The sequence below is a fragment of the Saccharibacillus sacchari DSM 19268 genome (assembly GCF_000585395.1).
GTDB lineage: Bacteria > Bacillota > Bacilli > Paenibacillales > Paenibacillaceae > Saccharibacillus > Saccharibacillus sacchari.
Map to the genome: position 1 here is coordinate 1,470,441 of NZ_KK073875.1, position 103,233 is coordinate 1,573,673.

Sequence of the window (103,233 nt, forward strand, 5' to 3'; positions counted from 1 at the left end):
TCACTTCATCATAGGTTTGGTTACCGACATCGGCTAGCGTGTGAACGTCACCCATACACTGCGTGATAATACCATGTACTTCCTCTTTCTTCTGCTCGAGCAATATGCCGTAGGCGTTTCTTACGCCCTGCATCAGATCGGAGAGATCTTTAATCTTCCCATAGGGCTTTGGCATCGCAAGAATTGACGAAATCAAGCTTATCTTTTCAATCGCATCTGTATTCGTAGCAAAATAGTCCCGCTCATTTTGCAGGTCATTCTGCAACTGCCGTGCTGCATCAAAGATAGCCTTTTGAGATTTGAAGAAAGTTTCAACGTCCGCCATATCGTCGGAACAGTCGAGCAGATCATCTTGTTTAGCAATCAGGCGGGTGAGCAGTGCAACATCGTCGCGTTTTTGCGATAGGATGTCACTCATCAGATCGCGAGCGGCTGTTACCACTTCTTTTTGCGGATAGCGGTCACGGTTATATTCGTCAAGGAGTTTCTCATAATGCGCAAGTCTCGATTCGAATGTCTCTTTCACAAAGGTGATAAGCCCATCCTCGTCTTCAGGAATTCCCATTTGATCGAGCCAGTTGCGCAGGAATGTAATACTTTTACGCATCAGTTCTTCGCTCGGTGCAATTCGGCGGCTTACGCTAGCCTTGTCTATCTCGGATTTTTTGCGAAGGTAGCCGACAAGATTTCTGTCGTCCTTGCCAACGATTGCACCGCCGTAGCGGATTTCAATCTTTTGCGAAACAACGAGCCTTGCGATGAGTGCGGCAATATCTACCTCACGCCAACCATAAGGGATCGCCTGATAACGTCTTTGCACATCGCCCATCGAGACTGGGACTCGGCTCATATAACGTTCTTCCAACCACTGACTCACTTCGTTTAGAGCAAATTCATTATTCGATCCACTGCCGGCAAAGCTCATTTGTTCCGGCTCGCCGTTGAGGATAGCCAGAATATCCGCATCGCTGTCTCTAAATTTGTTTACGAGGTTTAACTTAGAGTAGACGCTTTCGATCAGTTGTTTCAAGGCTTCATCAAGCTTCCCTCTTGCCTCGCCATATTTCACCTCGACTTTTTCACCGTAGATATAAACCACACTATCAACGATAGACTTTTCAATCTGCTTTTTAGCATTCTCTTCAAGTATCCGCGCTTGCACCTGGCGCTTGCGAATAATGTCTTGAATGCTCTCAGAAAGTTGCGATACATTTTTTTGTTTAATATATTTCTTGATCTTCGCAGCGGTTTCCAATTCTTCGAAGTATTGTACTGCGCTTGAAAGCAGCACAATTGCCTCATTGTTAACTTGCGAGTCCATAATCAGCTTTGTTTCAGGAGCACTGTAGTAATCACTTGCCACAGTGACAAAACGCAAGCGCACTCCACCAGTTGCAGCTCCAACGAGAGTTTCATCGATATACTGGTCGTAAGCGAAGTCATATTTATTGTACTTATATTTCTTAGACGGATAGATTTCGCTGAATAGGGTTTGTCCAATACTTTGGACGATAGTTGTACTATCCACAGTTGTGTTTCGAATATCGATCGCAACGTCTTGTTCTTCATCCGTGAGGAACGAGTAATGATCTCCGCTACGAGCGACATAGTTTTGTGTTTCCAAGCGCTCTAACGAAGCCGCGATTTCAAGACGAAGATTTATCTTGTCTGCCCGGATATCATCGATCATCAAAATAGCAATATTGTCGATATTCGCTTTGATGTCATCGATATAACGGACGAGGTAAAGGAGTTTCAAGACACTTGCATCAAGCTGCTCCAAACCATCGCCTTTGTCGGCCGCGGTCTGGCAGCGATCAATCACTCGGCGTATTGGACTTTCCAGGAAAGTATGCACCGTATCGTAGAATTGCGAGAAAGGCACGAGGGCATTTTCGTCTTTCTCTTGTACTTTTTGTGCAGCCTCTTGGAAACCGGAAAGCATAGAACGTTCGCCGCCCGAGAGGTGCTTCCCAGAGTTACCATGTTTGCGTATCTCGGCAAGTACTTTTTGAATAATAATGAACTGATAAGGCACAAACGGGTATGTAGCAGAAAACTCGGCTCCATCGGCGTAACCCTTGATGTCCAATACCGCATTATTAAATGTGAATAGATTTTTCAGTACCGCACGCTCTTTATCGTAAACAAGCTGCAGAAGTCGGTCGGCGTCTTCCTTCTTTTTGAGAATACGCTTTTTGATAACTTCATCTACCGATGCTGATGACAGAGACAAACGGGTATTAAACCGACCTTGGATCTTAGAAAAGTCGTTTCCGCTGATTTTCACAACAGAGTCAATCGCCTCTTGGCTCGTGACCATCACCCAAACTTTACCCTGACATTTGCTTCCAACTTCTTCGACAATAGATTGAAGGTTTATCATCAGGTCGCTATCATCGCCGATGTACTGGCCGACTTCGTCTACGCAGAACAGCAAACGGAAGTCTTTGCCTTTTTCATCGACGTACGACTTGATTTCTTCAACTAACTGCTTGATGCTCATATCGGCGTTTTCCTCGCCATTGAACCAATTGCGGGCAGCGATTTCACTCATGCCAAGAACACTTTGCAGCACAGATACAATATTATCCTCAAAGAAGGCATAAGTGGCACGAGCTTCTAACCATGACGCACCATTAACCTCCTCGAAAGCCTGTCTGAACATTTCGGTCTTGCCTTGCCTATCTACAAAGTGTTCGAGTTTTGCGATCTTCAAGTCCTCTCCATAGAAGCCTAGATGATTATAGAATACCTTGGCGAATACACGAAGGACTGCCGTTTTGTCTTTATTAATAGGCCCTTCGATGTCTATGTTGAAGAGGATCGACTCTGTGGGAATATTGGTGCTACGGACAACCGTCGCATACATCATTGGATCATCAAATTTATTTTCGAAGAAGTCCACAGCCTTTTTGTCGCCGATCTTGCGATTCGCTAGAAGATAGGACAACATTTTAAGAAAGTGTGATTTACCACTTCCAAAGAAACCTGAAATCCATACACCGATTTTATCGGTAGGATAGTCGATAGCTTTCGAGTAATTATCAAAAAACGTGCCGAAATGCCGACGGAGTTCTTTGGTAATAATGTACTCGTCAAGTTCTTGAACGAGACTTCTCTCGTCATCCTGTGCCACTTTGATAACACCATTGATATCGCGATTGATATCCTTTTGTAACATACTTTGAATTTTCATTTACTTCCCTCCGGTTATAGTAGATTAAATGCCCGGTAATAGTTTCCGTCAAGGAACTTCTCGAAAAGGATTAAGCTTTGTCCGTTAAATTCTCCCGGATAGAACATGACAATGGGTATATCCGAGAACACCTGCTGCATACTATCAAGCATCTTATGCGACCGCATAAAGGGATATACTTTTCCGAGGCCCGTTAAAAACAGCACATCACCGCGTTCATGCGGTTCATATTCCATCTTCGCTAGGAATGCCTCCTGCGTAGCGATCTTCTGTAATTGTTTAAGGAGAAAGTCCTTGCCTTTTTTCTCTTCTAGTCCTGCAACCGTGCCAAGCACACGCTTCTCCTCCAAAATTTCAAGTAAAATCTTATACATATCCTTTTCAATAACGCGAAAATCATCGGATGGCGTGCTGACAAGTCGTTCAACGTAATCTCGGACGATTAACTCGTACTGTGGTGAATATGTAAATACGTGTATCCCAACCTCATTCGATAACCCCTTGTTAGCGAGAAAATTACTATCTGAGATTCGCGATTTGATTCTATCCAGTTCTTGTTTAATGTCCGCCATAGTCACTCTCCTATCTGAAACAATTGAAAGCGGCAAGCGCAGTCAAATCGTTATTTTCGCGGATGCCCGTTTCTAATTCTTCACTGATGAAGATTGGATTTAACGTAGTGTCCTTTATACTATCGAGCATCTCCGTTTCAATCAGACACTTAGTCAATACCTGCTTCAGCTTCATTACCGTTTGTTCACTCCAAGCCGCTAAGTCGTCGTTCTGTTCTTGCAAGCGGGAGAAAAACACATTGAGGTCCTTTCGAGTGTAAGCAAAGTCTTGCTGACGGTACTTCTCACCGATAAGGTCGGTCATAAATTCACGGACAAGGCGACTGTATCTCATCATCGCATAGAGGTTTATTTGCTTCGCTACCTCGACGGATGCGTTTGCCAATTCATGAATCAGACTCTCGTTACCGAGAGCGACAATCCTTTTTTGACAAGCTCGAGCAATCTTGGATATTTTCCGCTCAGTTGGGTACTGAAATAGATTATCACTTTTTATATTTCCAACTATTTCGTCAGTCGACTTTCCTTCAAGGTATTGCTTAGAAACAATTCTCATTTCGTAAAAAAGAAACTGCTCGGTAGTCAAGCTGCTGTTGTACGACATATTTACAACCACCATATTAATCAACATCCCTCCTGCATGCTCCTTGAGTTGTTGTCATTGGGAGATTATTTAATCTCAGCACTCTGACCGCTTTCTACCCAAGTATCTACTTCCGAGATTCTGAATTTGAACAACTTACCTATTCGATGATGCGGGATGACGTCTTTTTTAATCCAGTTCCGAATCGTGTCCTTGCTCACGCCCAGGTGCTCGGCTATATCTTCAAGACTTGACCATTTTTCAGGTTCATTATACATATGCTTTACCTCCGTCTCTTACTCTAAGAATAAGACTCCATCATTATAACTTGATGAAATTTGAATTGAAATGAATATTTTCGATTTGGTATGAATTAGCGTGAATGTGTTGGAAACGATTTTCGTTTAACATCTTAAATTTCTTATATTAACGGTTCGAAAGAAAGGCTAGTGTCTCTCTTTTTGCGTACTCACAACTAATTCGTTTTACCTCAGATTTCAATTACATATTATTTATTCGGATACCTATACAGTATGTATAGGTATCCCTTTAAAGAAAGGAGAAAATCTATACCAGCTTTGTAGATATAAGCAAGAAATTCTTCACTATCGCACGTTGAATCCCCTACCCATACTGCTTATCGTTTGATTGAAAGAAGAAGTGCTCAATGTCTTTCTATAAAAAGAAAAGGAGACTACCAAATTGAACAGCTCAGAAGAAACATTCGTTTTAAGCAACCAGCCAATTCAAATGCAGCATCCAATGAGAAAGTACAGAAAACAGCACTTATTCCTCATCGGCTTAGGAGCTGTCGGTTTTTCCGGATTCTTCGGCTTCGCACCTATACTTCTCTTATTCGGAGGAGCTATAGGTTGGGCTATAGGCTACCTCATCTTCAACTGGAATGCCGCTTTCAAGATCATGAAGCTTAACCGTACAAAACATCTTCTCCCGGCCTCCATTTCCCAAGAAGAACTTTATCAAAAATTAAGTACCCTCTTGCAGCATTCTGACTTGAAAGTGAAAAATAAAAAACACTGTATCAATGTGTCTTTTCGTAACAAGTCCAATCACGGTATTTGGCTAGATAATGAACAGAAAACGTACTTTATAGTCTCAAGATCTCAAGCAAATCGCATTTTCAAAGACCGCCACAATCCAGGCATTAAAGAATATTCTTACGGCTACACCATGTATCCCATAATCAAATCTGCTATGGACAAAGCTTTACAAACCAGAATGCATCAAGGAGAAGATGAATCGAAAATTGTATGATCAAAAAGTGAGGGAAAAACAAACTTGAAGAGAACATTTCTTTTCGTTTTTAAAGTGGCTCTGGTGTTGATTATCGCTATTGGAGGAAGTTACGGCGGTTCACCCGAGCGAGCTGAAGCCAGAACCAAAGCCTATACCCAGAAGGAACAGCGCGCCAGCCGTTACATCAATTTTGTAAGGTATAGCAACTATCTGGATCGAAAGCCTAATCTGTACGCTACGTTCAATCAATACTTCTCAAAAGGAAAATGGACTTACTTCCAAGTTGCTAGTCCCTATGATCATATGCAAGCTTTGAACAGTGTTCAGTATACCGGTCTTATGACATATGAAGATGATCCAGATGTTCAGCACAAATTGAAGCTTCAGTTCCATGTCGAGCTGGATACTGATTACGAAGATTATGTTCCATATGCTATGACTATTGATGGTATCAAACAGAGCGAGTATGAGATGAAGTCGCTTTTGATCCAAGTCACAAATTAAATACAATCTACTATACCCTGAACACCGAGCACACTACGTGCTTGGTGTTTTTATTTACCCTATTCTATCTCATGGAGGAAACCAGAATGAAATATCACTTAAACGATGACCTTAGACACTTAATTGCTCAGTCTCTCAGAGAGCAAGAAGACAGTTATACGATTCAACAGCTCTTCGATCAGTTCCCCACAAAGACGGAGCTTCTGAGCGCTACAGAACAACAGCTGGTTACGATCAAAGGCATTGGTGCAGGAAAAGCCCGTCAAATTACTGCAATGTTGAAACTAGCTATAGTTCTGGCAGCTCCGACTCATAATCCAACTGCGATTCGAAGTCCTCAGGATGTATTCGACCTTCTCTCCTCTGAATACAAACATGCCACAAAAGAAAACTTTATCTGCCTTTTCTTGAACACAAAAAATCGACTGATCTTCAAGGAAGTAGTCTCTATAGGCAACTTAAACTCAGCAATCGTACACCCTCGCGAAGTATTCCAAGCGGCAATCAAACGCTGCAGCGCTTCGTTGATCTGTGCGCACAATCACCCTAGCGGAGATCCGAAGCCTTCCTTTGAAGATGTGAAGATGACCAAGCGCCTTGTCGATGCCGGGAAAATCATCGGTATAGAGGTACTTGATCATGTCATCATTGGCGACCATCAATTTTATAGCTTAAAAGAACACGGACATATTTAAATTACCAAAATGGAAATCCAATTCTCAAAATTCAATTAGTCGATTATGTATTCTATACTTTTATTCGTGTCCTTACTGCCAACTGTATCACTTCGCGACTATATCCATGCATTACTTCACTATAGTCTGTTGAGGCTTTCTGGAAAAAAATCTATCGTTTGGAGTGGGAGGAGGCATAATGGATAGCATTCAGACGATTGGAGAAAGTATTCGATTTCTAAGGCAACAAAACGGTCTAAGCCAAGAGCAGCTTGCTTTGATCTCTGGGATCAACACCTCTTATGTAGGACAGATCGAGCGTGGAGAAAAGAATCCTACCATCAAGACACTGGAAAAGGTTGCTACCGCTCTTCAAACAACGGTCGTTGGTCTGCTTACTATGTATGATCCGATTTTAAAGCATGGCTCTGTCAGAACATCACTTTTTTCGGAACTGATCAAGCAATGCTTGCTTGAGGTACTGATCGAGAACACCGATCTAATTTCGAAAAAAGGAAACTTCAAGAATGTAAACAAAGGGGACACGCATAATGAGAGCAAGCAATGAGACAAAAACAGAAAAAGTTCAGAAGAACTTGAAGACAATTTTGCAATATGCCTTACTGCCTTTGCTAGTGGTACTGGTGTTGTCTGGCTGTTCGGAGAATGGTTCAGCTGAAAACATTTTGGCTCAAGTTACCGGCAATGATCCTGTACAGGATGATCTTCTGAACTATATCAATGAAGAGCTTATTCCGCTCCAAACTGAAGAGTCTGCATTGATCCAAAAATACAACGAAAAGTTGGATGATCCAAATAGCGGAGATGCTGAGCTCTACGATACCTTGCAAAGTATTATTCCGGATTATAAAGAACTTATTGAACGGATCGAATCTATTCAGCCGGAAACCCCTGAAGTCAGAGAGTTGCATGAAATGTATATAGCAACAGCCAATAAGCAATACAATGCTATGGTGCAAATGCAAGCTGCTACTGAAAAGCACGACATGAATATTGTAAGCGAAGCAAATGAGAAATTGGATGAAGCACGTCGGGGGGAACGAGAATTTAGCAATGCGTTGGAGAAATTGTCGAAAGCACATAATGTAGTTGATGATCAAGGAAATTCAAATGAATAAAAGCAAAGAGGGCGATTTGATTCGCCCTCTTTGCTTTTATGATATATCTAATCATAAAATCTCAAGACTTATATCCTTCACTGTCACGGATTTGTATATAAGCCTTTCTATAAATACTATACTTTTGTTGCCCTACCTTTTTAATTTTAGTTTTTCTCCTGAACATCTTGGTAGTAAGTGAATTATAAGGTTCTTCAGAAGAAAGTGCCTTATAAAGTTGATAATCCCAAAAAATTTCTGTAGGTATATCAATTGTATCAAACACTTCATTATTCTTGAAATCTTCTATAAAAACCTCTCTACATTTAAAGTCCTCTATAAAAATTTCTTTAGCTCTAATTAAAAAATCATCAAAATACTCTTTTACCTCGGCATAACCATCAAAAATCATTCTATTAAAGTATTTATGTGTTAGTGCCTCATTAACTCCAAGATAGCCAAGATTTAAAATATTAGCTATATCGCTGTCTGATTTAATAGATTTAATGTATGGAGTGCGTTCTAAATATTCAACAAAAGCACGCGACCTTGACAATGCATCTACATCGTAAAGACCCGTTACTTTATTAAACCAGGCTAAGCTTAAAGACTTATTGATTAGATGGCCATTCTTCTCATATTCTAACCTCAATATTTCAGAAAACAACCTAAAGTCTTCTTGTCCATTTATATATATATTCGTTGAATTGTTCTCACCGGATTTCAATCCCAAAATTCGTCTTTTGAATAAACGTTCTCTTCCGAATTTATTTTCAGAAGATATCAGTTTTATATCTTTGCAAAATAGATAGATCATCCAAGGGTAGACTACACGCGGCATTACCCAGGCATTCAATTCAACGCTCTCTATCTGTGTTTGTAATTCCTCAATATGTTCCTTCTCTAAAAGAAATTCAGAAAGATAGCGATTTATTGACTTCCCAAAAAATTCAACCTCGTCTTCATCATTGGTAATAAATATTTCTCTTCTTATGTAATCCAGTTCTTTCCCGCGCTTTTTTTTAAAGAAGTTACTCAATCTTTCTAAAGCGTTGCTTAATATACTTACCTTGATATCGTTTAAAAAAGCTTTCTCAAGTTGATTAGATTCATCCTTATCTAATCTACCATCACCTTTCAAGACACTAAAAAAAGTCGTAGCGCCTCCCTTAAATATTATTTCTGTGCATACTCCTCTTTTATCCCAATAATATTTGCACAAATCATTTTGATTTTCAGTATTATCATAAGCGATTATTGCTTCGTGCAGCTCATCTAAAGCTTCGTCTAACTTTGCTTGATTTTCATTCAGAATTTCCAGTATATGAAAATTTTCATAAAAATTAATCTTAGTTTCTGAATTATGATTTTGCATAAGCTCTCTACCTTTCATTTGTTTATCTAACATGATTTCGCTGTTCATCAAGTTCATAAGTCTTATCTTATTGTTTTCTAGAAACTACGTATATTGTAACAGTTGCGTTTTGATCTGTAATTCAAATCTTCTTAAGTTAGAAAAGATTATTGAACATAGTGAACTTCCTCAATTCAAAAATGTCAATCCAGTTAAAATAGGCTGGATAGAATGACTTGCCTACTAGAATCGAGGCAGTACTATCTTCAAGTTTAACTTACAATACAGTCATCACCACGGGCCCTGGTAGATTAACAGAAAAGAGTGATACTTGTGGAAGACCAAAACAAGAGCGTTGGCAAATTCAATGAAACTGTTCGGAAAAGTCGAGAAAGCATCGGTCAAGCTGTAACCCTGACAATTGGAGATGGCGAAGTACAGGTAGAAGGATTGACTCCTAAACCTTTTCTTCCACCTCAAGCATTAGTTTTGATTAGACAAGACAGCAAGTTTTACATCAAGGGTGCTTTCGATGGTAAAGAGTATGGCACCTCACAAATCGACGCTTTTGACCACAATAAAATTACGGTTAGCATTGATCTCAAAGATAAAGAAAATATTCAAATTTATTATAGAACGGGTGAAACTACAGCTAAACTTCAATCAAAAAAGATTAAAGATCCTAATGATTTCTTCCTTGCTTTTTGGGAAAACGAGTCAAGGATTTATCTGGTTTCTTCTACTTTTGATCCGGAAACAAAAAAACTAAGAAAAGATAATACCTCTGCTGTTGATCAAAAAACGAAGCAATTTATCAAAAGTTTCGTAAGGATCTCACTTTCTAATTCTCAAAGCCATGATTTTGAAGAGAACCATTCAGTTACCGTGAACTACCTTGGTATTAACGAGAAGTCAGAAGAAGAAAGTTATGATGAACTTTATGAACGATAACTTTCAAAATAGTTTCCCTTCATTATCCGATGAAGGAATTTCCATAATAAAACCCGTTGAAGACAAAAAAAAATCAAAAAAAAGTGATAGCACTGCAGAAGCACCTCTTTTTCTTGAAGACAATTTAAAGTTAGAATGGCCGGAATATTCACAAAAAGTTGAGAAGAAAAATAAGAAGGAAGTTAATCATGTAAAAAGAAACGAAAAATCCAAGGAAAAGATACTACGTCCAGTATCTAGGTCTCCTGAAAAAGAAAAAGCATTGTCTATCAGAACTTCAAATCATCAACTAGCTGAAGTTCTAATGCAACTACATCAGTTTGTTGTAATTGAAGATGCCTTGTACTATTGGGACTCTTCTCTTCAGTACTTTATCGATTTAATGGGTGACAAAATCGATGCTTTTATAAGGCAAAATATCCCTGAGGAATTTAAAAGGAATATAAATTCAAATACAAATAAAGAAATATTTCGCTGGATAAAAACAAAAAAACACCTTCAGATCAAAGGAGATGAATTACTTAAAAGAAAAGAATATGTCGCTTTTGCAAACTGTATTATCAGGATTGAGGACATGAAAGTATTAAGGCATAGTCCAGATTATTATTTCACTTCAGTTATTAATGCGAACTATCCAATAAATGAATTCGAAGACGGAGAGACATTTGAAGAATTCGTTTATCAGATAACAGGCGGAAATCAAGCTTTATATCTCAGATTACAAGAATTGTTTGGATATGTTCTATCTGAAATTAGAGATGTGAAAGTCATTCCCTTTCTTTTAGGTCCTAAAGACAGTGGAAAATCAATCATACTCAAACTCTTGGAAAATCTAATCGGCGAAGACTTTTTTACCAGTCTTAGTTTTGAAAATTTTAGTGATGCTAGTTATCTAGGCCATTTGTTTGGAAAAAAGCTGAATGCTTGCGGAGAAGTTTCCGAGATTGCTTTAAATCGTTTAGATGTTCTTAAAAAAATATCTGGCGGCGATTATGTTATGGCACGCTTTCTTTATGATCAATCCTTTAAGTTTATCAATAAAGCAGCATTGCTTTTTGCAGGTAATCACCTGCCAACAATTAAAGGAATAGATAAATCTAATGCGTTTAGCGAAAGGCTAGCCATATTCCCTTTCAATTATCCAGTTCCCAAAGAACAACAAGACATTTACCTGTTGGATAAATTATTGAAAGAAAAATCTTATATAGTGGAATGGGCTTTACAGGGCTTAAGACGTTGGTCTAACAATAATCACCAGTTTACAACATGTGAGGAGATTGAAGAATTGGAAGAACAATATTCTCAACAGAATAACCCTATTCTTACATTTATCCATAAGCGTTGTATTCTACATTCTGATTCACGAATTTATTCAAGTGAGCTTTATGCCGCTTATAAGAACTACTGTAACGAAAATGGTATGGCTTATGAAACTATAACTTCCTTTAACAAGGAAGTTAAATCTCTCAGCACTCTAAAATACTCAAGGTTTCGTCAAGGAGAAAGGAATGATAACGGGTATACAGGGATAAGTTTAAGGTCGGAGTATGAATTAGAGGAGGAGATGGATTATGAAGATTCCGATTTCTAAACCAAAAAAAATGAATACTTTAACTGTAACCGAAGCCTGGGAACATATTTTCGAACGAAAAATTTCTAAAGATACGCTTTACAATGAGGTTCGAGCAGGCCGAATCCCCCATACTCGTATTGGAAGCAAAATTTTATTTCGTCGGGATACCCTAAACGCCTGGTTTGAAGAACAGGAACAGAAAAATTTAAGTTAACACTCAAAAGTTTATAGGGGCTCACAATTCTGTGAGTCCCTATTTAGTCATGCCTATTTTAAGGAATGGAGGCTGTATAAATTATGGCTAGCATTGAGAAGCGCGGTAACAACTCTTGGAGACTCGTAGTAGAAATCGGTTACGATGCAACCGGTAAGCGTATAAAACGCTATAAAACCGTTAAAGTTGATGATCCTTCCCTTTTGAGAACGACGAAGCGACTTAAGGAGTTTCTGAACGATGAGCTTTTAAAATTCAAAATCGAAGTAGAAGCTGGTGAATACATTGTCCCTGAAAAAATGACTTTTGCAGCTTTTGTACAAGAATGGAGGACCAAATATGCAGAGCGACACTTAGCCGAAAAAACCTTAATTCTCTACGAGTCACATCTCAAAAATCGAATCCTCCCTCAGTTTGGTCATATGCGTCTGGATCAGATCAAGCCTCTTCACATTTTAGAATTCTTAGAAACTCTATCACGTAACGGAGATCGAATGGGCTTTCGCAAAGGCAAGGTATCTTCCGGAACGATTGAAGTCGTCCATAGAGTATTAAAAAATATATTTACACGCGCAGTAGAGTGGAAACTCTTAAAGGAAAATCCTGTAGCCAAGATAAAGAAACCACGAGTCAAACATAAAGAGGTACGCCCATATGATGAACAAGAAATAAAGCTCCTTTTAATAGCGCTTCAGCAGGCCCCTATTCACTGGAGAGTCATGATAACCCTGGCACTGATAACCGGCTTGCGTAGAGGTGAATTGTTGGGTCTAGAGTGGCACCATATCGACTGGGAAACAGGAGTCATTTCAGTAGAGCAAAGTGTAACGCTCTCTCCAGGCGGCGAAGCTCATGTAAAAGAACCCAAAACCAAAAGCTCAAGGCGTAAGGTTGCTATACCTCCTGCTATGCTTAAAGAACTCCAAGAGTACCGTTCATACAAGATGGACGAGTTTGAAAAGATCGGAGACCGCTGGCAAGGTAATGGACGCTACTTTGTTTTCAGTCATCCAGATGGCAAAGCTTTTCATCAGGAAAGACCTTATCTTTGGTTTCGCGATTTCCTAAAGAAAAAAGGGCTTCGCTATATTCGGTTTCACGATCTCAGGCATACTTCAGCTACGCTACTGATCAATCAAGGCATACATGCTAAGGTTATCTCTGAAAGGCTAGGACATGGGAATATAGGGACTACTATGAACGTGTATGGTCATGTATTAAGAGCAGCAGATCAATCAGCTGCAGATAAGTTTGAGTCAATTCTAGAGCTTCAATCAGTTGCGAATGTATTAGATATGAAGGAACAAGGCAGTGATAAAGCTAAGCATTAGTAATTCCAATTAAAAGCGTATAGCGGCTCTTAGAAGGCGCCTTTTCTCCAACTTAGAACTGGTACAGCTAGCCTTCTTGAACTTAATCAAATGTCTCAAGATAGACTTCTTTGAATTGTATTTTAAGCAGATGAACCCCCTCTACTCTCACTTCACATATTCAAAAAACTTTAAAGTAGCTGCAGATGAATGATTTTAGGGATAATACATTGAATTTCCTATACAATTTACTGCAAATAAAAAATCTTCAACGTGCAGCAAACATAACTAAAAAGCTTCCATTGATATCAATGGAAGCTTTTTAGTGTCTCTTTACGGATTAATAGGTACTCGAATACGATCTTTAGCCACCACCACTTGATCATGAACAATGTAGCATTCGACAATGTGGTCACCTTTAAATGAAGTGATCTCCGTTTTCGTTTCACCTCCAGAACGAATTTGTCCTCTTATACAGTCTCTCCTAATCGCTTCCGTTCCTTGATTCAGTACTTTCCAATATACTCGATAACTACTATAACGTTGCTGGTCATCGGGTCGTATGCTTCGATATTTTTCTTCGAACTCGTTATAAGTAATCTTAAAAGTTAAATTCTTTTGTGCAGGTAATTTTAAAACGAGAGCAAGCATTTCTCGAAGTGATCTTCTTCGATATCCTGCAATATCAACTTCGCAATCAATCTCTAATTCGTATCGAATATCAACTTGAAACATATCATCAATAAATTCTTCAGTATTTCGGACTGCTCCTACAAAAGGTTGGGTAAAACTTGAAGCTTCAATTACATTCGTAGGCACAGGGAATGCAGTACCAAAAAGATCTTGTAAAGATTCATAAACATTATCGCTTTCTTCCGTGCAGTTCTTGATTTTATTATAGGCTTTTTTGGCACGGCTAATAAACTTACCGTTCTTGTTATAGACCCGTTGACGACTGCCCAAAGCAAACCAATACTTCTGCTGTGGATCTTGTTCTTTGAGATACCCGAATAGGTCAGTAAATAGTTGCAGGTAGTCATCAAAAGCACACTGTTGGTAGTGCTTATACTTCTCATCACTAAAGAAGTTATACGTTAGGGTATCAATTAGCAATCCACCAAATTTAAACCCTTTGTTGTTTTTCCAAGCTCGAATCATTCGACAAACATTTTGGTAATGAGCATTCGTCATATCAATCATGACTTCAGCTTCTATCATCTCCGGAATTGGATTTGTTTTTTTCCAACTTCCTCCGTTATTGCTGTCCGGATAATCAAAAGCTCCGTCTGATCGTTCAAAAACAGGACACACTTCAATCTCGCATTTAGCACTTTTCATACTGACAACTACAACTTGTCCGTCGCCACGTACAATTGTATTAGGATAAATTTCTTTGATTCTTCCTTTAACCTCTTGTAGCAACTGCGATTGAACATTTTCTGATCGAGAATCGAAATCCTTTTTCACTTCAGCTGGCAAGATAAAAAGCATGTCCATATCACTAATACCTTTGATCGCTGTCTTTCTCCCTAATGAGCCAACGATATGACCATGATCTTCATCGCTCTCTTCCTGCCAATATGAGCTGTTTAATTTATTGACGATACGATAATATGGATCGTCATCACTCGATTCATCCTCTTGATCTTCTACTTCAGATTCCGTACCATCAACATTTAACTTTTCTACGTTAATAGCCAGACTTTCTACAAACGTTTTAAATGAATCTTTTAACATGCTCTCTTCTCCTTCACACTATATAGTCAATTAATAATTGGAACAAATAAACGATAATAATGAGGACAATTAAGGTCACCAGAAGAAGAAGCATGATTTTATATATACCTGGAACTTTATCTTTCCAGAATTTAAACTTAAGCTCATCATTCATCCATTCAATTTGTGATTCCCCAAAAAATTTGATGTGTGCGAGTGTGTGCGAAAAAAAGATTTGTTTAGATATAGATAATCGACTGTAATCATTCATGATACGAGTTAGTTCAGGCTTATGACGTTCATAATCGAAATGTGTTTCACTTTTAGCTGCAAGATATAACGCTTTCAGATCATCATGTAAGCGTGTTAAAGCTTTACCAGAGTCGTTATATGCGTTTTTTTCACCATCATATTGAGTAATAGTGTACGAAATAATACTGATTATTACTAAAGCCAATGAGATCAGATCACTATAAGGAATGTCTGATTTCCATAATTGAACTACTCCGATAGATACGCCTATCAAAGCAATGAACCTTGGAAATTTTTCGATAATATCATACGTAGATAGATGCTTCTTTGCCCCAAAGTAAATGTTGTATCCGCGGGATGCTAAAAGTTTCAAAAATTCTTCCCTACTCAAACAATCCACCTCTTTCAAACTAGTCATATATAAAAAAAGCTTCGAGGGTCGATTGCTTAAGTCGAATCTCAAAGCTTTGTCTCGATTTCTAGAAAGAAACTGATTTCGAGAGAATTACAATAAAGAATAGAATTTGTCCCCTGCTCTCTCCGTCTAATGTGAGAAGCAGTTGATTAGCATGTATGTCATATTAAAACTTTAATTTTGAGAGCAACCAGTCACTACAATCTTCAAGATCCTCAACCATTATCTAGGCTCACTCACTTATACGCTAAGAGAACCAATGGATAATAGTACGAATAAGCATTTCAATATCTTGAATAAGTTCAGATGCTCCTTCTTTGGTATCTGGGTAATCTCTTAATTCCGGTAAAACAATCTGATGAATAAATAGAAGGATAGCTATAACGGGGTTTACTTTTACTTGGGTTTGATCGGCAGGGGCATCTGTGATTTCCTCAACGGATGCTTCTATAACTTCATGGTTATTCGCTCCATAATCAAAATCTATTTCTTCGATTTTGATTGCTTCAGGAAAAACTTCTTGGAAATCGGTAACGAGTTTAGAAAATGAGCTGAAAATAGGATCAGGAATAATCGACTCATAATTTCTAGCCAATTCTGCGGCTCGCAAAGTAGCGCTTAGCATACTTGTCGCATTCGAAGCAAAAACACTTTGATACTGTTCAAATATTTGATGTCCAGGCTGTTCTATACCTTCAGTCATTTTAAGCATTTCTTCAATACCATTATTTTTGAAGGTCTGAGCCAAGTTATCTAAAGTACGAGCATGCTGTGATACCACATCCAGATGAATAAAAGAGGCTTGAATACCCAAAGGATCGGTTGGGATCGATCCCCCTCCCATATCAAACTGCGAAAGCCCTAATCCTTTGATAGAGTCTTGATGATCGCTAATCATTTTTATAGCGCCTGTATCAAAATTTACAGGCTGGATCTGCTTGAGAACATCCATAGCCCCTAATATGCTTGGGTCAATTTCAAAATTCTTCATGAACTCTCCCCACCTTTTCCGAATGTGTGTTCCTACCCTCTTCCTTATACGATTGCTTAATTAAATGCGTTTCACGATTTTCTACATTTCTAAAAGAAGTTCTACTACTCAATTTTCCGCACAATTTTCTGTCTGAAGAATACAACCCGCCCTCTCCGCTATAAGATCAAAACATCGTCGCTCGTATTTAATTCATTTCAGCATTTTGCACGCATAGTTAAAATATCTGCCGTCTCATACAATAAGATTATACCAACCAAGGAGGAGTTACATGAGAAAAGAAGAGATCATTGCTCAAGCAAAAGCGGATGGCATTGTATTAAGCCGGTCGCAACTCGAAAGATATATTCAAAATGGACTATTAATCGGACATCGACAAAGTGAAGGATATAAAAAGGGCGTCGTTTCTTTTTTCCCAAACGCTATGGATACAATCCGCTTTATCGCAGAGTATACCAAAACATATAAACTCAAAAAGAACACAGACCTGCTCTTTCTGCTTTTTTGGAATGGATTCCCTGTTGACGAAGACAAATTAAAACGTGAGCTGGTTGAATATCAATACACGCTAAATTGGGTATTTCACAAAATCAGCAAAGAACGTGAAGATTCTTCCAAATTGGAAACCATGCTTGATCGTTTATGGGACGATGATAAGAAGCTGATTCAAAAAAAACCTGGAAGACCCAGTAAACAGGTACAAGCCGAACAAAAGAAACTAGAGGCCCATTACCGTATGGAATACAAACTGTTTATGACGTTTATTAGAGATGGATTTTTGAAGAAGTCGATCGCTTGGGAGGCCGTTGAAGCGTTTTTCAAAGTCCATGTTCCCTTTGTTTATCTAGACCTTAAAGGTTTATATGTACAACTGCTGGATGTGTCTAAGAGTTTTAAATGGATCTCTCATTCTGATCCCATCGATTTTCTTCTATTAAAAAAAACCGTAGGACTGCTTCAACATTATCAAACAGAATTATATGTGCTTGGCCAAATTTCCTTCTTAGATCCTACAGGAGAGATGAATCGGCAACATCGAGCAGGGTGGCTGGGACAAGATCCGGAATTCACACGATTTGCTTTAATTTTGATACTTGCAAGTAGACAACTTCCGCAGTTGCATCATATGCTACAGTCTAAAGAACTAGAAACTTTCGCTGCGCAGGTCAAGCTTATGTTAAATAACGCAACAAACTTGGAAGGAGGAGTAGAACATGAGCCACGTGCAGCTGTTGATCGGTGATACTCATACAGTCGATCTCCCGAACTTCGTCATTTATATGATGATTGCACTTATTCTGCATGGAATCTGGAGTATCAAACGCTAGTATGCTTAAAATATGAAAAAAACTGAATACCTCTTCTTTTAAACGCTTCACCTTTATACGCCACATAGTGACTCTTCGCCTTTCGATTCGTAAACACAAGAACTACGAGCCAACCTGGCTCACTGATTCCCTACTTATACTGATTAAAAGAACAAAAAAGAAGCTATTATCACTTTATAAAGTGATAATAGCTTCTTTTGATAGATTTCAAAAAATAAATTCTTTGCGTCCCCAATCCGTCCCCAACTCATCTATTATTTCACTTCAAACCCTGCCGTACCAGCAGCGCCACAGCCTCCACATGCACCGTCTGCGGGAACATATCCACCGGCTGAACCTTCACCGTTTTAAACCCGCCGTCCTCCAGCACCCGCAAATCGCGCGCCAGCGTCGCCGGGTTGCACGACACGTAAACAACCCGCTCCGGCCTCATCTCCAGAATCGTCTCCAACAGTCGCGGATCGCAGCCTTTGCGCGGCGGATCGACCACGATCACTTCCGGCGTAATCCCCTGCTCTTTCCAACGCGGAATCACGTCCTCGGACGCGCCAACCTCGAACTCCGCATTCTCGATCCCGTTCAGCTTCGCGTTCTTCCGCGCATCTTCGATCGCTTCTTTCACGATCTCGACGCCGTACACCCGCTTTGCTTTCTGCGCGAGGAACAGCGAAATCGTCCCAATGCCACAGTACGCGTCGATAACCGTCTCGTTCCCCGTCAGCCCCGCATACTCCAACGTTTTGCCGTACAACACTTCCGTCTGCGCCGGATTAACCTGGTAAAAGGAACGGGCCGAGATCGCAAATTTCACGTCGCCGATGTAATCGTGAATGACCTCTTCGCCCCATAGCACGGTTGTCACGTCGCCGAAGATCACGTTCGTCTGACGCGTATTCACGTTCTGGCAGATGCTTTTCACGCCCGGAACCCGGCTGCGAATCTCTTCGACCCAATCTTCGACGCACGGCAAACGATCGCCGTTCGTGACTAGCACGACCATCTTCTCTCCTGTCGCAAAAGCCACCTTCACCACGACGTGCCGCAGCAAGCCGCGTCCGCTCTCTTCATCGTAAGCGCTGATTCCCAGCTCGCGCCCGATGCTTTTGACCGTTTCCACCATCTCGTCGTTCGCTTCATGCTGGATGATGCACGTCTCCATATCGACGATCCGGTGACTGCCGCGCGCGTAGAAACCGCCGATCAGGCGGCCGTTTTCCTGTCCCATCGGCACCTGCGCCTTGTTGCGGTAGCGCCACGGTTCGCTCATGCCGAGCGTCTGGGGAACCAGCACGCCGCCTTCTTCCGCATCAAAAGGCCGCACGTCCAGCTTCCCGATCCGCTGCAAGCTGTCCGCGACCTGCTGGCGTTTCCAATCCAGCTGCGCCGCGTAATCCATATGCTGGATCTGGCATCCGCCGCAGCGGTCGTAGATCTCGCACGGCGCTTCGACGCGGGACGGACTGGCTTCGACCAGCGTCTGCATTTTCGCGTATCCGTACTGCTTTTTCGTTTTCAGCACTTTCGCCGAGATTTTCTCGCCTGGCAAAGCGCCGGGAACGAACAGCGTATATCCGTCCGCGCGACCGACTCCTTCGCCGTCATGATTCATGCCGATGATGTCGAGCGTGACTTCGTCGTTTTTGGCTACCGGAAGGCCCGTGATCTCCGCAGCTGCCGGCCGGGAACCTCCGCGTCCTCGCGAACCGCTGCCTCCCCTTGCATGTCCGGCAGAGCCTGGAGCCGAATTCCGCTTACCGCCCTGACTCCCGTTTCTCGCCGCGCCTCCACGGTTATGATTGTTCTTCATTATATATATTCACTTCTTTCGCTCATATTGATCGTTTGCCTTGTCCGACTTCATTACACTTTTACATCAGACAAAATACTATTCTTAAGACGTGTTGTAAAAAATACAAGATTATTGCCGCATCTTCTATATGTCGTACCGCCAAGCTGTATCTATGACAACATTTTCGCTTAATCCTACTTCCATTGAGCCAAAAATGCCGATAATCTTGCATTTTTTACAACACGGCACGCTATCTGGCTTTTAATAGGCAAAAAATCCTGTAAAAACTGCAACTTCACTCACTGCCGCGACTGCCGCGTTTTCAGCCTGCTATTTCGGACAAATTCGCGGGAGAAGTTCCGAACATACGCCTCACACCCAACTTCTTTTTCCAGGCACGCAAAAAAGGAGGATTTCCGTCGCCCGGCTGCTTGTCGCCGTCCGTGCGCGGTCCTTCCTCCCGTATTGTAACACGTTCCTTCCGGCAGACGCACGCATTTCCTCCATGCTTCTACCGAGAAACGACGATTCCTTTTCAAGCCTGTTCCCGCCGCAACGGCAAGAGTTTACGTGAACACTCTCAGATGATGCGGCAGCACTTCGAACACGCCCGGCAGTTTGCCGCCGAGTTCGCCGTCCAGATTGAGCAGCACGTTGTTCGGCGACGTCACTTCCAGGCGCTTCGTGCGGAAGTACAGCACGTTCGGATCGTTGAAATGATCGCCGCGCTGCGCCATCGAGACGACGCGGATAAACTCGGCCAGATTGCATTTTTTGAGCGCGATGACGTCGAGCAATCCGTCGTCGATCCGCGCGTCGGGCATCAGCTTCTCGAAGCCGCCGACGGAATTCGTGTTGCCGATCAGGAAAATCATGAATTCGCCTTCGATCGGATCTTGGCCTTCGGCGTCGATCTTAAGCTGCATCGGCGACAGGTTGACCATCTTCTCGACGCCTTTGAAGTAGTAGGCAAGCTGCCCGATCATCGTTTTGAGGCGGCTCGGAACCTCGTAGGTCAGTTCCGTCAACGAGCCGCCGCCCGCGATGTTGATGAAATAGCGGTCATTGGCGCGCCCGACGTCGATCGGACGCGACTCGCCGCGCAGGACGAGGTCGCAATAGTCCTCCCATTGACGGGAAATGCCAAGCGCCCGCGACAGATCGTTCGTCGTGCCCAGCGGGAATATGCCCAGCTCCGGACGGTGCTCCTGGTCCGCCAGGCCGTTGACGACTTCATAGATCGTGCCGTCGCCGCCTGCGGCGATGACGATATCGTAGCCGCGCTGCGCCGCATCGACGGCTGCGCGCGTCGCGTCGCCCTCGCCGGTCGTCGCGTGCACCGTCGTCTCGATTCCGCCTTCGTCGAGGCGCTGCAAAATATCCGGCAATCGCCGCCGCATTTCCTCGCGCCCGGACGTCGGATTATAGATCAACCTCGCTCTTCTCATCTGTCAAACTCCACCTGTTCCTTATAAGTTCTTGCCGCTTCCATCTCGAACCGCCAAAAAAGCGCGAGAAGTGACGGCCGCCGATACACCTTGAAGCGAAGGTCGCCCGGAAGGGACCTTCGCTTCATCGTTGCCTATCCTTAATTGTCCGTTTGCCGCTTTGCTTCGACCGAAGCCGACAGCTCTTCGACCTGCCGCTCGATCCAGACCGGAAGCAGCGGGTGAGGCAGCAGCGCCTCGCCCGTATATCCGTACGTTAACCCCTCAAGTTTTCGAGGAATCACCGTTTGCAGGAAATAGCCCGTACTCAAGAACAACGGAGCGATCAGCACGCGGCGTCCTTTTTCCGTCCACTCCTGCGCTTTGACCCGCACGTTATCGGGATTGAGCAGCGCATAATCGCAAACCAAGCCGCTGGTTTCGCCGACGCGCTTGGCAAGCGCCGCCGCTCCCGACTCCCAGCGCTGCCGGAAGCCGTCGTGGATGCTGCCGTGCCCGACGAGCAGAATCGCTTCGCGCTCCGGATCGACCGAGGCCGGAGACACTTTGTCCCAGACCATGCGCGCCACGTCCGGATCATCGCCCATCGGTCGCCCGACGTGCATGCGCGCGGCGATTCGGAACGGCTCAAGATCCGTTTCCTTATCCGGCGCATCCTTGATGCCCAGCGCGTATTCGATCTCGTCGATATGCGTGCTTCCCTCCGACACGAACAGCATCACGGCCAAAATATCCGTTACGCCCTCCGCTTCGAGCGCGTCGATGCCGTGCTGAATCGACGCGTCCTCCACATTGCCCAGAAACGATACCGCGACCGGCATATGTTCCTTAACCCGTACTTCGCCGGCCGCTTCCTCGACCGCCTGCACCCATTCCGGCTGCGGCGAACCATGGCTGATAATCAGCGCGCCCGCTTTTGTCATAGGCGCTTAACGTCCCAGACGTTCGAGCGACATTTTGTAGCCGTCGTTGCCGTAGTTCAGGCAGCGTTTCACGCGCGAGATCGTCGCCGTGCTGGCACCGGTCTCGGCTTCGATCTGGTTGTACGTGCTGCCTTTGCCGAGCATACGCGCGACTTCCAGACGCTGCGAGAGCGACTGAATTTCATTGACCGTGCACAGATCGTCGAAGAATACGTAGCATTCCTCCAGATCCTTGAGCGTCAGAATGGCCTCGAACAATTGATCGACCGTTTTATCGTTTAACTTTTTCAGTTGCACTGAAAGATCATCCCCTAATGTGTACTGGTTATGCTGCCGTGTATAAAAGCAAAGCGGTCAAGCGCCGGATTTTCCCATGCGACAAAACGCTTTCGGTACTGCGATTCGCGTCCGAAGACCCGATATTTTCACTACTTTACCATTGTAGCGGTACAAGTTACGTTTTTCAAGCGTTAACGGTTTCACGCGACGCAGGCCGAACGGACAGAAGCAAGCACGACTCCTTGATCTGCTCGCATCGTACTTACACAGTGTCCGTCACATGCATACTTTCAGCTTCCGTTTTATGGACAGGCTTCCTGTTACTTAAACCATCCCCTGCGCCAAAACCACCCGATCATGCCTCCCGCCAGGAACACCATCGCGCCTAATATAATGAAGTAACCGTATTTGAAATGAAGCTCCGGCATATTGTCGAAGTTCATTCCGTAAATGCCCGCAATCAGCGTCAAAGGCATGAATACCGTCGTAATCACCGTCAGCGTCTTCATAATGCCGTTCATCCGGTTCGAGTTGAGCGAGATGTAACTGTCGCGCAGATCGGCCGTCATTTCGCGATTGGACTCCAGCATCTCCGACAGTTTCAGCAAATGATCGTAGACGTCGGTAAAATATACCCGGTATTCGTTCGAATCGTCCACATGCTGCGAGTTGATGATCCGGTACAGCAAGTCGCGCATCGGCACGACCGTATGATGCAGCTTGAGCAGTCGCGATCTCAGATCGAACACTTGCGCGAGCAGCTTGTCGACCGACTCCCTGCGTCCCTTTTCCTCCAGATCCGCAAGCTCGTCTTCGATGCCGAACACGCACGGAAAATATTCGTCAACCAGCGCATCCAGCACCAGATAGGCGGCGGCTACGGGATTGGTCTTTTTCGTCGGATCTTCCGCACGCGTACAGATCCGATCCCAGGCTTCATCCACTTCCTTCATCCGGTCAAAATGGAACGTCACGAAAAACGTGCGGCCGATGAACATGTCGACTTCGCCCGCTTCCTTGCCGCCTTGCTCGAGCGCATGGGTGATCAGGAACACGTATTTTTCGTGCGGGTCCATTTTGGGACGCTGCACGTCGTTCAAGCAATCTTCGATCTCAAGCGGGTGAAAATGAAAATAATCGCTGAGCAGCTCGGTTTCTTTGGCGGTCGGCGCCATGAAGTCTGCCCAAAACCAGCGAAACTTGGTCGGGTCCAGCTCCGTCAGCGGAATATCCAGTTGTACTTTATGGTCATGCGTGACTGCCAACGTCCGGATCACGGCAGACGCCTCCTTTTTCAATATCAAACTGCGCGGCTTGTCTATGGAACATTTCCTGTACGGTTACGCTCGAAATCTCGCCGCGCAAAGCTTCTCTATCTTAATCCTTCGCCAAGCCGCTTGCAATCTGCCGATGGTCGGACTTCCCCTAACAAAACCTGCTATAGACGGCAAAAAAGCGATTTTGTTATACTTTTGTTATTCATGCAACTCAATCGAGCGGAGGACCCCTTCATGGCGAAAAAAGTAACGATGCAGCACATTGCCGACCAGCTCGGTGTATCCAAATTCGTCGTCTCCAAAGCCCTTTCGGGCAAGGACGGCGTAAGCGAAGCCACCCGCGAACGGGTCATTCAGGCTGCTTCGCAGCTTGGTTATTTTACGCAACCTCGCGGCTACGGACAAAATCGCAAGCAGCCGGCGGCTCCCGAAGCTTCCAATCGGCAGTCCGTCCTGGTACTCATGCCGAATGTGCGCTTCCAAACGGCAGGCTCGCTCTACTGGGGCCGCATTTTGAACGGAGTAACCGAAGCATTGGAAAGCCACGGACTCGGCGTCGTCATTATTTCCGAACAACGCGCAGACGCCGTGACAAGCATTTTGAATCCGGACGGTTTTCTCGGCTTGATCGGCATCGGACAAATCTCGACGCCTCTATTATTGGAAGTTCATCGCATCGGCCTGCCCATGGTGCTCGTCGATCACGAAGACCCGCTGATCCCGGCCGATACCGTCTTTGCCGGAAACGTCGACGCCAGCGCCCGCCTGACCGGCCACCTCATCGGAAGCGGCCACCGCAAGCTCCATTTTCTCGGCAACACCGGCTTCTCCTGCAGCTTCCGCGACCGTTGGATCGGCTACCGGACCGCGATGGAAGAACACGGCTTGCCCGTACAAGACGTCAACGATCCGTTGAATCATCTGGAAGGAATCGACGGCGCCGTCTACGAACCTGAATTGCGTCAATGGCTCGCCAAACGCAAAAAACAAGGCACGCTCCCGACCGCGCTCGTCTGCGCCAACGACGACGTCGCCTTAGTCGCGCTGCGCAACCTGGAACCGCTCGGCGTCCGCGTCCCCGAAGACGTATCCTTGGTCGGCTTCGACAACATTCACGAATCCGGCGGCGGCACCTCCCCGGAACTCACAACCGTCCACGTCCCCAAAGAAGCCATGGGCCGCCGCGCAACGCTCCGCCTGCTGGAACGAACCCGGGACCCCAAAGCTCCTTCGGAAAAAATCCTGATCGCTTCCGAACTGGTCATGCGAGCGTCGGTAGCGGAATTGCGGACGGAAACCGAAACGATCATGGAAGAATAAAATCGTAACGCAGTACCCCAATCGCTTAAGCTGTTAGGTTAGCCCCTTGCAAACCCGCTTGAACCGTGCGCGCCTTCAAACCTGGCCGGAAACGAGACTCTAACGGAACGCATATCCTTTAGCCGCGCTTTTCGAAGGTGTTTTGATTTTTAACGGAACAGAGAGGCGCTTAGACGAAAAAAAGCGGCCCAAAGACTTAAAATTCCCGCTTTTTCGTCTCTAAACGTCACCTCGCTCCGTTAAAAATCTCAAACGCGCAATTTGGCCTTCTAATCGTCCGCTGGTTCCGTTAGAGGTTTTAACGATCTATTGTGCCATTTCATAAGCACCCCTATCCATTCAAAAAAAGCTGTCCCAAAAATCACTTTGGGACAGCCTTTTTCTATCCTTGCCCTTTCTCTTCCTACCTTTCCCAAAGAAAATCCGTTCGCGCAAAGCGTCGAGCGTAGGGCGGAGGGGAAAATTTAGCGAAATACAGGATTTCGAAGAAAACCTGCGGTAACATAAGTGAAAATGTTGGCCTTTGAACTCGGAAAATTCCTTAGTTAAATCCCATCCATTTTCCGAGTGAGACAGCGTCTTGAGCAAATTTTCCCCGCAGCCCGGAGCGCCCCCGCTTCCTACCGAACAGGGTTTTCCCCTTTCTCCAACCTCACCAACATCTCCAAACAAGCCCGACTATTATGATACGGACATTTCCAAGCCCCGAGCTTCGGATTCTCCACGTTCGGTACCCGATCGTTCGACACGCTCCAATACCATTCCCCGTTTTCCCGATCCACGATATGGTTGCGGATAAAGTCCCACGAACGTCCTGCCGCTTCGCGGTATTTCTCTTCCCCGCTCAACTGGTACGCGTTATAGAACCCGACCATCGCTTCCGCCTGCGGCCACCAGTCCTTCGCGTCGTCGACCAGCGCCCCGCCTTCCGCTTCGTTCCACAGCCCGCCGTCCTGATCGACGCCGCGCTCCAACACCGCACGCGCCATTTGCAAAGCCACGCCGTGCACCCGCTTCGTCAACGCTTCGTCGCCCAGCACCTCCGCCGCCTCATACAACAGCCAGCTGCCTTCGATGTCATGCCCGTACGAGACATGATCCGATTTGCTGTCCCAGGCATCGTCGAAGAACAGCAGGAAATGCCCGGTTTGCGAATCGACGATATGCTTCAACGTGACTTCGAGCAGATCGTTCAGCGCGGCTTTCAGCTCGTCCGACGGCCAGACGCGATACAGATTCGTATACCCTTCCAGCACATGCAGATGCGTATTCATCGACTTTTTCTCGTTCAGATCTTTGCCGCTCAAGCTCAAATCGCCCGTTTCCGACCAATCCCGCGCATGCGCTTCGATATACCCGTCATACTGCGGATCACGGCTGTATTTTTCCAACAATCCGAAGATGCGACGACATTCCTCCAGAAGCTCCGCGCGCAGTCCGTCTTCCGGTTCGCCCGCCGCTTCCAAAGCCATCGCATATTCGCTCAGCGCGTAGATGACGAAAGACTGCCCGTATACCTGCTTTTTCTCTTCCGACGGTTTCCCGTCCGCCGACAGCATCCAATAATAACCGCCGTGCTCAAGATCCTCGAAGTTCGACCGCAAATACCGATAAGCACGCGCCGCCATATCCAGATACGCAGCCGTTTTGTATCTGCGATACGCTGCGGCAAATGTCCACAAAATACGCGCGTTCAGCACCAAGCTGCGATCCGCTTCGGCATGCACGCTCAAGTCCGCCCCAATCTCGCCGACAAATCCGTTATCTCCCGGCGAAGGCGCGTTTTTCAGCCAAAAGGCCAGGATATTGTCTCGCAGTTCCTCTTCCAGCTGTGCCTTCCACTCCCGATCCAAACGAGCAAGCGTCATTCAAATCCTCCGTTCAATTTTTGTTATGTTTTAGTTAGCAAAAATATAATAAATAATATGATATTGTTATAACCCTTTTTGCAAACGGATTCAAGGATAAATGCTACTTTCCTATCCCTATACAAGATTTTGATAACGGATACATAGAAAATTCGTTAGTCTATGATCAAAAAAACCGATCTCCATCGTTTAGATGGAAATCGGCATCCTTTATTTATTGTCCCAAGATCGTAGCCAACGAAGCTGTCGCTTCCATATAGAACGATGACCCTTCTTCATTTTCGGGAATCACCAAGTGGAAGGTATAAGCACTGCCGTCTTGCGCTTCCCACACGATATAATCCTGAACTTCCTCCGCGCTGCTGCCTTGCAGGAACAACGAAGCGTTCATCATCGGGCTTTCGACCAGCGTATCGCTGCCGTATTCTTCCACGGTTCCGCCGGCCTGTTCAAGCTTGGCCGTGCCTTCGGTGCGGAGTTCATCCAGGTTGAAGTCGGCAGGAAGTTTCTCGATCTCCGCATAATAATCCGGATTTTCGGTTAACGTCATACGCCCGGTCGCGGCATCCAACGTGTAGCCATCCAGCACATACAACGAATAGCCGTCTCCGGTCTGCAACTCTCCGGTGAGTGTCTGCGGCTCCCCGTCTCCGACCGTAAAGGTTTCCGTAGCCGGGCGGTCCGAGGAAGCTGTGTCCCCATCGCCGGATGCGCCTCCGTCTGCTCCCGATGTCGCTGCCTTTTCCAAGGACTGAATCTCAAGCTGCGGCACATCGCTGCCTTCGATCGCACGTTCCACATAGTCAAACGAGATCGTATCCCCTTCGTTCAGACCTTCAAGTTGGGAGGACACGCCTTCCGCCAATTGGAAAGAAGTCGGGGTTCCGTCCATGTTGACTTCAATCGTGTGCGTATCGCCTTGTCCGTTATATTCGCCGGTTGCCGAAATGATTTCTTCATCCGGTGTGTCCGGCTCGGCAGGCTCTGTCGTCTCATCCGGCGTCGTTTCGGCAGGCGGTTCTTGGGTCGCGGCCGTCTCGCCCGGTTCGGGAGCCGGCGCATTCGCTTGTCCGCAGGCTGTCAGCGCGATCGTCAACAGCAGCGCGGAGGCCAAGCTCATCATTTTAACGGGTTTGTTCATGGTTGACACCTCCAACTTTTTATATACCCCATATTCGAAGCGCAGCACTTCATCAACGTTTGTCCGCCTCAGTTTTCCGACATGACGGTATCTGCTTGAATGGACGACAACGAGGTAAGCGCCGGTGTCAAAAAGGTCTCGGAAGCTTCGCCGCTCGGGGCATGCACGCGGAAAATATAACCGTTTTCTCCTTCCGGTTCCCAGACGACGTAATCGTGCAGTCCGTCCTCGCCCGATACCTGAAGCAGCAGACGGGCGCCGTACATCGGGCCTTCAGCCAATTGATCGTCCGCGTACTCCTGAACTTCGCCGTATTCCTGAAGTTCATTCGTCCCTTCGACTCTCAGCTCGTCCAGATTAAAATCCGACGGCAGCTTTTCGATCTCCGCGTAATACTGTGGATAAGCGGTCAGATATAGTTTATTTTCGCCAGCATCGAACGTATACGCATCGAATGCGTAGAGCGAATATCCGTCGCCTTGCTGAAGTTCGGCCGTGCGTTTATCGGGCATCCCTTCGCTCATCATCTCAAACGTTTCGGTTGCCGGGCGAGCAGAAGCCTCGGCTTGCTCGTGATCTTCGCCAGTTTCCGGAACCACTTCTTCATCCGGCGTGTCCGATTCGGCAGGCTCGATCGTGTTATCCGGCGTCGTCTCAACGTTGGGTTGCTGAGTCGTATTTGTCGGTTCCCCCGTTTGTCCGGAAGTCGGGGCGTTCGCTTGTCCGCAGGCTGTCAACGCGATCGTGAACAGCAGCGCGGAGGCCAGACTCGTCATTTGGGCAGGTTTGTTCATGTTCAACACCTCCACTCTTTTAGACGAGCCTTGGCAAACAGATGTTACAGTTTTACGGCGAAAAGAAAAAAAGCCCGCCGGAGCATCCGGCAGGCTTTAACTTTATGAGACAAGCTACTAGAACAACAATTTGAAGATCAATCCCGACATCACCGCAACGATCGGAATCGTAATAAACCAAGCTACGACGATTCGGCCGGCCATTCCCCATTTCACGGCACGGAAGCGCTTAGCCGCGCCTACTCCGAGGATCGAGGAAGTTGCCGCGTGCGTCGTACTGATCGGCAAATGCAGCAATGTTGCCGTGAAGATAACGGAAGCGGAAGACACGTCGGCCGCAAAACCGTTCATCGGCTCGATTTTGAAAATTTTCGTACCGAGCGTCTTGATGATTTTCCATCCGCCTACCGAAGTCCCGAGCGCCATCGCCGTAGCGGCAGCGAGTTTGACCCACAGCGGAGGCTCAAGCGAACTCCACTGGTCGGCCGAAATCAGCGCAAAAGTCATGATGCCCATCGCTTTTTGCGCATCGTTCGTGCCGTGCGCGAACGATTGAAGCGCCGCCGTCAAAATCTGCATCGAGCGGAAGCCCTTGTTCACCGTATGCGGGCTGCGTCGGCCGAGCGTCCATTTGAGCACCATCATAATGATGTAGCCGACGACGAACGCGATCAACGGCGAGAATATCAAGGCTTCGACGATTTCGAGGAACCCTTCCCAATTCACACTGTCCGCGCCTGCCCCGACGAAGACGGCACCGGCAAGCGCACCGATCATGGCATGTGAAGACGAAGACGGAATGCCGAACCACCAGGTCGCCAGGTTCCAGATAATGGCCGCGATCAGCGTAGCGATCACGATCTCGATCCCGTTATCCAGCTTGGTGGGGTCCGCGATGCTTCCCCCGATCGTTTTGGCGACGCCGGTGAAGGTGATCGCCCCGAGGAAGTTCATGATGGCCGCCATCAAAATGGCGGTACGGGGTTTCAGTGCGCGAGTGGATACGGACATCGCGATCGCATTGGCCGTATCGTGAAATCCGTTAATGAAGTCGAATGCGAGTGCAAGAAAAACGACCACCGCAAGGACGATAAAAGTTGTTTCCATAGTATTTTGACCGCACGAAGAAAGACGGCTTCGCTGCATCCGCAGTCTTTGCAAATGCCGTGCCGCTGTCCTTTTACGAAATTGCTGCCGATCGATGGACAATGCCCCCGCGCGAAAGCCGAATTCCGGAAAAAGCGGTCTTGACCTCCTTTAGCCCTAAAATGGCAGGCTCCGCTTAGGAGTTGCTCATAATGATGGTTTCCAGAATATCGGCAACATCTTCGCAGTTGTCGGTCGTCGTCTCGAGACGCTCGTAAATTTCTTTGCGTTTGATCAATTCGATCGGGTCGCTTACCGTCGCAAAAAGTTCCGTGATACAGGTACGCAGCAGCTGATCGCCTTGGTTCTCCAGATCGTTCAGGCGGATCGTGTACTCGCGAATCGCCAGCAATTTCTTCTGCGACAACAGATGAATCGCCTTCTGAATTTCGTAAGCCGACTCGCGCAGAATCTCGCCGAACTGAATCATATATTGGTCCGGCTGGCCCAGGTTGTACATGTAGAAACGCGAAGCTGTCGCTTCCAGTCCGTCCAATACATCGTCAAGCGTGGTTGCCAGCTTCAGGATGTCGTCTCGCTCAAGCGGGGTGATGAACGTCTTATTAAGCTCGGTAATGATGGTATGCGTAAATCCGTCACATTTGGATTCATAATCTTTCATATCTTTGACAAAGACATTAACGTCCTTCAGATCCGCTACATGCTTGGAAAAGTAGTCCGCGGCTTGTACGATCGTGTCCGCCATGTCTTCGAGTGTTTGAAAGAAAATATCCTTCTTTTTTGCACGCATTTTAAAACCCCTTTTCAAATTTTCAAAACCAAAAACGGGCAAGGCTTTGAAGTCGCTTCTACGACCTCCATCATTTTATCACAACGATGTAAGGGATTAAAGAAAACTTATGCCGATTTTCACACTGTTTTTACATGAATATCGACTATTTTTAACAAAAATCGCGTTCATGCTGCTGTTCGGTCTTATTTTTGAGTTCCGGAACTCTTCAAGTCCTGATTTCACTTTACAGTCCGTTCATGAAATGAACCTTAAAAAGACAACGCACTTGAAAAGAAAAACAACAAAAAAACCGGAAGCTCCAAAGCTACCGGTCAATTGTAAGCGGTGAAAATCAAGCAGCAAGAGCATCTACTAGACCCTTGCCTTGCAAATTGATTGCATCACGGATCACGTTTTCAAAAACGAAACCGTCCGTATTAGATCGTCCAGTGCTGCCAATAGCCTTGGCAATTCTGCACGATACGTTAAATCGTCCAGTGCTGCCAATCGATCTCGCTCTTATGCCGATCCTGAAGCCAGCGCTTCGTAATATCGAGCAGTTGGCGACGGTGCGGGCCGGATGAATACGTATGGTCGGCCTGGAAAATGATCTCCTTGTCGCAACGGGAATCTTCGCGCGTCCAGAACAGCTTTTGATAGAGGAAAGCGTAATCGACCGGAATGACGTCATCCGACGTTCCGTGCACGACCAACACATCGCCGTAGAATTTCCCGGCTTCCTGGAACGGCTGGAACGCACCGAGCGATTCGAAGAATACCGGCGTGAACGAGTAACCCAGGAAATCGGCGCTGCCGGTGCGAACCGATTCGTCGTAACGCTCACGTCCCGTAATTTTCACGATATCATTGAAGGGATAGCCCACCGCCGACCACAATGCCAGACTTTTCACCCGGCGATCCCGCACAGCAGTCAACAGCGCGACCGCTCCGCCAAGACTGTGTCCGATCAGCGTCACGCGGCTGGGATCAATGTCGGCGCAGGTCATCGCGTAATCGAGCACCGTGCGCGTCTGAAGAATCATCGACTCTATACCTTCTTCGCCGTAAACGCCATCACTTTCTCCGCACCCGATATAGTCGAAACGGACAACCAGTTGCCCTTCGGCAGCCAGCTCGCGAGCCGTCGTGACGAACAGCCGATCTACACCGATCCGACTCCCCACAAATCCGTGGCAAATGACCGTTAACGGAAGACGTCCCTCCGGGCTTTCGGATGTCGGGTAGTGAATCGTAGCGGTCAAATCGTGTTTGTCGTGGCGGATCAGAATCTGGCGTTCCATAGCAGCAGCCTCCCTAGTTTTTAATCCCTAGTTAATTAGTATGAATTATTCTTATCTTACGCGTGCAAGGTTCTTTTGTCAATTCCGAGTTTATCACATGGTTTTATTAAAAGATTCAGATGTTCCGTCGCCCGTAGACCGTCTTTCAGGATTACGCTATGCTAGAGTGAGTACGCATACACCTTGAAAAGCATGCTTGCTTGGGAGGAACCGCTATTGAGCCATTACCGTTACGGCGTGCTGAAGGCCCGGGCGATTCGTTCGATTCACGGGTTCGGCAACCAGCCGCATTTTCATATCTGCTTGCAAGACGATCGCGGAACCCGCTACCGGGCGTCGATCAATATCAAGTCCAAATCCTATCCGTCCGAGCTGCTCTACTGGATCGGCCCTTGTGCGCCTGAAGAGAACGAAGCTTTGAAGGCATTGCCCGGCGGATTTACCCCGATCGAACATCCTCTTCCGGTGAGCGGGCTGGATTTCATCCGCCGTCCGCTGTTCCGCCAAGAAGATCTGGTTCCGCTACCCGCGAGCCTGCCCGGACCGGATAATGATTTGAACGAAAAAATCGTGGCTCTCGTCGATACTGCGGTTCTTGCCAATGGAGATCTGTATGTATTCGGAGATGCTTGGGGCCCCGAGGCCGGAACGCCTGACTACTACTTCGGCTTCCGGCCGGGTCGCGGTCTGCACAATATTCATATGAACCAGGGCAATGCCCGTCCTTTTCACGGCGACAACGGCATATTTCGGGACGGAGCGATTCTGGTGCATTTTGCCGAGGAAGATCATTGGATCGGGCTGTTTCTCGCCTTTCAGTCCCAATCATGGGAGACGGACGAACAAGGACACGATCTAAATTGAGGATTGTTACTTTTGCAGAAATAAGGGGATGTTAAATTTGAGCGTCAGAAAAAAAATCCGCGAGATCAACTCGATCCGCGATCAATTGAGCAAGAAAAACGCGAACTACTTCGATGAAGTGATTGTTCATATCCGGTCAAGCCGGGTTCAGGAGGACAGCGGCGAGGAGTGGCTGCTTGCGCGCGGACAAGAACTGCTAACGGCGCAGCAGCGGGGGCAAACGGCGGTTAAATTGTTCGGGGAGAATCCGATCGCTTTTGCGGAAGCCGCGATCGAAGGACTGCCGCAGCGCAAAGCCGCGCAAACCGTCCGCCTCTATGTGCTGGCCCCCTGGGTCGCGTTAAGCTGGACGTTTTTGATCCTCGGCCTGTTCGCTTTGTTCATGGAGGATGCCGAGACCGTAAGCCTGGGCATGCTGCTGATCGTCGTACTGGGAGCGATCGCCTTGGTCGAAGTGTTGATGCGGCTCACCCGGCGCGATCCGGAAGAAGGCGTTCCGGCGCCGCCGAAATTCAATCTGCGCGGCATCGGAGCTTCGCTTGCGGTGCTGATTGCAATTGGCGTTGTCGGGCTGCTGCTACAGCGCGTGCTGCCGGTCGTTACGGTTCCGTACTGGCTGAGCCTTGCGATTGCGCTGGTTGGATTTGCCGGACAGTTCGTGTTGTTGCGGAGAAGATGATCGATATGGAAAAAGCGCGTTCGGAATATTCCGGCGCGCTTTTTTTGTTATTCGTTTTCCAAAACTTCGTTCCCGCACACTAACGTCACCCCCCGCCTGCGCAAAAATTCCACCCATTCCTCCGCAGGCTGTCGATCCGTCACCACAAAATCAATCTCGCCGAAGTCGAACAACCGGATAAAAGCCAACCGATCGAACTTCGAATGGTCCGCAAGCAAAATGGTCTTATTCGCCTGACGGCGCATCAACAGCTTCAATTCGCTCTCCGCTTCGTTCGAATCGCAGATGCCTCCGTTCATGGACAACGCTTTGCACCCGAGCAGAGCCACGTCGGCGTTATACCGTTCAATCGTACGCGAAGCGTCCGGACCTACAAAAGAGCTGGTCGACGCCCCCAAGGTCCCTCCCGTACCGATCAATCGATGGCCGGATTGCTGGAACGCGGACAAGGCGACGAGCGAGTTCGTAATCAGCGTCAGGTTCTCCCGCCGTTCGGCCAACATCCGCAGCGTCTCGAAAGCTGTCGAACTCGTATCCGCCATGATGCTGTCTCCGTCATGGATCAAGTCGAGCGCATATCCGGCGATGATCCGTTTGGCTTCCAGATTGAGGTCATGCCGACTCGCATAGGAAGGATCGCGGTTGGTCGGAGCACTCAGCACCGCGCCGCCGTAATTTTTCTGCGCCACGCCTTCTTTTTCTAACTTATCCAGATCGCGCCGCACCGTCTCCTCGGATACGCCGAACTCCAGCGCCAGCGCCGATACCTGCACCTTTTTATTCCGATACAATTCATTGATGATCCATTCCCGCCGCTGCTCCGCTTTCATTTTGCATCCGCTCCCCAAGAAATAAGTGGTTTTACCGTATCACGAAAACCAAGAAACCACAATTATTTCACCATTAAAAAGAATAAAAATCAACAAAACCACAAAATAAACAAGATTATATGTGGTTTATTTGTTGACTTTGATATTGCGTGCTTTTAAGATGAAGAGGAAAATAAAAACAGTAACGGCCTGCGCATACCACTCCACTGTCACGCGGCCTTCTGCTTCAGTCATTTGTTGTTGCCGTGCTCGATTTTTTGTAAGCGTATACTTCTATCGAAAATATGAAGTTCAGCAGTTTTTCATCCAAATCCCGAGGAGGAACATCATGTCATCCACCGTGATCAAGCAATATCCCAAGATCGGAATTCGCCCGACCATTGACGGAAGACGCAGAGGCGTACGCGAATCATTGGAAGAGCAAACGATGGGCATGGCGCAGCGAACCGCTGCATTTTTACAGGAAAATCTGCGTTATCCCGATGGTTCGCCCGTAGAATGCGTCATCGCGGACAGCACGATCGGCGGCGTGGCGGAAGCTTCGGCGGCAGCGGCCAAGTTCAAACGCGAAAACGTAGGCGTGTCCATCACCGTGACGCCGTGCTGGTGTTACGGATCGGAGACGATGGACATGGACGCTTCGATCCCGCACGCGGTCTGGGGCTTCAACGGCACGGAGCGCCCGGGCGCGGTGTACCTGGCGGCGGTACTGTCGGCTTACGCGCAAAAAGGCATCCCGGCATTCGGCATCTACGGCGAAGACGTGCAGGATTCGGGCAGCGAAGAGATTCCGGCGGACGTGCAGACCAAGCTGCTGCGTTTCGCCAAGTCCGCTCTCGCCGCCGCGCTGATCCGGGGCAAGGCTTATCTGTCCATGGGCTCCGTCTCGATGGGCATCGCGGGTTCGATCGTGGACGAGACGCTGTTCCAACATTACCTCGGCATGCGCAACGAATACGTCGATATGTCGGAGTTTATCCGCCGGATCGAGGAAGGCATTTACGATCAAGACGAATATGAAAAAGCGTTGGCGTGGACCCAAGCAAACTGCAAGCTCGGCCCGAACAACAACCCGGAACATCTGGTCATTAGCGAAGAAGAACAGGCTAAACAGTGGGAATTCGTCGTCAAAATGACGCTGATCGCCCGCGACCTCATGGTCGGCAATCCCCGGCTCAAAGAACTGGGCTTCGAAGAAGAGTCCAACGGTCACTTCGCGATTGCGGGCGGCTTCCAGGGGCAACGGCAGTGGACGGACCATTTCCCGAACGGCGACTTTATGGAAACGATCCTCAATTCCTCGTTCGACTGGAACGGACGCCGCGCGCCATATATCGTAGCGACCGAAAACGACAGCCTCAACGGCGTCGTGATGCTATTCAACCATCTGCTGACCGGCACGGCGCAGATTTTCGCCGACGTGCGCACGTTCTGGAGTCCGTCGGCGGTCGAACGCGTCACGGGACACAAGCTGGACGGCGCGGCGGAAGGCGGCCTGCTGCATCTGATCAACTCCGGTTCGGCGGCGCTGGACGGAACGGGCGAGCAGCAGATCGACGGCCAGCCCGCGATCAAGCCGTTCTGGGATGTGACGGACGAAGAAGTGGCGCGCACGCTGGAAAAAACGTTGTTCCGCCCGGCTTCGCAGGAGTATTTCCGCGGCGGAGGCTTTTCGACGGACTACCTGACGCGCGGCGGCATGCCCGTCACGATGGCTCGCCTGAATCTGGTCAAAGGTCTCGGCCCGGTGCTTCAGCTAGCGGAAGGCTACACGGTCGACCTGCCGGAAGAGGTGCATCGCACGCTCGACGAACGGACCGATCCGACGTGGCCGACTACCTGGTTTGCGCCGAAGCTGACCGGAAAAGGCGCTTTCGCCAGCGTTTACGACGTGATGAACAATTGGGGAGCCAACCACGGCGCGATCAGCTACGGACATATCGGCGCCGATCTGATCACGCTCGCGTCCATCTTGCGGATTCCGGTCAGCATGCACAACGTGGAGGAAAAAGACGTCTTCCGGCCGCGCGTCTGGTCGCTGTTCGGCACGGATAATCTGGAAGCGGCGGATTACGCGGCGTGCCGGAACTTCGGCCCGCTGTATTGAATCCTCTTTAGCGGGTAGCGTCCTATGGATAAACGCAATCACACACATGCGGAATCGGAAAACTCTTCTATTAAAAGAGTACTGGCCGTCGATCTGGGCGCAAGCTCGGGTCGGGTCATGCTCGCAAGCTTCGACGGCGTCCGGTTGGAGCTGCGCGAGGCGCACCGCTTCGACAATGTGCCGATCGAGGAACAGGGTGGCTTGTATTGGGATGTCGAAGGGTTGTTAAAAGAGATCAAAACAGGAATTCGACTCGCAGCCGCCGAGAATCATCCACTCCTCGGCATCAGCGTCGATACGTGGGGCGTCGATTACGGATGGATCGGGCACGACGGCAAGCTGCTGCGCAAAGCGCATCATTACCGGGATACCCGAATGAACAAGCATGCCGCAGCGCTAGAACGCCGACTTCCGCCGAGCGAGCAATTCCAACGGACGGGTAACCAACCGGATACGATCAATACGGTTTATCAATGGTTTGCCGATCTGCAAGAAACGCCGGAGTTGCGCGAGCGTGCGTCAGGCATTCTAATGATGCCGGACTTGTTCCATTATGAACTGTCCGGGGTGAAAGTCTCGGAACGAACGATTTGGAGTACCAGCGGGCTATTGGCGGCGGGTGGGAATGAAGCGGACGCTGTCGTATTGGAGAAGCTGAATATTCCGTCGGAGCTGATCGCCCCGATCGTCCCCGCCGGAACCGTACTCGGCGAGCTGCGCCCGGATCTGCAAGCCGAGCTGCGCTGCGGACCGATGCAAGTCATCGCCGGGGCTTCACACGATACCGCTTCGGCGGTGGCGGCAGTTCCTTACCGAGACAGTGCTTTTACGGGGATGGAAAAGGATCAGCCGTCCAAACAGGGGGAGTCGAAAAAGGCGGATATAGCCGCGTCGGCAGACAGCCCTCGCGAGTACGACGAACCCGCTGTTTATTTAAACGATTCTGCTGAAAGCGCCGCTTTTATTAGCTGCGGCACCTGGTCGATCGCGGGTATCGAAACGCCGCGTCCGGTGTTGACGCAAGCCGCGTTCGAGCGCGGCTTTACGAACGAAGCTTGTTACGGCGGCGGCAACCGCCTGCTCAAAAACATCACCGGCCTGTGGCTGCTTCAGGAATGCCGCAGGCATTGGAACGCCGCAGGCGGGAACTTCAGCCACGCGGACCTCGTGTCGCTGGCGGAATCCGCAGGGCCTACGGATTCGCGGATCGATCCGAACGATCCGCGCTTTGCCGCTCCGGGCGACATGCCGGAGCGGGTCCGGCAGTACTGCCGGGATACCGGGCAGCCGGTTCCCGGCAGTCCCGGCGAGATCGCGCGCCTCGTGCTGGAAAGCCTGGCCGACGCTTACGGCCAAGCGATCGACGAACTGGAAGTCGTCTCCGGCCGCGCGATCGCCGCGGTCCATCTCGTCGGAGGCGGCAGCCGCAACGCGCTGCTCTGCCGCCTGACGGCGGAGCGTATCGGCCGCGTCGTCATCGCCGGCCCTGTAGAAGCCAGCGCGGCAGGCAGCGCGCTGATCCAACTCGCCGCATTGGGCGAGCTGGATTTCAATAAGCGGGCAGAAATTATCGAGCGTTCGTTCACGCTACAACGCTTCGAACCGCACGCGCGCACGAACTGAAAACGAGTGCCCGAGTGAAAAACCAGGCCTTTAACGGTGCTACAGGTGCTGCGACCCCGAACCTGTCAATCATTCATTGTCCATCGTCAATCGTCCAATTCTGGTCGTATCCTGACGCGCAAAGCAAAATTCTGCAACAAATGTTGACCATACGCACACATTTTTGCTCAAATCATGGCTTTCACAACAAATTTCTGACGTAACGTCAACAATTTCGTTCATTTCGGACGTTTATTCGAATTCCCCGCTGAAATTGTTGACCAAACGCTCACATTTTGCGATTTTCAGTCTTTTTTCGCGCAAAATGTTGACGAAATGAGCAGATTTTCAACTTCTGCTATGATCTACTCTGCTCGATCCGACCTGATTCAATCGAAAAGGAGAATCCACCCATGACCGATCCTTATACCGTCGTCGACCCCGCCGAACGCGAGCGCCTGCTGCGCCTGCAAATTTGCGATATCGGCCGCAATCTGTTTAACAAAGACTTTATCGCCGCCAATGACGGCAATATTTCCGCCCGCCTGTCCGATAGCGAAATTTTGGCTTCCCCGACCGGCGTCAGCAAAGGCTATCTGGAGCCGCATATGCTGGTGAAGGTCAATCTGGACGGCGAGACTGTTGAATCCGCTGAAGGCTACCGCCCGTCCACCGAAGTCAAAATGCATCTGCGCGTCTACCGCGAACTGCCGGAAATGAAAGGCGTCGTGCATGCTCATCCGCCTTACGCCACCGCTTTCGCGATCAAAGGCGAAGCGCTCGACAAAATGATGATGCCGGAATCCGTTATCGCGATGGGCGATATTCCGCTCGCCGTATACGGAACCCCGTCGACGGAAGAAATTCCCGATTCGATCATGCCTTTTCTCGGCAAAAAAACAGCCGTTCTGCTCGAAAGCCACGGCGCTCTGACCTGGGGCAAAAGCGTGATGGACGCCTACATGAACATGGAGCGCCTCGAATACACCGCCAAGCTAACCTTCCTGACGCGCATGATCGACGGCGAACGCGAGCTGCCCAAGCACCGAATCGACGAGCTGGTCGCGCTGCGCTCGTTTTACGGATTTTAGGACTGAAGGAGAAGATGCCGATATGCTAAAAAAGATTCCCAAAATCCTCTCTCCCGACCTGGTACATGCTTTGATGAAAATGGGTCACGGCGATGAGATCGTTCTGGCAGACGCCAATTTCCCCGGCCACTCGCTGCATTCTAACGTGATCCGCTGCGACGGGCTCGGCATCCCGCCGCTGCTGGACGCGATCCTGGAACTGCTGCCGCTCGACCCGTACGCGGAACATCAGGCCGCGCTGATGAGCGTCGTGCCCGGCGATCCGGTCGTGCCTACGGTCTGGGACACGTACCGCGAGATCGTCGCCCGCCATGACGCCTCGGCTACGCTGGCGTTCGAAGAACGCTTCGCTTTTTACGAACGCGCCAAAAGCGCCTACGCCGTCGTGATGACCGGCGAAGAGGCGCTGTACGGAAATATTATTTTGAAAAAAGGCGTGCTCTGATTAAAAGCGGTCAAAAGATTCGTACTCTGTCCACGCTAGCGGTAGGGTTACGTTCAACTGAAGCGTACTAGAACCCTATTCGTTCCAGCTGAACGTAACCCCCTGCTTGTTCGACTGCACGTTGATCCGTTCTTCGATCCGGCTCCGATACGTTTGTCATTGCCGAACCCCGATTCGTCCCTGAGACGAGACAGGGTTCGGCTTTATTTCGCTACCTTCTACCGCTTTTCACGCTTCCTGCTTCGCTCCGAACGTATCCATATCCAGCTTCAGCGCTAGCTCCTCTCCGGCCGCTCGCAGCGTGACCAACGTATACACGCCGTTTCGGTTCGCGCCTTCGGATTGTCCGACCGGAATCGCGTTCGCGCTCACGCGGTAGACGTTCTTACCGAGACGGACGTCGGCAAGCCGCGCCAGAGTATAATCTTTCTCCCGTTTTTTCTCCCATGCTCTCTCCCGCGCCTTTTGCCGTTCCGGCTCCTCTTCACCCGTCTTCGGCGCAGCGACCTCGAAAACCGTATACTCCCCTCCGTTCTCGACCAATAACGGAACCCGATAATACGCTTCCGGCTTTGCCCCGCCGCCGATCGGCACGATCCGGCACGCAATCTCCAACCCCCGCTTGGAGAGCGTGTACTTCTCTTTGATCCCGAAGATCCCTTTTTGCGTCAACGCCGGTCCCGAATACCCGATCCGCAGCACAACCTCCGATGTCTCTGCCCGGTCGACCTCGACTTCGCTTTTCAGCCCGTCGCCCCGCAGTTCAGCCAAAAAAACAATTTTGCCGTCGGGCGTCCTCCATCCCGGCCCGATGCAGGCATCCGACGAATCCGCTTGTCCCGGCAGCCGATAAGCGGCATTTGCAGCAAAAGGCGCCGACAACGCAAGCTCGGTCGGCAATCCCGCTCGATGATAACGCCCAAGCCCGGTCGAATCGTATCCGGCGCTGCCGCAAAGGTCGATCTGGATCGAACGGCCGGCCGCATTGGCGAAGACGGCATGAAAAGAATCCGACGTTCGCAAAACGTATCCGCCGGCTTCCGCCGGGCAAATCGCTTCTTCGATCCCGTCATCCGCAGCCAGCCAAGCCATGTAGGCGAAACTGCCAAGGCTGACGATATATTTGGCGTAATGCCCGTAAGGCTCCGCGCCGTATTCCGACAGCGGATCGTAGTTGTTTTTCAGATGCCGGGGAAGTTTGCCCGCTTCGGGACGTACCCAGCGTAAAACGGATCGAACTGCCAGCTTGGCGCTGCGTTTGAATGCTCCGGCTGCTTTGAAATTGCCCAGCTTGGCATAACGCGCCGCTTCATATTCGCAAACTGCCGCGTGCAGCGCTTCGTTGAAATTGAACTGACTGCTTCGCCCGCCGTACGGAACCTGACCTGCCGCCGACTGCATAAAGAGCGACATCAACCCTCCCTGCCGGATATTCCGGTCCAATGCTTCGCGGAACTCTCCGTCGTAGCCCGATCCAAGCAGCAATCCGACATGGGCCCGAACCGTCAGATCGTACAGCATCGGGCTGCCGGGGTCCCGGTACATGCCGTTCTCGTCAAAACGCTCCAGCTGCGCCGGCCAATGCCGGGCAAAATAATCGGCGCTATCGGTCAACCCTTCCGCTTCGCGCAAATATTCACCCGTCATATTATAAATGTTGATATTATGCAGCGCTTCTTTGCCGGATACGCGACCAATCGCGTACGCGTAATGGCGTTCCGGCTCGATTTGTCCAAGCTTCTTTTTCCAGCATTCGTATTTTTTACACGGCACGAAGGATTTCACGGCACGCAGCGCCAGCATCAGCTCCTTCACGGCAAAGTCGGTTTCCGGTCCGGCATGTCCGTTATCCCCGCGTTTCGGCAGATCTTCGCAAGTCCGGTCCATCAGGTCTTCCCACGCACCCAGCTCTCCCTGTTTTCGTCCCGCAGCGATCAGCCCGCCCAAGCACGACAATACCCGGGAGCGAACCTGAAGACCGTCCTTTTCCGTGTCCGCGCCTGCCGTTTGCCCGTACCGCCAGCCGTCCAACGCATGCTCCATCAAGTCGAGATAGATACTTCGATCCGTTCCGGTTGGTTCAAAGTCCGCAGGCGTCTCCAGATCGTTCAGCTTACGCAGCAGGTTCTCCGGACATGTCTTTTGCCTTCGTTTGTCCATCCGATTCATCCTTTCAACGATCCGATCATGACGCCTTTGACGAAATACTTTTGAATGAACGGATACACGCACAGAATCGGCAGCGTCGCCACGACGATCAACGCGTACTTGAGCACGGCCGCCGCCTGCACGTTCGCCTGCTGAAGCTCGGGGTCCATGATCATGCTGACGTCTACCTGATTCATGATCAGAATTTCCCGCAAAATGACTTGTAGCGGATAAAGCGAACGGTCATTCAGATACATCAGGGCATTGAAATACGCGTTCCAGTGTCCGACGGCCGAGAACAGCGTGATAACCGCGATGACCGCTTTGGACAACGGCAGCACGAAGAAGAAAAAGAAGCGGATATCGCTGCACCCGTCCATGCTTGTCGCCTCGACCAACTCGCCGGGAATCGAGGATTGGATAAACGTCCGGGCGATGATCATGTTGTACACGGACAAAGCGCCCGGAAGCACCATCGCCCACATCGTATCGATCAGGTGCAAATTGCGCATCAGCATATAAAAAGGAATCAACCCGCCGCTGAAAAACATCGTGAACGTGAACAAAATCATAAAAAAGTTACGGCCTCTAAGCCCGGGTCTCGACAGCGCGTACGCGCATGTCATCACGACGGTAACATTGATAAACGTTCCGAGTATCGTATACAAAAACGTATTGCCGTACGAACGCAGAATGTCTTTGTTTTTGAACACGGCCTGGTAGCCTTCTAAACTGAGATCGACCGGCCATAGCAGCACCTGTCCCGAAGAGACGGCCGTGCCTGACGAAAACGAGGCCGATAGCACATAAATTAACGGATACGCGACAGCGATCAGAATACTCGTTAAAATGATGCCGGAAAACACGTAATAGATTTTGTCCGAAGCCGGGTGGGTAGAAAACTTGACCTTTTTGGTTCCGAGTTCGGCTTTTGACGTTCGTTTTGCCCGAGCTGTGCCCATATCGTTCCTCCTTGCTTTCTTTGTTGGGAAAAAGCTTTACCACAAGCTTGCGTTCCCCATCCGTCTGGCGGCGAAATTGACGATAATCAACAGCACGAAATTGATTACGGAATTGAACAAGCCGATCGCCGTCGCGAAGGAAAAGTCGCCTGCGCCGATGGTCAACCCGACCTTGTACACGTACGTCGAAATCACTTCGCTGCTGGAAAGATTCAGATCGTTTTGCATCAGAAAGACTTTTTCGAAGCCGATATCCATCAGATTTCCGACCGCCAAAATCAACATGATCGTGGCTGTAGGCAAAATGGACGGGAAATCGATATGCCGTACCCGCTGAAGCCTGGAAGCCCCGTCGATCTGAGCCGCTTCATGCAAATGCTCGTCGACCGACGACAACGCGGCGATATAGATGATGCTGCTCCAGCCGATGCCTTGCCAGATCCCCGACCATACATACAGATGCGGAAACAGATCGGGATTGGCGAACGCGTCGGGCATCACGTTTCCGGTAAAAAAGGTATACAGCGAACCGAAAGCGCCCGTTCTCGGATTGAAGATTTGCACCAGCATGCCGACGATCACGACGGTGGAAATGAAATGCGGCATATAGGAGACCGACTGCACGATCTTTTTGAATTTTTGCCCGATAAACGAATTCAGCACCAGCGCGAACAAGATCGGCAGCGGGAACGAAATGACCAGGCTGTACAGCGAAAGCAGCAGCGTATTGCGAATGATCGTCCAGAATTGATAAGATTCGAAAAACCGACGGAAATTGTCTAGTCCGACCCATTCGCTGCCCCAGATGCCTTTGGTGAAGTCGTATTCTTTGAACGCGATTTGTACGCCGGCCATCGGAACGTACGCGAATATGACGATATAGACGACGGCGGGCAGCAGGAACAAATACATCTGCCAACCGGATCTGATGCTTTTTTTCGAACCGTTTTTCGCCCGGCTCGACGGCAAAGGTTGGGATGTCATCGGCATCCTCCTGTTCCGGTCCTTACGGACCTGTTAAGTCACGCTCATTGAGCCTGCGATCGGTCGTAAGCCGCTTGAGCCACTTCCAGATAAGCATCCAGCCCCATCTTATTCAGTTCTTCCAGATAAGAATCCCATTGCGACATCGGACGGTTGCCCGTGATAAACGCGACGGCGCTTTCGTTAACGTAGTTATCGATCGCCGTTTTGCTATCCGCGATTTGCTTCAGTTCGTCCGGCGTATAGCTCAGTTTGGAGATCGATTCTTCGGGAAACGCCGTTACGTATCCGTCCGCGTAAGCAGGCTGCCAGTTGGGCGCTGCCGCGGCATCGTCTTTTTTCATATTGGAAGCCGAATTGTTGGTCTCGAGCGAACGGTAAGCCGGATTCGCGTCGTTCCAATTTTTGTTTTGCGGATTGTTCCAGATGCCCGGATTCAGATCCGCCAACTGGGTCGGGATGCCTTCCGTTTCTTCGAACGGGCCGAGATACTGCGCCGTGATCGACGGATCGTCGCTCCAGTCCACGTCTTTTTCGCCGTAACGGCTGACTTTGGACATTTCCGGATCAAGCAAATAATCGCCGACTTTGAAAGCCAGTTCGGGGTCGGCCGCGTCTTTCGTAATAAACCAGAGCGGCGTAGGCATCGAAGGGCTGTACGGCGTTGCGGAGAATCCGGCAGGGCCTTTGACCGGCGCAAGCAGCGTCATATGATTCTCCAACTCCGTTCCGAACGCGCTGTAGCTTCCGGCCGGAACGACGCCCGCCATGCCGCCTTGTACGTTGATGAGCGCCTTCATCTGCGTCTCGTCCTGGGTGAACGACAACGGGGAAAGCAGACCTTCGGCGACCAGTCGGTTCATGTACTCCAATCCTTCTTTCCATTCCGGCTGCGTGAACGAAGGGAATATTTTGCCGTCCCGCACGTCCAGATACCCTTTCGCCGGATCGGCGTACAAGAACGCGTTCATCAAAAACACGCGTACGTTCTGCGACCAGCCGTTCGTGGAGCCGACCATGCCGATTTCGTCTTTTTTGCCGTTGCCGTTAGGGTCCTGTTCCGCGAATGCTTTTAATACGCTATACAGTTCGTCCGTCGTTCGCGGCGTTTCCAGGTTCAGCTTGTCCAGCCAATCGGCATTGATCCACGCCCGATTGGAGCCTTCGTTCCATTCGTATACGTTGTGGCGCGGCAGCGAATAGACGCTTCCGTCCGCCAGCTTCATCGCGTTGTACACGAAGTCTTTGTCCGGGATCGCGTTGAAGTTGGGCGCAAGCTCGGCGTTGTTCAGATAATCGTCCTGTTTGATGAACACGCCTTTGGCCGCATAATCATAGATCGTCGACTCGTTCAAATACACATTGATCACGTCGGGAAGCTTCGAGCCGGACGATACCATCAAAGACAGCTTGGTGATCGCTTCCTCCGCCTGGCTCGGCAGTTCCATGAATTGCAGGTCCACGTTCATCGCTTCTTCGATCCGCTTGGTGTAATGGTTGGTCTCGTAATCTTCGACGTTGGGATTAGCCTGCACCGCCACCGTAATAATCGGACGCCCGTCTTCGCCTACGGCCGGCGCGGCTTCCTGCTCGTTGCCCGAAGCGCAGGCCGACAGCAGCGTTCCCGCCAAGATCACAGCCAGAGCCGATGCCGTTCCTTTTCGCCATGCCCCATATCTCGTTCGTATGCTCAACTTGTGTTCCTCCCTCTTGTTTGGAATCGCTTACAAATTCAATGTAGACAACGTTTCCGTTTCGCGGAACCGGCACTTTTGCGATCGCTGTCGCAGCGTCCGATCCGGGCACTGGCGCTTTCTTTTCGTTCCGTCACGGCGTAAGCTTGCGGTGCGTTTCTTTCCAGCTCGATGGCGTGACGCCGTGTTTTTTGGAGAAAGCACGATAAAAGGTATTTTCGCTGCCGAAGCCGCATTTTTTCAAAATGGCGCTGTTCGGCTCGTCGGTCTGGATCAGCAGACGCTCGGCTTTGTCCAAACGAATTTCCTCGATATATTTGCCCAGGCTTTTGCCGGTCTGCTCTTTCACGAATGAAAACACGTATTTCTCCGACAGCATCAATTCCCCGGCAATCTTTCCCGCCGACAGCGACGAGTCTCCGTAGTTCTCTGCGATGTAGTTCAAGATATCCGCTTTCAATCGGTCATTGTTGCTTTTTTTCCGACCGATCACCGACCTGCATAGCTCCAGAGCGGTTTGCTCCAGTTCGCCGAAAAGCTTGAATACGTCTTTCGTTTGATCATATTCGGGGAGAGCCTCTACCTTCGTTTCTTCTTTATATCCGTTGCCGAGGCGCATCACTTTGTGGGCATTGGACACGGTTTGCCTGACGGTAAAGAAAATTTGCAGCCGTTCCTGTTCGGTTCGCGCATGGTCGGCCATCTGAGTCGACGCATCGGCAAAAATCTGTTCCGCGCCGCGCTCTTCTCCCGCAATCAACGCGTCATGCAGCTTGAGCGGGATCGTATGGTCGAATTCCGGCCCGCCTTCCCCGCTGCCCGATCGCTCAAAGATATGCACGCCGCTGGAGATTCCGTTCTCATGAAGCGACAAGGCGTATTGCGCCTGTTCGTACGCCGGTCTGGCTTGCTTCAATCCGCTTTCGATTCCGCTCAACCCGATATTGATGATCGCGGCCGACGGAACATCGCGGCTCAACCTCCGCAGCATGCCGGATAATCGGTCTCCGAGCTCCTGAACAGAACCTTTTTCCTCCGATTTGCCGAACAGTACGAATACCGCTTCGTTTGCGTGAAAATGAAGCGCCAGCACGCCGTAATCCGGCAGCGTCCGCAGCACTTTTTCCAACTCGATGCCCGGATTGGGCCGCAACGCAGCGGGGTTCGCCTCATCTCGCTCCTCTCTGTTCTCCTCCGTGCTCCACCTTGCCTTGGCTATGCAAAACCGTTCGAACGTATCGCCGAAACAATCGATCGCTTCTTCCAACTCGCGCTGCGTATGCACGCCTAGCACCAGCAGATTTTTGAGTACGGAATAACGAATCGAAATGTTCAAGGCTTCGATTCGTCCCAGCTGTTCTTCATTGATCGAACGAATACGCGTGAATGCGCGATCCATGTATTTGTATTCGTTCAGCGTCGTAAAATTCACCTGGCTCAGCGTTCCCGCCGTTTCCACCAACTTCCGGAGCGTCAACGTTTCGCGCATGGAAAACAGGACGGCCAGCAGCACGACGACGACCGCGCCCGCAGCCGCATACGTCACCACCAGTTCCATCAGCGCATCGATATTGGTCTCGAATGTGCTGGAAGGAATCGCGACGACGACGCGAATACCCAACTGAGCGCTTGTGTCGCTCAGCGTCACGTATTGCTGCGAGTTCAGCTCGATTGCGCCTTCCTTCGGACCGCCTACAGATGCTTGTTTCGTCAGAACTTCTTGCAGAGTATCGGCTTGCGACGCGCTCGCTTCGCTCCCTTTTGCCAATAACAGATTGCCGTCCAGGTCGGTCAGGTATACCTGATGATCGCCAAGCTGTTCCTCGTACAGCAGCAGCTTCGCGATATCTTCCGTATTGATGTCGATCGCCAGCACGCTTTTGACATCCAGCGCATTATAATAGGAATTATTGATCAGCACCGTCATGGCCTGAAAGTCGTGTCGGCTGTAATAAGAGGAATGAACCGCCTTGGACGGCAGGATACGGAAAACGTCCGTTTTGCCGAACAACATCGTTTTCCATTCCTGCGCGGTCATGCCAGGGTAGCGGTAATAACGCCGGTAAACATCGTCCGCGTTATCCGAAGACAGCGAATTGGATACGAAAACCGGATTGTCGCGAAAAGCGATATAAGCGTTCGAGAACAGATCCTGCGTCAGCGACAAGCTTTTCAGCTTGGTTTGCAGCCGTTCGAAGTCGTAATAATAAGCACTGGAAGGCTTCCCTTGCAAAAAGAACAACCGTTTGAAACTTTCTTCCTGTCTGAGCAGATTTCCGATCTCTTGCGCTCGCAGCACCTGCCGCTCCAACACCCCGACCCCGTCTTCCAACCGAGCCGAACTTTTTTCAATCGTCAGCCGCTTGGCCAAATCATACGATTTGACATACAACGGAGCCATCATCAGAATGAGTATAGCCAAGATCAGAAAGTACTTAATCAACCGTTTGAAAAAGAGGATACTCGTCTTGTTGCGCTGCATCTGTCTGGCCCCCTCTTGCCCGTTCTTTTTTGTAATCGTTTGCAAAAAAGTGTAAAGCAAACGACGCCGAAGTTAAACCTTCAATTTCTCCGGCACTGTCAGAGAGTCCGAAAACGCTTGGAACGCCAACAAAAAAAGGCAGCCGCGGCTGCCCTTTTCCCATTACTGATTAAAACAAACCATGCCGTACTCCTGATCCACATGCTGCAAGATCGTGATGCTCGCGTTGCGGATCTCGACCGACGCGTCCACTTCCTCGCACAGTTGGCTGACGATATTGCGGATGGTGTTGCCGTGCGAAACGATCAGGATATTGGCATCGTCCTCGTAATCGAGACCGACGACTTCTTCCAGTCCGCCCTGAATGCGCGTCCACAGTTCATCGAAACTTTCCGCATGGCCGTAAGGGTCCGCCTTTTTGATCAGATCCGCGACTTCCTTGACCGTGAATTGTTGGCGCAGTTCGTCAAAGCTTCCAATGCCGCCCACTTCCGCAATCTGCTTCAACGCCACTTGGGAATATTCGCCCTCGAAGCCGCCGAAGAACGTTTCGCGAAAAGCTTTGGTCCGCTTGATCACGGGAACCGGATGCTTGTTTTCCTTCAATATAATCTCCGCCGTCTCTAGCGTTCTTCCTGAATCACTCGTGTACACGTGAGCAAAGACGGTATCCGCCAGCTTTTCTCCCGTAGCGACCGCCACAACCTTGCCTTCTTCCGTCAGCGGGCTGTCCGACCATCCTTGCATTCTTTTATAACGGTTGAGATAAGTCTCGCCGTGCCGAATCAGATACAAATTAACCTTTTTCCCCATGATCTAGCCCCCTGTATGATGAGTTCTCGGTCTAAACGTCTGCCGCAGTGAATTTCTCGGCCTTCAGCGGCAGGGCAAAGAAGTCGGTCGAAACTTTAAAGAAGCCGGTAAAATGCGACGAGGCATTATGGCGATCCACCGCATCTTGGTCCGCCCAGACTTCGATCATCGTGAACCGGTTGAGATTCGCCACGTCTTGGGTCAGCGTATAGCGCAGACAACCGTCTTCGGCTTGCGATCCGGCTACGAGCGGTTGAACCGTTTGAAGAAAAGCTTCCCTTTTCTCCGGCTTGATCTGCATATCGGCATGAATAATAATCATCGAACTTCCTCCTTCGCAAATGCAGCGCTGCCGGGCCGAGTTTTCCGAACCGGTCTATGTGATTAGCTTAACACAGAATAGGCTGCGGAATCACGGGCGGCTCTTGAGGGGTGTTGGGGGGAAGCTTGGGAGCTGCGGTAGAAATTCGTTCAATTCGCTGTCTCACTCGGAAAACTGGATTAGGGCGTGTACGCCCTAGATTTGAATAAGGATGTTTTCCGAGTTCAAAGGCGTCTTGAACTGAATTTCTACCTTCGCTTATTGCTTCCTTTTTTTAAATATAGAATCAAAAACACGCATCGATTGAATACCGATGCGCGTTGGCTGCTTTGCTTTCATTTAAATAGGGGACAGTTTAGGAATCAATTACTTCTCAATAAATCTAAGTTGATTTATAACTGAATCACGACACTCGCAAATAAAAAGATGGACAATGAATCAAGAGAGTATGGGAACATTGTTATAATTTAAGCAATAAAACGTTCTTCTCATAGTTATCTAGTACTCTGTATCAGGTAGTGGGCAATGGAACTTAAAGAAGCTGCCGCCTGAACGATACAGGCAACAGCTTCTTCACGTGTCCTAGCCTTCTTTTATCCGCTGCCGATCTTGGGACAGCTCTCGCAGTAGCCGTGCGAATGCCCTCCGGGTGACGTGCGATAAGCTTGGCAGCAGTATCGGCGCATCAGCAGCGGGCGATTCGGCGGATTTTCTTCGGCCTGACGGAAATTCGCATGGAAGGCTGCATTTTCCGGGCGACTTAAGGCTTCGCGATCCGCTGCAATGAGGGTTGCGCGGCCGAGCGGTTGAAAGTCCGGATCGGCCGCCTCGGCTTGCAGTCTGGCGTACAGCATATGCACCTGATGCAGAACAAGCGAGCGAAGCACTTTTTTATTGGCGTGCGTGATGGAGCTTACAGCATCGAGTATCGGGCTGAAATGTTCGTTGATGCGTCGGGCATAAGCAGAGAAACCGGATCGCGCTTCGGACGCAGGCAACCTTTTACGCCCAGCATCCATAGGTTCGGCGGGATTTGCAAATTGCGAATCGCTTCGGACCAGATAGGCCATGGTTCCGCCCTGTTCAAGCCGGATACGCGTATCGCTTAAGTCTGCCGATATCGGGACATCATATAAGGTGTACGCCGCGAACATACCTGCGATCAGCACCGAATAGCGTTTTGCAAACAAGGTTCCGGTTACGTCCGAAGATACGTCGCCAAGCTGCCGCGATTGCAGAGCCAGGACCTCGTAAAGAATGACCGGGTCAAGCAGATCGCCGGCAGCATAAGGAAAGAGCGTACGGGGATCGGCTGAGGTCGCGGTTGTCGTCTGAAGCTCCCCGCTTTGGATCACTTTATCCCAATCATCCTCCGACTCGATCCACACCACCGCAAAGTGCCGGCGCAGCAGCCCTTTAAGCTCTTGCAGGAAGTCTCCGTCCTCTTGCCCCGTTCGTCTCCCGTTCATCTATTCGACCAGCTTACGTATGTCTTCAAGAATCTCCGTTCGTCCCAGTACGCCCCATCCTTTGAACAGCCAGAAGGAGTCCGTTTCGTAGACCTGCTCCTGCTGCACGGCCGGAACGTCTTTCCAGATCGAACTCTTCTGAGCTTGCTCCAGGAAGTCGCCGCCGTTCGGATCGACCTCAAGAATGAGACGGTTCGCATCCAGGTCGGCTAAGCCTTCAAGCGACAAGTCCTCGCGATGCTCGACGGGGGTAATCGCAGACGGTTCGAAACCAAGGTCGCGGTACAATAAGGCATTCGTCGGATGACCGTTTTGCCCATAGATTTGGAACAGCTTCTCGCGTACGCGGACATAGGCCAGCTTACGGTGTTCCGACTTCTCGACCAATGTTTTGACTTCGGCCGTTTTCTGTTTCAGTTCGTCGATTTTGCTTTGAGCAACTTCTGTCTTGTCGTACATCTCCGCAATCTTCAGCAGATCCTCGGTCCAGAAATCCGGGTCCTCGTCGTAGTCTTTCCACTCGTTACCCAGCACAACGGTTGGCGCGATCTTGTTCAACTGCTCATAGCTGGTTTCGGCCGTACGGCTTTCGACCAGGATGACATCCGGATTCAATTGCAGGATCGCTTCCAGATTCGGGGTGTCCGCCGATCCGACGACTGCAACGCCTTCCAGCTCGTCGGCCAAATAAGGGAGATAGTCGCCGCCGTAGCGTTCCTCGTTGTTGACGCCGACCGGCTTCTCGCCGAGGGTCAGCATGTGGTCGATGTAAGCTGCGGACAACGCTACAACCCGTTCCGGCTTCATCGGAATCTCGGACGTGCCTTTTAGATGGGTAATCGAACGCAATCCTGTATCCGTACTTTCTGTCGAAGCGGCAGGCGTCGCAGTCTCGGCAGCCGCTGTAGTCGCAGGTGCCTCGGTCGTTGCCGCGGATTGGGATTGTGCGCCGCAAGCCGCCAGAAACAGCATCACGGCTAATAAACCGATCAAGGTCAATGCAGCGCGCATGCGTCGCATTTTGCGAGTTGCCGATGGTGTATTCCCTTTATTATTCTTCCTTTTTTCTTCCCAAGCTTTCTCTCTCATGTATAAGCTCCCCCTAAGTCATTGATAATCATTATCACTATCTTAGAGAAGAACTGCCGCTTACTCCATGGACGTTATCGCCGAGTTCACGTGGACAAATTCACCCGACTCTCTTAAAGTCAACGTTTCCCGGCGTCAGCAGAACCCATGAGCTTTTCAAAAACATCGTGCATGACTTCCAATCTGCCTGAAGGTCCGAGCGTTTTGAGCAGAAAATCGTCAGCGTCATAGATCCGGCCTTCCCGTACGGCTTTCAAAGCTTTCCATTCCTCCGAAGCCGCGATCACTCGCATTCTTCCGGCGGCTTCCGGCGTAGGCTCAATCGCGATAAAAAGACAGTCCGCGTCGAATTGGGACAACTGTTCCTGACTGACGGTCAGCGCCCATTCCCCCTCGGGGAAGCTTGTCGGAAGCTCCATGCCCAGATCGTCGTACAGCAAGTCTCCGGTCTGGCTCAGCCGCCCGTATACCCGACACAAAGTCGCGCCGACTCGGATATAGTATGCCGTCAGAGGCCGTCCGTGTTTGGCAATCAACTGCTGCCGCAGCGCCATCCCCGCTTCCGTATAACGTTGAATCCAGTTCTCGGCTTCTTCCTCCTTGCCTACAATCTCCGCCATGCGCCGAAGCTGCCGCGGGAGATCGTGGGTGTAGGGGATCGTAACGGTCGGCGCGATCCGGTCCAGTCTACTGTCCGATTCCAAGCGACTGCTGGTGAGAATCAGATCAGGCTTAGCCCGGCGAAGAGACGCATAGCTGAAATCCGAACCGTCCAGCCATACCGTGCCGAAACTTTTTTGCCTGGTTCGTTCCGAAACTGCTGTTGAATGGTCTTGGCGACGCGTCTTCTCAAGTGCCGCCACCGGCTGCAAACCGAGCGTGCGCAAATAATCGTCCAACCCGTAATAAGCCGCCGCGATACGACGATCGGGATGCTTCATATAGAAAGCCGGAGCGATTCCTTCTGCTTTTTTAAAAGCCCGACTGAAATAATGCTCGTCCCGGTAGCCTACGCTGCGCGCGACCGTCTTGATCTTATCGGTTGAAAAAAGCAGCTGGCGCGCCTTCCACATTCGCAGATGCAGCAGATATTGCGTAGGCGTTCGGCCTGTTTTGGACTTGAACGTGCGGATAAAATGGTTCACGCTCATTCCCGCGAGAGCCGCCAGTTCGGAAACGCCAAGTTCGCGTGCATAATGCTCCGACATATAATCCAGTACCGGGCCGATTCCGGACAGAGTGCCGGACGCTCCGGAATTACGCTCGTGGGTTCGCTCTGCATTCGCTTCGTTTTGACGCCGGGTTAGAGTTAAATAACCGGACAGCCAGCGATGCAACGCATGCTTCAACTCCAAGCGATCGCGCGGCGGCGGTTCGCTTGCCAGACCCGGAATTCTGTCCTGCTGCTGGAGATCTTGCTTCAAGCGCCCGGTCGGAGGAAGTTCCGCCTCTACCGCCAACCACTGTCCGCCGAAACGCTCCATGCGCCGACAAGAAAAAAGCAGCAGCGAGCAGCGGAATCCATCTTCCCAATGTCCACCCACTTCAGTACCCGGCGCAATCCAGAAACGGTCACCGGCCTCGGCTGCATGCAAATTCCCATTGAGCGATAATATGACCTGACCGCCTTCGATAACCAGCAGTCCGGCACGATCCCAAACTTTCGGTTGCAATGAACCTTCCCCATACCACTCCGGCTGGCATAAGCGGATGGAGGGGAAGATCAGGCGGTCGGGTCGGTTTTTGTTATTGTTCACCTGCTCACCGCCTCATGCCCAAAACCGATACGTACGCGTCCACGCCTTACTCTCTCCCGCTTCCAATTCCAAATCGACAAACACCTCCGGCGACACCACATGCCCGGATCCCCACACTCCCAGCTTGGCAGCGCCGAAGTCTCCGCTTTCGCTCATGCCGGCTCCGCTCGGCACGTGCAGCAGCTCCCAGTAAGGCTTCTCGCCATTCGCGAATCCTTCGTACAACGCGTAATATTCGCCGCCCGCCTCTGCATTCCAGGTGAGTTGCCCGGGCGTCAGCTCCAGCTTTTCCTCCACGCCGCCGTCGCCCAGCAGCTTAAGCTCTGGCGCGTAATGAAGCTTCAACGCATAATCCGGCCCAATCGCATGACCGCCTACGCTGACAAAGTTATGTACGTATTCGTTGGTCGAGATCTTCTTCGATCCGAGGTTTTCCAGCTTGTAGCGGACATGCAGGCTGCGGCCGTCGACGGTGATCGTTTTGACCAACTTCGCGGCGTAACCGTTATGTTCGGGAACGTCCACCGTAAAACGAATCTCGCTGCGCCCGAATTCGGTCCGGATCTCGTAAGCTTCGACCGGATACGTCCGGGCGAAGTTGTAGCTTTCTTCATCGACCTTCGTCAGTGCGCCGATGCCCAGTTTGACGAAGGTGTCGCCGGGAATCGCCTCGTCGTAGCCGATCGCTTTATCGATACCGAACTCATTCGACAGCCCTTCGCCGCCCGTGCCTTGTCCGGCGATGAGGCTCTCCGATACGCAAAAATCGATGCCCGCGCTATCCAGACGAACCTGAGTGATCCAGCCTGTGCGGTCGAATCGAGTTCCGGTGCAGGTTTCCGGCACGCGGATCGTAACCGTCAATTCGTCGCCGCTTAAGATATACTCATTCGTTTCCATTATTGAAAACCTCCCTTTTCCTATTCGGCTCTTATCTGCTTCGAAGCCGATTTCGTTCCATCATCATAACGCGATGCGCGAAAAAAAGGTAGACGTTGCAAGCCTGCTAAGCGCCTGCTGCTCTGTACCGGATAGTCGTATTCACTCGGCAAAAAGCCCCTATCGGACGGAGTTGTTCAACGGTTCCGTCCGGTAGGGGCTTTTCGATCAATGAGCTAGGGCGTGTCTTCAAACCTCGGCAAAATCTGCACGTTAGCAGGTTTGAAGACACGCTCTAGGATGTTATTTAAAGAATCCCAGCACGTCGTCGATCGCATTGGAATCGGCCAGAGGCGACATGCCGACGTTGAACCATTCCCGGTCATTGACGGTGTGGATGTGGTCGTTTTTGACGGCGGTCATGCCTTGCCAGAGAGAGCTGCTCAGAATTTCGTCGAAGCGTTCTTTCACTTCCGGACCGTCGTTGTCGAGTTGGACAATGATGTGGTCGGCGTCATAGTCCGGGAGTTTTTCCAACGAGATCGACATGGTAGCTTCGGTCTGCGGGAAATCCGGGACCGGATTCAGGCCGAGTTGTTTGTGAATCAGGTTGCCTCTGTCGATGTTTTCGCCGCTGATGACGATTTCTTTGGCCATCACGCGCATATACATTACCGTTTGATCGCCTGCGAGTTCGTCCAGTTCTTTGGCGGCTTGCTCTTTTTTGGCATCGAGATCGCTAATCACTTGCTCAGCTTTGTCTGCACGGTCGAATACTTCGGCGATGTCGCGCAGTTCGTCCTGCCAGTTATCGCGCTCGGGCAGCAGTACGGTCGGCGCGATCTTGGATAGTTGATCGTAATCCGCTTCCGACCACCAGGTCGGTGCAAGGATCAGATCAGGTTGAGCCGCCAGAATCGCTTCGAAATCCGGCGTGCGCGAGATGCCCATTTTGATCGTGTCCTTCAACGGATCGCGCAAATAGGTCGGCAGTTCTTCGTGGTAATTTTGGACGGCAACCGGTATGATATCAAGCGCGTACAAAAAGTCCGGGTAAACGACCGATAAGCCGATGACGCGCTGCGGGTCAGCCGGAATATCGATGTCGCCTTTTGCCGTGCTTACCGTTCGAGTCTGCGGAGCTGCTTCGCTTTCGGTTTCTGCAACAGGCGCGGCCTGCGTTGTAGACGCCTGATCCGCTTCCGCCACCTTCGCAGGCTGTGCGCTTCCTCCGCATGCCGCGATAATAAGCAGCAGCGCGATCATCCCTATCGTCATGATCCATTTTTGTCTTTTCATTATGATCCCCCTTGACTCCATCGTCTGCGACAACATGCTCTTAATTGAGAACCATTGTCATTAAGGGTTAGTATACGGCAAAGTTTTCATGTGCAATATCGACAATAAAGACTTTATTTCATGCAGGATCCCGCCAGATGTTTAACACTTCATCCAAAATCAGATCGTGCGTAAATGCCGTATACTCGCTGAGCAGATTCGCCGGGAATAGCTCGACGCGCTGCAAACGAACGGCTTCGATCTGTTTCCATGCGTTATGCCGATTCAGGGAGTGCCAAGTTTGCTGAGACTCCTCGTCCTGCTGCACAATCATCAATATCCGATCAAACTGCCAGTTCGATAGCCGTTCCGGTTCGATCTCAAAGTCTTCTTCGGTCCGCACAAGTTCATCCGGCGCTTCCAGACGAAGGTCGTCATAGAATACCGAAGCCACGCTGTAACGCTTCGGCAGCATTAAGCGCGTACCCGCAAGTTTCAGAACCAACAAACGAATATTCCCTAACCGCTCGACCAGTTGTGTTCGAACAAAATCGGCTTTGCGTCCATACCGCTCCAACCATGCTTCTGCGGCTCCGGCCCGGTCTAGCTCCCCCGCAATCAGCCTCAGGCGAGTTCGCCAATCCACGGCGGCACGCATTTCACTAAGCGGCGCGATCGTCAGCAATTCGGCTTTTTCCTCGGCGTTCAGCTCTCCTTCATGCACGATGATACAATCCGGCGCCTCCGCCCGAAGCTGCTCCAACTTTTGCTGGTGGTCGTCGCTTAACGGCAGTACTTGATCGGTCGCGTATTTCCGTCGGTAATATTCGGTCCAAGGATGGCTGATCGGAGCGGCGCTCGGAACGATATACAGCGCCAACAACACGCCGATCGCTTCAGGATGGTACGCTGCGATCTTTTGCCTGGCATTGCGGATAAACGCTGCCGGAGGAACGCCCGAGATCTTTTTGAACGTACGCCGAAAATAAGTCTCGTCCCGGAATCCCACATGCTGCGCAATATCTTTAATGGGATGCCGCCCTTCCGCACGCATCAGATTTTGTGCCTGGGCAATTCGGTATACGGTCAGCTCGTCCATCGCGCTTCGTCCATACCTCTGCTTGAACAAACGCATAAAATGCCTCACGCTCAGCCGCGCCACCTCCGCCAGTTCATCCAGCGACAGCTTGCGCGCATGATGCTTTTCCATGTAGGTTCTAACCTGTTCCAGTCGGGTCTCGTAGTCGTCCTCCCGTACCTCCCGCGCTTCGAGCAGCATCATTCGAATCAATTCCTGCAACTGAATCCGAGCTCCCAACCGTTCCAAACCGTCTTCATGATTGACCGACCGGACAATGCTCTCGCACAATCCGTCCGCCGATAGGGAAGCGCGCAGAATCAACTCGTTCACGGCGGGTAAAAAAAGTTCCCCGCCGCTTCCTTTTGCCCGTCCGATATAGCTCCCCGTCTCCGCTGCCGCCGCGTCCCATGCCAATGCCCGGAACCGAATCGCGTACAACCCCCGGCCATCCAGATTCCAAGCTTTCGCCCCGACGAGTTCGCCGGGACGCCGCAAATACAAGCCTCCCGTGCGAAGCTCCTTGAATCGTCCGTCTACCGTGATCCGTCCTTCTCCGCCAGCCATGAAGAACAGCAGATAGTCATCAAGAAAATGCAGCGGCAGTTCCCACGTGGCGCGTTGGTTCGAAGATGTCGCCTCCACGAGCAGGAACACCAGCTTATCCGCATTGACTTCTTGCTCCTTCGCTTCCTTTTCCATGCTCCGCCTCCCTGCCTTCCGGCCCTTTGCTTGCTTTATCCCAGTATACATGCAAAAAAGCCCTGTTCAAGCACGGCGCATACCGTAACTTGAACAAAGCTTTCGGCTTCTGAAACCAACTTATCGCCGCTTAATCGGATAGGCTGCTCGCAGAGTTAAACGGGTCAACATCTTCATCGTTAATCCTTGGCTACGCCGTCTTCGATCGCCGACGAACAAGCCGCGCTTTCCCGGTCCTCCACGATCGCGAAGCCCCAACCGGGCAGGCGCAGCAGCTGACCGTGCCGGATGTCGTCGCCCGACAGCAGCTCGCGTCCGTCGCGATAACCGTATTCGAACGATACGGACTCGTCCGAATAATTCAGGAAATAACGCACCCGGCAGCCCGCGCGGTTGATCCCGGATTTCACGATCAGCGGGAACGCCAATTTTTGATCCTGTCCCCATAGTCCGGCTTCGCGCAGCACTTGTTCGAACAAGCCGAGCAGCAGCTTCTCCTCCGGCATGAATCCGATATACGTCGCGGTTCCTTTGCCAAAGACATTGCGCGTAATCGCGGCATACTCGTTCCACTGCGGATGGTCGTAACGCGCCAGCACCTCCGCCGTCGTCGGCGTGAGCAGTTCCATCCACGTCTCCACGCTGCCCGCTTCTTCGCTAATCGAGGAGAAGTCGTTGGTTACCTGAATACGGACGTCTTTCGGCTCGATAAACAGCTGATAATTCACGCCGCAAGCGCGCTCGATGAGTCCGGGCTGCGCGCTTGTTCGCACCTGCACGTCGTCGTTCGTAAATCCGCTTTTGAACGTGTAGACGATATGCCCGCCTTTTTCCGTATAGTCGTTCAGCTTCTCCAGCAGTTCGTCCGGCGCGCTGTACAGAGCTGGCACGACGATCAGGTCGTATTCCGCAAGCACCTTCGCGTCCGTCTCGGGATGAACAAAGTCGCAGCCGACATTCAGCTTGTACAGCGTATCGTAGCAGCGGCGAACGAGATCGTTGTAATTCACTCCGCCCGGCAAAGGGAACCAGTCGATCGAACTGAGCGCTTCGTTGCTGACCAGCATTGCGACGCGGTTGATTTTGCGCATGCCGGACAACGATTCGCTCAGGCGCGCAAAGTCGGCTCCGATCGTTTTCGCTTCATTATAGATCGGGTTCGGCTGCAGATCGTGGCTGAGCAGTCCTTTCCAATACGTCTCGAACGAGTTGTGAATCGAATGCCAGTGCCAGTATGCGACCATGCTCGCTCCCGATGCCAGATGACTGAACGCGAGCAATCGAAGCTGGCCCGGATACGGCGTCCAATGCGGGAAAGCCTGCGCCTGCGTTTCCAACACCAAGTAATTGGACTGCTTGAGCGAACGCGTCATATCCCCGCCGAACGAGATTTCCGCGCCCGTCAGCTCGCCCTGCGACGGATGGTAGATGTCGACGCCCGCAATATCGAGGCATTCGGCCGCTTTAAAGTGATCCACGTCGCGCTGCACGCCGTACGAATGGCCGCGCCATTCGAAGTCGAAGTTATGCGTGACGAACTGACCCGGCTTTTTGTATTCGTTGACGATCCCTGCCTGCCACGCCAGAAAATCGGTCACGAGCTGCCGCTGGAAACGGGCAAATTCCGCACCCAGGCTGCCGTTGATCGTGCCCAGCACCGAGGGGAAATCTTCCCATGCTTCAATTCGGTTGCTCCAATACGTCAGCCCGAAGCGCCGGTTCAATTCGTTCAGATCGTTGCCGAACTTTGCCCGCATCGCCTTCACGAATTGCAGTTGCACGTTCGGCCCCGCCGTTCCGTAATGCTTCGTCTCGTTGTCGATCTGATAGCCGATCACCGCCGGATGCGCGCAGGTACGGCTAATCAACTTTCGAATGATGCGTTCCGCGTAGAACAGGTACACCGGACTTGTAATATCCATGATCTGACGGGCGCCGTACTTGCCGGGACCGTCCTTCGTAACCGCCAATATTTCCGGATGCTCGCGTACCATCCAAGGCGGAATCGCGTACGTCGGCGTACCGATAATCACGTCAATGCCTGCTTTGTGCATGGCGTCCAGTACCCGATCCACCGACTTGAAGTCGAACACGCCGTTTTGCGGTTCATGCGTGCTCCAGGTCGATTCCGCGATGCGGACGACCGTGATGCCCGCCGCTTTCATCATTTCGATGTCTTTGTCCAGCCGCTCGTAGGGCATGTATTCATCGTAATAAGCGACTCCGTAATGCAGACGTTCCATAAGCGTTATCCGTCCTTTCTTCTTGCGGGACTGAAGGCTGGCGGCAATCGATGTTTTTCTTTTACTTCGGCTGCTCCCTTGCGGCTTGACCGCATCGCGATCCGGCAAACCGTCCGCCTTGTCCGTAATCCTTTCGAGACGCGCCGCCGGATGTCCTGCAAGCGCTTCAGTTTCTTCGCGGCGATCCGTTTCCTTTTTTCCGAAAAAAGCTGTCCGTTCTGGGTTACGTCGCTTAGCCTTTCACCGCGCCTTCGGTAATCCCTTCCATGATAAACCGCTGGCAAAATGCGTAGATGATAACCACCGGAATCGCGGTCAGCACCAGTGCGGCGAGGATCAGCGACCATTCCTTGTTATACTCCCCGAACAGCATGTTGGTGGACAAGATCAGCGTATAGCGGTCGACGTTGGTCAGCATCAAGAGCGGCAGCAGGAAATCGTTCCATACCCACAGGAAGTCGAGAATGCCGATCGTTACCGTGATGGGCAGCAGCAGCGGGAAAATGATCCGGAAATACGTCTGGAATTCGCCGCAGCCGTCCATTTGCGCCGACTCTTCCAATTCGCGCGGGACGGACTTCACGAACCCGTGATACAGGAAGATCGCCATATTGACGCCGAGTCCGATATAGATGATGCCGAGTCCCCATGTGCTGCCTTGCAGGCCCAACGTTTTGGCGACACGGGTCAGCGAGATCATGATCGAGTGGAACGGAACGAGCATCGACGACACGAACATGATGAAAATAAACCCGCTCAAGCGCCCCGGCGTGCGAGACAGTTTGTACCCCGCCAGCCCTGCCGTGAAAATGATACCGCCGATTGCGACCAACGACACGATGATTGAATTGAGCGTACTGCCGAGCAGATTGATCTGGTGGAACGCTTGGCTGTAATTTTCGAAATGGAATTCCGTCGGCAGCGCCATGACCGATTCGAACATTTGCCCCTGCGTTTTGACCGAGTTGACGAGCGCCATATAAACGGGAAACATGGTGACGGCGGCGCAGACGGTCAGCAGGGTGTTGATGAGCACATTGGAAAGTCTGCGGCTCATGCCTCCACCTCCCGTTTTTTCGTGATGCTAACCTGGATCAAAGTCAAAATGAGTACCATTGCGAACAAAATAATCGACTTTGCGCTGGCGTAACCGTACCGGAAGTTGTTGGAGAATGCTTCTTCGTAAATGTTCATCGTCACTACCTGCGTGCTGCGTCCCGGTCCGCCTCCGGTCAGGCCGTACACGACTTCGAACACTTTGAACGAGCTGTTGAGCGTGAGGAACAAACAGATGGTAATCGCGGGCGTGATCATCGGCAGCGTCACGCTGCGGAATCGCTGCCACGCGTTCGCCCCGTCGATTACCGCCGCTTCTTTCAGCGATTGCGGCACGCCTTGCAGACCGGCCAGGTAGATGATCATCATATAGCCGACCCCGTTCCAGAGCGAGACGATCAGGATCGAGTAAAAGGAGAAATTCGGATCGCCGATCCATGACTGGTTGAGGAACGTGAACACGGTCTTTTCCGCGATCTGCGGCAGCACCTGCGAGAAGATAAACGTCCACATAAACGCGCTGATGATGACGCTGATCATGTTCGGCATGAAGAACAGCGTGCGGAACAGCCCTTTGGAGCGGGTCCGCGATTCGATCAGTACCGCCAGGAACAGCGCCAGCACGTTTTGCAGCACGACCATGACGACGACGTATTTCAGCGTAAACAGCAGCGAATTGACGAAGTCCGGGTCGTCTTTGAACACTTCGACGAAGTTCGCGAAGCCGATCAGGTCGTAATCCCGGTTCAGCCCGTTCCAGTCGGTGAAACTGTAATAGAAAGCGCCGAGCATCGGAATGAGCAAAAACGCGATATAAAAAATCAACGCCGGAGCCGTGAACGCGAGCAGCGACGCATATTTGTTACGCGAGGACAAAACACTCACCTCATTTTCTGTTGGGGTAGGCTTCAGACGCATGAAGCTAACAAGAAGATCCTATTCGGGAGGGGAAGCTGGGGGCGCTGCGGGAGAAATTCGTTCAGGACGCTGTCTCACCCGGAAAATTGAATTGGATTTAAATAATGAGTTTTCCGGGTTCAAAGGCGTCCTTCACTGAATTTCTCCCTCCACTAACACTTCCCCCAATGGAACAGGATCTGCCTGCTTGCTTCAAAGTCTTCGGCCTTTGGGTTGTTGTAGTTTGGCTTCCGCTGCGTGCTTCTCAGCGGAAGAAAGTCTTTTGCTTTTGCTCTAACTTTCATTTTTAGCCTTCAATTGTATTGCCTTTCAACTTCCGCTACGCCAGAAGCTTTCCCGTGGAACACGATCTTCGATCTTTACTACCCTCTCCCCAGCCTTCAGCCGTAGGTTTTGTAGGGAAGGTACGGCCCAGGAAAAGGCAGAAGGCGGAGCGGGGGGGTGTTCAGTGCAGGAGCGTTAGCGTTCGCCTTTGAAATCGGGAAATCTCCATATTCAATCCATTCCAATTTCCCGATTTCAACACGCGACCGAAACGAACACCCCCCGCGCAGCCGCCCTAGCCTTCTCCACCCTGCCGAACCGTCTCTACAACGAAGGCGGCCGAAGCCGCCCTCCCTCTACTTTTTGTTGACCTTGTTATAGTCTTTCCAGGCTTTGTCCAGAGCGGTGACGAGGTCGTCTTGGGTCATTTGGCCGGCGAAGTAGCTTTGGAGGCCTTTGCCCACTTCGTCTTTGACGGATTGAGGAATGACCGGATCTTGATAAGATTTGCCTTCTTTGACGTAGGCCATAGCGTCCTCAACCCATGGGTACGTTTGGAATTCGTGGCTTTTGGCGACCGGATTGAATTTCAGGCTTTCATAGAACGCGCTGGAATCATTGTCGTCCAGGACGTAGTTGACGAAGTCGAGCGCGTATTCTTTGTTTTTGCTGGTTGGGGATACGGCCAGTGCGGTCGAGGTGCTCAGATCGATCATCGTCGCGTTCGCGTCGTCGTTGATCGGGAGAGCCGCTACGCCGAAATCGATATCCGGGTTGGATTTGAGAATGGTATCCGCGTACCACGGGCCTTGCAGCCACATCGCCGCTTTGCCGGTTGCGAAAGCTGCCGCGCCGTCGTCGGCACTGACTTCGAGCGCGCGATCCGTGCCGTTGGCGTTGACCAGATCAATGATGTCGAACATTTGCTTCATTTCGGAGAACGAGCCTTCGTCCTTGCCCATGCGTTCAATAAAATCTTTGTTGGTCGTGTTCACGATCGCGCCTACCGACAGCGGCAGGAACAATTGAGGAACCCACGCTTCGGAGTAAGACAGTTCGAACGGCTTGATGCCGGCAGTGTTCAGTTTATCTACGACCGCTTTCATCTCGGTCAGCGTGTTTGGCGGCGTCAGCCCCTGTTCTTTGAAAATGTCTTTGTTATACAGATAGCCCCAGGAGATCGTCTCCATTGGCACGGAAAGCACTTTGCCGTCGATCGTGACGGAAGGCTTCACGCTGTCGAGCAGCTTGTCCACGAACGGCTGGTCCGACAGGTCTTCCATATAACCCGCGCGATAGAAATCCGGTGCTTCGTTGACGGCATGCAGACTGTAAATGTCCGGCGCGTCGTTCGAAGCCATCCGCGTTTTGAGAATCTGCGGCGCGTTTTCGGCATTCGGCATTTCCAATTGAACTTTGATATCGACGTTTTTGTCCGCTTTTTCTTTGGCGACGAACTGGTCAATATACGTCTGATACTGCTCTTTGAAACGCGGCTGCGAGATAAAGAATTTCAACGTCACTTCCTTCGAACCCGAACCTTCTCCGCCGCTTGCCTGGCTGTCCGCTCCGCCTCCGCAACCGCTCAGCAATCCTGCCAGCAGCAGCGAAGCCATCGCTCCGCCCCAGATCTTTTTCATTATTCGTGACCCCCTCGGTCGTTTCTTAAAAGATTGGTTACGCTTACAAAAGTATTGTATCGCCATTTTGCAAACGCTTAATTGGACAGGATTGAGGGAAGCTTTTGGATTATATTGAACCTTTCGTCAGCTCGCCGGGAGCGATGCCGTACTGCTTTTTGAATACGCGGTAAAAGTAACCCACGTCCTCGTAGCCGCACATCTCGCTCGCCCGCCGGATCGGCACCCCTTCCAAAATCCAGGCTCTCGCCTTTTCCATGCGCACTTGCTGAATATAATCGGTCAGCGTCTGTCCGAACTCCTGACGGAACGTGCGGCTGAGATACTCTTTGGATACGAAAAAGCAGCGCGCCAAACCGTCCAACGACAACGCTTCCGCAAAATGCTCCGCTACGTAAGCTCGGACTTCATTCAGATCCAGACGGTCGCGGAACTTGCGCCGCCGAATCAACTGCTCCAACGATTCTTGGTACACGAGCGGGATCTCCGGCAGGGTTGGCTCCCCATCACTGTGCCGCCCCTCCCGGATCGGCTCCTCTTCCTGTCCGAAAGACTGACGAAGCTCATGCAGTCGCTGCATTAATTCCCGAGACAGTCGGCGTTCCGATGCACAATCCGCTGCGCCCGACTGCAACTTTTCCATATGCCCCCGTACAAGTTCCTCCAATACCCGATGCAAATCCTCCATACGCAGCTCGCCGTAATGGGCACGAATCAAAGGCTCCACTTCGCGCAGGCGCCGACGCGTATCATCGTCCAAAGCCGTCGCCGCAAGTTGCTGCTGCTCAAGCTCGATCAAGTCGTCCCGACACTTTTCCAGCGTGCGATTAAGTTCCGCCGGATCAACGGGCTTAAGCAGATAATCATTCGCCCGGTAGCGGATCGCCTGCTTCAGATAAGCAAAGTCGTCATAGCCGCTCACCACCACGACCTTCACCTGCGGGTAACGCTCGTTCAAGGTCTTCATCAGCCCAACGCCATCGACGCCGGGCATATTCATGTCGGTAATGACCAAGCGGATCGCCTCGGACTCCATTCGCTTCAGCGCCTCGCCTCCGTCTTCCGCTTCCGCCGCAATGCGAATGCCCAGTCGATCCCACTCGCCGAAGCGCCGAATGATCGCCCGGGTCGCCGCTTCATCGTCCACGATCATAGCCGGGATTACTCGTTGTTCACCTATTGTCGATTTTTCGCTCATGCTTCATTCCCCTCTCCGCCCGATACGGGCATTCGCAATACGATCGTCGTTCCGACGCCTTCTTCTCCGGATAATTGAATGCCGTAACGTTCGCCGAATCGTAACCGCAGCCGAGCCTCCACATTCGCCAGCCCGATATGCTCCCCGCTTCCGCTGACCCGCCCCGCTCCCTGATCAATATCCGCCCGAAGTTCTTTCCGGCGCTCGTCGCTCATCCCTTTTCCATGGTCCGTGATCGCGATCTCAAGGTCTTCGCCGACGCGCCGCACGACCACGTCCAACTGCCACGTCGCCTGCTCCGGGCCAAAAGCGTGCTGAAACGCATTTTCCGCAATCGGCTGTAGGATCAACTTCGGAACGAGCAATTCTTCAGTCCCCGCGCCGATGTCCAAATTCGTCGTGATTCGCCCCGGGTAGCGATGCTCCTGAATGAATAGATAGTTTTGCAAATGGCGCAGTTCTTCTCTCACTTCCACTAAGCCCGCCGGACCTCGCACCACGTAACGGAACATTTCACTGACGGCCCGGATCACGGCATACAACCGCTCCGGCGTTTCCGTGAAAGCCATTCCGCCGATCAACTGCAACGTGTTTTGCAAAAAATGCGGATTGATCTGAGCTTGCAGTGCCGCGAGTTGAGCCGTCTTCTTTTCAAGGTTCAGCGCGTATTCGGTATGAATATGTTCGCGAATCCGCTTCGACATCTTGTGCATGCGCAGCTCCAGCAATCCGATCTCGTCCGTTCTTCCGGTCAGCGGCGTCCCTTCCTTGATAAACGAGATATTTTGGATGGAACGGGCCAGCTTGATGATCGGAGCCGTCGTTTTCCAAGCCGCGAATGCCGAAGCCATCACCGCCAGCAGAACCGCAATCACGCCGACGATCGAGCCGTAACGGATCGTTCGCTCCGCGCTGAGATCCACGGCGGTACGCGGCACGACTTTAACGATGCGCAGTCCCCAGGCATCCAGCGTATCGTAGAACACGTAAGCGTCCGACGTCTGCGCATAACCGGAGCCTTCCGACGAACGAACCGTCTCCGCAGCGCCTCCTTCAACCGTTCCGGTCGGGCTGTACAGAATGTTGCCGCCGGCGTCGGTAATCAACAGCTCGCCGTCCGAATCCGGATTCAGCAGCTCGGTGATCCGATCCGTGAATCTCCAATTGATCCGCAGCGTCATATAACCCAGATTCTCCCGATCCTCGAACCTGCGCAGCGCGCGGACCAGTTCGAACGAATCCGGGTTGTCCGGGCTGCTTCGAATCAAGACATCCAGATCGTCGTTTTCCATCTTGCGATATTCCTCAGGCATCTCCGGCACGATCCGGCTCGTGACTTCCATCGTGCTGATCGTGAACAGCTTGCCGCCTTGAAGCAGGTATAATTCGATGTCCTGAAGCTGGGTATTTGCGGTGTAGTAGACGGAAAGCATCGTATCGGTGACGTCTTTTTGCAGGGGATACAGGGAGCCGGACGTCCCGTTTTCCAGTGCTTTCAAGTAACGATTCAAGCTGGGGCTGATAAAAAGGGTATAGGTCAACGTATTGAACTCGGAGAGCTGTTCGTCCAAATAACCGCCTGCCCATTTCACGGTCGCGAGGTTCGATTGGATCACCTCGTCCTCGACCGAACTACGCGTATTGTACGCCGCCAATTGCGTAACGGCAAAGACCGGAAGCACGCCGAGCGGAATAAGCAGCAGCATCAGCCGTAGGCGAAAGCTGCGGCGGAACGGGCGAAGAAGCCCGGAATAGAGCGCTTTCCAAAAATCCAAGATGCAAATCCTCCTTCTGCGCCGCTTCGCTTCCCTCGGCTTTACCGAGATTATAGCGCAAGCAAACGAGATTGCGGAGAGAAACATTTTCGCCGGCATATAGCGGATTAAAAAAATTTCATGTCGCGAAGTTTTACAAAACGTTGATCTTTGTTTATTTTTCTATAGAATCTTTTTCGCGCATTGGGCATAAAACGTTTAAACTGACACGCTTTGTTCAAATATTGGAGGATTCTTTTCACGAACGCCGAATATGGAATCTAACTGGAAAAAGCATTTTTTTACATCCGCTTAACAAATGAGCGGTATACTTAAAAGAGTTGACCGGGCGTGTCGGGTTCGAATTCTTTTCGGGATTTCGGGCGATTTCCCGGGATAAGAAAAAAATTTATGGGCGCAACTCGCGATCCATTACGTTCGTAAACGAATCAATACTTGTGCAAGCAATCTGTGGCGTACATGCGCCGTAATTTTGGAGGAATTATGGATAACCAAGCCGCTCACCGGGGTTCTTCCCCGTACTACATCAACCGTGACCTCAGTTGGATCGAATTCAATTATCGCGTACTTGAAGAAGCGCAACACCCGGATACGCCACTTCTGGAACGCGCCAAGTTTCTGGGCATCGTCTCGCGCAACCTGGACGAATTCATGAGCGTCCGAGTGGCGGGCATCCGCAACCAACTCAAAGCCGGCATCGTCAAAAAAGACTTTTCCGGTTATACGCCTCAGGTTCTCTACAAACGGCTCTCGAAGCGCATCGAAAAAATGGTCACTGCCGAGTATCGTACATATCGCGACCTGATTCGCTTGCTCGCGAAAGATAATCTCGTACTCAGCCATTACGACGATTTGACCGCAACTCAACAAAAGTCTGCCGACGATTACTTCCATAACGTCATCTTCCCGATCCTGACGCCGATGGCGGTCGATCTCAGTCGTCCGTTCCCGCTTGTGCATAGTCAGAACGTCTATCTGGCCGCCGTGCTGGAACGCGAAAACGCGACGTCCGACCTGCCTGACGACGAACGCTATTACTTCGCGATCGTGCAGATTCCTTCGATTCTGCCGCGCCTTATTCCCGTTGCAAGCCGCAGCCATAGCAAAAAGCAAGTCTACGTCCTGATCGACGAACTGATCTGCAATCATATCCAAACGTTGTTCAGCGGCTACAAGCCGGTAGCCGTGCATGCGTTCCGTCTGTCTCGGGATGCGGATCTGGAGATCAACGAAGAAGAAGCGGAAGACCTGCTCGAAGAGATCGAAAACAAACTGCGCAAGCGTCGCCGCGGCGCGCCTGTTCGTCTCGAAGTACAGAAAGACTTCCACCCTTACGCCCTGCAATTATTATTGGAAGAATTCGAAATCGACGATGCCGTCTACGAAATCGACGGTCCGATCGATCTCGGCTTCATGACGTCGTTCGCGGGCTCGATCAAAAATCGGGATGCGCTGCGTTACCCGACGGCACGCTCCGTGTACCCGCCGGAATTCGCGGACGGCGAGGATACCGATTTCTTCGCGACATTAAAAGAACGCGACGTGCTCTTGCACCATCCGTTCGAATCGTTTGACGCCGTGAGCGACTTTGTCGAGCAGGCCGCCGAAGACCCTAACGTCATGGCGATCAAGATGACGCTGTATCGGGTCAGCAGCAAATCGCCGATCATTCGCTCGCTCGCCGAAGCGGCCGAAGCAGGCAAACAGGTCACCGTCGTCGTCGAGCTGAAAGCCCGGTTTGACGAAGAACGCAACATCACCTGGGCTCGCGAACTGGAAAAGGCCGGTTGCCACGTCGTATACGGTCTGGTCGGGCTGAAGACGCACGCCAAAGCGATTCTCGTCGTTCGGCGCGAAGAAGACGGCTTGCGCCGTTACGTCCATGTCGGCACGGGTAACTACAACGACACGACCGCGCGCCTGTATACGGACGTGGGCCTGATGACGTCCAATGCTTCGATCGGCGAGGACGCGTCCGAACTGTTCAATCATATTACCGGCTACTCGCGCCACCCGGATTGGCAGGAAATTTCGGTCGCCCCGGATACGATGATGGGCACGTTCGTGACCAATATTCGCCGCGAAGCCGATCATGCGAAGGCAGGCCGCCCTTCCCGGATCATCGCCAAGTTCAACTCGCTCTCCAATCAACAGATCATCGACGAACTATACGAAGCCTCGAAGGCGGGCGTTAAAATCGACCTGATCGTGCGCGGCGTCTGCTGCTTGCGCCCAGGCGTTGAAGGATTGAGCGAAAATATTACGGTGCGCAGCATCGTCGACCGTTATCTGGAACACTCGCGGATCTTCTACTTCGAAAACGGCGGCGGCGAAGATTCCGAAATCTTCCTGGCCAGCGCCGACTGGATGACCCGCAACTTGACGCGCCGCGTCGAGCTGATGTGCCCGATCCGCGATGCCGGTTGCAAAGATACGCTGCTTAACATCGTCAAGCTGTACTTGAAGGATAATGTGAAGGCTCGCATTTTGACTTCAAGAGGCAGCTACGAACCGTTCGAAAACGGCGAAGAAGACTTCCGCAGCCAATTCCGCGCCGAAGACATTCGGACATGGAAGTCCACGCTGGTGTAGACAAATGGCAGTGTAGGCAAAGGGGCATCGGCCGGGGTTGACCTTTTGCGAGATTCGATGATAATGCGAATCGCGCGGAAACTTGAATCCGGTTCGATTGTAGATTGGATCGCGGACTCGCTTACGAGTCTTACTTTACAAATGTTGATTATAAAAAAAATCGGCTGCCCGTCATTGACGACGGGCAGCCGATTTTTGGTTTGCGGTTTACTTTTTGCTCATTAATGATTGACCATCAAGCAGCATCATTTTTAAATTCGTGCAAAACGTCAACATTTTCGGCCATATCGGATCTTTTTATGCTCGAATTCTGACTAAACGTCAACATTTCTGCCGGATTCTCGCTAAAATCGCCAATTGATTGCTAATTTGTTGACGTTACGTCAGAATTTTCGAGAAAAGAGCAATTCAGACCGAAAAATGTGTGCAAAACGTCAACATTCGGGCAAAATACGTTCAACTTCGCCAATAATTAGTACTTTAACCGCATCAAATCCAAGGTTTCCGATGGACGCAACCTAACATCGTGAGCAGTCATGGTACTAGCTTGTTGACTCGATTGCTCGATTGCTCTGCCACTATAACGCTTTATTTCCGATTTGACGCAATACCTACTGCCGAAATTTCACCTGACGAACCTCTTTTATTTGCCCGCCGACCGAATCTTCAATTCGATCCGCACGTTCCATTCTTTCTCGAATTCCTTCGACGCCAGCTTCAAATCGCGGATTTCCATGAAGGCTTCCGTACGGCAGGTCAGCTCCATCTCGAAATGATCCCCGCTTCGCTTGGCCTTCAGATCGGTGACGGCCTGCGTCTCGCTGGAATCCAGCGCAGCCGCCATCTGAAGCACGGCGCCCAGGCGGCGGGTGCGCTCCTCGTCTTTGGGAAGCAAGATGTCCTTATAAGTTTGCGCCGTGGCGCTTTTACGCCATTTGAACTTCGCGGCCAGTCCCGCAATCAATGCAGTCAGAATAATCTCGCGATGCGTCAAACCGGCCAGCGGGCGCTTGGTCAGCAAATACTGCGTATGTTCTTCATAATCGATATAGCTGATCTCGGTTCCGGTCTGGTAGGTCCAAGCCGCTACGCGAAGCAGCTTGCGATTCCATTCGTTTTCCCCGCCTTCGCTAAGCGCTTCGTACAGGATACGCGCAAAACGTTCCGTCTGCCGAAGATGGAGCTGGCGCGGCTTCGGTGCATTCGCAAGCAAAGCACGCAACTCGAACTCAAGCACGTTCTCATGCACGGCCTGTTCGGGACGCAACAGCTCGAAGAACAAGCCTTCGCGCAAACCCGTTGCGCTGACGACATAACGCGCGGCCTTCATATGCCGGAACAGCGTACGCAGAATGATCATGCCCGGCACGATAATATCGACCCGGCTTTTGGACAAGCCCGGAACCCGTTTGCGGCGGTTATTATCCATCCCCGGCAGCGAATGATAGAAGTAATCCACATCCTCGCCCTGCATCACGTAATTATGCGTGTAAGGCAGCGAATAATTGCGGCGCCGCTGATCCATTTTACCGAGTCCGCGAATCGTTCCGCCCAGGCCTACCAGATCCAGCCCCGGATGCTCGGACATCCACGGATGCTTCTGAGCTTCGGCGAGCACGAAGTTCTCCAACTCGCTGACGCGTTCTTCCGTCCAATTTCCGCTTCCGCCGAAACGCACGTTCATGTTAACCGCGCCAAACGGGAAAGAAAAGCTCGACACGCGCCGACGTTCTTTGAATAACGTAATCTCGGTACTGCCGCCGCCGATATCGATAATAAATCCTTCGGCGATATCGATCTTGTTCACGACGCCGATAAATCCGTAATGGCCTTCCATTTCGCCGGGCAGCAACTCGATATCCAATCCGGTCTCCCTATTCAAAATCTCGATAATCTGGCCGGAGTTTGACGCATTTCGGATTGCGGCCGTCGCGACTGCACGGATTTGGGTCGCGCCGTAGGCTTCGCAAATTTCAATAAACTGTCGCAGCACAGGCACGACGGAATGAATGGCGGGAGAGGGCATAATGCCGTCCGCCGTCACAAGCGCACTGAGACGGGCCGCTTCCCGCGACTCGGTCAGCACGCGGTACGAGCCGCCGCTATCGCTCTCGTAAACGACGAGCCGGATCGAGTTGGAACCGATATCGATAATGCCGGCCCGAAGGCTTGTTTGCACCGCCTCGGGGCGGGTCGTTTCAGGTAGGGTAGTCATAGAATGGACAGCTCCTTGTCCCCGGCACCCGTACACGGATTGCCGGACAATAATTAATGCCGGTTTATTTACCTTTTCATTAGCCTTAACCTTAGCAAACCAAACAGGACGGCGCAATGCGCACCGCCCTTGTTTTTTTACATTGCTTTTACTTTTCTTTGCTACGCATGCGCCGAATTCGGCCTTCAAAGTCCCGACTCTACCCGACGCTGCATCAATAACCGTACCGCACGGTCCGGATGGTCGGTAATAATCCCCGCCGTCCCCATCTCGATCAAGGCCTTCAAACGCGCTTCGTCATTGACGGTAAACGGATGATAATCAACGCCCGCTTCCAGCGCTTCCCGTACCCAATCCGCCGTAACCGCAGGGTCATACGCATGCAGCGCATCGGCGCCAAGCGTCTTCGCGTAATCCCACGGCCGATATAATCCTTCCATATATAACACGCCCGTACGGATCTCCGGCGCCAACTTTTTGCACAAAGCGAGCGAATAATGATTGAAGCTAGAAATGATCGCCCGACTCTCCAACCCGTACTTCCGGACCGCCTGAACCACTTTCTCTTCCAGGCCCGGATAAGCGCGAATCGTATTTTTAAGCTCAATATTCAAAACGATTCCCATATCCTTCCCCAATTGTAACAACTCGGTCAAATGCGGAATCGGCTCGCCCATAAACTCGGGATGATACCAGCTTCCGGCGTCGAGACTGCGAAGCTCCGCGTATGTCTTATCGCCTACCCAGCCCGATGCGCCGGCCGTGCGGGACAGCGTCTCGTCGTGAATCAGCACCGGCTCTCCGTCGGCGCTAAGCTGCACATCCGTCTCAATTCCCGTTGCCCCAAGCTCTACCGCCCGTCGAAAAGCTGCCATCGTGTTTTCGGGGCGCGTCCCCGAAGCCCCACGATGCGCAAAAATGATCGGCGCGCCAGGCTTTCCTGCCGCCGAACGCGGCTTTGTTTCAAACGTATCCGTACTGCGAATCAATTCGTTCATGAATATCGCCTCTTCTCCCGATCGGCCTTCGGCCGCTCTTGTATAGTCTGTTCCTCTTTCCCATTAGTATACCCATTCTTCGTAAATCCCATGTTAAACGAACGAATTTACCGTAAAATGGATTTTTTACACAACAGGGGGTTTTTATTTAACAAAGTATTGGTAGGCTTAACGTGCTTGGCCGGGAAAGACACATGCAACCCGGCATTCGGTATTCCAGGCATACATAAGGAGGCTCGGCCCTACGCATGGAAAACATGGACAAGACCGCTTCGGTTTCGCTCGATAAAAAGCGCAAAGCAGCAGGCGCAAGCGTCAGCGGCGATCCTTCGCGCGCGGCCCATTTAGGCCGATTTCGCGAAGCCGCGCTGGCCGCGCTTTTCATTGCGCCGGCATTGCTGTTGTTCGGCATTTTTCTGTTCTATCCCTTAGTTCAATCCGTCTACCTGAGCCTGCATTCGACGAATCCTCGCGGACAGGTCGCAAACTTTGTAGGTCTGACCAATTTTCGCAATCTTTTCGCTTCACCGGGATTTCCGAACAGCCTCATCGTGACGTTGAAGTTCATTCTGTTCACGGTTCCGGCCAGTCTGGCGCTCGCGCTCGCCTTTGCCGCCGTCTGCCGCAGCAAAATCCGGGGCATGCGCATCTTTCGTTTCGTGTTCGCGCTGCCGATCGCCGTATCCGTCAGCACGGGCTCGATCATGTGGATGGTTCTTTTTCACCCGACGCTCGGAAGCCTGAATTATTTTCTCGGTAAAATGGGGCTCGCTCCCGTCCAGTGGCTGACCGACCCCAATATGGCGCTGCTGTCGATCTCCCTCATGACCGTCTGGATGAACGTCGGTTTCCTGTTCATCCTGCTGCTCGGCGGGATGCAGGGAATTCCGGAAGAAATCTACGAGAGCGCCAAGATCGACGGCTCCGGCCCGCTGCGCACCTTCTGGACGCTGACCCTGCCGCTCGTCTCTCCGACCTTGTTCTTCGCCTCTGTTACATCGGTCATCGGAGCGTTCCAAGCCTTCGGACAGATCAACATTCTGACCAAAGGCGGCCCCGTGAACAGTACCGACGTGCTTGTCTTCAGTCTCTATGAAGACGCCTTCGTCAACTTCCGCTTCGGAGTCGGCAGCGCTCAAGCGCTTGTGCTGTTCGCAATCGTGCTGCTCATTACCGTCATTCAATTCGCGTTCGCCGAAAGGAAGGTGCATTACCAGTGAAACGACTCTCCGTATCCCGTACACTGGCTTACCTGCTATCGGCCATTGCGGCGGTATTCATCCTGTTTCCGTTTTGGATTACGCTATCCAATGCTTTTATGACCGAAGCCGAATCGGCCGCCTATCCCCCGAAGCTTTGGCCGACCGGACTGCATTTGGACAATTTCTCCGGCGTGTTGGCTTCGATTCCGATCGTGCAGTTTATTTTGAACAGCTTTATCGTCAGCAGCGTGATTACGATCGGCTGTCTGGCGACGTCTTGCATGGCCGCTTACGCGTTCGCGTTTCTTCGTTTTCCCGGCAAAAAAATCATCTTCGCGCTGTTCCTGTCCACGATGATGATTCCTTGGGAAGTCGCGGTGATTCCGAACTACTTGACCGTGCGCAGTTGGGGCTGGCTCGACAGTTACGCGGGATTGACCGTTCCGTTTCTTGCGACCGCGTTCGGCGTGTTCCTGATGCGGCAGTTCTTCCTCCAGCTTCCGAAAGAACTGATGGAAGCGGCGCGGATCGACGGCTGCGGACATATTCGCATCTTCCTGCGCTTGGCCGTTCCGTTATCGATGCCGGGACTGGCTACGCTCGGCGTGTATTCGTTCCTGAATCATTGGAATATGTATCTGTGGCCTCTGCTGGTCACCAGTAGCGAAAAGATGCGCACCGTGCAGATCGGGGTCAGCATGCTTCAGTTCTCGGAAATGACAGCTTGGAACCTGGTGATGGCGGGTCTCGTGCTGGTGCTGCTGCCTTCGCTCATCATGCTGGCGCTCGGTCTGGGTCGATTGGTCGGCGGGCTGACGGCGGGTGCTTTAAAAGGATAGAGATTTCTAAAAAATCAGACGCTGAACGGATATAGGGTTCGTTCTCTCGGATCGCCGTTTCCGCTTTGCTCACGAACGCGAAGATTCATTCCGGCCAACTGCCCATAGCGACTCGTGACAAAAGCGGAGACGGCGAACAGCTGTCCAAACCCCGACCCGGCCCCCGCCGGGTCCCTCTCAGACTTGAACGCGCCGCTCATCGCGGTGCAACCGAAACGGTCCGCGCCGTGCCATCGGCGAAGCGCGGTTCTCGTGGAATCCGGCACCGCCTCTGCCTCCCCCTACCTTGTGCGGAGTGCCCCGGATCTCCATATAACCCGGACGGACACGCGGACAGCTCTGCGACTCCGCCTTCCTCCGGGTCCTTTTTTACGGGCATCAATGCAACAATTCATAGGTCATACGCACGATTCATGCAACGACTACAGAGAAAAGGGAGTGGAGTTTTCGATGAAAAAAAGTAGCCGAAAGTGGATGTTTGCCTGTCTGTGCATGTTGATGGTGGTTCTGACTGCATGCGGAGGCGGCGGTAATCAGACGGCAACCGGAACAGGAACGGCCGAGGCCGCTTCGAGCAATGCTTCGGGAAGCACCTCGGGCAGCGCGGATACGACGGAAAGCGGCGGCGATCCGGTTAAAGTGGTATGGTGGCACGCGATGAGCGGCGAACTGGGCACGGTCGTCGACGAGTTGGTGAAGCAATTCAACGAATCCCAGGATGACGTGCAAGTCGAAGCCGTATTCCAGGGTACATACGACGAGAGCCTGAACAAGCTGAAGACCGCGATGGGCTCAGGTACAGGACCGACGATGATTCAGACCTACGAGATCGGCAGCCGTTTTATGATCGATTCCGGCGCCATCACGCCGATGCAGCAGTTTATCGACAAGGAAAGCTATGACGTGTCGCATCTGGAAGAAAACATTCTCGGCTACTACACGTTCGACGATCGCCTCTACTCGATGCCGTTCAACACGTCGAATCCGATTCTCTACTATAACAAAGACGCGTTCAAAGCAGCCGGACTCGACCCGGAGAACCCGCCGAAGACGTACGCGGAAGTCGAAGAAGCGGCCAAAACGCTGACAAAAGACGGCGTAACGGGCGGATCGTTCGCGATCTACGGCTGGTTTATGGAACAATTGCTTGCCAATCAGGGCGCGGAATTGCTCAACAACAGCAATGGTCGCGAAGGAATGGCCGATCAAGCACAACTTGGCGCTCCTGCTGCCGTCAGCACGCTGGAATGGTGGAAAAAGATGGTCGATGAAGGCTCCATGCTGAACCTCGGCCGCAAAACGGACGATACGAAAAAAGCTTTCGCAGCCGGACAAATCGCGATGACCCTCGACAGCACGGCTTCCCTGCGCGGTATCGTGCAGGCTGCCGAAGGCAAGTTCGAAGTCGGAACGGCCGCTCTGCCGAAACCGACCGAAGCCGATGCAGGCAAAGGCGGCGTGATCGTCGGCGGCGCAAGTCTCTGGATGCTGAACGATCGTCCTGAAGAAGAGCAGCAGGCGGCTTGGCAGTTCATCAAGTTCTTGGCCGAACCGGCTACGCAAGCTTACTGGCACGTCAACACGGGCTACTTCCCGATTACCAAAGAAGCGTATAACGAAGACCTGGTCAAAGAAAACCTGGAAAAATATCCTCAATTCCAGACGGCCATTGACCAACTGCACAATACGGAATTGACGCCAGCTACTCAAGGAGCAGTCATGGGCGTATTCCCGGAAGCTCGCCAGCTGACGGAAACGGCGATCGAAGAAGCGCTGACTGGCGCAGCATCGCCGCAAGACGCGCTGGATCGCGCTTCGGCGGAGATCACGCAGAAGATTCAGGAGTATAACAGTACGGTGGCTCAGTGAGGATAAGCTAGGGCGCTGCGGGAGAAATTCGTTCACGGCGCTGTTTCACCCAGGATTTCAGATTGGAATGTATGTTCCAATCTGAAATCTTTGGGGTTCAAAGGCGCCGTTCACTGAATTTCTCCCTTCGCTTTCGCTTATTTATAGGGAAAAAGAAAAGAAGACCAGCCGTGGTTGCGGCTGGTCTTTTGCTTACAGGAGCATATCTTTACACCTTCGTTTGCCGGGCAATACTAGGATAAGATTCGCCTGAACTTACTTAAAAATCTGCAACACGCTCGCCGTACCTTTTTCCTCCGAAAACTCGACTTGGGCCATCGCGCCGTTGATCAGCGTCAATTGAGGCGGCATATGGCCGCAGTCGATGTCGTAGAGCACAGGTACGCTCAGCTCCTCGGACAAGTCGCGGTAGACGTCTTCGGCGGTGTAGCCGCCGACCGGCATATTGGCGGGGCTGCGTCCGAACATCAAGCCCGAGCAGTTCTCGAACCAACCGGCTAGTTTCATCTGAACCAGCGAGCGACGCAGGTCGGCGGTGTTCATTTCGCAGTCTTCCAAATACCAAAGCACAGGCTCGCCCGGGATATGCCGCTCTCGGAAAGCGCGCACATCACCGTACGGCGTGCCGATCAAGTGGCGAATCACGTCGATGCAGCCTCCGAGCAGACGTCCTTTCAAACCGACGTCGCTGCCGGACACGCTGCGCCAGACGGTCGGTTCGGTCAGGTTGAACACGCTGTCGTCCGGGCTGTCCGGTTCGGCATTTTCTGATCGGTGCTTCCATTCGATCTGATATCGCTCGGAAGAACGCTGCTCGAATGACCCGCCTGCCGGCGTCGTCAGCGCTTCGCGCCACTTGGCGGTCGTCTCGTCGTCGACGCTGCCGCGCAGATCGACGAGATTGGTGCCATGCGCGGTGGCAAGTCCCGTATTCAGCGTCACGGCAAGCAGCAGCAAGCTGATATCCGAATAGCCCAACAGCCACTTGTCGCCGATCTGCTCGTAGTCGATGTACTCTAATACTTCAACAAGCAACTCCCCGCCCCAAGGCGGAAGCACAAGCCCGATTCGATCATCCTTCAGCATCCGGTTCAGTTCGTCGGCGCGAAGGCGGGCGGGAGCGGATTTGGCTTTGTGCTGCGTCCAAATCGTATCGCCGACAGAAACGGTGAAACCTTCGCTTTCCATTCGCCGAATCGCTTGTTTCAAAAGATCATGCATGGACGGCTCCACCCCCGAAGACGGAGCCGTGACGCCGATCGTCATGCCTTTTTGCAATAACGGGTAACGAATCATAGAGTTCTCTCCTTTGTTGATCGGTATCTATTTCATGTTATCCAAATCTATGCCCTCTGACAAAATATTTCAAGCCGCCAAAGTCAAAAGCCTGTCCAAGTTCCGGAGTTCCGGGTTTGGACAGGCTTATTTTCGGGAACGGAAAAGAATCGGTGCAAATGCGATCTAACCCTCAGATCAGCAGACTGAACAGACTCGGATCGCGATTCAGTTCGGTGTAGTTGATTCCCTGCTCGTCCATTCGGGCGATTAGCGGCTCGTAGTCTTCGCGCGACGTCAGCTCGATGCCGACCAAGGCCGGGCCGTTTTCTTTGTCATTCTTCTTGGTGTACTCGAAGCGCGCGATATCGTCGTTCGGACCGAGCGCTTTTTCCAGAAACTCGCGGAGCGCGCCTGCTCTTTGCGGGAAGTTGATCAGGAAATAATGCTTCAGCCCTTCGAAAATGAGCGAGCGTTCCTTGATCTCCTGCATCCGGTCGATATCGTTATTGCCGCCGCTGATGACGCAGACGATCGTTTTGCCTTTGATCTCGTCGCGGTACAGATCAAGCGCGGCGACCGGAATCGCGCCCGCAGGCTCTGCGACGATCGCGTTCTCGTTATACAGGTCGAGGATCGTCGTGCAGACCTTGCCTTCCGGTACCTTCACGACTTCGTCGAGCTTTTGCTTACAGATGTCGTAAGTGTGTTGCCCGACTCTTTTCACCGCCGCTCCGTCGACGAACTTATCAATCTCGTCGAGCGTCACGACTTGACCGCGCGACATCGCTTCGCTCATCGAAGCCGCACCGAGCGGTTCGACCCCGATCATGCGCGTGGAAGGACTCATCGTTTTGATATATTGCGATACGCCCGCAGCCAAGCCGCCGCCGCCGATCGTCAGGAATACGTAGTCAGCTGGTTTTTCCAGGCTCTCCATGATCTCCATGCCGACCGTGCCGTTGCCCGCAATGATCATCGGATCGTCAAACGGATGGATAAAGGTCAGGTCCAGCTCGGTGCAAGCCTTCATCGCTTCCGCATACGCGTCGTCGAACGTGTCGCCGGTCAAAATGACTTCAACGCTTTGCCCGCCGAATTTGCGCACCATTTTCACTTTCTGGTTGGGTGTCGTGCTCGGCATGTAGATTTTGCCGTGAATGCCCAGCGCATGACAGGAAAAAGCGACGCCTTGAGCATGGTTGCCCGCGCTTGCGCATACGATGCCGCGTTCGCGCTCATCCGCCGTGAGGCTGCGAATTTTGTTATAGGAGCCGCGAATCTTGAACGAACGCACCACCTGCTGATCTTCGCGTTTCAAGTACACGTCGCACTCGTATTTGGCCGACAATGTCGCATCGCGATGCAGCGGCGTGCGCACGATCGCTTCACGCAGCCTGTGATGCGCCCGGATGATGTCTTCCATCGTGACCAGATCGTCGTTCTTTGTATCGTCAACTTCCACAGTAGGTTCGGTTTTCATGTTGTTCTCCTCGCTCCTGATATTGTTTCCATGTGTACCATCCGTCATATCATCGAATTAAATTTAAAGGTAACGCGATTTCGCGAAAAATTCAAGCTTCGCGCGGGAATTGAAGTACGGGCTGCCGAATAAGATAAGAGCCAGAATGGAATTATTAAGATCGCAAAAACGGACAAACGTTCGCATCATCCTTCTGTTAAGATGAACGTACCGATCGGGAGGGAACGAAAAATATGGATCACACCGCATGTATCCAGCGTACGTTAGACTACATCGAGGATCATCTCAAGGAGAGGCTGAGCGCTGAAGACTTGGCTCGGCAAGCCGGATTCTCGCAGTATCACTTCTATAAAGTGTTTCATTCGAGGACAGGCCTGCCGATCATGGACTATATCCGGCGCCGACGCCTGGCCCATGCCGCAGCCGACATGGCCGGACGCCGCAGCCTGCTGGAGATTGCCCTCGATTACGGATTCGAGACGCACGCAGGCTTCACCAAAGCTTTTCGCAAAACATACGGACTTACCCCGGAACAGTATCGCATCCACGCCACCGGCCGCGTTCCCGAGCGGGTGGACCTTGCAAAGCTGGCCGACTATAACATGAGCGGAGGAATGATGATGAGACCGACGATCGTCAGCAAGCCCGAGATTAAGCTGGTAGGTTATGCCTTGGAGACCCGAATGAACGGCGAGAACTTCACGGAGATTCCGGCTTTCTGGAACCGTTACATCGAAGAGCAATGGGGTCATAAGCTGTATCAACAGATCAAACCTGTCAAAGACGCCGAATACGGCGCTTGCATCATGCTGCCCGACAAACCGGAACACTTCCTGTACGTGATCGGCTTTGAAGTGGAGAACTTCGACAACGCTCCGGAAGGCACGCATCAAGCGGTGATCCCGGCTTCGACCTATGCCGTATTTACTTCGCCGAAAGCGGACCGCGCGAACGGCGCCTTCTCGGACTCGATTCAGGGCATGACCACGTACGTCTACAACGAGTGGTTCCCGAGCTCGGGCTATGCGTATGCCAAGAACGGCGTAGACTTCGAATTGTACGACGAGCGCAGCAACGGGGATAAAGACTTGCAGATGGATTTATACGTCCCTGTGGAGAAGCAGGAATAGTCTCAGTCGTTTGCTGGCAGCGACTACTTTCCCGTAAACACAGTTCATTTCGGAACAAGCATCTTGTCAATGCTACAAGCCCGAACCTTTCACGGTTTGGGCTTGTTTTTGTCTATATGCTGCGCGTCATGTTTATTGAAGATCACGACTACGGCTTTTGCGCGTTAACCGAATATTCTGCCTAAAAAATGAAGCGGCCCGAAAATGGACCGCTTGCCGCACTCTCTAAATTTGATTCTTACGCGCGCGGCGTCAAAGCCTTCGCCGCAATATCGCTGCGCTTATGCGCGCCGTCGAACGCAACGAGTTCCGTCGCCGCATAAGCTGCCTCGCGAGCTTCGGAGATGCCGGTCCCGAGTCCGACTACGCCCAGCACGCGACCGCCTGCCGTAACAAGTTCACCGGCTTCGTTACGAGCCGTACCTGCATGGAAAACCAATCCTCCGCCTGCTTCGGCCGCTTCAATTCCCGTGATCACGCGCCCCTTCGGATACGCAGCCGGGTAGCCTTCCGAAGCCAGCACGACGCACACTGCCGCTTCCTCGCTCCATTGAATTTCGATGTCCGCCAGCGTTCCGTTTACAGCCGCCTGGAAGATGTCCAGCAGATCGCTTTTCAGACGAGGCAGCACCACTTGCGTCTCCGGATCGCCGAATCGCGCGTTGAATTCCACCGTGCGCGGCGTACCGTCGGCTTCGATCATCAAGCCGGCGAACAATACGCCGGTAAACGGACGTCCTTCGCTAACCAAAGCCTTCGCCGTAGGTTTGATGATTTCTTCGATCGAACGCTCGATGATCGCGGAATCGATATGCGGCAGCGGCGAGTACGTGCCCATGCCGCCCGTATTCGGGCCTTTATCGCCGTCGAAAACAGGCTTGTGATCCTGAGCCGCCGGCATCGCGCGAACAGTCTCGCCGTCCACGAAAGCCAGGATCGACATCTCTTCGCCTGCCATGAATTCTTCGATCACGACTTTGCTGCCTGCGGCTCCGAACGAACCGCCGACCATGGCGTCGTGCAGCGCCTTCTCGGCTTCTTCGATCGTTTGCGCTACGGTTACGCCTTTGCCTGCGGCCAGACCGTCCGTTTTAACGACGATCGGCGCTTTTTGCGAGCGCAGATACGCCAGCGCAGTCTCGTAGTCGTCGAACGTCTCGTAAGCCGCTGTCGGAATTGCATACTTTTTGAGCAAATCCTTCATAAAGGCTTTGCTTCCTTCGATCTCGGCTGCGTTCTGGCGAGGTCCGAAGACCGGAATCTTCTTCTCTTCAAAAGCATCCACGATGCCTGCCGCCAGCGGATCGTCCGGACCGATCACGACCAGACCGACTTTCTTCTCCAACGCGAATGCCGTCAACGCATCGAAGTCGAATACGCCGATATCGACGCATTCCGCTACGTTCGCGATTCCCGCATTCCCCGGCGCGCAATAAATCTTCCCGGCTCGCTGCGACTGCGACAGCGATCGGCAGATCGCGTGCTCGCGACCGCCGCCTCCTACAACCAAAATATCCATTCCAACGTCCCCTCTCGCTTCATCGTGTGTTCCTTTTCCCATAACGGCTATTCCTTATAAAAAACGCGCGTCGTCCGTGGACCCGTCCGCCTGACGCAGACCTGATCCGCCGGCGCGACGCGCGTCGATGTGAAGGCTCTTGACTTGATCTTAGTGCTTGAAGTGGCGAACGCCGGTGAAGATCATCGCGATGCCTGCTTCATCAGCTGCTTGGATCGATTCTTCGTCTTTGATCGAGCCGCCCGGCTGAATGATCGCTTTGATGCCGTGCTTCGCTGCGAGTTCAACGGTATCGCCCATCGGGAAGAAGGCGTCGGAAGCGAGAATCGCGCCCTGCGTTTTGTCTCCGGCTTGCTCCAGCGCGATCTTGGCCGAACCGACACGGTTCATCTGACCCGCGCCGACGCCGACCGTCATGTTATCAGCCGCCAGCACGATCGCGTTCGACTTGACGTGCTTCACGACTTTCCAGCCGAACAGCAGTTGCTTCAGTTCGTCTTCGGTCGGTTGACGCTTGGTCACGACTTTGAGGTCGGCTTCGCTCAGCGAGTGAACGTCGCTTTCCTGAACGACCATGCCGCCTTCGATCGACGTCACGACATGCACGGACGCGCGTCCTTCCGCCGAAGTCAGTTCGCCCATTTTGAGGAGACGGATGTTTTTCTTTTTCGTGAGGATTTCGAGCGCTTCCGGGGTGAAGTCCGGAGCCAGCACGATCTCCAGGAAAATCTCGCTCAGCGGTTGCGCCGTCTCAGCGTCGATCGTGCGGTTAGCCGCCACGATTCCGCCGAAGATGGACACCGGATCGGCGCTGTACGCTTTGTTGTAAGCTTCAGCGATCGTCGATCCCACGCCTACGCCGCAAGGATTCATATGCTTAACGGCTACAACCGCAGGCTCGCTGAATTCTTTGACGATCTGGAGCGCCGCATTCGCGTCGTTAATATTGTTGTAGGACAGTTCTTTGCCGTGCAGTTGCTCGGCAGTCGTCAGCGTGCCTGCCGGTGCCAGCGGCGCGCGGTAGAAAGCAGCCGCTTGGTGCGGGTTCTCCCCGTAACGAAGGTCTTGGATTTTCTCGTAAGTAACTGTATAGCGCTCAGGCAGCGGGTCGCCCGTTTGCTTTGCGAGGTAGTCGGCGATCAGCGCGTCGTACGATGCGGTGTGACGGAACACTTTGGCTGCGAGTTTTTTACGGGTATCAAGCGTCGTGTCGCCTTCGGCGCGGACTTCTTCGATCACTTTTCCGTAATCGCCGCTGTCTACCACTACGCTGACGAACGCATGGTTTTTCGCTGCGGAACGCAGCATCGTCGGACCGCCGATATCGATGTTTTCGATCGCGTCCTCGTAAGCCACGTCCGGCTTCGCGATCGTCTCTTGGAACGGGTACAGATTCACGACTACGAGGTCGATGTAATCCAAGCCCAACTCCTTCATCTGGCGCGTGTGCTCCTCGTTGTCGCGCACGGCGAGCAGCCCGCTATGTACGGCAGGATGCAGCGTTTTGACGCGGCCGTCCATGATTTCCGGGAAGCCCGTCACGTCAGAGATACCGATGACCGGCACGCCTTCTTGGGCGAGCAGGTTTTTCGTGCCTCCGGTAGAGATGATTTCGACGCCAAGCTGCGACAGCTCACGGCAGAATTCGACGATGCCTGTTTTATCCGATACGCTGACCAGCGCTCTTTTGATACTCACGATGAAAAGTCCTCCTTGGGGTTACGGGATTTAGTATGCTCGGATCAATCTCAATGCTTCTCGGGAAAACGTTGCGATATCCGTCTCCGGCGGCAGCTCGTTCAGCGAAAACCAGCGGATCTCCGCATGTTTCTGCGGCTCGCGGTTTTGAGGTTCGCCCCCGGTATAACGGACTTTGTAGATCAGCGACAGCAGATGGCGATCTTGTTCCGTTTGAATGGTTTCGTCCGTGCACAGAAGACGTTCGACCTCGACGGTCAGACCCGTTTCTTCCTCGACTTCCCGGACGATCGTATGCTCCAACGTTTCGAAAGGATCGACCTTGCCGCCGGGAATGCTCCATTTATGAATCTCGGGGTCTTTCTTGCGAAGCACCAGCAATACCTGGCCTTCGTCGTTAAGAATGACCGCTCCGGTTCCGACTATGATCGGCATGACTTTTCACTTCTTTTCCGTATAAAAAGGATTTAAAACAACCGAACTTGGCGACCGTCCAGCTTGACCCGGCCTGCCGCGAACCACGATACCACTTCGGGATACAGCAAACGTTCCTGATCCTGAATACGCAATTGCAAATCGGCGGCCGAATCTTCCGGGTACACGTCGACAGCTCGCTGGGCGATGATCGGCCCCGTGTCCATGCCTCCGTCGACAAAATGCACGGTTGCGCCGCTGATCCGAACGCCGTGGGCGACCGCTTGTCCCGCGGCGTCTTTGCCCGGGAACGACGGCAGCAGCGACGGGTGGATATTGATCATCCGCCCCATGTACGGCTCGACCAATACACTCGTCAACAGACGCATGTATCCGGCAAGTACAATCAGGTCGATCTTGGCTTTCGCCAGTTCTTCCAAAATAACGCGTTCGTACGCTTCGCGCGAATCGTATTCTTTCGGCGTAAACACGAACACCGGAACTCCCGCTGCGCGGGCACGTTCGACGGCTTTGGACTGCGGCTTGTCCGAAACGAGCAGCGCAATCTGCGCGCCGAGTTGTCCCGCGCGCGCCGTATCGAGCATGGCCTGGAAGTTGCTGCCGGAGCCGGACGCGAATACCGCGACGCGGTAAGGCTTATTCGGACCTTCCCCGTCCGGCAACGCTTGCTCCAGCTCGCGAAGCTGCGCTGCGGGATCACCTTCGTTTTCGGCGGAATCGTCCGCTTCTTCCGGGTCTGCGACGGCGGGAAGTCCGGGCAGCGTCAGCGGCTCCGGTTCGACTCCAGGCACCGCAGGCTGCGGAACAGGTTCGTTTGGCAATCCGGGCATCGGACCCGGCTTCAGAGGTACTTCTTCCTCGCTCAGCCGAGTGCTCTCCTCCCGAATGTCTTTGCCTTCGATCCCACTCATTGCGCGTTACCTTGGAACGTCACGACTTTCTCGCCTGCCGTCACGCTGCCGATCAGGTAAGCTTCTTCGCCCGCTTCTTTCAGTTGGCGCAGCGCTTCTTCTTTATCCGCTTCGCCCACGACCAACACCAGCCCGATGCCCATGTTGAACGTCGTGTACATATCGCTGTCCGTGATATCGCCTTTTTGCTGCATGAGCTTGAAGATCGGCAGTACCGGCCATGTGCCGTGCTCAATCTCAACGTTCACGCCTTCTGGCAGCATCCGCGGGATATTTTCGATAAAGCCGCCGCCCGTAATATGCGCCATGCCTTTGACTTCGATGCTTTTCAGCAATTGCAGCACAGGCTTCACGTAGATCTTGGTCGGCTCCAGCAGCGTCGCGCCGAGCGTGCCGCCGAGTTCAGCGACTTCGTCGGTCAGTTGGTAGCCGTGTTGTTCCAACAACAGCTTGCGCACGAGCGAGAACCCGTTGCTATGCACGCCGCTCGAAGCCAGTCCGATTACCGCGTCGCCTGCCGAGATCGATTGGCCGTTGATGATTTTCTTTTTATCGACGATGCCCACCGTGAAGCCCGCGATATCGTACTCGCCTTCGGTGTACATGTCCGGCATTTCCGCCGTCTCGCCGCCGATCAGCGCGCAGCCGGATTGCAAACAGCCGTCCGCGATGCCCGCGACGATGTCTTCGATCTTCTCCGGCACGACTTTGCCCGTCGCCAGATAATCGAGGAAAAACAGCGGCTCCGCGCCTTGCACGATAATATCGTTCACGCACATCGCGACGGCATCGATGCCGATCGTGTCGTGCTTGTCCATCGCGAACGCGATTTTCAGCTTCGTGCCGACGCCGTCCGTTCCGGAGACGAGCACTGGCTCTTCGTAAGCGTCTTTGTTCAGGCCGAACAGCGCGCCGAACCCGCCCAGATCCGTCATGACTTCCGGACGGAACGTTTTTTTAACGTGCTTTTTCATCCGTTCGACCGCTTCGTTGCCCGCCGCGATATCGACTCCGGCGTTTTTGTAGGCTTCAGACACAACCGACACATCCTTTATCATTAAATTAAAATCCTGTTCGTGGAGGGGAAGCTGTGGGGGCGCTGCGGGAAAAATTCGTTCAAGTCGCTGTCTCACCCGAAAAATGGGTTGAAGTTTTTATTTGAATTTTTCGAGTTCAAAGGCGTCTTTCACTGAATTTCTCCCTCCGCTTAACAGCTTCCGAACATGCATTTTAATTTCCAGATGCAAGCGTCGCTTGTATCTGGAAATTAAGTTAGGTTAAAAATCTTTTCGATTACATTCGAAAAGGTAACTGCTCAAGAAAGCTCCGGTTTTGCGCTTGACCCTCGCTTCGAATCAGCTTAGGGTCAAGTGCGGCTCGGCTTCTGCGAAGCGAGCCAAGACCTACACAGCAAAGGATAGCGACTAGCGTCTTGCTTTTTCGAGAAAAGGAGAAAGCAGCCCTGCCCTCTACCCTACCCACAAAAAAGGAGGCGTGCGCGTCGGAGTCAGCGGAGGGTGGAGGGAGCCTGAAGAAACTAAAAGTTTTCCGTAGGAAAACTGCATCGGAAGCATAAGCTATGCTCGCCTTTGAAATCCGATTCCTACCTCTAAATAAGTTATCTAATGAAGGAATCGGATTGAAACAGCGATCGGAAGGCACCCTCCACCCGCAGCGCCCTTCAAACAACCAGCAATCACATCAACATCCGCATCCGAGTTTTTCTTCTCCCCCGAAGTCTACCTGGGTCGGATAATCGTTGTCGAAGCAGGCCATGCACAATCCGCCTTTGTATGCGGAACGGTCGTCGCCGTCCACGGCTTCGATCAAGCCTTCGTAGCTCAGGAAGGCAAGCGAATCGGCGCCGATTTCTTCGCGGATTTCTTCGACGGTGCGGGAAGACGCGATGAGTTCGCGGCTGTCCGGGGTGTCGATGCCGTAGAAGCACGGGTTTTTGAAAGGCGGCGAGGTGATGCAGACATGCACTTCGGTCGCGCCCGCTTCGCGAAGCAGGTTCACGATGCGGCGGGACGTCGTGCCGCGCACGATCGAATCGTCGATCATGACGACGCGTTTGCCTTCGACGACGCGGCGGACGGCGCTCAGTTTCATTTTGACGCCTTGCTCGCGCAGTTCCTGGCTCGGTTGGATAAAGGTCCGGCCGGTGTATTTGTTTTTAATGAGGCCGAGCTCGTACGGAATGCCCGTTTGCTCGGCATAACCGATCGCGGCGGAGATGCTGGAGTCCGGCACGCCGGTCACCAGATCGGCGTCGACGAACTTTTCTCTCGCCAGCACGCTGCCCATCCGTTTGCGGGCGGAGTGCAGGTTCGAACCGTTCATGTCGCTGTCCGGGCGCGCGAAGTAAATGTACTCCATCGCGCAAAGCGCTTTGCGCTGCATCGGCGTAAAGCGGTCTTCGCGCAGTCCGTCCCGATCCAGTACCAGCATCTCGCCCGGACGAACGTCGCGGACGCTTTCCGCGCCGATAACTTCGAGCGCGCAGGTCTCCGACGTGAAGATATACGCGTCGCCGAGACGGCCCATCGTGAGCGGACGCAGTCCGTTCGGGTCGCAGGTGACGAGCAGCTTGTCGTGCGTGAGCAGCATGAACGCATAGCCGCCGACGATCCGGTTCATGGCGTCTTTCGCCGCTTCGACGAAATCTTTCGGCGAACGGGCGATCAAGTGGGCCACGACTTCCGTATCGCTCGTCGTTTGGAAGATCGAACCGCTCTCTTCCAGCTCGCGCCGGATTTCCGGAGCATTGACGATATTGCCGTTGGTAGCGACCGCGAGGTCGCCGCCTTTGTATTTGAACACCAGCGGCTGGGCGTTGGTCAATCCTCCGCCGCCGCTTGTCGAATACCGTACGTGACCGATCGAGTGCTTTCCTTGAAGGCCGGCGAGCGTGTCTTTGTCAAAAACCTCTTTGACCAGACCCAAACCGCGATGATAATTGAAGTGATCTTCGTTGCTGACGCAAATCCCCGCGCTTTCCTCTCCCCGGTGCTGAAGTGCATGCAAACCGTAATAGGACAGGGACGCGGCGTCCGGATGTCCGTAGACCCCGAACACGCCGCATTCTTCGCGCAGGGTGTCGAACGGATCGATCTGATCCATTCCCTCGTTGTAGTAGTCCCCCGTCCACAACGGCTGCTTTACTTCATCAGACATGGAATCGCATCCTCCCAGACCTGTTTGAGTGTATGAATCTCTTCGCTGAGTACTTCTTTTCCGTCCACGGTGATGTGCAATTGCAGTCCCGACACGCGTCCGATCTTCGCAGCCGGCACGCCGTGCGCCGCAAGTCCGCTCAACAGCGCGTCCGCGTTTTCAGGCGTCGCCGACAGCAAGATGCGCGATTGGCTTTCGCTGAACAATGCGAAATCAGGACGAAGACCCGCTTCGCCGATCTCTTCCGTATGGATGCTGACTTGCGCGCCCAGACCGCCGCCGATGCAACTTTCCGCTACGGCAACCGCAAGGCCGCCGTCCGACAAGTCGTGCGCCGAACGCACAAGGCCGCTTTGGATCGCTTCCAGCACGCCGCTCAGCAGTTTCTTTTCGACTGCCAGATCCAGCTGCGGAGGACGTCCTTCCGTCACGCCGTGCACCACTTGTTGGAACTCGGTTCCGCCCAGCTCGGCTTTCGTAACGCCCGTCAGGATCAGGATATCGCCTTCGCCTTTGAAATGCTGCGTCGTGATATGGTCCACGTCGTGTACCAGACCGACCATGCCCACGACCGGAGTCGGGTAGATCGAGCCTTTGGCGTTTTCGTTGTACAAGCTGACGTTGCCGCCGATAACCGGCGTATCCAACTCGCGGCAAGCTTCGGCCATGCCGTCGACCGCTTTTTCCATCTGCCAGAAGATTTCCGGCTTTTCCGGGCTGCCGAAGTTCAGGTTATCCGTGATCGCCAGCGGCTCCGCGCCGGAGCAGACGATGTTGCGCGCCGCTTCGCTGACCGCGATGCGTCCGCCCACTTCAGGATCCAGATACACGAAACGTCCGCTGCAATCCGTCGTCATCGCCAACGCTTTGCGCGTGCCGTCGATCGTCACGACCGCCGCGTCCGAGCCCGGACGTACCGCCGTGTTCGTGCGCACCATGTAATCGTATTGCTCATAGACCCAAGCTTTGCTCGCCACGCTCGGCGAACCCAGCACCTTTTTCAACGCGCCGCCCAGATCCGTGACTTCGTTGTACGCCGTCGTATCGACAGTTGCGTTTTTCGCATAGTAAGCCGGTTCGCTCGAAGGTTTGTCGTAGATCGGGCATTCGTCGACAAGCGCGTGTACCGGCATGTCGCCAACCACTTCGCCGTGATGCAGCAGCTTCAGACGTCCGTCGTCCGTGACTTTACCCACCTTCGCGCAAATGACGCCCCAACGCTCGAAGATTTCCATGGCCTGCGTTTCGTCTTTCGGTTCGACGACGAACAGCATGCGCTCTTGGGACTCCGACAGCATCATCTCGTACGCCGTCATGCCTTCTTCGCGCTGCGGCACTTGGTCGAGGTACAGTTCCAGACCGTTACCCGCTTTGCTCGCCATTTCCGAACTGGAGCAGGTCAGACCCGCCGCGCCCATATCCTGAATGCCGACCACGATGCCGCTGTCGATCAGTTCCAGGCACGATTCCATAACCAGCTTTTCCATAAACGGATCGCCGACCTGAACCGCCGTTTTGCGCTCTTGCGATTCTTCCGTCAGCTCTTCCGACGCGAACGTCGCGCCGTGGATGCCGTCGCGTCCCGTTGGAGGGCCGACGTAGAATACCGGGTTGCCGATGCCTTTTGCCACGCCGCGCTGAATCTTGTCGTGGTCGATCAGGCCGACGCACATCGCGTTGACGAGCGGGTTGCCTTCGTAGCTTTCGTCGAACACGACTTCGCCGCCGACCGTCGGGATGCCGATACAGTTGCCGTAACCCGCGATGCCGCTCACCACATGCTCGAACAGGTATTTGACGCGGTCGCTTTCAAGTCTGCCGAAACGCAGCGAGTTCAGCGACGCGATCGGGCGCGCGCCCATCGAGAAGATGTCGCGGATAATGCCGCCCACGCCTGTCGCAGCGCCCTGGAAAGGCTCGACCGCCGAAGGGTGGTTATGGCTTTCAATCTTGAACACGACTGCTTGGTTATCGCCGATGTCGACGATGCCCGCGCCTTCGCCCGGTCCCATCAGGACGCGAGGACCCGTGACCGGGAATTTGCGCAGCAGCGGCTTCGAATTTTTGTACGCGCAGTGCTCGGACCACATTACGCTGAAAACGCCGATTTCCGTGTAGTTTGGCTTACGGCCGAGAAAACCGCAGATGAGCTCGAACTCGCTGTCCGATACGCCCATCTGTTTGTAAATTTGCTGATCCGCGATTTGCTCCGCCGTCGGTTCCTTAACGGACATTTGCTGCGTCATGTTGTTCCCTCCAAGCGTTAATAATCGATGTGAACATCTTTTTGCCGTCTGTCGTGCCGAGAATTTCGTTAACCGCGCGTTCCGGGTGAGGCATCATGCCGAGCACGTTGCCGGCTTTGTTCGTGATGCCCGCGATATCGTCCACCGAACCGTTCGGATTGCTTTTATACCGGAAAGCGATTTGATTGTTGGCGCGAAGCTCTTCCAACGTCTCTTCGTCGCAGTAATAGTTGCCTTCGCCGTGCGCGATCGGGATGACGATTTCTTCGCCGGCCGCGTAATCACGGGTAAACGGCGTTGCGTTGTTTTCCACCTTCAGCACCGTGTCGCGACATGCGAACTTCATCGACATGTTGCGGCGCAGCGCGCCAGGGAGCAGTCCGGCTTCGGTCAGAATCTGGAAACCGTTGCAGATGCCGAGCACGAACTTGCCTTCTTCGGCAGCCTTCGCCACTTCATTCATGACCGGAGCAAAACGCGAGATCGCGCCGCAGCGCAGATAATCGCCGTACGAGAAGCCGCCCGGCACGAGGATGCAATCATAGGCGGACAGATCCGTCGCCGTGTGCCACACGTAATCGACAGGCTCGCCGAGGACGTTTTCCACCGCTTTGTAACAGTCGATATCGCAGTTGGAACCGGGAAATACGAGGACTGCAAATTTCATGGTGTTTAACCCTCCAGTTCGTAGCGGTAGTCTTCGACGACCGTGTTGGCCAGCAGCTTTTCGCACATTTCCTTCACGCGGTCTCCGGCAGCTTCCTTGCTCACGTCGCCGAGTTCGAGCTCCATGTATTTGCCGACGCGCAGGCTTTCCACTTCGTTGAAGCCGAGGGAGTGCAGCGCGCCTTGAACGGCAACGCCTTGCGGATCGAGTACGCTTTGCTTGATGGTAACGTAGACTTTGGCTTTCATGAATGTCCTCCTGGATAAGCCCTTCCCGAATCTTTTCGCCTGTTCGAAAAGCAGGTGGGATCGGGAAGTCGGCTGTTTGATAGTGGTGGGTTGTGCGGCAGGCCGCTTGCGTCCCTGACGGGACACGCTTGAACGACGGTGCAGAGATTGATTGGCTTTATTTCAACGAAAGACTATAATCCGAGCAGGCTTTTGCCGGTCAAGCGCTCGTAGATGCCGAGGTAGCGCTTCGTCGTTTCTTCAACGACGTCCGCCGGAAGCGGGTCGGGCGCGCTGTTTTTGTCCCAATCCGTTCCGGACAGGTACGCGCGCACGGGTTCTTTGTCCATGCTGTCGATCTCGACGTCGAGCGCGTACTTGTCTTCCGCCCAGAAGCGGGAAGAGTCCGGCGTGAAAATCTCGTCGATCAGGATGACTTGACCGTCGACCAGGCCGAACTCGAATTTGCAGTCGGCGAGGATGATGCCTTTTTCGGCGCAGGCTTTGCGGGCGAATTCGTACAGGGCGAGACTTTTGTCGCGCAGCTCCGCGGCCAGTTCCGCGCCGACGAGTTCTTCCATTTTTTCGAACGGGATATCTTCGTCATGACCTACGTCGTTTTTCGCGGCAGGCGTGAAGATCGGCTCCGGCAGCGGCGAGTTTTTGCGCAGTCCGGCCGGAAGCTCGATGCCGTTGACCGCGCCGTTTGCTTGATACTGCCGCCAGCCGCCGCCCGTGATATAACCGCGCACGACGCATTCGATATCGATGCGTTCCGCTTTGCGGGTGACCATGATGCGGTTTTTCAGCGCCAGCGGATCTTTGGCGACCGTGCCGAGCTTCAGCACGTCCGTGTGCACGACATGGTTGTCGAGCAGATCGGACGTTTGTTCGAACCAATAGGCGCTGAGGCTGTTCAGCACGTCGCCTTTATACGGGATTGCCGGATCGAGCACATAGTCGAACGCGGAGATCCGATCGGTCACGACGATCAGGTAATGCTCGCCGAGATCGTAAAGCTCGCGTACTTTTCCTTTATACAGCAGCGACGCGTCCACCAGATGTTCGGCGGTGGAGAGAGCCTGCGAAGATACGAACATTTCTTTTCCCCCTTAACAATGAAAGGCTCGATCCGACCTACTCGTTCAAGCCCAGTTTCGCAAAGATGGTATCGACATGCTTCAAGTGCCATGCCGGGTTAAACGCGTCTTCGATCTCTTCCGCGCTCAGCACGTCCGTAATCGCAGGACTTGCCAGTACGATATCCTTGAAGCTGCGCTGTTCTTCCCAAGCTTGCATCGCGCGCGGCTGCACGGTGTCGTACGCCGTTTCGCGGCTCATGCCGGAGTCGATCAGCTTGGTCAGGATGCGGCCGGAGAACGGCACGCCGTACGTACGCTCCATGTTGCGCTTCATGTTTTCCGGGAACACCGTCAGGTTTTTGATGATGTTGCCGAAGCGGTTCAGCATGTAGTTGAGCAGCATCGTCGCGTCCGGCAGTATGACGCGTTCCGCCGAGGAGTGCGAGATGTCGCGTTCGTGCCACAGCCCGACGTTTTCGTAGGCCGTGATCATATGGCCGCGAATGACGCGGGACAGGCCGGAAATGTTTTCGCTACCGATCGGGTTGCGTTTGTGCGGCATCGCCGACGAACCTTTTTGACCTTTCGCGAATGCTTCTTCGACTTCGCGGAATTCGCTCTTTTGCAGGGCGCGAACTTCGGTTGCGAACTTGTCGAGCGACGTCGCGATCAGCGCGAGCGAAGCCATGTATTCCGCGTGCCGGTCGCGTTGAAGCGTCTGCGTCGAGATCGGAGCGGCTTTCGTGCCCAGCTTGCCGCACACGATTTCTTCGACGCGCGGATCGATGTTGGCATACGTGCCGACCGCGCCGGACATTTTGCCGTACTGCACGCCGTCCGCCGCATGGCGGAAACGCTCCAGGTTGCGCTTCATCTCTTCGTGCCACAGCGCCATCTTCAGACCGAACGTCGTCGGCTCCGCGTGTACGCCGTGAGTACGACCCATCATCGGCGTGCTCTTGTAAGCGATCGCCTTGTCCTTCAGAATTTCGATGAAGTTCAGGATATCTTGCTCCAGGATCGTGTTGGCTTGCAGCAGCAGATACCCCATTGCCGTATCCACGACGTCTGTCGAAGTCAGGCCGTAATGGACCCATTTGCGCTCTTCGCCGAGGCTTTCGGATACCGCGCGGGTGAACGCGATCACGTCGTGGCGCGTTTCCTGCTCGATCTCGTAAATGCGGTCGATATCGAAGGTCGCGTTATCGCGGATTTTTTGCACGTCTTCCGCCGGGATCACGCCCAGTTCCACCCACGCTTCGCAGGCGCAAATTTCGACTTCCAGCCATGCTTTGAATTTGTTTTCCTCGCTCCAGATACTGCGCATTTCCGGTCTGCTGTAACGTTCGATCATAAGGGGTATAGCCTCCAAAAAATAGTTTTGAGGTTCTCCGCCGCTATCGGATCGGGCGAAGCCTTCTTTCATTATATAAGAGATTGCGTGATATAAGAGATCGCGCTTGAAGGTCCGTCGGGTCGACGGCAACTATTTACGGGCAACAGAACTGTCCGCCGAAAGTCCGAAGCCCGAAATTCGCGCCGCCGCTTCCGCTTGGCGCAGCCGTCGTTCGGGATGCAAGAGTTCGGGATAAAAAAGTTCAAGATACAGGATTGCCGATGCGTGCGTGCGCGCCTATGTTGCACAAGATACAACTTTTCGGCTCCCGGAGAAGACGTTCTTCCACCTATGCTGCATATTTTGCAACATTACGGACTAAAAACAGCCGGCTTGCCCGAATACAGGCCAAAATATTGCACTTTCTGCAGCCTGCAACCTTATAACGCTCTAAAACGGTCAACAATATTGTAAAAAAGGCAACTTGCGCGGCTCAGGCTTCTTCAAGCTTCAAACGATCGAACCTTAACGCCTGTCTTCAAGCGGCCAGATGCCGGCGTTGTCGATCCAGGCCAGCGCATCGGCAGTATCGCCGCAAAGCAAGTTGATATGCCCCATCTTTCGCCCCGTCTTTCCTTCGGCTTTGCCGTACAGATGGAACTTCGGCCGCACGAGGTCCGTTCCGACGCTCTCCGGCGACAGGATCAGCTTGTTCACGCCATCCAAATGCTCGCCGAGCACGTTGACCATCACAACCGGCGTCCGAAGCCCCGGACTGCCGAGCGGCAATCCGCAGATCGCGCGCACATGCTGCTCGAACTGCGAAGTGATGCAAGCTTCCATCGTGTAATGGCCCGAGTTATGCGGCCTTGGCGCGACTTCGTTCACGTACAGCTTGCCGTCCTTGCCGTAAAACATCTCGACGGCGAGCAGCCCGACGGCATTGAACGATTCGACGATCTGTGCTGCCAACCGTTCCGCTTCGGCCAGGATGCCCGCCGGAACCCGCGCCGGAACGATCGAAGCATGCAGGATGCCGCCGCGATGAATGTTTTCCGCAGGCGGGAACGTGCTCGTCTCGCCCGCCGAGCTGCGCGCCGCGATCACCGAAATCTCGCATTGGAACGCGATAAACTGCTCCAACACCAGCTCCGCTCCCGAAGCCGCAAGCTCCGCGTAAGCCGAGGCAACCTCGCTGCGGTCGCGAATGACGAACTGCCCTTTGCCGTCATAGCCTCCGGTCGCGGTCTTCAGCACACACGGTGTGCCCAGACGCCCCACCGCCGCGTCCAATTCCGCTTCGCTTGTCACAGCCGCGTAAGGCGCAACCGTCGCTCCCGCCGCTTCCAATGCCGCCTTCTCGCGCAGGCGGTGCTGGGTCGTGTACAGCAGTCGGCTGCCCTGCGGCACATACGACCGCTCTTCCAGCAGAGCGGCCACTTCCGCATCCACGTTCTCGAACTCGTACGTGATCACGTCCGTCCGCGCGGCCAGTTCAGCCGCCGCTTCCTTGTCCGAGTACGCGGCGACGATCTGCGCCGACACCTGGCCGCAAGGTCCGTCCGCTACCGGGTCCAGCGCCACGAAGCGATAGCCCAGCGGCGCTCCCGCCAGCGCCATCATGCGGCCCAATTGGCCCCCGCCGAGCACGCCGATCGTCTTGCCCGGCTCGATCACGCGAGCCTCTCGCTTGCCTGTCGTCATGGCAGCTCCGCTTCCAGCACTTCGCGCTCGATTCTAGCGCGACGGGCCGAGACGCGATCCAGCACCGCATCGTCAGCGGTTCCCACGATCTGCGCCGCCAGCAATCCGGCGTTAATCGCGCCTGCCTTGCCGATCGCGACCGTCGCCACCGGAATGCCTCCCGGCATCTGCACGATCGACAGCAGCGAATCCAATCCGTTCAGGGCAGCCGATTGAACCGGCACCCCGATCACGGGAAGCGGAGTTTTCGCCGCGACCATGCCCGGCAAATGCGCCGCGCCGCCCGCTCCCGCAATAATGACTTTAAAGCCGCGTTCGCGCGCTTGCTCCGCATATTCGAACATCAAGTCCGGCGTCCGATGAGCCGAGACGACCTTTTTTTCGTAAGGAATCCGAAGCTCTTCGAGAATCTGACAAGCATGCTGCATCGTTTCCCAATCAGACGTACTGCCCATAATGACTGCTACCTGCAAAGACATAATTCACGCTCCATATCGATCGTTTTTCGGTGCGAAATCAAAAAAGCCCGGAATCGCCGCAAAATCTCAATGATCTCTCGGGAATCCGGACTCGGGAAGAAACGGCGGGTTGTCAGGCACGGGCGCGCAAAGACGAAAATGCGCGTCGCCCGCCGTCGGCCTTCTAAATGAAAGAACCTATGGCGGAAAGACGGATTCTCGTCCGAGACAGAGCGTGCGGGATCGGCGGCAGGTCAGACCTGTACCGAATCCGATCGTAACCCTAGCTTCAACGAACAAGCTACAGTCGTCGGACCCTTCGTTGCTTCCGTAGTCCGGGTATTTACGGTTCCCGGGTAGATACTGCCGGGCCTTATCCCCAGCTTTATACGGTACGATGTTCAATTCGGTTATATGTCGAAAGCGCGGTTGCCACACGCCCGACTTCAGTTCCAGTTTAACAATTCCGTACATGCCGTGTCAAATTAAAAACCGAACATTTTAAAATCGTAAAATCCGAATGTTCGTTTTTACACAAGCAGCAAGCGAAATATCTGCTAATCCTACGATTCCTTCACTAAATACCGCTCGAATTGTAAAAATTGCGGATATAAAAAAGGCCCGAAAACGCAGCGCGCTTCCGAACCTTCCATTCATTTTCTTGATCTAAAACCTTTAAACGGCTCTTTTTGTCGAACGTTCCTGCTTATTTGACGACCAGTACCGGAATTTGCGCCTGCTGAACCACGTTATGGCTGACGCTGCCGAGCACGAACTCGCGAATCGCGCCCAAGCCCCGGCTTCCGATGACGATCAGATCGGCATTCAGCTCTTTGGCATACTCGAGAATCAGCACGGCCGGCGCTCCCTGGCGCATCTCGATCCGAGCGTCCACGCCGGCTTCTTGAAGGCGGCGACGCGCTTCTTCCACCGTTTGCTCCGCCAGATCGAAAAATTCCTTATTCACGCTGCCCGGAACCGGCGCAATGCCGTCGCCGACGAAAAAGCGCGGGTAATCGTAAATATGCAGCACTTCCAACACGGCGTCCGGCGAAGCTTTGACCAGCGCAGCCGCGCGATCGAGCGCTTTATTCGAAGCTTTCGAGCCGTCGTAGGCTACCAGAACTTTAGAGAACAGCATATTGAAGCACCTCTTTCTTCCCTTTCGAATTCGGACTCCAACCGACTCTTTTTCTGGCAAGAATCCGTTGTCCGTTCATATTCATTATTACCCTTTGGAAAAGGAGAATCAAACATCTTGCTTGCTTTTCCTTTCTTAGTCAAGCTTTAACGCAGAAATACATAGAATAGCGCCCCGTACACCGCAATATTCAGCAAAAGCAACGCAGGCACGCCAAACCGAAACGAATTGTGTTGGGTTTTGTGCCGCTTTGACCTCATTGCAATCCAAATCCCGAGCGCTCCCCCGACAGCCGCCCATGTAAATAACGTTCGTTCCGGCACTCTGCGTTTGCTCCGTTTTGCCCGGCGCTTGTCGGAAGCCATAACCGCGTACGCGATGACGTTCAGCACGAGCAACCAGCTTGTCAGCACAATAACGCTTACCGGGATCGTCAATGTCATTCTTTTTCCCCTTCTCTCGTTACGCGTTGGACTTTCGTTTATCCACATGTGGATAATTTTTCGATTGGCGTCCGATTGCTCGGTTATCCCCTGTCTGTGCGCAAACTGTTCAGAAGTAATCCGCCATATACGGAGTTCGTACCGGAATCAGCATATCCAAAAGGCGCGCCGTTTCCTCGGAAGTCTCCAGCAGACCGATACGCTGAAGCTCTGATGGACGGCGGTATCCGAGCAGCATCGCGGTCAGGATTCCGATTGGGACCCTAATATTGGCCGCGTCTGCGGACGAAGCTTCAGTATAATCGAACTTCTCCAACTTGCCTGCTCCCGATTGCGAAACCTTCCACTCCCAATCCCCCTCGTTCCACGGCGCATGCCGATCCTCGATATGAAGAATAAAGCGATGGTCTCCCGCAGACTCGGCAAATGAATAGGCGTCGACAAACTTAACCACATCCACGATTCTCGCCATAAAGAACGGTTCGATCTCCTGCTTAACCATCGGATCAGGCAGCAACAAGGACAACGGATCATCCACCGGCAGCTTCATTTGAAGCTCTTTGAGCTTGGAATCATGGTTGATGATAAAATCCCACAATCCCTGCCTAGCCGTCTCGTTGATCCAAAAAATCTCTTCCGTGATCCATTTCCGATCCTCAATCGCATATAACACGTAAGCTTCCGGCTCATCTGCTTCGTTATAATAGACTGCCGTATACGGGATGCCGTTCATCACCCGCTGCTCCCACCATTCGCGACTGCGCACCACAGGACCGTTGTAACGAATCACGGCACGGTCATACACCGACTTCAACGTATCAATATCCCGCACTTCACGCACCACGCGTCCCGGCACATTTTTGCGCGCCGGCAGCTTTTCAACAGGAATCGCATAATTTTTGTTATCCGTGAACAGCTCCCACCCGTATTTCCGGTAAAAAGCCACGGAGAACGGATGCAAATAGGATAACAGTTGATCCTCTTTTTTCATTTCCTCCAAGGATCGGCGCAGCAGCTGCGATACCATGCCTTGACGACGCTTTTCCGGCCACGTCGCAACGCCGCCGATCCCGCCCATTTTAATCTTTTTCCCATGGACATAGACTTCAAGCGGAATGAGCGCAAGCTTCGCGCACAGGTCCGGACCTTCAAAAACTCCCCACACCGCTTCATCTCCGAATCGTTTGCGACGCTCTTCCTTCTGCTGCTCGTTCAATGTATACAAAAACGCATATTCGGCCAAAGCGATACCGGCATCGAAATCCTGATCGGTCAGGCGTCTGATTTCCATCATTATCTATCTCCTCTCGTCTCGGAATCTCGGCCTTACTTCCTTCTCCGTTTACAAGCAAGTTCCTGCGTGAAAAGATCAAAAAAGACCCATTTGCTCATCGCAAAGGGTCTGTATCATTGATAATGGTCCTTTTATCGTCTAATTACCGGTCATGATGCTAGACGCTTCGCGAACGGTCGATAATCCGATCGATGACGCCGTATTCTAACGCTTCTTGCGACGACATAAAGTAATCCCGGTCCATATCCCGCGCAATCCGTTCAAGAGGCTGGCCCGTATGCAGAGCAGCAATCTCGTTTAACCGCTCACGCGTCCGGATGATTCGCTTGGCACTGATTGCGATATCGCTGGCCTGCCCCTGCGCGCCGCCGTGAGGCTGGTGAATCATGATTTCGCTATTCGGCAGCGCTCCGCGTTTTCCCTCAGCTCCGGACAACAGCAAAATCGCAGCAAAGGATGCCGCCATCCCCGTACAAATCGTATGCACGTCCGGCTTGATGTGTCGCATCGCGTCGTAAATGGCAAAACCGGACGTGGTCACGCCTCCGGGGCTGTTGATGTAAAAATAAATATCCTTCTCCGGGTCTTCCGCTTCAAGCAGCAGCAATTGCGCCGTAATGCTATTGGCCACCTGATCATCGATCGCCGAACCCAAAAAGACGATCCGGTCCTTCAGCAGTCTGGAATAAATATCGTAAGATCGTTCGCCGCGGCTCGTTTGCTCTACGACGTAAGGAATGAATGTACTCACCGGCCATGCCTCCTTCAGATTATGAAAAGGATAATATCCGAGCCGGATAACTGCGTGTGAAGCAGCCTGCAACTTGCCTCGATCAACTGTAAGATCGGTCAAGCTGCTAATCGGAGACGAAGGGAAGAACGAACGCTTGAACGCCCGCGCAGCTGCATCTTGTCCACTCGGGCTTCACGGATGCGCACAGGCGTGCCGCAGCGAACGGCCAGTGAAGCTTCTTCCCCGCTACCGCCGTTCCACAGCACCATCAGCGCACGTACATCCTGAAGTTGAATCGCCTGCATATAAGCAAAAACAGCCTGTTCGTCCGCATCATTTGATTCTATTAAAGGCTCCGTCCCTTCCTGCTCCGGCTGGCGCCGCTTGTCCAGCTTTTTTCTCGCTCGATGCAGGGAGGCTTTGACGCCGCCTTCTGTTGTGCCGAGCAACTCAGCCGTTTCTGCCGCCGTAAAACGCAGATAGTCCATCAACAAATATACCGTTCGCTGGTCCGGTGTCAGCACGCGAACAAGGCGATCGGCTGCTGCCCATAGTCGCAGCGGGTCGGCTGCATACGCATGGCCTTCCTCCTTGATCGAATCAAACACAGCCTCATCTTTTCCTTTACGAACCCGATCAATCCAGGCATGATAGGCGATACTGCGCAAATAAGTTCGATTTCTGGCTCCGCCTTTTTCACGAAACCCTGTCCACGCTTTAAGCCATGCCTCCTGTAAAAGATCCTGTCCGTCTACTGCCGAACCCGTTAGAAATCGACAATACTTCCCAAGCGCCTCGTTATGCTCCTCAATCAATTGCGCAAACTCGTCATGTCGCTTTGTTTCTCTGGTTAGACCGTGTTCCATTCTTCTCGTCTCCTCCTCTCCGTCGGATTCAATAGCTTAAACGAATCAATGAATCCAAACGATACTCTGAGTTCTGTTTTTTATTTTAAACTTTTTTTCGATTCGTGTTTCACGCTTCTATAGTAGGGTTATAACTCTGTATAAACATTTTTAAACAATCCGGAACCCCATTTCGGAAAAACGGTGCGGCCTATAACTTTGAATAACGGGATAAAATCGGCATAAAAAACGGGAACCAGTTGCGACCTGGTCCCCGCGAAACAAATCTTTGTGAGAGAAGATTTGGAACAGTAGTATTTTTCAGATCGGCATTGCGCGGATTTGAAAAATATTAGAAGCCGATGTTATCAACAAGCGTGATAATCCCGTTCTTGAAAGTTGTAGCTGCGCCGTTTTTGTTGACTAGCGTGTTACGTTCGAATTTTACTTTTTTCACTGTGCCGTCACCCCAGACGCCAATACCGCGATGCGCGCCGTCAGTGATGGTGTTGCCGATGAATTCCACGTTGTCGATTGTACCTTTTCCCCCGTAAACCAGCACGTTCGGATGATTTTGCGGTTCTTGGATACCGGTGTGGTGAATGGTGTTGTTGATAACTTTAACGCGATCTACGTTCAGCGTGTTGTAAGATCCCTCGACCGAGATATAGATGCCTGCCATCATAGTGTCTGCCACTTTGTTATTTTCGATCAGTACGTCCACTCCGCCTACAACCGAAATCCCGCGAGCCTTCGAGAAGTTCCCAATGTTATTTCCGCGAATCGTGATGTTATTAACCGGTGTCGGGCTTGTTCCATAGCTGACAACCGCGATACCGTCATCGCCTACACCCGTAACTGTATTGTTCTCAACCGTGATGTGATGGCTTTCCGTGGTCATGTGAATGCCGTCCGCGCCTGTATTTTCAACTACGTTATTGGATACAACCCCGTTGTTCGAACCATAAGCCATCATGATTCCTGCCGTGCTGGACTTGCTTACATATACGTTGTCGATTACGAAGTTTGTTGCGCTGCGAACCGTGATGCTATTTTTGTCATGCGCGCCGTTACCTCTTGGAATCGTTGTTTGGTAAGCGTGCTTAAGATTGCGAAGTTGCACGCCGTCACCTTTCAGATCGATTGAACCACCATCTGGATTCGTGGATACCAGTACAGTCGATTCTTTCCCTGCGCCTTCAAGACGGATGCTGTCGATCGTCAGGATTTTGCTGAGCGTGAATTCGCCCGCTGGAACATACAAGGTTTTCTTTTGTTCCTTTGCTGCCTTAGCTGCTGCTACAAACGCTGCGTAATCGTCTTTTCCGTCATTAGCGACTGCTCCGAAATCTGTAACCGACAATCCTGCAGGTGCTGGGTTCGTTGGTACGGTCGGTGTAGGGTCAGTAGGCGTTGTCGGGATTGTTGGCGTTGGATCAGTAGGCGTTGTTGGATTCGTTGGTGTCGGATCCGTTGGTGTCGTCGGTTCTGTCGGATTCGTTGGCGTCGGGTCTGTTGGCGTAGTTGGCTCTGTTGGATTTGTTGGCGTAGTTGGCTCTGTTGGCTCCGTCGGTGTTACTTCTCCAGGCGTAAAGGAAATGCTCGGATTCCACAATGTCTCGTCGTCTTCAGTTGTACCGTTCTTATTAACAGTGAAGTAGATGGCAGTTCCCGCTTGTACCGGAATCGCTCCGACATTTTGAGGCTTTTCGCCGGTTTTCGTTTTGATCAGTGCACTCCAAAGCACCGTGCTGTCTTTTGTAACACTTGCAATGATACCGTCGCCCTTATTTCCGCTTTTTTTCACGATCCCCGTAATCTCGATTGTTCCCGGACCCGGCGCTACCCATTTGCGAACCGCGTCTGTTGTATCGCTTGGATACTGCGAGCTGGCTGCTACCCATGGGAAACCGGATGGTGCGCTCCATACTTTTTGATTTCCATCATAAGCGAGATCCGAATATGCTGTGCCTGCCGCTTGCTGATAATACCAACCTTTCAGGCCTTGTGCTGTTTTGCTGAAGTCCGGCGAAGCCTTGTAAGTTTCCGAAGAAGCGGCATGTGCTTGTCCCAAAGTTCCAAACCCGCTACCGAGTCCTAGTGAAATTGCTGCAATCGCGATGATGATCTTGTTTCTTTTCAAGATGTATCCCTCCAATGATGTTAAATGCTGAAAAGTGAACAGTGACATGATGACAATCCGGCTTCTCCTCCGCCCCTGGGCTCAAAACCGGCTTTTGCTACGATGATCGCTTAAGCGCGAAAACGATTATTAGATAGTTGTGACTGCTTCAACTGCGGCGTTTCGAAATGAATATGCATGTATATTCATTTTCGCTTTACTCTTTCGCCCTGAAGCGGTGTGCTTATGTTCTTTATATCGACGGCAGGTTTCAGGAAGTTACAGCAGCGGTATTTAACGAATCGAAAGGCCCACATTTTTGGAAAAAACCCCAACTGAATGCACAGAAAATCCCGGGATTTAAATCATGATCCCGTGCGATTCTACCCAGATAAATTCCATATATACCTATAATAATGAAGAAAATAGATACTTTTGCTTGCTTAAAGAAACTTATATTAAAAATTGATCGAAAGTTTGTTCGTAAAATAAAAAAATGAAAATTGGAAATTTTTGAGATGTGAAGAAAAACACAAATATGCCTTTGGAGGGAGAAAAACAACTTGAAGAATAGGAAAACTAGGAAGACAATCGGTAGAAAAAGAGACATTATTCCTGTTCACACGTGCATATATATACGATTGAAGCTATGTATTTTTGAGATTCCGCGATTTGGGGACAATACGTGGATATCTATAGGAGAAAGGGGTGGGGCTTTCTATTGAAGGTTTCCATATTGTAGTCTATTGTGAATAAGAATTTTAGTTTGGCGTAGGAACTCTGGGGATAAGCAGAAGGTTATACCGATACTGTGGAGAAGATGTGAACAACAAGATGATTTCAATAACTCTCACTCACAACATCTTGAGGTTCTGCTGGAAACCTGTATAGTTTGGGGATAACTTTACCGAGATCATTCAGATCCTTCAAAATTAAAAACAGAAAAAGAGCCTTTACCGTATATGCCGGTAAAGGCTCTTGCTCACTGGCTTGGCAGCTTCCTACTCTCCCGGGACCCTGCGGTCCAAGTACCATCGGCGTTAGAGGGCTTAACGGTCGTGTTCGAGATGGGAACGTGTGGAACCCCTCTGCCATCACCACCAAACCATTTGTAGTTGAAGCTCAACTACGCACAAGGTTTGCACCTTGAAAACCGGATCCGAAACGATCTCTTCGCGTCTGTTCGAAGTTGT

Annotated in this window: 85 protein-coding genes, 1 rRNA gene and 1 riboswitch (1 of these 87 cut by a window edge); of the genes, 22 read left to right on the top strand and 64 right to left on the bottom strand. The window is 51.9% G+C overall.

Annotated elements, in window-relative coordinates; translation table 11 throughout:
- The 4 genes in view from brxC to SACSAC_RS06345 are tightly spaced (at most 38 nt apart) and all read right to left on the bottom strand, a layout consistent with a single transcriptional unit that may run on beyond the window.
- Nucleotides 1–3,199, bottom strand: the 5' portion of a protein-coding gene (gene brxC, locus SACSAC_RS06330; RefSeq protein ID WP_037284690.1) for a BREX system P-loop protein BrxC. 323 nt of this gene lie to the left of the window's left edge; 3,199 of the gene's 3,522 nt are visible here — the first part of the coding sequence; the start codon lies at nucleotides 3,197–3,199; its stop codon lies off the left edge, out of view.
- A gap of 14 nt (nucleotides 3,200–3,213) precedes the next feature.
- Nucleotides 3,214–3,771, bottom strand: a complete 558-nt coding sequence (locus tag SACSAC_RS06335; RefSeq protein WP_037284694.1) for a DUF1788 domain-containing protein — start codon at nucleotides 3,769–3,771, stop codon at nucleotides 3,214–3,216.
- A gap of 10 nt (nucleotides 3,772–3,781) precedes the next feature.
- Nucleotides 3,782–4,402 (bottom strand): DUF1819 family protein, encoded by a 621-nt coding sequence (locus SACSAC_RS06340; RefSeq protein WP_211251330.1) that lies wholly within the window; start codon nucleotides 4,400–4,402, stop codon nucleotides 3,782–3,784.
- A gap of 38 nt (nucleotides 4,403–4,440) precedes the next feature.
- Nucleotides 4,441–4,632 (bottom strand): helix-turn-helix domain-containing protein, encoded by a 192-nt coding sequence (locus SACSAC_RS06345; RefSeq protein WP_037284696.1) that lies wholly within the window; start codon nucleotides 4,630–4,632, stop codon nucleotides 4,441–4,443.
- A gap of 424 nt (nucleotides 4,633–5,056) precedes the next feature.
- Between SACSAC_RS06345 and SACSAC_RS06350 the strand changes: the two genes are divergently transcribed.
- The 5 genes from SACSAC_RS06350 to SACSAC_RS06370 all read left to right on the top strand — a co-directional run bounded on the left by SACSAC_RS06350 (nucleotide 5,057) and on the right by SACSAC_RS06370 (nucleotide 7,928).
- Entirely contained in the window at nucleotides 5,057–5,629 is a 573-nt protein-coding gene (locus tag SACSAC_RS06350; RefSeq protein ID WP_037284698.1) for a hypothetical protein, read from the top strand.
- Between the two features lie 24 nt (nucleotides 5,630–5,653).
- Entirely contained in the window at nucleotides 5,654–6,115 is a 462-nt protein-coding gene (locus tag SACSAC_RS06355) for a hypothetical protein (protein ID WP_037284701.1), read from the top strand.
- An 86-nt stretch (nucleotides 6,116–6,201) separates the two neighbouring features.
- Nucleotides 6,202–6,810: a RadC family protein gene (gene radC / locus SACSAC_RS06360; RefSeq protein WP_037284704.1), complete on the top strand. Its 609-nt coding sequence runs from the start codon at nucleotides 6,202–6,204 to the stop codon at nucleotides 6,808–6,810.
- Between the two features lie 178 nt (nucleotides 6,811–6,988).
- Complete coding sequence (locus tag SACSAC_RS06365; RefSeq protein WP_037284707.1) at nucleotides 6,989–7,357, top strand: helix-turn-helix domain-containing protein; 369 nt, start codon at nucleotides 6,989–6,991, stop codon at nucleotides 7,355–7,357.
- Nucleotides 7,341–7,928, top strand: a complete 588-nt coding sequence (locus tag SACSAC_RS06370; RefSeq protein WP_051506911.1) for a hypothetical protein — start codon at nucleotides 7,341–7,343, stop codon at nucleotides 7,926–7,928. The genes SACSAC_RS06365 and SACSAC_RS06370 overlap by 17 nt, the downstream gene beginning before the upstream one ends.
- Before the next feature lie 61 nt (nucleotides 7,929–7,989).
- Here SACSAC_RS06370 and SACSAC_RS06375 read toward each other — a convergent pair whose 3' ends face one another.
- Entirely contained in the window at nucleotides 7,990–9,339 is a 1,350-nt protein-coding gene (locus tag SACSAC_RS06375) for a hypothetical protein (protein WP_037284710.1), read from the bottom strand.
- Nucleotides 9,340–9,594: 255 nt separating this feature from the next.
- Between SACSAC_RS06375 and SACSAC_RS06380 the strand changes: the two genes are divergently transcribed.
- The 4 genes from SACSAC_RS06380 to SACSAC_RS06395 all read left to right on the top strand — a co-directional run bounded on the left by SACSAC_RS06380 (nucleotide 9,595) and on the right by SACSAC_RS06395 (nucleotide 13,330).
- Nucleotides 9,595–10,212 carry a hypothetical protein gene (locus SACSAC_RS06380; RefSeq protein WP_037284713.1) on the top strand — a complete coding sequence of 206 codons (618 nt, stop codon included), beginning with the start codon at nucleotides 9,595–9,597 and terminating at the stop codon, nucleotides 10,210–10,212.
- Nucleotides 10,190–11,803 (top strand): DNA primase family protein, encoded by a 1,614-nt coding sequence (locus tag SACSAC_RS06385; protein ID WP_084777939.1) that lies wholly within the window; start codon nucleotides 10,190–10,192, stop codon nucleotides 11,801–11,803. The genes SACSAC_RS06380 and SACSAC_RS06385 overlap by 23 nt, the downstream gene beginning before the upstream one ends.
- Nucleotides 11,784–11,999 (top strand): helix-turn-helix domain-containing protein, encoded by a 216-nt coding sequence (locus tag SACSAC_RS06390; RefSeq protein WP_051506912.1) that lies wholly within the window; start codon nucleotides 11,784–11,786, stop codon nucleotides 11,997–11,999. Before SACSAC_RS06385 ends, SACSAC_RS06390 begins: the two co-directional genes overlap by 20 nt.
- Before the next feature lie 83 nt (nucleotides 12,000–12,082).
- Nucleotides 12,083–13,330, top strand: coding sequence for a site-specific integrase (locus SACSAC_RS06395; protein WP_051506913.1), 1,248 nt, complete (start codon nucleotides 12,083–12,085; stop codon nucleotides 13,328–13,330).
- A gap of 312 nt (nucleotides 13,331–13,642) precedes the next feature.
- On the opposite strand, the gene SACSAC_RS06400 is transcribed toward SACSAC_RS06395, so the two are convergent.
- The 3 genes from SACSAC_RS06400 to SACSAC_RS06410 form a co-directional block, all read right to left on the bottom strand.
- Entirely contained in the window at nucleotides 13,643–15,046 is a 1,404-nt protein-coding gene (locus SACSAC_RS06400; RefSeq protein WP_037284718.1) for a nucleotide-binding domain-containing protein, read from the bottom strand.
- Between the two features lie 13 nt (nucleotides 15,047–15,059).
- Nucleotides 15,060–15,668, bottom strand: coding sequence for an SLATT domain-containing protein (locus SACSAC_RS06405; RefSeq protein ID WP_037284720.1), 609 nt, complete (start codon nucleotides 15,666–15,668; stop codon nucleotides 15,060–15,062).
- A gap of 271 nt (nucleotides 15,669–15,939) precedes the next feature.
- Nucleotides 15,940–16,683 (bottom strand): hypothetical protein, encoded by a 744-nt coding sequence (locus SACSAC_RS06410; RefSeq protein WP_037284723.1) that lies wholly within the window; start codon nucleotides 16,681–16,683, stop codon nucleotides 15,940–15,942.
- A 271-nt stretch (nucleotides 16,684–16,954) separates the two neighbouring features.
- On the opposite strand from SACSAC_RS06410, the gene SACSAC_RS06415 reads away from it, so the two are divergent.
- Complete coding sequence (locus SACSAC_RS06415; protein ID WP_037284726.1) at nucleotides 16,955–17,926, top strand: hypothetical protein; 972 nt, start codon at nucleotides 16,955–16,957, stop codon at nucleotides 17,924–17,926.
- Between the two features lie 344 nt (nucleotides 17,927–18,270).
- Here SACSAC_RS06415 and rlmD read toward each other — a convergent pair whose 3' ends face one another.
- The 5 genes from rlmD to corA form a co-directional block, all read right to left on the bottom strand.
- Complete coding sequence (rlmD, locus tag SACSAC_RS06420; RefSeq protein ID WP_051506914.1) at nucleotides 18,271–19,818, bottom strand: 23S rRNA (uracil(1939)-C(5))-methyltransferase RlmD; 1,548 nt, start codon at nucleotides 19,816–19,818, stop codon at nucleotides 18,271–18,273.
- Nucleotides 19,819–20,366: 548 nt separating this feature from the next.
- A complete protein-coding gene (locus SACSAC_RS06425; protein ID WP_037284728.1) occupies nucleotides 20,367–21,248 on the bottom strand; it encodes a diacylglycerol kinase in 882 nt (293 codons plus the stop codon).
- Between the two features lie 140 nt (nucleotides 21,249–21,388).
- Nucleotides 21,389–22,171, bottom strand: a complete 783-nt coding sequence (locus SACSAC_RS06430) for a sirohydrochlorin chelatase (protein ID WP_037284731.1) — start codon at nucleotides 22,169–22,171, stop codon at nucleotides 21,389–21,391.
- Nucleotides 22,172–22,177: 6 nt separating this feature from the next.
- On the bottom strand, nucleotides 22,178–22,468 hold the full coding sequence (locus tag SACSAC_RS06435) for a YerC/YecD family TrpR-related protein (protein WP_037284734.1): 291 nt from the start codon (nucleotides 22,466–22,468) through the stop codon (nucleotides 22,178–22,180).
- A gap of 302 nt (nucleotides 22,469–22,770) precedes the next feature.
- Nucleotides 22,771–23,727 carry a magnesium/cobalt transporter CorA gene (corA, locus tag SACSAC_RS06440; RefSeq protein ID WP_037284737.1) on the bottom strand — a complete coding sequence of 319 codons (957 nt, stop codon included), beginning with the start codon at nucleotides 23,725–23,727 and terminating at the stop codon, nucleotides 22,771–22,773.
- A 234-nt stretch (nucleotides 23,728–23,961) separates the two neighbouring features.
- Between corA and SACSAC_RS06445 the strand changes: the two genes are divergently transcribed.
- On the top strand, nucleotides 23,962–25,047 hold the full coding sequence (locus SACSAC_RS06445; protein WP_037284740.1) for a LacI family DNA-binding transcriptional regulator: 1,086 nt from the start codon (nucleotides 23,962–23,964) through the stop codon (nucleotides 25,045–25,047).
- A 620-nt stretch (nucleotides 25,048–25,667) separates the two neighbouring features.
- Here the strand turns inward: SACSAC_RS06445 and SACSAC_RS06450 are convergent.
- The 6 genes from SACSAC_RS06450 to SACSAC_RS06475 all read right to left on the bottom strand — a co-directional run bounded on the left by SACSAC_RS06450 (nucleotide 25,668) and on the right by SACSAC_RS06475 (nucleotide 32,030).
- A complete protein-coding gene (locus SACSAC_RS06450) occupies nucleotides 25,668–26,915 on the bottom strand; it encodes an AGE family epimerase/isomerase (RefSeq protein ID WP_037284742.1) in 1,248 nt (415 codons plus the stop codon).
- Nucleotides 26,916–27,129: 214 nt separating this feature from the next.
- Nucleotides 27,130–28,056, bottom strand: a complete 927-nt coding sequence (locus SACSAC_RS26865) for a hypothetical protein (protein ID WP_051506915.1) — start codon at nucleotides 28,054–28,056, stop codon at nucleotides 27,130–27,132.
- A 68-nt stretch (nucleotides 28,057–28,124) separates the two neighbouring features.
- Complete coding sequence (locus SACSAC_RS06460; protein ID WP_051506916.1) at nucleotides 28,125–28,850, bottom strand: hypothetical protein; 726 nt, start codon at nucleotides 28,848–28,850, stop codon at nucleotides 28,125–28,127.
- Between the two features lie 117 nt (nucleotides 28,851–28,967).
- On the bottom strand, nucleotides 28,968–29,957 hold the full coding sequence (locus SACSAC_RS06465) for an inorganic phosphate transporter (protein ID WP_037292209.1): 990 nt from the start codon (nucleotides 29,955–29,957) through the stop codon (nucleotides 28,968–28,970).
- 175 nt (nucleotides 29,958–30,132) lie between these two features.
- Nucleotides 30,133–30,747, bottom strand: a complete 615-nt coding sequence (locus SACSAC_RS06470) for a DUF47 domain-containing protein (protein WP_037284745.1) — start codon at nucleotides 30,745–30,747, stop codon at nucleotides 30,133–30,135.
- 467 nt (nucleotides 30,748–31,214) lie between these two features.
- The gene (locus tag SACSAC_RS06475; RefSeq protein WP_037284747.1) at nucleotides 31,215–32,030 is read right to left on the bottom strand and encodes an alpha/beta hydrolase; all 816 of its coding nucleotides are present in this window, start codon (nucleotides 32,028–32,030) and stop codon (nucleotides 31,215–31,217) included.
- Nucleotides 32,031–32,246: 216 nt separating this feature from the next.
- On the opposite strand from SACSAC_RS06475, the gene SACSAC_RS06480 reads away from it, so the two are divergent.
- Nucleotides 32,247–32,894, top strand: a complete 648-nt coding sequence (locus SACSAC_RS06480) for a YukJ family protein (RefSeq protein ID WP_051506917.1) — start codon at nucleotides 32,247–32,249, stop codon at nucleotides 32,892–32,894.
- Between the two features lie 37 nt (nucleotides 32,895–32,931).
- Nucleotides 32,932–33,573: a DUF1129 family protein gene (locus SACSAC_RS06485; protein WP_037284750.1), complete on the top strand. Its 642-nt coding sequence runs from the start codon at nucleotides 32,932–32,934 to the stop codon at nucleotides 33,571–33,573.
- 47 nt (nucleotides 33,574–33,620) lie between these two features.
- Here the strand turns inward: SACSAC_RS06485 and SACSAC_RS06490 are convergent, their stop codons facing one another.
- A complete protein-coding gene (locus SACSAC_RS06490; RefSeq protein ID WP_037284752.1) occupies nucleotides 33,621–34,403 on the bottom strand; it encodes a DeoR/GlpR family DNA-binding transcription regulator in 783 nt (260 codons plus the stop codon).
- A gap of 328 nt (nucleotides 34,404–34,731) precedes the next feature.
- Here SACSAC_RS06490 and SACSAC_RS06495 point away from each other — a divergent pair, with 328 nt between their 5' ends.
- The 4 genes from SACSAC_RS06495 to fucU all read left to right on the top strand — a co-directional run bounded on the left by SACSAC_RS06495 (nucleotide 34,732) and on the right by fucU (nucleotide 39,648).
- On the top strand, nucleotides 34,732–36,510 hold the full coding sequence (locus SACSAC_RS06495) for an L-fucose isomerase (protein ID WP_037284754.1): 1,779 nt from the start codon (nucleotides 34,732–34,734) through the stop codon (nucleotides 36,508–36,510).
- A 24-nt stretch (nucleotides 36,511–36,534) separates the two neighbouring features.
- A complete protein-coding gene (locus SACSAC_RS28370) occupies nucleotides 36,535–38,133 on the top strand; it encodes a rhamnulokinase (RefSeq protein ID WP_051506918.1) in 1,599 nt (532 codons plus the stop codon).
- A 392-nt stretch (nucleotides 38,134–38,525) separates the two neighbouring features.
- Complete coding sequence (locus SACSAC_RS06505; RefSeq protein WP_037284757.1) at nucleotides 38,526–39,203, top strand: class II aldolase/adducin family protein; 678 nt, start codon at nucleotides 38,526–38,528, stop codon at nucleotides 39,201–39,203.
- A 22-nt stretch (nucleotides 39,204–39,225) separates the two neighbouring features.
- Nucleotides 39,226–39,648 (top strand): L-fucose mutarotase, encoded by a 423-nt coding sequence (gene fucU, locus SACSAC_RS06510; RefSeq protein WP_037284760.1) that lies wholly within the window; start codon nucleotides 39,226–39,228, stop codon nucleotides 39,646–39,648.
- Between the two features lie 228 nt (nucleotides 39,649–39,876).
- Here fucU and SACSAC_RS06515 read toward each other — a convergent pair whose 3' ends face one another.
- From SACSAC_RS06515 to SACSAC_RS06605, 19 genes are all read right to left on the bottom strand, one after another.
- Entirely contained in the window at nucleotides 39,877–41,808 is a 1,932-nt protein-coding gene (locus SACSAC_RS06515; RefSeq protein WP_037284763.1) for a hypothetical protein, read from the bottom strand.
- A 5-nt stretch (nucleotides 41,809–41,813) separates the two neighbouring features.
- Entirely contained in the window at nucleotides 41,814–42,758 is a 945-nt protein-coding gene (locus tag SACSAC_RS06520; protein ID WP_037284765.1) for a carbohydrate ABC transporter permease, read from the bottom strand.
- A 36-nt stretch (nucleotides 42,759–42,794) separates the two neighbouring features.
- Complete coding sequence (locus SACSAC_RS06525; RefSeq protein ID WP_051506919.1) at nucleotides 42,795–43,742, bottom strand: ABC transporter permease; 948 nt, start codon at nucleotides 43,740–43,742, stop codon at nucleotides 42,795–42,797.
- A 44-nt stretch (nucleotides 43,743–43,786) separates the two neighbouring features.
- Nucleotides 43,787–45,436 carry a type 2 periplasmic-binding domain-containing protein gene (locus SACSAC_RS06530; protein ID WP_156950961.1) on the bottom strand — a complete coding sequence of 550 codons (1,650 nt, stop codon included), beginning with the start codon at nucleotides 45,434–45,436 and terminating at the stop codon, nucleotides 43,787–43,789.
- A gap of 133 nt (nucleotides 45,437–45,569) precedes the next feature.
- On the bottom strand, nucleotides 45,570–47,918 hold the full coding sequence (locus SACSAC_RS06535; protein ID WP_037284769.1) for an AraC family transcriptional regulator: 2,349 nt from the start codon (nucleotides 47,916–47,918) through the stop codon (nucleotides 45,570–45,572).
- A 162-nt stretch (nucleotides 47,919–48,080) separates the two neighbouring features.
- Nucleotides 48,081–48,731 (bottom strand): histidine phosphatase family protein, encoded by a 651-nt coding sequence (locus SACSAC_RS06540; protein WP_037284771.1) that lies wholly within the window; start codon nucleotides 48,729–48,731, stop codon nucleotides 48,081–48,083.
- 31 nt (nucleotides 48,732–48,762) lie between these two features.
- A complete protein-coding gene (locus SACSAC_RS06545; protein WP_037284773.1) occupies nucleotides 48,763–49,053 on the bottom strand; it encodes a putative quinol monooxygenase in 291 nt (96 codons plus the stop codon).
- Nucleotides 49,054–49,646: 593 nt separating this feature from the next.
- Nucleotides 49,647–50,522 carry a hypothetical protein gene (locus SACSAC_RS06550; RefSeq protein WP_037284775.1) on the bottom strand — a complete coding sequence of 292 codons (876 nt, stop codon included), beginning with the start codon at nucleotides 50,520–50,522 and terminating at the stop codon, nucleotides 49,647–49,649.
- Nucleotides 50,523–51,611, bottom strand: a complete 1,089-nt coding sequence (locus tag SACSAC_RS06555; protein ID WP_245608592.1) for an ABC transporter substrate-binding protein — start codon at nucleotides 51,609–51,611, stop codon at nucleotides 50,523–50,525.
- 119 nt (nucleotides 51,612–51,730) lie between these two features.
- Nucleotides 51,731–53,368 carry a helix-turn-helix domain-containing protein gene (locus SACSAC_RS06560; RefSeq protein ID WP_084777941.1) on the bottom strand — a complete coding sequence of 546 codons (1,638 nt, stop codon included), beginning with the start codon at nucleotides 53,366–53,368 and terminating at the stop codon, nucleotides 51,731–51,733.
- 12 nt (nucleotides 53,369–53,380) lie between these two features.
- Complete coding sequence (locus SACSAC_RS06565; protein WP_037284779.1) at nucleotides 53,381–54,268, bottom strand: hypothetical protein; 888 nt, start codon at nucleotides 54,266–54,268, stop codon at nucleotides 53,381–53,383.
- 282 nt (nucleotides 54,269–54,550) lie between these two features.
- Nucleotides 54,551–55,546, bottom strand: coding sequence for an ABC transporter substrate-binding protein (locus tag SACSAC_RS06570; protein WP_037284781.1), 996 nt, complete (start codon nucleotides 55,544–55,546; stop codon nucleotides 54,551–54,553).
- Nucleotides 55,547–55,664: 118 nt separating this feature from the next.
- Entirely contained in the window at nucleotides 55,665–57,305 is a 1,641-nt protein-coding gene (locus SACSAC_RS06575; protein ID WP_037284783.1) for a helix-turn-helix domain-containing protein, read from the bottom strand.
- 179 nt (nucleotides 57,306–57,484) lie between these two features.
- Nucleotides 57,485–59,548 (bottom strand): beta-galactosidase, encoded by a 2,064-nt coding sequence (locus tag SACSAC_RS06580; RefSeq protein ID WP_037292217.1) that lies wholly within the window; start codon nucleotides 59,546–59,548, stop codon nucleotides 57,485–57,487.
- A gap of 232 nt (nucleotides 59,549–59,780) precedes the next feature.
- The gene (locus SACSAC_RS06585) at nucleotides 59,781–60,605 is read right to left on the bottom strand and encodes a carbohydrate ABC transporter permease (protein WP_037284785.1); all 825 of its coding nucleotides are present in this window, start codon (nucleotides 60,603–60,605) and stop codon (nucleotides 59,781–59,783) included.
- On the bottom strand, nucleotides 60,602–61,480 hold the full coding sequence (locus SACSAC_RS06590) for a carbohydrate ABC transporter permease (RefSeq protein ID WP_037284786.1): 879 nt from the start codon (nucleotides 61,478–61,480) through the stop codon (nucleotides 60,602–60,604). Before SACSAC_RS06590 ends, SACSAC_RS06585 begins: the two co-directional genes overlap by 4 nt.
- 662 nt (nucleotides 61,481–62,142) lie before the next feature.
- On the bottom strand, nucleotides 62,143–63,426 hold the full coding sequence (locus SACSAC_RS06595) for an ABC transporter substrate-binding protein (RefSeq protein ID WP_037284788.1): 1,284 nt from the start codon (nucleotides 63,424–63,426) through the stop codon (nucleotides 62,143–62,145).
- A gap of 109 nt (nucleotides 63,427–63,535) precedes the next feature.
- Nucleotides 63,536–64,624, bottom strand: coding sequence for a response regulator (locus SACSAC_RS06600; protein WP_037284790.1), 1,089 nt, complete (start codon nucleotides 64,622–64,624; stop codon nucleotides 63,536–63,538).
- Nucleotides 64,621–66,399 (bottom strand): sensor histidine kinase, encoded by a 1,779-nt coding sequence (locus SACSAC_RS06605; protein WP_051506921.1) that lies wholly within the window; start codon nucleotides 66,397–66,399, stop codon nucleotides 64,621–64,623. Before SACSAC_RS06605 ends, SACSAC_RS06600 begins: the two co-directional genes overlap by 4 nt.
- 483 nt (nucleotides 66,400–66,882) lie before the next feature.
- Between SACSAC_RS06605 and ppk1 the strand changes: the two genes are divergently transcribed.
- Nucleotides 66,883–68,991, top strand: coding sequence for a polyphosphate kinase 1 (ppk1, locus tag SACSAC_RS06610; protein ID WP_037284792.1), 2,109 nt, complete (start codon nucleotides 66,883–66,885; stop codon nucleotides 68,989–68,991).
- 643 nt (nucleotides 68,992–69,634) lie between these two features.
- Here ppk1 and SACSAC_RS06615 read toward each other — a convergent pair.
- Both SACSAC_RS06615 and SACSAC_RS06620 read right to left on the bottom strand, forming a co-directional pair.
- The gene (locus SACSAC_RS06615; RefSeq protein WP_051506922.1) at nucleotides 69,635–71,206 is read right to left on the bottom strand and encodes a Ppx/GppA phosphatase family protein; all 1,572 of its coding nucleotides are present in this window, start codon (nucleotides 71,204–71,206) and stop codon (nucleotides 69,635–69,637) included.
- Nucleotides 71,207–71,391: 185 nt separating this feature from the next.
- Nucleotides 71,392–72,204, bottom strand: coding sequence for a glycerophosphodiester phosphodiesterase (locus tag SACSAC_RS06620; protein ID WP_084777944.1), 813 nt, complete (start codon nucleotides 72,202–72,204; stop codon nucleotides 71,392–71,394).
- Between the two features lie 248 nt (nucleotides 72,205–72,452).
- On the opposite strand from SACSAC_RS06620, the gene SACSAC_RS06625 reads away from it, so the two are divergent.
- Both SACSAC_RS06625 and SACSAC_RS06630 read left to right on the top strand, forming a co-directional pair.
- A complete protein-coding gene (locus tag SACSAC_RS06625; RefSeq protein WP_037284794.1) occupies nucleotides 72,453–73,424 on the top strand; it encodes a carbohydrate ABC transporter permease in 972 nt (323 codons plus the stop codon).
- Nucleotides 73,421–74,245: a carbohydrate ABC transporter permease gene (locus tag SACSAC_RS06630; RefSeq protein ID WP_037284796.1), complete on the top strand. Its 825-nt coding sequence runs from the start codon at nucleotides 73,421–73,423 to the stop codon at nucleotides 74,243–74,245. The genes SACSAC_RS06625 and SACSAC_RS06630 overlap by 4 nt, the downstream gene beginning before the upstream one ends.
- Before the next feature lie 14 nt (nucleotides 74,246–74,259).
- On the opposite strand, the gene SACSAC_RS06635 is transcribed toward SACSAC_RS06630, so the two are convergent.
- Nucleotides 74,260–74,511 (bottom strand): hypothetical protein, encoded by a 252-nt coding sequence (locus SACSAC_RS06635; protein ID WP_037284798.1) that lies wholly within the window; start codon nucleotides 74,509–74,511, stop codon nucleotides 74,260–74,262.
- A gap of 184 nt (nucleotides 74,512–74,695) precedes the next feature.
- Here SACSAC_RS06635 and SACSAC_RS06640 point away from each other — a divergent pair, with 184 nt between their 5' ends.
- On the top strand, nucleotides 74,696–76,114 hold the full coding sequence (locus SACSAC_RS06640) for an ABC transporter substrate-binding protein (RefSeq protein ID WP_037284799.1): 1,419 nt from the start codon (nucleotides 74,696–74,698) through the stop codon (nucleotides 76,112–76,114).
- A 255-nt stretch (nucleotides 76,115–76,369) separates the two neighbouring features.
- Here the strand turns inward: SACSAC_RS06640 and SACSAC_RS06645 are convergent, their stop codons facing one another.
- Both SACSAC_RS06645 and ilvA read right to left on the bottom strand, forming a co-directional pair.
- Nucleotides 76,370–77,410, bottom strand: a complete 1,041-nt coding sequence (locus SACSAC_RS06645; RefSeq protein WP_037284801.1) for a S66 family peptidase — start codon at nucleotides 77,408–77,410, stop codon at nucleotides 76,370–76,372.
- A gap of 172 nt (nucleotides 77,411–77,582) precedes the next feature.
- Complete coding sequence (ilvA, locus tag SACSAC_RS06650) at nucleotides 77,583–78,872, bottom strand: threonine ammonia-lyase IlvA (RefSeq protein ID WP_051506923.1); 1,290 nt, start codon at nucleotides 78,870–78,872, stop codon at nucleotides 77,583–77,585.
- A 233-nt stretch (nucleotides 78,873–79,105) separates the two neighbouring features.
- Between ilvA and SACSAC_RS06655 the strand changes: the two genes are divergently transcribed.
- On the top strand, nucleotides 79,106–80,002 hold the full coding sequence (locus SACSAC_RS06655) for an AraC family transcriptional regulator (protein WP_037284803.1): 897 nt from the start codon (nucleotides 79,106–79,108) through the stop codon (nucleotides 80,000–80,002).
- A gap of 238 nt (nucleotides 80,003–80,240) precedes the next feature.
- On the opposite strand, the gene purD is transcribed toward SACSAC_RS06655, so the two are convergent.
- The 20 genes from purD to rrf all read right to left on the bottom strand — a co-directional run bounded on the left by purD (nucleotide 80,241) and on the right by rrf (nucleotide 103,145).
- The gene (purD, locus tag SACSAC_RS06660) at nucleotides 80,241–81,521 is read right to left on the bottom strand and encodes a phosphoribosylamine--glycine ligase (RefSeq protein WP_037292227.1); all 1,281 of its coding nucleotides are present in this window, start codon (nucleotides 81,519–81,521) and stop codon (nucleotides 80,241–80,243) included.
- 150 nt (nucleotides 81,522–81,671) lie between these two features.
- On the bottom strand, nucleotides 81,672–83,219 hold the full coding sequence (gene purH, locus SACSAC_RS06665) for a bifunctional phosphoribosylaminoimidazolecarboxamide formyltransferase/IMP cyclohydrolase (protein ID WP_037284805.1): 1,548 nt from the start codon (nucleotides 83,217–83,219) through the stop codon (nucleotides 81,672–81,674).
- Between the two features lie 30 nt (nucleotides 83,220–83,249).
- Complete coding sequence (locus SACSAC_RS06670; RefSeq protein WP_037284807.1) at nucleotides 83,250–83,654, bottom strand: NUDIX domain-containing protein; 405 nt, start codon at nucleotides 83,652–83,654, stop codon at nucleotides 83,250–83,252.
- A 32-nt stretch (nucleotides 83,655–83,686) separates the two neighbouring features.
- A complete protein-coding gene (gene purN / locus SACSAC_RS06675; protein ID WP_342666448.1) occupies nucleotides 83,687–84,565 on the bottom strand; it encodes a phosphoribosylglycinamide formyltransferase in 879 nt (292 codons plus the stop codon).
- On the bottom strand, nucleotides 84,562–85,602 hold the full coding sequence (purM, locus tag SACSAC_RS06680; RefSeq protein ID WP_037284808.1) for a phosphoribosylformylglycinamidine cyclo-ligase: 1,041 nt from the start codon (nucleotides 85,600–85,602) through the stop codon (nucleotides 84,562–84,564). The genes purN and purM overlap by 4 nt, the downstream gene beginning before the upstream one ends.
- Before the next feature lie 664 nt (nucleotides 85,603–86,266).
- Nucleotides 86,267–87,742, bottom strand: a complete 1,476-nt coding sequence (gene purF / locus SACSAC_RS06685) for an amidophosphoribosyltransferase (protein WP_037284811.1) — start codon at nucleotides 87,740–87,742, stop codon at nucleotides 86,267–86,269.
- Nucleotides 87,727–89,988: a phosphoribosylformylglycinamidine synthase subunit PurL gene (gene purL, locus SACSAC_RS06690; RefSeq protein WP_037284814.1), complete on the bottom strand. Its 2,262-nt coding sequence runs from the start codon at nucleotides 89,986–89,988 to the stop codon at nucleotides 87,727–87,729. Before purL ends, purF begins: the two co-directional genes overlap by 16 nt.
- On the bottom strand, nucleotides 89,966–90,655 hold the full coding sequence (purQ, locus tag SACSAC_RS06695) for a phosphoribosylformylglycinamidine synthase subunit PurQ (RefSeq protein ID WP_037284816.1): 690 nt from the start codon (nucleotides 90,653–90,655) through the stop codon (nucleotides 89,966–89,968). The genes purL and purQ overlap by 23 nt, the downstream gene beginning before the upstream one ends.
- Before the next feature lie 5 nt (nucleotides 90,656–90,660).
- A complete protein-coding gene (gene purS / locus SACSAC_RS06700; RefSeq protein WP_037284817.1) occupies nucleotides 90,661–90,903 on the bottom strand; it encodes a phosphoribosylformylglycinamidine synthase subunit PurS in 243 nt (80 codons plus the stop codon).
- 173 nt (nucleotides 90,904–91,076) lie between these two features.
- Entirely contained in the window at nucleotides 91,077–91,982 is a 906-nt protein-coding gene (locus SACSAC_RS06705; RefSeq protein ID WP_037284819.1) for a phosphoribosylaminoimidazolesuccinocarboxamide synthase, read from the bottom strand.
- A 37-nt stretch (nucleotides 91,983–92,019) separates the two neighbouring features.
- Entirely contained in the window at nucleotides 92,020–93,318 is a 1,299-nt protein-coding gene (gene purB / locus SACSAC_RS06710) for an adenylosuccinate lyase (RefSeq protein WP_037284821.1), read from the bottom strand.
- A 507-nt stretch (nucleotides 93,319–93,825) separates the two neighbouring features.
- Complete coding sequence (purK, locus tag SACSAC_RS06715; protein ID WP_037284823.1) at nucleotides 93,826–95,004, bottom strand: 5-(carboxyamino)imidazole ribonucleotide synthase; 1,179 nt, start codon at nucleotides 95,002–95,004, stop codon at nucleotides 93,826–93,828.
- A complete protein-coding gene (gene purE / locus SACSAC_RS06720; RefSeq protein WP_037284825.1) occupies nucleotides 95,001–95,483 on the bottom strand; it encodes a 5-(carboxyamino)imidazole ribonucleotide mutase in 483 nt (160 codons plus the stop codon). Before purE ends, purK begins: the two co-directional genes overlap by 4 nt.
- 290 nt (nucleotides 95,484–95,773) lie before the next feature.
- A riboswitch (purine riboswitch) is annotated at nucleotides 95,774–95,875 on the bottom strand.
- A gap of 293 nt (nucleotides 95,876–96,168) precedes the next feature.
- A complete protein-coding gene (locus SACSAC_RS06725; RefSeq protein WP_037284827.1) occupies nucleotides 96,169–96,603 on the bottom strand; it encodes a universal stress protein in 435 nt (144 codons plus the stop codon).
- A 146-nt stretch (nucleotides 96,604–96,749) separates the two neighbouring features.
- Complete coding sequence (locus tag SACSAC_RS06730) at nucleotides 96,750–97,046, bottom strand: DUF1294 domain-containing protein (RefSeq protein WP_051506924.1); 297 nt, start codon at nucleotides 97,044–97,046, stop codon at nucleotides 96,750–96,752.
- A gap of 109 nt (nucleotides 97,047–97,155) precedes the next feature.
- A complete protein-coding gene (locus SACSAC_RS06735) occupies nucleotides 97,156–98,340 on the bottom strand; it encodes a GNAT family N-acetyltransferase (protein WP_051506925.1) in 1,185 nt (394 codons plus the stop codon).
- 157 nt (nucleotides 98,341–98,497) lie between these two features.
- On the bottom strand, nucleotides 98,498–99,091 hold the full coding sequence (gene clpP / locus SACSAC_RS06740; RefSeq protein WP_037284829.1) for an ATP-dependent Clp endopeptidase proteolytic subunit ClpP: 594 nt from the start codon (nucleotides 99,089–99,091) through the stop codon (nucleotides 98,498–98,500).
- A gap of 98 nt (nucleotides 99,092–99,189) precedes the next feature.
- Nucleotides 99,190–99,939, bottom strand: a complete 750-nt coding sequence (locus SACSAC_RS06745) for an RNA polymerase sigma factor (protein WP_051506926.1) — start codon at nucleotides 99,937–99,939, stop codon at nucleotides 99,190–99,192.
- A gap of 331 nt (nucleotides 99,940–100,270) precedes the next feature.
- Nucleotides 100,271–102,061 (bottom strand): right-handed parallel beta-helix repeat-containing protein, encoded by a 1,791-nt coding sequence (locus SACSAC_RS28375; RefSeq protein ID WP_037292238.1) that lies wholly within the window; start codon nucleotides 102,059–102,061, stop codon nucleotides 100,271–100,273.
- 967 nt (nucleotides 102,062–103,028) lie between these two features.
- A 5S ribosomal RNA gene (rrf, locus tag SACSAC_RS06755) occupies nucleotides 103,029–103,145 on the bottom strand.
- Nucleotides 103,146–103,233 lie beyond the last annotated feature (88 nt).

Coding starts and splice junctions, on each gene's coding strand:
- SACSAC_RS06335 (WP_037284694.1), bottom strand. CDS start 3,771: ATGGCGGACATTAAACAAGAACTGGATAGAATCAAATCGCGAATCTCA.
- SACSAC_RS06340 (WP_211251330.1), bottom strand. CDS start 4,402: ATGTTGATTAATATGGTGGTTGTAAATATGTCGTACAACAGCAGCTTG.
- SACSAC_RS06345 (WP_037284696.1), bottom strand. CDS start 4,632: ATGTATAATGAACCTGAAAAATGGTCAAGTCTTGAAGATATAGCCGAG.
- radC (WP_037284704.1), top strand. CDS start 6,202: ATGAAATATCACTTAAACGATGACCTTAGACACTTAATTGCTCAGTCT.
- SACSAC_RS06365 (WP_037284707.1), top strand. CDS start 6,989: ATGGATAGCATTCAGACGATTGGAGAAAGTATTCGATTTCTAAGGCAA.
- SACSAC_RS06370 (WP_051506911.1), top strand. CDS start 7,341: ATGAGAGCAAGCAATGAGACAAAAACAGAAAAAGTTCAGAAGAACTTG.
- SACSAC_RS06375 (WP_037284710.1), bottom strand. CDS start 9,339: ATGAACTTGATGAACAGCGAAATCATGTTAGATAAACAAATGAAAGGT.
- SACSAC_RS06385 (WP_084777939.1), top strand. CDS start 10,190: ATGATGAACTTTATGAACGATAACTTTCAAAATAGTTTCCCTTCATTA.
- SACSAC_RS06390 (WP_051506912.1), top strand. CDS start 11,784: ATGAAGATTCCGATTTCTAAACCAAAAAAAATGAATACTTTAACTGTA.
- SACSAC_RS06395 (WP_051506913.1), top strand. CDS start 12,083: ATGGCTAGCATTGAGAAGCGCGGTAACAACTCTTGGAGACTCGTAGTA.
- SACSAC_RS06400 (WP_037284718.1), bottom strand. CDS start 15,046: ATGTTAAAAGATTCATTTAAAACGTTTGTAGAAAGTCTGGCTATTAAC.
- SACSAC_RS06410 (WP_037284723.1), bottom strand. CDS start 16,683: ATGAAGAATTTTGAAATTGACCCAAGCATATTAGGGGCTATGGATGTT.
- SACSAC_RS06415 (WP_037284726.1), top strand. CDS start 16,955: ATGAGAAAAGAAGAGATCATTGCTCAAGCAAAAGCGGATGGCATTGTA.
- rlmD (WP_051506914.1), bottom strand. CDS start 19,818: ATGAAGAACAATCATAACCGTGGAGGCGCGGCGAGAAACGGGAGTCAG.
- SACSAC_RS06425 (WP_037284728.1), bottom strand. CDS start 21,248: ATGAGAAGAGCGAGGTTGATCTATAATCCGACGTCCGGGCGCGAGGAA.
- SACSAC_RS06430 (WP_037284731.1), bottom strand. CDS start 22,171: ATGACAAAAGCGGGCGCGCTGATTATCAGCCATGGTTCGCCGCAGCCG.
- SACSAC_RS06445 (WP_037284740.1), top strand. CDS start 23,962: ATGGCGAAAAAAGTAACGATGCAGCACATTGCCGACCAGCTCGGTGTA.
- SACSAC_RS06450 (WP_037284742.1), bottom strand. CDS start 26,915: ATGACGCTTGCTCGTTTGGATCGGGAGTGGAAGGCACAGCTGGAAGAG.
- SACSAC_RS26865 (WP_051506915.1), bottom strand. CDS start 28,056: ATGAACAAACCCGTTAAAATGATGAGCTTGGCCTCCGCGCTGCTGTTG.
- SACSAC_RS06460 (WP_051506916.1), bottom strand. CDS start 28,850: ATGAACAAACCTGCCCAAATGACGAGTCTGGCCTCCGCGCTGCTGTTC.
- SACSAC_RS06465 (WP_037292209.1), bottom strand. CDS start 29,957: ATGGAAACAACTTTTATCGTCCTTGCGGTGGTCGTTTTTCTTGCACTC.
- SACSAC_RS06470 (WP_037284745.1), bottom strand. CDS start 30,747: ATGCGTGCAAAAAAGAAGGATATTTTCTTTCAAACACTCGAAGACATG.
- SACSAC_RS06475 (WP_037284747.1), bottom strand. CDS start 32,030: ATGGAACGCCAGATTCTGATCCGCCACGACAAACACGATTTGACCGCT.
- SACSAC_RS06490 (WP_037284752.1), bottom strand. CDS start 34,403: ATGAAAGCGGAGCAGCGGCGGGAATGGATCATCAATGAATTGTATCGG.
- SACSAC_RS06495 (WP_037284754.1), top strand. CDS start 34,732: ATGTCATCCACCGTGATCAAGCAATATCCCAAGATCGGAATTCGCCCG.
- SACSAC_RS28370 (WP_051506918.1), top strand. CDS start 36,535: ATGGATAAACGCAATCACACACATGCGGAATCGGAAAACTCTTCTATT.
- SACSAC_RS06505 (WP_037284757.1), top strand. CDS start 38,526: ATGACCGATCCTTATACCGTCGTCGACCCCGCCGAACGCGAGCGCCTG.
- fucU (WP_037284760.1), top strand. CDS start 39,226: ATGCTAAAAAAGATTCCCAAAATCCTCTCTCCCGACCTGGTACATGCT.
- SACSAC_RS06515 (WP_037284763.1), bottom strand. CDS start 41,808: ATGGACAAACGAAGGCAAAAGACATGTCCGGAGAACCTGCTGCGTAAG.
- SACSAC_RS06520 (WP_037284765.1), bottom strand. CDS start 42,758: ATGGGCACAGCTCGGGCAAAACGAACGTCAAAAGCCGAACTCGGAACC.
- SACSAC_RS06525 (WP_051506919.1), bottom strand. CDS start 43,742: ATGACATCCCAACCTTTGCCGTCGAGCCGGGCGAAAAACGGTTCGAAA.
- SACSAC_RS06535 (WP_037284769.1), bottom strand. CDS start 47,918: ATGCAGCGCAACAAGACGAGTATCCTCTTTTTCAAACGGTTGATTAAG.
- SACSAC_RS06540 (WP_037284771.1), bottom strand. CDS start 48,731: ATGGGGAAAAAGGTTAATTTGTATCTGATTCGGCACGGCGAGACTTAT.
- SACSAC_RS06545 (WP_037284773.1), bottom strand. CDS start 49,053: ATGATTATTATTCATGCCGATATGCAGATCAAGCCGGAGAAAAGGGAA.
- SACSAC_RS06550 (WP_037284775.1), bottom strand. CDS start 50,522: ATGAACGGGAGACGAACGGGGCAAGAGGACGGAGACTTCCTGCAAGAG.
- SACSAC_RS06555 (WP_245608592.1), bottom strand. CDS start 51,611: ATGAGAGAGAAAGCTTGGGAAGAAAAAAGGAAGAATAATAAAGGGAAT.
- SACSAC_RS06565 (WP_037284779.1), bottom strand. CDS start 54,268: ATGGAAACGAATGAGTATATCTTAAGCGGCGACGAATTGACGGTTACG.
- SACSAC_RS06570 (WP_037284781.1), bottom strand. CDS start 55,546: ATGAAAAGACAAAAATGGATCATGACGATAGGGATGATCGCGCTGCTG.
- SACSAC_RS06575 (WP_037284783.1), bottom strand. CDS start 57,305: ATGGAAAAGGAAGCGAAGGAGCAAGAAGTCAATGCGGATAAGCTGGTG.
- SACSAC_RS06580 (WP_037292217.1), bottom strand. CDS start 59,548: ATGGAACGTCTGCATTACGGAGTCGCTTATTACGATGAATACATGCCC.
- SACSAC_RS06585 (WP_037284785.1), bottom strand. CDS start 60,605: ATGAGCCGCAGACTTTCCAATGTGCTCATCAACACCCTGCTGACCGTC.
- SACSAC_RS06595 (WP_037284788.1), bottom strand. CDS start 63,426: ATGAAAAAGATCTGGGGCGGAGCGATGGCTTCGCTGCTGCTGGCAGGA.
- SACSAC_RS06600 (WP_037284790.1), bottom strand. CDS start 64,624: ATGAGCGAAAAATCGACAATAGGTGAACAACGAGTAATCCCGGCTATG.
- ppk1 (WP_037284792.1), top strand. CDS start 66,883: ATGGATAACCAAGCCGCTCACCGGGGTTCTTCCCCGTACTACATCAAC.
- SACSAC_RS06615 (WP_051506922.1), bottom strand. CDS start 71,206: ATGACTACCCTACCTGAAACGACCCGCCCCGAGGCGGTGCAAACAAGC.
- SACSAC_RS06620 (WP_084777944.1), bottom strand. CDS start 72,204: ATGAACGAATTGATTCGCAGTACGGATACGTTTGAAACAAAGCCGCGT.
- SACSAC_RS06625 (WP_037284794.1), top strand. CDS start 72,453: ATGGAAAACATGGACAAGACCGCTTCGGTTTCGCTCGATAAAAAGCGC.
- SACSAC_RS06640 (WP_037284799.1), top strand. CDS start 74,696: ATGAAAAAAAGTAGCCGAAAGTGGATGTTTGCCTGTCTGTGCATGTTG.
- SACSAC_RS06645 (WP_037284801.1), bottom strand. CDS start 77,410: ATGATTCGTTACCCGTTATTGCAAAAAGGCATGACGATCGGCGTCACG.
- ilvA (WP_051506923.1), bottom strand. CDS start 78,872: ATGAAAACCGAACCTACTGTGGAAGTTGACGATACAAAGAACGACGAT.
- SACSAC_RS06655 (WP_037284803.1), top strand. CDS start 79,106: ATGGATCACACCGCATGTATCCAGCGTACGTTAGACTACATCGAGGAT.
- purD (WP_037292227.1), bottom strand. CDS start 81,521: ATGGATATTTTGGTTGTAGGAGGCGGCGGTCGCGAGCACGCGATCTGC.
- SACSAC_RS06670 (WP_037284807.1), bottom strand. CDS start 83,654: ATGCCGATCATAGTCGGAACCGGAGCGGTCATTCTTAACGACGAAGGC.
- purN (WP_342666448.1), bottom strand. CDS start 84,565: ATGAGTGGGATCGAAGGCAAAGACATTCGGGAGGAGAGCACTCGGCTG.
- purF (WP_037284811.1), bottom strand. CDS start 87,742: ATGTCTGATGAAGTAAAGCAGCCGTTGTGGACGGGGGACTACTACAAC.
- purL (WP_037284814.1), bottom strand. CDS start 89,988: ATGACGCAGCAAATGTCCGTTAAGGAACCGACGGCGGAGCAAATCGCG.
- purQ (WP_037284816.1), bottom strand. CDS start 90,655: ATGAAATTTGCAGTCCTCGTATTTCCCGGTTCCAACTGCGATATCGAC.
- purS (WP_037284817.1), bottom strand. CDS start 90,903: ATGAAAGCCAAAGTCTACGTTACCATCAAGCAAAGCGTACTCGATCCG.
- SACSAC_RS06705 (WP_037284819.1), bottom strand. CDS start 91,982: ATGTTCGTATCTTCGCAGGCTCTCTCCACCGCCGAACATCTGGTGGAC.
- purB (WP_037284821.1), bottom strand. CDS start 93,318: ATGATCGAACGTTACAGCAGACCGGAAATGCGCAGTATCTGGAGCGAG.
- purK (WP_037284823.1), bottom strand. CDS start 95,004: ATGACGACAGGCAAGCGAGAGGCTCGCGTGATCGAGCCGGGCAAGACG.
- purE (WP_037284825.1), bottom strand. CDS start 95,483: ATGTCTTTGCAGGTAGCAGTCATTATGGGCAGTACGTCTGATTGGGAA.
- SACSAC_RS06725 (WP_037284827.1), bottom strand. CDS start 96,603: ATGCTGTTCTCTAAAGTTCTGGTAGCCTACGACGGCTCGAAAGCTTCG.
- SACSAC_RS06730 (WP_051506924.1), bottom strand. CDS start 97,046: ATGACATTGACGATCCCGGTAAGCGTTATTGTGCTGACAAGCTGGTTG.
- SACSAC_RS06735 (WP_051506925.1), bottom strand. CDS start 98,340: ATGATGGAAATCAGACGCCTGACCGATCAGGATTTCGATGCCGGTATC.
- SACSAC_RS06745 (WP_051506926.1), bottom strand. CDS start 99,939: ATGGAACACGGTCTAACCAGAGAAACAAAGCGACATGACGAGTTTGCG.